General features: G+C 57.4%; 105 protein-coding genes and 9 pseudogenes (2 of these 114 running past the window's edge). 72 read left to right on the forward strand and 42 right to left on the reverse strand.

All coding sequences use genetic code 11. From position 1 onward, the window contains the following. The 7 genes from ACTJJ7_RS11455 to aepX form a co-directional block, all read right to left on the reverse strand. A protein-coding gene (locus ACTJJ7_RS11455; RefSeq protein ID WP_353574351.1) for an ornithine cyclodeaminase crosses the window boundary here: on the reverse strand, positions 1-357 show its 5' portion. The gene continues 639 nt to the left of window position 1, outside the view; the window shows 357 of its 996 coding nt (coding positions 1-357); the start codon lies at positions 355-357; its stop codon lies beyond the left edge, outside the window. Positions 358-423: 66 nt separating this feature from the next. Then, positions 424-918 (reverse strand): ParB N-terminal domain-containing protein, encoded by a 495-nt coding sequence (locus ACTJJ7_RS11460; RefSeq protein ID WP_353608071.1) that lies wholly within the window; start codon positions 916-918, stop codon positions 424-426. 68 nt (positions 919-986) lie between these two features. Then, positions 987-2,189 (reverse strand): CDP-alcohol phosphatidyltransferase family protein, encoded by a 1,203-nt coding sequence (locus ACTJJ7_RS11465; protein WP_353574349.1) that lies wholly within the window; start codon positions 2,187-2,189, stop codon positions 987-989. Between the two features lie 10 nt (positions 2,190-2,199). Then, positions 2,200-3,156: an NAD(P)-dependent oxidoreductase gene (locus ACTJJ7_RS11470; protein ID WP_353574348.1), complete on the reverse strand. Its 957-nt coding sequence runs from the start codon at positions 3,154-3,156 to the stop codon at positions 2,200-2,202. 34 nt (positions 3,157-3,190) lie between these two features. After that, positions 3,191-3,994, reverse strand: coding sequence for a phosphocholine cytidylyltransferase family protein (locus ACTJJ7_RS11475; protein WP_353574347.1), 804 nt, complete (start codon positions 3,992-3,994; stop codon positions 3,191-3,193). Positions 3,995-4,028: 34 nt separating this feature from the next. Further along, positions 4,029-5,219, reverse strand: coding sequence for a pyridoxal phosphate-dependent aminotransferase (locus tag ACTJJ7_RS11480; RefSeq protein WP_353574346.1), 1,191 nt, complete (start codon positions 5,217-5,219; stop codon positions 4,029-4,031). Between the two features lie 66 nt (positions 5,220-5,285). After that, positions 5,286-6,200 (reverse strand): phosphoenolpyruvate mutase, encoded by a 915-nt coding sequence (aepX, locus tag ACTJJ7_RS11485; protein ID WP_353574550.1) that lies wholly within the window; start codon positions 6,198-6,200, stop codon positions 5,286-5,288. Between the two features lie 315 nt (positions 6,201-6,515). Here aepX and ACTJJ7_RS11490 point away from each other — a divergent pair, with 315 nt between their 5' ends. Both ACTJJ7_RS11490 and ACTJJ7_RS11495 read left to right on the forward strand, forming a co-directional pair. Then, a complete protein-coding gene (locus ACTJJ7_RS11490) occupies positions 6,516-7,274 on the forward strand; it encodes a GntR family transcriptional regulator (protein WP_353574345.1) in 759 nt (252 codons plus the stop codon). Between the two features lie 5 nt (positions 7,275-7,279). After that, complete coding sequence (locus tag ACTJJ7_RS11495) at positions 7,280-7,759, forward strand: FCD domain-containing protein (protein ID WP_353574344.1); 480 nt, start codon at positions 7,280-7,282, stop codon at positions 7,757-7,759. Positions 7,760-8,218: 459 nt separating this feature from the next. Here the strand turns inward: ACTJJ7_RS11495 and ACTJJ7_RS11500 are convergent, their stop codons facing one another. The 3 genes from ACTJJ7_RS11500 to ACTJJ7_RS11510 all read right to left on the reverse strand — a co-directional run bounded on the left by ACTJJ7_RS11500 (position 8,219) and on the right by ACTJJ7_RS11510 (position 10,075). Next, positions 8,219-8,908, reverse strand: a complete 690-nt coding sequence (locus ACTJJ7_RS11500; RefSeq protein WP_353574343.1) for a transposase — start codon at positions 8,906-8,908, stop codon at positions 8,219-8,221. Next, entirely contained in the window at positions 8,905-9,192 is a 288-nt protein-coding gene (locus ACTJJ7_RS11505) for a hypothetical protein (protein WP_353574342.1), read from the reverse strand. Before ACTJJ7_RS11505 ends, ACTJJ7_RS11500 begins: the two co-directional genes overlap by 4 nt. A 574-nt stretch (positions 9,193-9,766) precedes the next feature. After that, the gene (locus tag ACTJJ7_RS11510) at positions 9,767-10,075 is read right to left on the reverse strand and encodes a MarR family transcriptional regulator (RefSeq protein ID WP_353574341.1); all 309 of its coding nucleotides are present in this window, start codon (positions 10,073-10,075) and stop codon (positions 9,767-9,769) included. A gap of 652 nt (positions 10,076-10,727) precedes the next feature. Here ACTJJ7_RS11510 and ACTJJ7_RS11515 point away from each other — a divergent pair. From ACTJJ7_RS11515 to ACTJJ7_RS11535, 5 genes and pseudogenes are all read left to right on the forward strand, one after another. Continuing rightward, positions 10,728-10,997, forward strand: a pseudogene (locus ACTJJ7_RS11515) (PHP domain-containing protein); the annotation flags it as partial. 694 nt (positions 10,998-11,691) lie between these two features. Continuing rightward, positions 11,692-12,591: a DUF3991 and toprim domain-containing protein gene (locus ACTJJ7_RS11520; protein ID WP_353574339.1), complete on the forward strand. Its 900-nt coding sequence runs from the start codon at positions 11,692-11,694 to the stop codon at positions 12,589-12,591. Between the two features lie 426 nt (positions 12,592-13,017). Then, on the forward strand, positions 13,018-13,653 hold the full coding sequence (locus ACTJJ7_RS11525) for an acyl-homoserine-lactone synthase (RefSeq protein WP_353574338.1): 636 nt from the start codon (positions 13,018-13,020) through the stop codon (positions 13,651-13,653). A 318-nt stretch (positions 13,654-13,971) separates the two neighbouring features. Beyond that, on the forward strand, positions 13,972-14,469 hold the full coding sequence (locus ACTJJ7_RS11530) for a hypothetical protein (RefSeq protein WP_353574337.1): 498 nt from the start codon (positions 13,972-13,974) through the stop codon (positions 14,467-14,469). A gap of 551 nt (positions 14,470-15,020) precedes the next feature. Continuing rightward, a pseudogene (locus ACTJJ7_RS11535) lies at positions 15,021-15,358 on the forward strand (IS110 family transposase); the annotation flags it as partial. Between the two features lie 110 nt (positions 15,359-15,468). On the opposite strand, the gene ACTJJ7_RS11540 reads toward ACTJJ7_RS11535, so the two are convergent. After that, on the reverse strand, positions 15,469-18,438 hold the full coding sequence (locus ACTJJ7_RS11540) for a molybdopterin dinucleotide binding domain-containing protein (RefSeq protein ID WP_440967225.1): 2,970 nt from the start codon (positions 18,436-18,438) through the stop codon (positions 15,469-15,471). Positions 18,439-18,575: 137 nt separating this feature from the next. Here ACTJJ7_RS11540 and istA point away from each other — a divergent pair, with 137 nt between their 5' ends. Beyond that, positions 18,576-20,081: an IS21 family transposase gene (gene istA, locus ACTJJ7_RS11545; RefSeq protein ID WP_434782063.1), complete on the forward strand. Its 1,506-nt coding sequence runs from the start codon at positions 18,576-18,578 to the stop codon at positions 20,079-20,081. Next, positions 20,078-20,971 (forward strand): IS21-like element ISRel5 family helper ATPase IstB, encoded by an 894-nt coding sequence (gene istB, locus ACTJJ7_RS11550; RefSeq protein WP_148148570.1) that lies wholly within the window; start codon positions 20,078-20,080, stop codon positions 20,969-20,971. The genes istA and istB overlap by 4 nt, the downstream gene beginning before the upstream one ends. A 5-nt stretch (positions 20,972-20,976) precedes the next feature. On the opposite strand, the gene ACTJJ7_RS11555 is transcribed toward istB, so the two are convergent. Both ACTJJ7_RS11555 and ribB read right to left on the reverse strand, forming a co-directional pair. Continuing rightward, complete coding sequence (locus ACTJJ7_RS11555; RefSeq protein ID WP_434782060.1) at positions 20,977-21,552, reverse strand: molybdopterin-dependent oxidoreductase; 576 nt, start codon at positions 21,550-21,552, stop codon at positions 20,977-20,979. Beyond that, positions 21,549-22,178 carry a 3,4-dihydroxy-2-butanone-4-phosphate synthase gene (gene ribB, locus ACTJJ7_RS11560; protein ID WP_353574548.1) on the reverse strand — a complete coding sequence of 210 codons (630 nt, stop codon included), beginning with the start codon at positions 22,176-22,178 and terminating at the stop codon, positions 21,549-21,551. Before ribB ends, ACTJJ7_RS11555 begins: the two co-directional genes overlap by 4 nt. 164 nt (positions 22,179-22,342) lie before the next feature. On the opposite strand from ribB, the gene ACTJJ7_RS11565 reads away from it, so the two are divergent. The 11 genes from ACTJJ7_RS11565 to ACTJJ7_RS11615 are packed head-to-tail and all read left to right on the forward strand — an operon-like array spanning position 22,343 to position 33,840. Continuing rightward, entirely contained in the window at positions 22,343-22,774 is a 432-nt protein-coding gene (locus ACTJJ7_RS11565; protein ID WP_353574547.1) for a RidA family protein, read from the forward strand. A gap of 4 nt (positions 22,775-22,778) precedes the next feature. Beyond that, positions 22,779-23,900: an LLM class flavin-dependent oxidoreductase gene (locus tag ACTJJ7_RS11570; RefSeq protein WP_353574546.1), complete on the forward strand. Its 1,122-nt coding sequence runs from the start codon at positions 22,779-22,781 to the stop codon at positions 23,898-23,900. A gap of 36 nt (positions 23,901-23,936) precedes the next feature. After that, complete coding sequence (locus ACTJJ7_RS11575; protein ID WP_353574545.1) at positions 23,937-25,496, forward strand: class I adenylate-forming enzyme family protein; 1,560 nt, start codon at positions 23,937-23,939, stop codon at positions 25,494-25,496. Positions 25,497-25,546: 50 nt separating this feature from the next. Beyond that, positions 25,547-25,885 (forward strand): Zn-ribbon domain-containing OB-fold protein, encoded by a 339-nt coding sequence (locus tag ACTJJ7_RS11580; RefSeq protein WP_440967162.1) that lies wholly within the window; start codon positions 25,547-25,549, stop codon positions 25,883-25,885. Further along, positions 25,875-27,023, forward strand: coding sequence for an acetyl-CoA acetyltransferase (locus ACTJJ7_RS11585; RefSeq protein ID WP_353574543.1), 1,149 nt, complete (start codon positions 25,875-25,877; stop codon positions 27,021-27,023). The genes ACTJJ7_RS11580 and ACTJJ7_RS11585 overlap by 11 nt, the downstream gene beginning before the upstream one ends. Further along, complete coding sequence (locus ACTJJ7_RS11590) at positions 27,023-28,192, forward strand: ABC transporter substrate-binding protein (RefSeq protein ID WP_353574542.1); 1,170 nt, start codon at positions 27,023-27,025, stop codon at positions 28,190-28,192. Before ACTJJ7_RS11585 ends, ACTJJ7_RS11590 begins: the two co-directional genes overlap by 1 nt. Positions 28,193-28,211: 19 nt before the next feature. Further along, a complete protein-coding gene (locus ACTJJ7_RS11595) occupies positions 28,212-29,249 on the forward strand; it encodes a branched-chain amino acid ABC transporter permease (RefSeq protein ID WP_353574541.1) in 1,038 nt (345 codons plus the stop codon). Continuing rightward, the gene (locus ACTJJ7_RS11600; protein ID WP_353574540.1) at positions 29,246-31,018 is read left to right on the forward strand and encodes a branched-chain amino acid ABC transporter ATP-binding protein/permease; all 1,773 of its coding nucleotides are present in this window, start codon (positions 29,246-29,248) and stop codon (positions 31,016-31,018) included. Before ACTJJ7_RS11595 ends, ACTJJ7_RS11600 begins: the two co-directional genes overlap by 4 nt. Next, positions 31,018-31,764: an ABC transporter ATP-binding protein gene (locus ACTJJ7_RS11605; protein ID WP_353574539.1), complete on the forward strand. Its 747-nt coding sequence runs from the start codon at positions 31,018-31,020 to the stop codon at positions 31,762-31,764. The genes ACTJJ7_RS11600 and ACTJJ7_RS11605 overlap by 1 nt, the downstream gene beginning before the upstream one ends. A 9-nt stretch (positions 31,765-31,773) precedes the next feature. Continuing rightward, positions 31,774-33,186, forward strand: coding sequence for an amidase (locus tag ACTJJ7_RS11610; protein WP_353574538.1), 1,413 nt, complete (start codon positions 31,774-31,776; stop codon positions 33,184-33,186). 15 nt (positions 33,187-33,201) lie between these two features. After that, positions 33,202-33,840 (forward strand): TetR family transcriptional regulator C-terminal domain-containing protein, encoded by a 639-nt coding sequence (locus tag ACTJJ7_RS11615; RefSeq protein WP_353574537.1) that lies wholly within the window; start codon positions 33,202-33,204, stop codon positions 33,838-33,840. An 11-nt stretch (positions 33,841-33,851) separates the two neighbouring features. On the opposite strand, the gene ACTJJ7_RS11620 is transcribed toward ACTJJ7_RS11615, so the two are convergent. After that, the gene (locus ACTJJ7_RS11620) at positions 33,852-34,376 is read right to left on the reverse strand and encodes a flavin reductase family protein (RefSeq protein WP_353574536.1); all 525 of its coding nucleotides are present in this window, start codon (positions 34,374-34,376) and stop codon (positions 33,852-33,854) included. A 141-nt stretch (positions 34,377-34,517) separates the two neighbouring features. On the opposite strand from ACTJJ7_RS11620, the gene ACTJJ7_RS11625 reads away from it, so the two are divergent. Both ACTJJ7_RS11625 and ACTJJ7_RS11630 read left to right on the forward strand, forming a co-directional pair. Then, positions 34,518-34,910 (forward strand): nuclear transport factor 2 family protein, encoded by a 393-nt coding sequence (locus ACTJJ7_RS11625; protein ID WP_353574535.1) that lies wholly within the window; start codon positions 34,518-34,520, stop codon positions 34,908-34,910. Between the two features lie 148 nt (positions 34,911-35,058). Further along, a complete protein-coding gene (locus ACTJJ7_RS11630) occupies positions 35,059-36,537 on the forward strand; it encodes an NAD-dependent succinate-semialdehyde dehydrogenase (protein ID WP_353574534.1) in 1,479 nt (492 codons plus the stop codon). A 3-nt stretch (positions 36,538-36,540) separates the two neighbouring features. Here the strand turns inward: ACTJJ7_RS11630 and ACTJJ7_RS11635 are convergent. Continuing rightward, positions 36,541-36,866 (reverse strand): annotated as a pseudogene (locus ACTJJ7_RS11635) (IS66 family transposase); the annotation flags it as partial. Between the two features lie 655 nt (positions 36,867-37,521). Between ACTJJ7_RS11635 and ACTJJ7_RS11640 the strand changes: the two are divergent. From ACTJJ7_RS11640 to ACTJJ7_RS11655, 4 genes and pseudogenes are all read left to right on the forward strand, one after another. Then, positions 37,522-38,170: pseudogene (locus ACTJJ7_RS11640) on the forward strand (class I SAM-dependent methyltransferase). Between the two features lie 428 nt (positions 38,171-38,598). Further along, entirely contained in the window at positions 38,599-39,201 is a 603-nt protein-coding gene (locus tag ACTJJ7_RS11645; RefSeq protein WP_353574533.1) for a DUF1419 domain-containing protein, read from the forward strand. Between the two features lie 9 nt (positions 39,202-39,210). Continuing rightward, a complete protein-coding gene (locus ACTJJ7_RS11650; protein WP_353574532.1) occupies positions 39,211-39,615 on the forward strand; it encodes a DUF3085 domain-containing protein in 405 nt (134 codons plus the stop codon). Between the two features lie 82 nt (positions 39,616-39,697). After that, positions 39,698-44,788, forward strand: a complete 5,091-nt coding sequence (locus ACTJJ7_RS11655) for an Eco57I restriction-modification methylase domain-containing protein (protein WP_353574531.1) — start codon at positions 39,698-39,700, stop codon at positions 44,786-44,788. A gap of 175 nt (positions 44,789-44,963) precedes the next feature. Here the strand turns inward: ACTJJ7_RS11655 and ACTJJ7_RS11660 are convergent, their stop codons facing one another. From ACTJJ7_RS11660 to ACTJJ7_RS11680, 5 genes are all read right to left on the reverse strand, one after another. Then, the gene (locus tag ACTJJ7_RS11660; RefSeq protein ID WP_353574530.1) at positions 44,964-45,635 is read right to left on the reverse strand and encodes a transglycosylase domain-containing protein; all 672 of its coding nucleotides are present in this window, start codon (positions 45,633-45,635) and stop codon (positions 44,964-44,966) included. Positions 45,636-45,786: 151 nt separating this feature from the next. Beyond that, positions 45,787-46,602 carry a class I SAM-dependent methyltransferase gene (locus tag ACTJJ7_RS11665; RefSeq protein WP_353574529.1) on the reverse strand — a complete coding sequence of 272 codons (816 nt, stop codon included), beginning with the start codon at positions 46,600-46,602 and terminating at the stop codon, positions 45,787-45,789. A gap of 50 nt (positions 46,603-46,652) precedes the next feature. Next, entirely contained in the window at positions 46,653-46,910 is a 258-nt protein-coding gene (locus tag ACTJJ7_RS11670; RefSeq protein WP_353574528.1) for a hypothetical protein, read from the reverse strand. Next, complete coding sequence (locus ACTJJ7_RS11675) at positions 46,911-47,660, reverse strand: serine hydrolase domain-containing protein (protein ID WP_440967167.1); 750 nt, start codon at positions 47,658-47,660, stop codon at positions 46,911-46,913. Positions 47,661-47,706: 46 nt separating this feature from the next. Beyond that, the gene (locus ACTJJ7_RS11680) at positions 47,707-48,504 is read right to left on the reverse strand and encodes a class I SAM-dependent methyltransferase (RefSeq protein ID WP_353574526.1); all 798 of its coding nucleotides are present in this window, start codon (positions 48,502-48,504) and stop codon (positions 47,707-47,709) included. Positions 48,505-48,829: 325 nt separating this feature from the next. Here ACTJJ7_RS11680 and ACTJJ7_RS11685 point away from each other — a divergent pair, with 325 nt between their 5' ends. From ACTJJ7_RS11685 to ACTJJ7_RS11710, 6 genes are all read left to right on the forward strand, one after another. Next, positions 48,830-50,569, forward strand: coding sequence for a ParB N-terminal domain-containing protein (locus ACTJJ7_RS11685; RefSeq protein ID WP_353574525.1), 1,740 nt, complete (start codon positions 48,830-48,832; stop codon positions 50,567-50,569). Between the two features lie 89 nt (positions 50,570-50,658). Continuing rightward, a complete protein-coding gene (locus ACTJJ7_RS11690) occupies positions 50,659-51,132 on the forward strand; it encodes a hypothetical protein (protein ID WP_353574524.1) in 474 nt (157 codons plus the stop codon). Next, positions 51,129-52,019, forward strand: coding sequence for a DUF7007 domain-containing protein (locus tag ACTJJ7_RS11695; protein ID WP_353574523.1), 891 nt, complete (start codon positions 51,129-51,131; stop codon positions 52,017-52,019). Before ACTJJ7_RS11690 ends, ACTJJ7_RS11695 begins: the two co-directional genes overlap by 4 nt. Continuing rightward, positions 52,019-52,345 (forward strand): hypothetical protein, encoded by a 327-nt coding sequence (locus tag ACTJJ7_RS11700; RefSeq protein ID WP_353574522.1) that lies wholly within the window; start codon positions 52,019-52,021, stop codon positions 52,343-52,345. Before ACTJJ7_RS11695 ends, ACTJJ7_RS11700 begins: the two co-directional genes overlap by 1 nt. A 38-nt stretch (positions 52,346-52,383) precedes the next feature. Then, the gene (locus ACTJJ7_RS11705; protein WP_353574521.1) at positions 52,384-52,770 is read left to right on the forward strand and encodes a hypothetical protein; all 387 of its coding nucleotides are present in this window, start codon (positions 52,384-52,386) and stop codon (positions 52,768-52,770) included. A gap of 50 nt (positions 52,771-52,820) precedes the next feature. After that, positions 52,821-53,123 carry a DUF7673 family protein gene (locus ACTJJ7_RS11710; protein WP_353574520.1) on the forward strand — a complete coding sequence of 101 codons (303 nt, stop codon included), beginning with the start codon at positions 52,821-52,823 and terminating at the stop codon, positions 53,121-53,123. Positions 53,124-53,135: 12 nt separating this feature from the next. On the opposite strand, the gene ACTJJ7_RS11715 is transcribed toward ACTJJ7_RS11710, so the two are convergent. From ACTJJ7_RS11715 to ACTJJ7_RS11725, 3 genes are all read right to left on the reverse strand, one after another. Then, a complete protein-coding gene (locus tag ACTJJ7_RS11715) occupies positions 53,136-53,435 on the reverse strand; it encodes an alkylphosphonate utilization protein (RefSeq protein ID WP_353574562.1) in 300 nt (99 codons plus the stop codon). 116 nt (positions 53,436-53,551) lie between these two features. Then, positions 53,552-53,944 (reverse strand): HipA N-terminal domain-containing protein, encoded by a 393-nt coding sequence (locus ACTJJ7_RS11720; RefSeq protein ID WP_353574519.1) that lies wholly within the window; start codon positions 53,942-53,944, stop codon positions 53,552-53,554. Continuing rightward, a complete protein-coding gene (locus ACTJJ7_RS11725) occupies positions 53,944-54,312 on the reverse strand; it encodes an XRE family transcriptional regulator (RefSeq protein WP_353574518.1) in 369 nt (122 codons plus the stop codon). Before ACTJJ7_RS11725 ends, ACTJJ7_RS11720 begins: the two co-directional genes overlap by 1 nt. A 520-nt stretch (positions 54,313-54,832) precedes the next feature. On the opposite strand from ACTJJ7_RS11725, the gene ACTJJ7_RS11730 reads away from it, so the two are divergent. After that, positions 54,833-55,420, forward strand: coding sequence for a hypothetical protein (locus ACTJJ7_RS11730; RefSeq protein ID WP_440967170.1), 588 nt, complete (start codon positions 54,833-54,835; stop codon positions 55,418-55,420). A gap of 77 nt (positions 55,421-55,497) precedes the next feature. Here ACTJJ7_RS11730 and ACTJJ7_RS11735 read toward each other — a convergent pair whose 3' ends face one another. Then, positions 55,498-56,277, reverse strand: a complete 780-nt coding sequence (locus ACTJJ7_RS11735; protein ID WP_353574516.1) for a hypothetical protein — start codon at positions 56,275-56,277, stop codon at positions 55,498-55,500. A 697-nt stretch (positions 56,278-56,974) separates the two neighbouring features. On the opposite strand from ACTJJ7_RS11735, the gene ACTJJ7_RS11740 reads away from it, so the two are divergent. The 4 genes from ACTJJ7_RS11740 (at position 56,975) to ACTJJ7_RS11755 (ending at position 59,885) form a co-directional block, all read left to right on the forward strand. Then, positions 56,975-57,160, forward strand: a complete 186-nt coding sequence (locus ACTJJ7_RS11740; protein ID WP_353574515.1) for a hypothetical protein — start codon at positions 56,975-56,977, stop codon at positions 57,158-57,160. A gap of 306 nt (positions 57,161-57,466) precedes the next feature. Next, positions 57,467-58,393 (forward strand): ArdC family protein, encoded by a 927-nt coding sequence (locus ACTJJ7_RS11745; RefSeq protein ID WP_440967172.1) that lies wholly within the window; start codon positions 57,467-57,469, stop codon positions 58,391-58,393. After that, complete coding sequence (locus ACTJJ7_RS11750; RefSeq protein ID WP_353574513.1) at positions 58,393-58,944, forward strand: hypothetical protein; 552 nt, start codon at positions 58,393-58,395, stop codon at positions 58,942-58,944. Before ACTJJ7_RS11745 ends, ACTJJ7_RS11750 begins: the two co-directional genes overlap by 1 nt. Further along, positions 58,944-59,885, forward strand: coding sequence for a hypothetical protein (locus tag ACTJJ7_RS11755; RefSeq protein WP_353574512.1), 942 nt, complete (start codon positions 58,944-58,946; stop codon positions 59,883-59,885). Before ACTJJ7_RS11750 ends, ACTJJ7_RS11755 begins: the two co-directional genes overlap by 1 nt. Before the next feature lie 227 nt (positions 59,886-60,112). On the opposite strand, the gene ACTJJ7_RS11760 is transcribed toward ACTJJ7_RS11755, so the two are convergent. Then, positions 60,113-60,709 (reverse strand): TetR/AcrR family transcriptional regulator, encoded by a 597-nt coding sequence (locus ACTJJ7_RS11760; RefSeq protein ID WP_353574511.1) that lies wholly within the window; start codon positions 60,707-60,709, stop codon positions 60,113-60,115. A 126-nt stretch (positions 60,710-60,835) separates the two neighbouring features. Between ACTJJ7_RS11760 and ACTJJ7_RS11765 the strand changes: the two genes are divergently transcribed. The 4 genes from ACTJJ7_RS11765 to ACTJJ7_RS11780 all read left to right on the forward strand — a co-directional run bounded on the left by ACTJJ7_RS11765 (position 60,836) and on the right by ACTJJ7_RS11780 (position 66,794). Next, positions 60,836-62,167 carry a 3-keto-5-aminohexanoate cleavage protein gene (locus ACTJJ7_RS11765; protein WP_353574510.1) on the forward strand — a complete coding sequence of 444 codons (1,332 nt, stop codon included), beginning with the start codon at positions 60,836-60,838 and terminating at the stop codon, positions 62,165-62,167. Next, positions 62,160-63,347: an amidohydrolase family protein gene (locus tag ACTJJ7_RS11770; protein ID WP_353574509.1), complete on the forward strand. Its 1,188-nt coding sequence runs from the start codon at positions 62,160-62,162 to the stop codon at positions 63,345-63,347. The genes ACTJJ7_RS11765 and ACTJJ7_RS11770 overlap by 8 nt, the downstream gene beginning before the upstream one ends. A gap of 3 nt (positions 63,348-63,350) precedes the next feature. Further along, complete coding sequence (asnB, locus tag ACTJJ7_RS11775) at positions 63,351-65,204, forward strand: asparagine synthase (glutamine-hydrolyzing) (RefSeq protein WP_353574508.1); 1,854 nt, start codon at positions 63,351-63,353, stop codon at positions 65,202-65,204. A gap of 105 nt (positions 65,205-65,309) precedes the next feature. After that, entirely contained in the window at positions 65,310-66,794 is a 1,485-nt protein-coding gene (locus ACTJJ7_RS11780) for an MFS transporter (RefSeq protein WP_440967175.1), read from the forward strand. Between the two features lie 40 nt (positions 66,795-66,834). On the opposite strand, the gene ACTJJ7_RS11785 is transcribed toward ACTJJ7_RS11780, so the two are convergent. Together ACTJJ7_RS11785 and ACTJJ7_RS11790 are read right to left on the reverse strand one after the other, a co-directional pair. Next, positions 66,835-67,473: an RES family NAD+ phosphorylase gene (locus ACTJJ7_RS11785; RefSeq protein ID WP_353574506.1), complete on the reverse strand. Its 639-nt coding sequence runs from the start codon at positions 67,471-67,473 to the stop codon at positions 66,835-66,837. Further along, complete coding sequence (locus ACTJJ7_RS11790; protein WP_353574561.1) at positions 67,473-68,093, reverse strand: DNA-binding protein; 621 nt, start codon at positions 68,091-68,093, stop codon at positions 67,473-67,475. The genes ACTJJ7_RS11785 and ACTJJ7_RS11790 overlap by 1 nt, the downstream gene beginning before the upstream one ends. 682 nt (positions 68,094-68,775) lie before the next feature. Between ACTJJ7_RS11790 and ACTJJ7_RS11795 the strand changes: the two genes are divergently transcribed. From ACTJJ7_RS11795 to ACTJJ7_RS11815, 5 genes and pseudogenes are all read left to right on the forward strand, one after another. Further along, positions 68,776-69,084, forward strand: coding sequence for a DUF736 domain-containing protein (locus ACTJJ7_RS11795; RefSeq protein WP_353574505.1), 309 nt, complete (start codon positions 68,776-68,778; stop codon positions 69,082-69,084). A gap of 133 nt (positions 69,085-69,217) precedes the next feature. Continuing rightward, positions 69,218-69,484, forward strand: a complete 267-nt coding sequence (locus ACTJJ7_RS11800) for a type II toxin-antitoxin system prevent-host-death family antitoxin (RefSeq protein ID WP_353574504.1) — start codon at positions 69,218-69,220, stop codon at positions 69,482-69,484. Next, a pseudogene (locus ACTJJ7_RS11805) lies at positions 69,481-69,897 on the forward strand (hypothetical protein). Before ACTJJ7_RS11800 ends, ACTJJ7_RS11805 begins: the two are co-directional and overlap by 4 nt. 599 nt (positions 69,898-70,496) lie before the next feature. Further along, positions 70,497-70,805, forward strand: a complete 309-nt coding sequence (locus ACTJJ7_RS11810) for a DUF736 domain-containing protein (RefSeq protein WP_353574503.1) — start codon at positions 70,497-70,499, stop codon at positions 70,803-70,805. A 300-nt stretch (positions 70,806-71,105) separates the two neighbouring features. Beyond that, positions 71,106-71,291 carry a hypothetical protein gene (locus ACTJJ7_RS11815; RefSeq protein ID WP_353608086.1) on the forward strand — a complete coding sequence of 62 codons (186 nt, stop codon included), beginning with the start codon at positions 71,106-71,108 and terminating at the stop codon, positions 71,289-71,291. An 84-nt stretch (positions 71,292-71,375) separates the two neighbouring features. Here ACTJJ7_RS11815 and ACTJJ7_RS11820 read toward each other — a convergent pair whose 3' ends face one another. Together ACTJJ7_RS11820 and ACTJJ7_RS11825 are read right to left on the reverse strand one after the other, a co-directional pair. Then, complete coding sequence (locus tag ACTJJ7_RS11820) at positions 71,376-71,654, reverse strand: HU family DNA-binding protein (RefSeq protein ID WP_353574500.1); 279 nt, start codon at positions 71,652-71,654, stop codon at positions 71,376-71,378. A gap of 164 nt (positions 71,655-71,818) precedes the next feature. Beyond that, positions 71,819-72,058, reverse strand: coding sequence for a WGR domain-containing protein (locus ACTJJ7_RS11825; protein WP_353574499.1), 240 nt, complete (start codon positions 72,056-72,058; stop codon positions 71,819-71,821). Positions 72,059-72,822: 764 nt separating this feature from the next. On the opposite strand from ACTJJ7_RS11825, the gene ACTJJ7_RS11830 reads away from it, so the two are divergent. The 5 genes from ACTJJ7_RS11830 (at position 72,823) to ACTJJ7_RS11850 (ending at position 75,743) form a co-directional block, all read left to right on the forward strand. Then, on the forward strand, positions 72,823-73,014 hold the full coding sequence (locus ACTJJ7_RS11830) for a hypothetical protein (protein WP_353574498.1): 192 nt from the start codon (positions 72,823-72,825) through the stop codon (positions 73,012-73,014). A gap of 146 nt (positions 73,015-73,160) precedes the next feature. Continuing rightward, positions 73,161-73,829 carry a hypothetical protein gene (locus ACTJJ7_RS11835; RefSeq protein WP_353608085.1) on the forward strand — a complete coding sequence of 223 codons (669 nt, stop codon included), beginning with the start codon at positions 73,161-73,163 and terminating at the stop codon, positions 73,827-73,829. A 356-nt stretch (positions 73,830-74,185) separates the two neighbouring features. Further along, positions 74,186-74,650 carry a mobile mystery protein A gene (locus tag ACTJJ7_RS11840; RefSeq protein ID WP_353574496.1) on the forward strand — a complete coding sequence of 155 codons (465 nt, stop codon included), beginning with the start codon at positions 74,186-74,188 and terminating at the stop codon, positions 74,648-74,650. Continuing rightward, positions 74,647-75,240, forward strand: coding sequence for a mobile mystery protein B (locus ACTJJ7_RS11845; RefSeq protein WP_353574495.1), 594 nt, complete (start codon positions 74,647-74,649; stop codon positions 75,238-75,240). Before ACTJJ7_RS11840 ends, ACTJJ7_RS11845 begins: the two co-directional genes overlap by 4 nt. Continuing rightward, positions 75,237-75,743, forward strand: a complete 507-nt coding sequence (locus ACTJJ7_RS11850; RefSeq protein WP_353574494.1) for a hypothetical protein — start codon at positions 75,237-75,239, stop codon at positions 75,741-75,743. Before ACTJJ7_RS11845 ends, ACTJJ7_RS11850 begins: the two co-directional genes overlap by 4 nt. Here ACTJJ7_RS11850 and traG read toward each other — a convergent pair. Genes traG through ACTJJ7_RS11865 form a run of 3 tightly spaced genes read right to left on the reverse strand, consistent with a single transcriptional unit; the run spans position 75,727 to position 78,205 of the window. Continuing rightward, on the reverse strand, positions 75,727-77,646 hold the full coding sequence (gene traG / locus ACTJJ7_RS11855; RefSeq protein ID WP_353574493.1) for a Ti-type conjugative transfer system protein TraG: 1,920 nt from the start codon (positions 77,644-77,646) through the stop codon (positions 75,727-75,729). The genes ACTJJ7_RS11850 and traG overlap by 17 nt on opposite strands. Positions 77,647-77,667: 21 nt before the next feature. Further along, positions 77,668-77,931, reverse strand: a complete 264-nt coding sequence (locus ACTJJ7_RS11860; RefSeq protein WP_353574492.1) for a conjugal transfer protein TraD — start codon at positions 77,929-77,931, stop codon at positions 77,668-77,670. A gap of 49 nt (positions 77,932-77,980) precedes the next feature. Next, positions 77,981-78,205 (reverse strand): TraC family protein, encoded by a 225-nt coding sequence (locus tag ACTJJ7_RS11865; protein ID WP_353608084.1) that lies wholly within the window; start codon positions 78,203-78,205, stop codon positions 77,981-77,983. Positions 78,206-78,392: 187 nt separating this feature from the next. Between ACTJJ7_RS11865 and traA the strand changes: the two genes are divergently transcribed. The 7 genes and pseudogenes from traA to ACTJJ7_RS11900 all read left to right on the forward strand — a co-directional run. Next, positions 78,393-83,030, forward strand: a complete 4,638-nt coding sequence (gene traA / locus ACTJJ7_RS11870; RefSeq protein WP_440967180.1) for a Ti-type conjugative transfer relaxase TraA — start codon at positions 78,393-78,395, stop codon at positions 83,028-83,030. 20 nt (positions 83,031-83,050) lie between these two features. Beyond that, positions 83,051-83,320, forward strand: coding sequence for a hypothetical protein (locus ACTJJ7_RS11875; protein WP_353574489.1), 270 nt, complete (start codon positions 83,051-83,053; stop codon positions 83,318-83,320). Positions 83,321-83,323: 3 nt separating this feature from the next. Then, entirely contained in the window at positions 83,324-85,081 is a 1,758-nt protein-coding gene (locus ACTJJ7_RS11880) for a BID domain-containing T4SS effector (protein ID WP_353574488.1), read from the forward strand. 110 nt (positions 85,082-85,191) lie between these two features. After that, positions 85,192-86,385: a DUF1173 domain-containing protein gene (locus tag ACTJJ7_RS11885; RefSeq protein ID WP_434782062.1), complete on the forward strand. Its 1,194-nt coding sequence runs from the start codon at positions 85,192-85,194 to the stop codon at positions 86,383-86,385. 62 nt (positions 86,386-86,447) lie between these two features. Next, positions 86,448-87,074, forward strand: a complete 627-nt coding sequence (locus tag ACTJJ7_RS11890; protein WP_353574486.1) for a hypothetical protein — start codon at positions 86,448-86,450, stop codon at positions 87,072-87,074. Continuing rightward, positions 87,071-87,349 carry a DUF1173 family protein gene (locus ACTJJ7_RS11895; protein ID WP_434782058.1) on the forward strand — a complete coding sequence of 93 codons (279 nt, stop codon included), beginning with the start codon at positions 87,071-87,073 and terminating at the stop codon, positions 87,347-87,349. Before ACTJJ7_RS11890 ends, ACTJJ7_RS11895 begins: the two co-directional genes overlap by 4 nt. Next, positions 87,321-88,118: pseudogene (locus ACTJJ7_RS11900) on the forward strand (IS110 family transposase); the annotation flags it as partial. The gene ACTJJ7_RS11895 and the pseudogene ACTJJ7_RS11900, both read left to right, overlap by 29 nt. Positions 88,119-88,496: 378 nt before the next feature. On the opposite strand, the gene ACTJJ7_RS11905 reads toward ACTJJ7_RS11900, so the two are convergent. The 4 genes and pseudogenes from ACTJJ7_RS11905 to ACTJJ7_RS11920 all read right to left on the reverse strand — a co-directional run. After that, on the reverse strand, positions 88,497-89,165 hold the full coding sequence (locus ACTJJ7_RS11905; protein WP_353608082.1) for a nucleotidyltransferase family protein: 669 nt from the start codon (positions 89,163-89,165) through the stop codon (positions 88,497-88,499). Beyond that, positions 89,158-90,078: an XdhC family protein gene (locus ACTJJ7_RS11910; protein WP_353574484.1), complete on the reverse strand. Its 921-nt coding sequence runs from the start codon at positions 90,076-90,078 to the stop codon at positions 89,158-89,160. Before ACTJJ7_RS11910 ends, ACTJJ7_RS11905 begins: the two co-directional genes overlap by 8 nt. Positions 90,079-91,364: 1,286 nt before the next feature. After that, the gene (locus ACTJJ7_RS11915) at positions 91,365-91,712 is read right to left on the reverse strand and encodes a nuclear transport factor 2 family protein (protein ID WP_353574482.1); all 348 of its coding nucleotides are present in this window, start codon (positions 91,710-91,712) and stop codon (positions 91,365-91,367) included. 262 nt (positions 91,713-91,974) lie between these two features. Then, a pseudogene (locus ACTJJ7_RS11920) lies at positions 91,975-92,134 on the reverse strand (GTP 3',8-cyclase MoaA); the annotation flags it as partial. A 135-nt stretch (positions 92,135-92,269) separates the two neighbouring features. Here ACTJJ7_RS11920 and ACTJJ7_RS11925 point away from each other — a divergent pair. The 5 genes and pseudogenes from ACTJJ7_RS11925 to ACTJJ7_RS11945 all read left to right on the forward strand — a co-directional run. Beyond that, entirely contained in the window at positions 92,270-92,500 is a 231-nt protein-coding gene (locus tag ACTJJ7_RS11925; RefSeq protein WP_353574481.1) for a hypothetical protein, read from the forward strand. A gap of 1,062 nt (positions 92,501-93,562) precedes the next feature. Next, a complete protein-coding gene (gene moaA, locus ACTJJ7_RS11930) occupies positions 93,563-94,612 on the forward strand; it encodes a GTP 3',8-cyclase MoaA (RefSeq protein WP_353574480.1) in 1,050 nt (349 codons plus the stop codon). Between the two features lie 364 nt (positions 94,613-94,976). Beyond that, positions 94,977-95,743: pseudogene (locus tag ACTJJ7_RS11935) on the forward strand (integrase core domain-containing protein); the annotation flags it as partial. A gap of 375 nt (positions 95,744-96,118) precedes the next feature. Beyond that, the gene (locus ACTJJ7_RS11940; RefSeq protein ID WP_353574479.1) at positions 96,119-98,206 is read left to right on the forward strand and encodes an oxidoreductase; all 2,088 of its coding nucleotides are present in this window, start codon (positions 96,119-96,121) and stop codon (positions 98,204-98,206) included. Positions 98,207-98,403: 197 nt separating this feature from the next. Beyond that, positions 98,404-98,547, forward strand: a pseudogene (locus ACTJJ7_RS11945) (IS3 family transposase); the annotation flags it as partial. Positions 98,548-98,551: 4 nt separating this feature from the next. On the opposite strand, the gene ACTJJ7_RS11950 reads toward ACTJJ7_RS11945, so the two are convergent. The 3 genes from ACTJJ7_RS11950 to ACTJJ7_RS11960 form a co-directional block, all read right to left on the reverse strand. Beyond that, entirely contained in the window at positions 98,552-99,415 is an 864-nt protein-coding gene (locus tag ACTJJ7_RS11950; RefSeq protein ID WP_353574478.1) for an XdhC family protein, read from the reverse strand. A 630-nt stretch (positions 99,416-100,045) separates the two neighbouring features. After that, positions 100,046-100,270, reverse strand: coding sequence for a hypothetical protein (locus ACTJJ7_RS11955; RefSeq protein ID WP_353574477.1), 225 nt, complete (start codon positions 100,268-100,270; stop codon positions 100,046-100,048). A 9-nt stretch (positions 100,271-100,279) separates the two neighbouring features. Then, entirely contained in the window at positions 100,280-100,642 is a 363-nt protein-coding gene (locus ACTJJ7_RS11960) for a TetR/AcrR family transcriptional regulator (RefSeq protein WP_353574559.1), read from the reverse strand. A 347-nt stretch (positions 100,643-100,989) separates the two neighbouring features. Between ACTJJ7_RS11960 and ACTJJ7_RS11965 the strand changes: the two genes are divergently transcribed. From ACTJJ7_RS11965 to ACTJJ7_RS11975, 3 genes are all read left to right on the forward strand, one after another. Then, the gene (locus ACTJJ7_RS11965; protein WP_353574476.1) at positions 100,990-101,457 is read left to right on the forward strand and encodes a (2Fe-2S)-binding protein; all 468 of its coding nucleotides are present in this window, start codon (positions 100,990-100,992) and stop codon (positions 101,455-101,457) included. Then, the gene (ndhA, locus tag ACTJJ7_RS11970) at positions 101,454-103,703 is read left to right on the forward strand and encodes a nicotine dehydrogenase subunit alpha NdhA (protein WP_353574475.1); all 2,250 of its coding nucleotides are present in this window, start codon (positions 101,454-101,456) and stop codon (positions 103,701-103,703) included. Before ACTJJ7_RS11965 ends, ndhA begins: the two co-directional genes overlap by 4 nt. A gap of 79 nt (positions 103,704-103,782) precedes the next feature. Next, a complete protein-coding gene (locus tag ACTJJ7_RS11975; RefSeq protein WP_353574558.1) occupies positions 103,783-104,214 on the forward strand; it encodes a pseudoazurin in 432 nt (143 codons plus the stop codon). A 107-nt stretch (positions 104,215-104,321) separates the two neighbouring features. Here ACTJJ7_RS11975 and ACTJJ7_RS11980 read toward each other — a convergent pair whose 3' ends face one another. From ACTJJ7_RS11980 to ACTJJ7_RS11990, 3 genes are all read right to left on the reverse strand, one after another. Next, positions 104,322-105,635: a flavin monoamine oxidase family protein gene (locus ACTJJ7_RS11980; RefSeq protein WP_353574474.1), complete on the reverse strand. Its 1,314-nt coding sequence runs from the start codon at positions 105,633-105,635 to the stop codon at positions 104,322-104,324. A gap of 30 nt (positions 105,636-105,665) precedes the next feature. After that, complete coding sequence (locus ACTJJ7_RS11985; RefSeq protein ID WP_353574473.1) at positions 105,666-107,063, reverse strand: aldehyde dehydrogenase family protein; 1,398 nt, start codon at positions 107,061-107,063, stop codon at positions 105,666-105,668. Between the two features lie 175 nt (positions 107,064-107,238). After that, positions 107,239-107,649, reverse strand: a complete 411-nt coding sequence (locus ACTJJ7_RS11990) for a Rid family hydrolase (protein WP_353574472.1) — start codon at positions 107,647-107,649, stop codon at positions 107,239-107,241. A gap of 610 nt (positions 107,650-108,259) precedes the next feature. On the opposite strand from ACTJJ7_RS11990, the gene ACTJJ7_RS11995 reads away from it, so the two are divergent. The 6 genes from ACTJJ7_RS11995 to ACTJJ7_RS12020 all read left to right on the forward strand — a co-directional run. Further along, complete coding sequence (locus ACTJJ7_RS11995; RefSeq protein ID WP_353574557.1) at positions 108,260-108,961, forward strand: maleate cis-trans isomerase family protein; 702 nt, start codon at positions 108,260-108,262, stop codon at positions 108,959-108,961. Positions 108,962-108,976: 15 nt separating this feature from the next. Then, positions 108,977-109,759: an alpha/beta fold hydrolase gene (locus ACTJJ7_RS12000; protein ID WP_353574471.1), complete on the forward strand. Its 783-nt coding sequence runs from the start codon at positions 108,977-108,979 to the stop codon at positions 109,757-109,759. Between the two features lie 23 nt (positions 109,760-109,782). After that, positions 109,783-110,814 (forward strand): leucyl aminopeptidase, encoded by a 1,032-nt coding sequence (locus ACTJJ7_RS12005; RefSeq protein ID WP_353574470.1) that lies wholly within the window; start codon positions 109,783-109,785, stop codon positions 110,812-110,814. A 61-nt stretch (positions 110,815-110,875) separates the two neighbouring features. Next, complete coding sequence (locus ACTJJ7_RS12010; RefSeq protein WP_353574469.1) at positions 110,876-111,505, forward strand: isochorismatase family protein; 630 nt, start codon at positions 110,876-110,878, stop codon at positions 111,503-111,505. Positions 111,506-111,531: 26 nt separating this feature from the next. Continuing rightward, a complete protein-coding gene (locus tag ACTJJ7_RS12015) occupies positions 111,532-112,875 on the forward strand; it encodes a solute carrier family 23 protein (protein WP_353574468.1) in 1,344 nt (447 codons plus the stop codon). A gap of 315 nt (positions 112,876-113,190) precedes the next feature. After that, positions 113,191-113,733, forward strand: partial view of an ABC transporter ATP-binding protein gene (locus tag ACTJJ7_RS12020; RefSeq protein ID WP_353574467.1) — the 5' portion only. Its footprint extends 531 nt past the window's final position; only the first 543 of its 1,074 coding nucleotides appear in the window; its start codon is at positions 113,191-113,193; its stop codon lies off the right edge, out of view.

The following is a 113,733-nucleotide window of genomic DNA, read 5'->3' on the forward strand; positions in this document are numbered from 1 at the left end:
GTAGCCGCCGACTTTAAGGCAATCCATGAGCGCGAAGGGCAAGCCGGTCGTGTCATCATAAAGGCTGATCGTGGTGTAATATTTATCAGCGTTGTCACTGCCTTGCCGATAGGATGTCTTGAACCCGAGTTGCTCCAGTGCGCCGTCGTAGCCGAGCATCGAATAGGAAACCGAATCCCGCTCTTCTTTCGGAAGTGGCATCGCCAGTTTCGTTGGGCAACGCGACTGACCGTTGGCATAGTATAAAAAAGCGTCTTCAACGAGCTGGATAACCTCGGCCGGCGATAGATCGATGTCAGCAAGTTCCGCCCGGCTGAGTATGTAAAGCGCAGGTGTGTGTAGATAAGATCTGTTCATCTGCTTTTTCCCTTCCAGGTTCTATGAGGTTCGATAACCGCTGACGCCTGAGACCGATGGCCCGACTTATTCCTTTCCGAGCACCGAAAATGGCTTTTGGCGGGATGTAGCTGACATCGACACTTGATTTTGCAGGTTCGCGGAGAACGTGTTTCGAAGTTCTGCCGTTTTCGAGCAGCCGAGCCGTTCAAGCGGAATATCACAAGAGGGAAGAGGGCCCTGCAGAATGTGTCTCGTCGTTTTGGCCGGGTACAATCGTCCGCTCTGAGCCATCGCAACGATGTCTTCCGGCGTAATCGACTCGCCATCACGCCATGCCGTAACCCGCACTTCCTCATATCCCAAAAAGACAACAGGCAAGGATGCGAGATTGAGTCGTTTTGCGACGGTGAGGCGGTGGTGCCCATCCATGACGAAATGGGCGTCCTTGTGCGCCATTATCGGCTCTGTCCAACGACCGTCGGAAAGTATCTTGGCTTCAAGCTCTTCCACTCTCGACAGATCCACCTCTTCCGTCGGCGAAAGCCTGAGAGGGTCGAAAAGGCAATATACAGAGGCCATTGTAGCTCCTTTCCACTGCGTCGCTCGCATCCACGTGTCGACACCTGATTAGGTGCAAAATCTTCAACCTAGATGACGCGGCTGCTCCGCTCGATGCGCCAGCACACCCAGAACCGCCGGCAGATTTCCGTGGCCGCGAAAATACCGCAGAGCACGATGGGAAGCATCCGGAAACCGAAGAGCGCCGAGAGCGTGACGATCAATATTCTGACGTCGCGCCCGAGCCGGAAATAGGCATGTCGATCCTTCGATCGCATCCAGCTGTCGTAAAGCAGCCCGGTGTAGCTGCTGGCCGAAACGGCCACCAGCGCGCAAAGCGTGATGATCAGATACCCCTCTCCGTAGTGATCGGAGGACGTCAATGGCCAAGCAAGCGCCAGCAACATCGCGGCATCAAAAAAGCGGTCCAGCGTCAGATCAAGCCAGGAGCCGAATGTCGATTCTTTCCCCTGTAGCCTCGCCACCTCGCCATCGGCTTCGTCGAGGATACCGCCCATGAGCCAGCAAATACCGCCAATCGCGAGCGGCAAGTTCCGGCCGTCCAGAAACAGCAAGACGGCCAGAAGCGCGAAAAAGGCGCCGGCAAGTGTCACGTAGTTGGGATGTACGCCAGCCGCTGCAAGCGGTTTGGAGGCGAGATGGCAAAGATGCCGAACGATCAGGCGCGATACTGGCCCATCCATGGACCGCTGGGAGGCGCGCATCTCCAGGTGGCGCTTGACACCCCCTAGCAAGTCGGGCGCCATAGGCGCGACATTTATCGCTTCCTGCCTCCGATAGAGAATGAGGGGCACGTTTTGTGCTCCATTTACGGAAAATGCCTGGCAAAGCAAAATCTGCGCACCGTGGATCTGGCAAGCTGCCCTGATCTTCTGCAGCAAGCTCTTCTTTTCCAAGTCATTGCTGCTATCGGCGCGACCCGCAGCTGCCATGTCAGCTACGTCCAGCGGCATAAATCTCGTCAAAAGCGCGAGTCCCGAGTGATAGACGACGATGAGCGATTGCTCTTCTGCGTGGGGGATCTCTTGCCGTGCACCGGAAACTAGGGAGAACTTTTGCCTATCGGCGAGCAGCCGCAGCTTTTCCCAGATCTCCGGCGCCAGATTGTCTGTCCCGACGATGGCGACCGTAACTTCCTGGAACGATCGCTGCAAAATCTGCAGATTCCGCGCGAAACAGGAAGATCCGTAAGCTCGTGCAAAGAAATAATTCGAAATCAATGCCGGATCAGAGACCTTTTCAAGATCGATTGCGTAGATAGCTGATTGCATTTTGGGCCACCTAACCGGAAATAGCCGATTTCTGTTTGTTGATTACGCCTGACTGGGCTGCGATGTGTCTGTCGATGTGAGCGACAACCGCGGCGCCAACATTTCTCATTGCTTCGTAGCTCTGTGCGCCGACATGTGGCGTGCAAACCACGTTTGGAAGGTCGAGGAGTTCGTCGGCCGGATCCAGCGGCTCTGAGTGAAAGACATCCAGCCCGGCGCTCGCAATCTTGCCCGAGCGCAGCGCAGCCAACAGCGCCGATCGATCGAAGATGCCGGCTCTGCCAGTGTTCACGAGCACGACGCCGTCGGGCATAAGGTCAAACTCGGCCTTGCCAATCATTCCCTCCGTTTCCCGGGTGAGGGGGAGATGGACCGAGAGAGCAGAGCAGCCGCTGAGCACACCTTCCAGATTGGTGAAGGACGCTCCTGTCTGTTCAGCCGCTTCCTGCTTTTCCCGCTTCATCGGCGAACGGTCAAAAACAGAAATGTCAAACCCCAGGGCCGCGCTTCGTTTGGCCATGATGCGGCCGATTTGACCGAAGCCGAGAATACCCAGCCTCTGGCCTTCAATATCCCGTGCCAGCTCCGAGTATTTGATTGCCCAGTTACCGGCCTGAAGCGCGGACGTGAATAGAGGCAGGCGTCTCCACGCACACAGCAGCAGCGCGACAGCATGATCCGCCACAGAACTGGACGCGGCAGGAGTGGCGTGGACTTCGACACTACGGGCGCGGGCAGCGTCCATGTCGATGTTGTCGAAGCCTGAGCCTGCCTTGATGATGAGCCTCAACCGTGTTGCCCGCTCGATATCGGTGGACGTAAGCACGACATGGCTGCGTAGCACGACGATGTCCGAATCGTGGAGATATCCTGAAAAATCTCCGTCCTTGACCTGTGCCACCTCATGGCGGGCCGCGAGCTCCTCGATCATGGAGCGATGATAATGGCCTAGAAGCAGGATTTTCATCGTGTACACCTCGTCAGTGAGAACAATTCCTTGTTTAGGCGCTCCGCGCCTCGGCTGCGTTGCTGACGCCCTGGACCGGTGCTGCGAAGATCCTTTCCGCGATCCGAAGATCGTCAGCGCTATCGATCTCGTACCATCGCAGGTCATCGCAACGCGCCGCCGCCATCCGCAATCCACGTCGCTCGATGAGATTGGCGAATAACTCCTCCGTATAGGCCTTGACGGCGCCGGTCCCGATCATCTCGTCAAGGAACGGCACGATCTTGCTCCTGAGATCCGCGGAACTCAGGCGCATCAGGTTCATTGTCTTGAAAAGAGGCGGAGACCCGTCGACAAGATTTGCAGCGGTCTGCTTCATCCGGACCTCGGCGATGTAACCCTCGTCCGTGAGCACGACCGCTGATCCCTCCATCGAGGCATCGAATGGAGCTACAGCCGATGTGTTCGCGACATTGTTTATTGTAAGATAACGGAGGGCGTTCACCTCGAAGAAGACGTCGCCTTCCAGCAGATAGCAATCGCCTTGAAGAAGCGCCTCTCTTGCCAGCCAGAGCGAATACGCGCTCCCTGTTTTTTCGAACACGGCAGACTCGACGTAGTTGATCTCGAGTCCGCCGAAGCGTGAGCCGCAGGCATACTGGATCGCGTCCTTGCGATAGCCGACGACGATGGTGACCTCCTCCACGCCGAGCGTCTCGAGATTTCGCAGGGCGTTGTGAAGGATTGGGGTTCCGTTGACCTCGACTAACGGCTTGGGGCGAAGGTCGGTCAAGGGGCGCAGCCGCGACCCAAACCCTGCTGCTAGGATGACGGCTTTCTTCGGATGATAGTTGGTCATTTGCGTCCCTTTTTCGATTGGAGCGTCGATCGGATCATTTCCAGGCGTTCAGCACCTCGACGAGCCGGGAAAGCCCGGTTTCGAGCATGTCAGGGGGGATCCCGTAAGAGATGCGGATACCGGCGGGATCGCCGAAAGCCGCACCTGAGACCGCGGCGACACCCGCTTCGCTGAGGAGCGAATTCACAACGTCGTCGGCAGTTACTGCCGCGCCGTTCGCCGTTCCTGAACTCAGCAGATCCGAGAGATCGAGATAGAAGTAGAAACCACCTTGGGCCTTCGGCACTGGAACTCTGGAAAGTGCCGACAGCACGTCGAGCCCGGTCTGCCTGGCGCTTGCGAGCCGGGAACGAAGCCGTCCCTCGTAAACACCGTCGCCCTGGCGAAGATGGGCAAGCACGGCATGCTGTGCGATCACATTCGGATTGGAGGTCGTATGAGACTGCAGCGCCTTCACGGCGTTGACCACATCCTTCGGCGCCGCGAGATACCCGATACGCCATCCGGTTAGCGCCAGTGACTTGCTGAACGCATTGATTATCACGGTCCGTGAACGGACTTCAGGTACCAGGGTGACGATCGGATGGTGAGTCTGTTGGCCGTGGACGAAGTCTGCGTAGCATTCGTCGAAGATCACCCAGAAATTCCGATTGCTGGCGAGCTCTGCGATTGCGACAAGGGTCTGCACATCATAGACCGCACCTGTTGGATTGGCGGGCGTGTTGATGACAATCGCCCGGGTCCTCTCGGTTACCGCGGCTTTGATATCGTCGATACGTGGGAGGTAACCGTTATGACGCGTCCCGACAAAGACAGGAGTCGCGCCCGCAATCATGACTTGTGCCGGAAAGGTAGTCCAATAAGGTGAGGGGATGATGACCTCGTCGCCGGGGTTGAGCAGCACCATGGCCGTATTGAACAACGCCTGCTTTGCGCCGCTTGTGACGGCGATTTCGTCCGACTTCCAGACCTGCCCTGTGTCCAGAGAGACCTTTCGCGCCAGCGCCTCTCGCAGTTCGGCCAGCCCGATCGTGTCCGTGTAGCGGTTGACTCCGTTCTGGATTGCCTCGATCGCGCCGTTCCGGATCGTAGGGGCAAGGTCGCACCAGATTTCGCCGGCTGTGAGATCGACAATTTGCTTCCCCGCGTCGGCTGCGGCCTTGGCGGCCGCTCGTGCGGCGGCGGTGCCCGACGATTTGAACATGGAAGTCCGCTGCGCAAGCATGTGCGCCTCCTAAACCCGGATTGTTGACATTGGGTAGGCCGTTTCAACGCCGGCCAGCGCTCGATCTTACGCGTGTTTCGGAAGATATCGGTCTTCCGCGGCCGACAGCTCGTCGTACCGGAGGAGGCCAAAGACATCTTCCAACGTCGCGACGTCGGCTTCCACGCTCGCGATGCTTTCTTCCGCCAATATCCGGCCGCATGTGGCGCGCATTGCCGCAATGGCAGCACGCATATTATGGTTGGCCCAGATCACAGTCGAAATTCCGGCTTCGCGATAGGCCGATACAGGCGTCTTGTAATATTTCGTGGGAACGATCACCACGGGCAGCTTCCCGGTCCACCGCCGCGCGAATTCAAGAATCTCTGCGGCGTCGCTCTTGCGGGAATGGATGAGAACCGCGTCGGCTCCCGCATCGGCATAGGCATTGGCCCGCTCCAGGGCTTCGTCGAGGCCATATCCGGCGATCAGCGCTTCGATACGGGCCACAAGCACCATGTCCGGTACGCTGTCCTTCACGGCCCGAAGCCGACCGGAAAACTCGTCAATGTCGGCGAGCGGGTGCCGGTTACCAACAAAACTGTTCATTTTCGGAAAGCCCTTGTCCTCCAGGCATACGCCGGAGGCGCCGCGTTGCTGGAGCTTTGCTGCGAGCAGCCGGGCATTGTTGAAGTTTCCAAATCCCGAGTCACCGTCGACCAGAATGGGTAAACCGCTCGCATCCGCCAGGCGCTCGACAATGTCGACCACCTGTGTCCAGCTTGCTTCGTTAGCATCCCGATAACCGAGGCTCGAGGAAATGGAAAGGCCTGAGGCCCACAAAGCTTTGAAGCCAGCCTGTGCTGCAATCGCTGCCGAAAGGCCATCATGGGCTTCCATGATAAACTCGAGATTCCGAGATCCTATAAGATCAAACAGAGAAGTGTTTGCTCCCCGCAAGGGTGCAATTTCATCGCGCAGAGAAGAAACCTGTTTATTCATTGGTGCATCTCCCTCAACTGGCCAAATGATGTGTGACAGTTTTATGAAATGCAAGGAAATTTTCTCTAAATATTAGATATAGTCGTGAAATATCAATGGTATAGGGAGGATATACCGTGTTGGTACTATGATGTTGGCGTGGTGGCGAAAAAATAACGGCGTGGCTACAGGCACTTATCCGATATACCGGACAAATTTTGTCAAGATTTTTTCGATATAGCAAGCATCGAGAAAATAAAGCTGATACCGTCTCTCCTCATATTGTGTCGGCGAGAGTTTTCGCTGGAGACAGGGTGTGTTCGGAGGAGTGTCGAAATGCAACAGCAACAGCCACTGTTTCCCAGTCACGAAGATTTCAGTGATGATCATGACAAAGCTGGCCAAGTATATGCACGCGTCCGATCGGTCTTAGCATCTTATCAGATTGCGCCTGCCGCATTCTTAAACATTCGTACGATTGCCAAAGCCTTGAATGTCAGTCCTACGCCGGTAAGGGAAGCGCTCATCCGATTGGCGAACGAAGAGCTTGTGCTTCAAGCCCCAGCCGGCCGCGGATATTTCTCACGAATTCCGAGTGTCCACCAGATCGCGGCGGAATACGAAGCAGCCTATTCGATCATCAGTTACGCAATAAGGAAGAACATTCAAGATTTTTCGGTAACCGGCCTCCGAATGTTCAGAGAGCTTCAGGCAGACAATGTAGATGACCGAGCCGTTAACAGTGGCGTGAATGAGTTAGTGATCTGCCTGGAAAGCCTATACCAACGGTTGGCTGCGATCTCCGGCAATCCGATCTTGCAACTTCACGTACAGCACTTCATTGACAGAACAACGTTCATCCGCGAATTCGATCTCCTTAAACCACAGCGTCGACAGCAGATCGTGGAAAGCATGGCCCAATTCACAGGCCTTCTGGAAGCTGGTCGGAGTGAGGATGCGATCTCCAACCTTGAGCAGCAACTAAGGACCAAAACGAAGTTGCTTCCCGAACTAGTACATGGTGTTATGCAACGATCCGCCGGCGAAAATAGATCTATCGAAGCATTTCTGTCCGAAAGTCCTTTGAAAGGATGATCGAATTGTCCGCGCACCTGAAGCGTGATCCCGAGACTGAAGGACGGAAAATCCGGGACGATCTCGAATTCGCAACGGCCATAATGATCTACGCCATCAGGAAGAACCTTGGTGGCTTCAGCTTTTCAGGCCTGAGAATTCCTCGCATCGTCGAGACTTGGCAAGCGGGAAATCAAATGCTGGACTCCGAAAGCTTCGCGACGGATGTGGCGACTTTTCACGAGCATCTGTACGAACGGATCGTGGCCCTTGCCCATAATCAGGAAATGACTCGCCAAATGTGGGAGTTGAACGAACGAACCCGGATATTTCGCGAAGGTGAGTTGCGTCGACCGGATGCGGCAAGAGATATTCTCGATAAGACGGCAAATCTTCTAAACGCGTTGTTTAACCGCAACGATGAACTCTGTTCCGCCATTTTGGCCGAATGCGCAGAACGACGTTACAGATTAATAATGGAAACGTTCGCGCCCATGAGATTATAGCGACTATATCCACGCCGCCGCGCTCGTGAAAAACCGCCGGCTATCCATTGGGCATTCTCAAGACATTGACCAGTGAAGCTCACCGGGACGGAAGCCTGCGTTGCCGGCGCAACGCAAGAGACTGCAATTCCGTGGTAGTGTATCAGGTCCGGCTCACGCCCGAGTGCATGGCGGCCCTCGGCCTTGTTGAGCAATGGACGAACGACAGAAAAATCGTGCTTGCGAGACCGTGGACCGAGCGACGATCGGACCTTTCACCATATCGCTGTCGCCAGGCCGATTCGCCGCGAGGTTATCGATGATCGGCCAGACGCAGGAAAGACCGATACCGAGTAGGAGGCGATCAGTTCGGCAATCGCTGAGGCGCCTGGCTCTTCCTGATTGGCATCCTGTCGATAAGTTGACGAGCGGCGACACCAGAACGAATATCGGGCGCGCGCAAATATGGGGGCAGCCTTCTCACCCGAGCCCGAGTTTTCTCTTCAGTTCGGCGTTCTCCCTGCGAAGCTGTTGCGCCAGGAGGCTCTTTAAACGCTTGTTTTCTTCCTCGAGCGCGACAAGATCTTTCAGGTCGTCCCCATCGGATGGTCTTGTAGCCTTCTTCCACTGATAGTAGGTCTGTTCAGAGATGCCAGCACGCTTCGTAGCGCTCTTGACGCTCCCACCGCCCGCGATTGATTTCTCAATTTCATCCAGCTTCGCAGCACGTTCCCTTGACGAGTAGACCTTTCTTTTTGTCCGAACGGCTGAAGGATCAACTGGGCTGGAACCTGTGGCTGTCGTCTGCACAGCACGTTTAGGCATGGTCCCGGCTATTCTCTTTGTCCGCGGAACTTTCTTTTTCGCGTCAGCGTCTCGCTCGGATGCCGGTATGGGTGCGGCCGCTTCGTTGGACGGCAGCGCTGGTTCAGCTTCCGTGGGTTCGGCCATCTCATGCTCCGCTTGCGGTTTATGTGCATCTTCAGTCTCAACGCGCACGAGGTTTGTGTCAACAAGTCGGATATTTGGCGGTTGAAAAGCCTCAGACTTCTCCCTTGTCTCCGCGGCCAGCGGCGAAAGGTCTACATCCCCCCAAATCGAATTACTTCGCTTTTGACGGCCGCGCTTCTGTTTGATTTCCACGGCGAATGGACGAGCCTGCCGTCTCATGACCGGGTCCTCGATGCAACATCACCCACGGGTCTATCTGCCTTTGCGGTTTCGGGCAGATTATGAGCCAGCTTCCAGAGAAGAGTATCACCCAGCACATTGGAAATCGCACCCAAGCTTCCCCAGGCGAGAGTAAGAATGACAAATGCCACCGTCCACAATGTCATGTGCGAATTCGCATAATTGTTCAACGTTAGTTGAACAGGAATGAAGATCGCGGCGAGTCCCGCGAGCGCCTTACCGAAGTGGATCATCAAATGGGCATGCAGGATTCTGTCGTGCATTTTCTACTCCTTTGAATGGATTCCCGGATTTTTCGAATAGCTCCAGCGTTGAAAGTCAGCCTGCTGTCACCGTAGCATGGGCGGTGAGCGCCTTGCCACCTCGCGGGAGGCTCAACCCGCGTGGGTGGCGCGAAGAATGCCACATTTTTGCACACGGAGTACGTCGTGCGATACATGAATCTATACTGAGAAGCGTGAAGCGATCACTAACCGGGGCGCCCTCATGCGCTGCACAAGCCGATGGGACATTATAAAATTCCGAACAGGGTGTGTATCATGAACCAGCTTGTGAGAGCTGACATGCCCAACACCACCAATGCCAAAATCTTGCGGATTGGCGATCCCCTCTACAGGCGCAATAAGACGGTTAAGCCGAAAATGGGAGGCAAAAGAACTAATAGTGCACTGACATAAATTTGACCTTTGTCGAACATCTTTCGCCTCGTTGCTGTTGGAGCGCCGAAGCAGTCGCACTCCGAGGTTTCGTTGCAGTATCGCCTCGTAGCGGTTGGCAGTTTGAGGTCGGAGATGATCCCGGCCCATCAAGGCAACAGTTCAAATGCTGAACGCCCCGTCACTCCGTCGAGAGCCGGATGTTATCCCGTAGCCCGTATTCCCGCGCCTTTCCCCGTCCCTTGGCGTTCTTGACCCATGTCGAGGTCACAAGCCCTCTTGCTTCCAGCGCCTCAAGAATTTCCTGCGCGGCTCCACGCGTCATGCCCGTGATCTCTACGATGCGTGTCACGGTCAGAGGTTCGTTTCTGGACTTCAGATCCAGCAGAACGGCCATCAGCCCGAATTGCCGTAACCGCGCGCCCGGCGTTTCGTCGCCGAACGAATCGAACAGTATCTGATTGAGCGCAAGGTCCATTATTAACTGCATGGATACCCGCTCTCTCGCGGAGAAAATTCGGTCTGCCATTATACCGGTTTCGAAGCCATCGCTTGCGGTGCGCCCCCGCTGTGCGATGCTCATTGACCCCTTGGTGATCGGGGAGTTCGAAACCGTGGTTAGACGGCCCTGTGACCTTTAGCCTGGTGAGCCTGTTTTATACGCCACAGGCTCCCCGACCATAAGGATCAAGGAGTGTGGTGCCATCACGGCCGACACCAACCGCTAACCAAGGGTTTCGACGCCCTTGAGGCAGCGCGTCTCTGCCTCGCGAGTATCCATACCGGACCACAATGGATTTGTCGCGGCCTCTTCGCGGTAAATGCGTTGGAGGCGGAGCCGACGGCGCGGACAATGACCGATTCTCAGTCTATCAGCGATAGTTGCGCCGGTTCGCCGCCCTCACTACCCACGAGATTTGCGATCGTCACGCCTATAAGACGGACGCCTTTCGCTATCGGAAATACCTGTTCGAGAAGCGCTCTGCTGATCTGCTCAGAATCCATTCGGTCAATGATCGCGTGGCTTCGTCTTGCTCCGCGTGATGTGCTCCCGTGTTTCTCGCCGTAGTCAAGCCACAAGTTCATGTCGATTTCGATAGCGTGCTTGGCGCCGGGTCTGAATGGTTGACTGGCCGGGTAGTAGGGACCACGCCGCGCTGTGCTCAACCGTCATCCGCTATCGCTCGAAAGGCGCATTGCGCGATGTCGGCGAGGCGCTCAGCTTGCCTGAGTACTTAACCAAGTCTCTTTCCTCGCAGGTCTGGGGCTGGTCCGAAGATGTTGAGGCCAAACGTGCCGCCAGCCTCAATCTCAATCCGGAGGATCGCCGATTGAGCCTGGCGATCGATCTTACCCGCCAGTTGATCGGCACACCGCGTCACCTGTCACAGCATCCGGGTGGCTTCGCGCTGGATTCGTGGAGGAACCGCAGAACTCCGCCGTGCGATATGCAGCGTCCCACGTTGACCATCTGACTAAAACACGTAGAACTCAATTAATAGGTAATCAGTAAGGCGCTTCTTGTGATGAAAGCATTTGAGCTGGTATTCAATATTGCTGCCTGCGCTGCTTTAGGCGTCTGGCTGTTTTCTGATAAATACTAGGCCGAAGCCGTCCTCGCGATGATCTGCTGTTTAGCAATTGCCTCCATATACATTCTCATGACTCAGCGAGAGAAGATTTATCGTATCTTCGCTTCCATTTCATTGTCCGTCATCGCTGCGACCGTCGGTATCGTTTTGCTACGACTCTCTGGCATAACCGGGTGAGAAGAGGTCACGTCTCCCCTGCTTGATGGATTTTGGATCCGAGCCCGAAATCACAATTACCAGGATCCGGGGAGATACCCTTACCCCACCGCCCCAGTGGGTGTGATCTCACATCGTCTCGCTGAAGGTGGAGGGCGAAACGATACGTTGATAATCTTTGAACTGGAGCAGAGCGGCGTGCCGCTTGCGAGCGGCAGGCCGCAAGGGAGGCTGCGCCGCGGCGAAGCCGCGCCCTTGCGCCCCTTGCCCTTCGCGGCTGTTCCGAAATGTTCCGCAAAGTGTGCGGAAGAGTTTAGTCTGGAGAAAGGCTTGGCTGGGATGAAGCTGGGGAAAGAGCATGGAAAAGGCAGAGATTGAGGAAGTGCGGAGCCGGGTCAGTTGCGCGGCGGTGCTGGAGACCGGTGGCTTTGCGGTCGATCTGAAGGAAAGCACACGCAAGGCGATCAAGTATCGCCGTGCTGACGATATCATCATCGTCATCCACGACGGAAAAGGCTGGTTTGACCCTCTCTCCGACGCAAAGGGCGATGTCTATTCTCTGGTTCGACATCTGGACGCCTGCGATTTCGTCGAAGCTTTTGCGCAGGTGGCGTCCCTTGTCGGCTTCGAGCCGAGCCCGCCTCAGTGGCAAAGGCAATCCCGTGCGACAGAGCCCGACCAGTCAATCCGGGATAGATGGATGGCGCGGCGCGCGCCGTGGCGTGGATCTGCAACTTGGCGGTATCTGCGCGACGAGCGGCACATCCCCGAACAAATCATCCGGTTCGCCATCGCCCAGAATGTTCTTCGCGAGGGACCGCGCGGAAGCATGTGGGCGGCTCATCTTGATGAAGCCGGCAATGTTACCGGTTGGGAGGAACGTGGTCCTGAATGGAGAGGCTTTGCGGCGGGAGGCAGCAAGGTCCTGTTTCGCCTTAGCCTGGCTGGGGCTATCCGCGTCTGCGTCACCGAGGCGGCCATCGATGCCATGAGCCTTGCCACGATCGAACGCATTCGAAGCGACACACTCTACGTCAGCACCGGCGGAGGGTGGTCGCCTGGCACGGAGACAGCAATTCGTGCGCTGGCCGCTCAGCCTGCAATTCGTCTAGTTGCAGCTACGGACGCCAATCCGCAAGGCGAGGTGTTTGTGTCGCGCCTGCGCGATCTTGCCGCCGAACTCTCGTGCGATTTCCAGCGGCTAAAGCCGACTGCGGATGACTGGAATGACCAGATAAGACGTCAGGTCCAAGGATAGGCCTAACATTTCGCTAGGTCCAATGCGGACGCGGTAACCGGTTTCAGACATCACCTGAAGAAACTGCTGGCGCTCGGTTAAGGTTGGCAGCTGGACATGACTAGCGACCGGAAGTTACATCCGTCGCTAGAATCTTACAGGCTCGTTGCTAATTCGCAAATTCTTACCATAGCGCGTTCTCGCAAGCGGTCCGTAGCAGAAAGTCCAAAAACAGTAGCGTCCCTTGGGTATGAAATCTTCGTTTTTAACGATCCGCCAACTGGCGGACCCAACACATGTTTCCGGCCCCGACCAAGAGCGTATTTCCAATGAGTATCAGGAACGACTGAAATATGAGTCCATCTATGCCACGAAATATGGCAAATTCACCAGATTGAGAAAAGCGCGTCGTTTGTAATTCTTTCTCTCAAAAATTGGGAGAAAGATATGAAAGTACTGAAATACTCTGATCGAGAGCTATGCCAGGAACTTTTTGAACAAATGTTCCGCGGTCGGGCAGCTGTTTTTCACGACCGCCTTAACTGGCCGGTCCAGGTCCGCGATGGTCTCGAAATCGACTTCTACGATCGTGAACTTGAACCCGTTTACATCCTAGATCTCGATGACCACGGGCATGTTCGAGGTTCACTTCGTCTGTTGCCGACCACTGGCACGACAATGATCCAACGGGAATTTCTCGACTTTTTTGACGAACCCGTCGACGTTGTCGATCCCACGATGTGGGAATGTACCAAGTTCTGTGTCCATTCGTGCGAGAGTGCGACCTCAACACGCTTGCTGATAGGATTGCACGATTTGTGCAGGCAGTGCGGCATTGAACGCGTCATTGGGCAGAGAATCCTCGAACTAATCGCATCTGGCTACGAAATCAAACAAATTGCGGATACGTTGGATGTTTCCCAAACCACAATCCGAAATCAGCTACGCTATGCCGTCGCGAAACTTGGATACACGCATCACAATCAGGCGGTTTCTAAGTCGATTCTCCTTGGCTTGATAAAGCCAGGAAACCTGAACCTCAATGTGGTCGCATTCGACGGAAACAACGTCTTTTCCGTGTAGAGAGTACAGCGACAGCCCGCTTCCCTCATGTCAAAGCGACGCTGTTTTCGCTCTGGTACATGAGCAGGGGTCATCGGCTGGGTCCAAGCGCATTAGGGGAAGCTCTGAATACTTCAAGCCTGCCCTCGCAAGCTCGGCCTCGACAAGTCGATTTCAGAGGGATTGAAGATGAAAGGGGGAAAAGAGAAAACTTGGTTGCCGCATGCCCGCCGGGCGCGTCAAGGGTGAAGCTCCGCCCGACTGCGCCGGCCTCTTGACCCGCCCGGACGTAGAGGCGGCCCTCCGAGGTGTTTCAACACTGAAGAGAAGGGTAAAACAATGGGTATCACGGAACGACTTGCTGCAATTCTACGCCCCAAGCGGTTTCTCGGTATAGTCGACGCGTTCTCAGGCAACAGAGAGCCGCATATGGCGAAGCCGCAGCTCAACTCTGCGCCCGCCAGTATCCCGCGCGAGCCCAGACTTATCGCTGAGGCTGCTTTGTGCATCTGGGAGTACATGATTGAAAGCCGCCCGGATGGGCCCCCCAATCCCCATGACGATACATGGTCATCTCTCATGGATCGCCTTTGGGAAAAGCACGGTACGGTGGAAATGCGGCACTATGCGTATCGCTTGGCGTTCAGTGCAATCGATGTCTTTGACATACTGGGAGCTGACTGGATTGAGGAAAAGGACATTCTGCCATACGACTGGGAGTTCATCCCCCTCGTGGTTCGCATGGCAGATTGGAATTCACTCTACGATGCCGACAACGGGCCCGAGCGGATCGCCGATGAGATCCGAAAAGCATATTCCGATGTGCAAAGTCATTGAGTCGCTTCCCCCCTTCATGTTGATCTGCAATACGGCGGCTGATACCCGCCTCCATTGGCCATGGGCCTCAAGCCAACAGGGACTCGAACCGTCTGCGCAACGCACAGATGCGACTGCTCGGCTGCTCGGGGGAAACGCGGCATCTCCTTCGTCGTCTCATCAATGCCACGATGCAGGAATCGGTGGGTAATGGACCAGACTGGAAGTGGAGATGGAAGGTGGAAAAGATGAAAAAACTTGCTGCCGCATGCCGCCGGGCGCGTCAAGGGTGAAGCTCCGCCCGACTGCGCTGGCCCATGACCCGCTAGGACGGAGAGGCGGCTCTCCGAGGTGTTTTCACAATTGAACAGAAAGGCGAGAAAATGGGCATCACGGAACGACTTGCTGCAATCCTATGTGTTTCGGCCCTTTAATTGCGGGACTTAGTCAAGCCTGCTTTTATCCATGCCGGGGTCATGGTCCTTTTCGAGGTCCTGGCTGTTGGTTTGGGATGGCCCGCCCTTCCGAGGACATCGAGTGTGATGTCATTTTTGACGGAAAGGAGCCGAGCCATGCAGATTTCCATACTGGGTATCGACATCGGAAAGAACAGCTGCAGCGTTGTTGGTGTAGATAGCCGCGGCGCTGTGGTTGTCCGTCGAACGATGCGGCGGCAGACATTGAGCGATTCGTCGAGAAGCTGCCAACCTGTTTAATCGCGATGGAGGCTTGCTGTGGTGCTCACTATCTTGGCCGGCTCCTTACCTCGAGAGGTTATGAGATCCGGCTAATGTCGCCGGAATACGTTCGCCCATATGTAAAGGTGCAGAAGAATGATGACATAGATGCCGAGGGCATTGCCGAAGCGGCATCTCGTCCGACGATGCGGTTTGTCGAACTTAAGAGCCAGGAGCCACGGCAGGAGTGCGTCGATTTCGCGTCTGGGCCAGCCGTTGGTGATGCGCTCTAGAGTCTGGATGAGACAGCCTTGGGGTCAACGCTGTCCACTTTCGCTGCACGCTAGATATCGAGAATCAGATCTGTGATAGGAATTGCTTGGCAAGTCAGGCAAACTGTTGGATCATCTGGTTCCGTTCCATGCAGATGGTGCACGGCGCCTGACACAATACGGACGGCGCAGCTCTCGCACTGACCGACGCGGCATCCGCTCGGCAGCGACAGACCCAGCTTGTCGGCAAAATTAAGCAACGTCCCTTGTGCCGCAGACCATGTATGCGGTTTCGATTGCCGAAAGGTCACTGAATAACTTCGGCCATCGTTGACCACCGGTCCCGGTGGCGAGCGAAATACCTCGCTGAAGATGTCGAAGCGCGGTACACCAAGGCCGACTAGCCCGTGTGCAAAAGCACTCATCATGGCCGCCGGACCGCACATATAGACAAGAGGCCGACGCTCGATCAACTCCTTGGAAAGACTGTTCGGCCCAAGGCGAGCGGTGCTATCGAAATTGCGATTTTCGAAATCCTCAGGAGAGGGCGAACTATAGTGATTGGCAACGCGCAAGCCTGGTAAACGCTCGCAGTGTCTACTGATCTCTTCCCGGAATGCATGCGTGTGGCTGTTCCTGTTGCCATAGTAGAGCCATATTTCGCTCCGGTCTCCATCGGAGAGGGAAGCAAGAAGACTAACAAACGGTGTTATTCCGATCCCTCCGGCAACAAGAACCAGCGGCTGCGTCGAGTTTCGCGGTAATACGAAGTTTCCAGACGGTGCCTTCAAATCAACGATGTCGCCTTCTTTTAGGCACCTGTTGATATGACTCGACATCCACCCTTCGAACGGAAGGTCATCTGGACCAACGCCCATTTGACGGCGGACCGCGATGCTATAGCTTCTGCGTGCTGGCACGTAGGCGGCGCCGGTCAATGAGTAGGCGCGGCATACGCCATCCTCGCCACCAATCCGGATCTGGATGTGCTGCCCAGGGTGGAAATCGGGAAGATACCCGTCATCAACTGCCTGGAACGTCACGCTACAAACGTCGTGTGCCTCCATTTTCGTTCGTACAACGTAAAATGGTCTGTAACCTTGCCAAACCCGCTGGCGTATTTCGGTCAGTGGGTCGAGCGCGATGTTGCAACGAAATGAACGATGAGGAACTGAGCCACTCACCGGATCCACGGCATCTGCTGATACGAGGTTGTTGAAATTGCTGTTTCCGAGGCCACGGATGGGATAGGCATCGCGATCAAGTTGCCGACCAGCCTGCCACCAGCCAAATTCAGCCACCACCACGTCGTTAGCAAGGTCCGGCACTATTCTGGCAACAAAACGGGCCTCGCCGTTGCGGCTAGATACTCGAATCCAGTCACCCTCGACGATACCTCTGGCGAGCGCAAGCCCTTGCCCAATTTCAGCAACTGGTTCCGGCGCACGCTTACGCAGAGAGGCTACATTCCTGTGCTGGCTGTGGCAGTAGTAGCCGTTCTTCGCAGAGCTCAGAACCAGCGGAAAGTTTGTTGAGGTGCCGTTGTTTGCATGGATCTCATCTTCGGCTGGAGGAATGTATGTCGGTATTCCAGGTTGGTCAATCCGGTGCAGAAGTTCGGAATAAAGCTCCACGCGTCGCGTTTCTGTATCGAAACCACGGATCCTGCTCGGGTCATCATGATGTGGCAGCTGGTACTTACGCTCTCGCGAATCAATGCTGCACTTGACGCCACCCGGGGTTGCTCTCAAAGTTGCGACTGAATGACCTAACGGCGCCAGCATGTGATCCCAGCCCGCTTCGAGGCTACCCCCAAAAAACTCAGCTCCCATTCCCAATCGCTCAGCAAGGTCGAAGAGGATCTCATTGTCGGAGCGGGATTCACCTCGTGGAGGGACCATACGAGGGCGAAACTGCACATGAGACGCGGCCTCGTCACTGATTTCGAAGCCAAAACGAAGTCCTTCATGTTCCCAAGGCGTGTTCGCTGGCAGTAGTATGTCGGCATACCGCGCGGCCGGTGTCTCGAAGAGGTCACAATGAACGTGAAACTCTAACTTAGCGAGCGCCTCCTCCGCCAGACCACCATCGGCCTGAGAGACGGGTAGATTTGTGCCGAAGGCAACCATCGCCCGGATCCGGTAAGGATCCGCATCGATGATTGCCCGGTACATATCACGTGCCGCCACCCAGCCCATCGCCGGTGGCCCAATCGGCCTCTGATCCGCCCCAAGCGCCTTTGACAACTGGTCCGCAGAGAGTTTATCCAACGCGTTTACGTGTTGGTAGAATGGCCCGCGTCGAACACGGTTGCCGCCAATTACGTCATAGCTGCCGGAGAGAGCGTAGAGGCAGGCGACCGCGCGCTCTGTTTGCGTCGCGTTGCTGTGCTGACCGATACCGGTCCACGCGTGATAGGCGATACGCCGGCCGCCCCGCAGTAGCTCCGTAGCCGCCGCTAGGACAGTCGGAGACACCCCAGTAATGTTTTCTACGTGAGCTGGATTATAGGGCTGGGCGGCGCGCGCCAGTAGCTCAAGCGCTGGAGAGCAGACTAACCCTTTCAGGGGGCCGCCGATGAGATTCACGCTTACCTCGCCACGCATCCGTACTCGCGTGCTGAGTTCTGGTGAGATCTTCTGCCTATCATCTACTACTGCAGGTAAACCCTGTTCGTCGTCCCAGACCATGTACCGGTTTTGTCGCGCCTGCGGCCAGAGCATTCGTTCGCGTAGAAAAAGACCGTTGTCCTGGCGCACGAGCAGAGGAGCGTTCGACCAGTAACGTAAAAAACTATCGTCGCAGAGACCGTTCTCGAGCATTAGTCGGATCATTCCCAGCGCAAGTGCGCCATCCGTTCCTGGTCTCACCGGCAACCAGACGTCGGCTTGTCTAGCGAACGCAGTGGGACGGGGATCGATTACGACAAGCTTTGCACCTCTGCTGCGACCAGTTGAGATGGCATCCGCCTGGGCGAGCCATGTGTTAGCGGGATTGTGTGCGTAGCGGCAATCTAGGTGAGATTCAGCGTCAATCAGGATGAGACTCGCGCCGGGGTGTGACGGAGTGAGGGCGTAGCCCGATCGTAGTCATACCCCGGCGTGGCGCAGATTTTCGGCGTCTCATGATCGCGGTCCGTCCGGTACATTTGCGGTTTTCTGAATTGGAGAACCAGTTTGTGCCGGGTCGCCATGTAACCGATCATCAGATGAGACTCTTCATGAAGTACCGACAAGCGCATTCCGTAGAGGTCGCCGCGTCAAAAGCGTCGATCAGCCGAGCCACTGCATACCGCCTCAACAAGGAGGTGCAATTGCCCTCGCAGGGCAAAGTGCCGCGAGGACGCCGCCGCCCTGACCCCTTGGTGCTGATATTCGAGACTGAAGTCGTCCCGCTGCTGAAGGCTGCTCCCGGCATCCGTGCCGTCGCCGTCTACAACGAGATGCTGCGCCGACATCCAGAACTGTCTGAAGGTATCCGCCGTACGCTTGAACGACGCATCCGGTCTTGGCGTGCTGTCCACGGCGAAGCGCAGGAAGTCATCTTCCGCCAAACGCATGAGCCGGGCCGATTGGGCCTGTCGGATTTTACCGACGCTAGCGGCCTTGGCGTGACAATTGCCGGCCGGCCGCTTGATCACCTATTTTATCACTTCCGGCTTGTCTGGTCCGGCTTCGAACATGCCCACGTCATTCTCGGCGGCGAGAGCTTTGTCGCGCTGGCCGAAGGGCTTCAAAATGCCCTGTGGTCCGTGGGCGGCACGCCGCTTTATCATAGGAGTGACAGTCTGTCGGCGGCATTCCGCAACCTTGACGCCGATGCCAAGGTCGATCTCACCCACCGATACGACCAGCTTTGCTCCCATTATCGAATGACGCCGACGCGCAACAACAAAGGCGTCGCACATGAGAACGGCTCGATCGAAAGCTCTCATGGCCATCTCAAGAGCGCTGTTCATGATGCCCTGCTGATGCGGGGGACCAAGGAATTCGACGACCTCGGCTCTTATCGCGCCTTTGTCGATGAGATCGTCAGCCGTCGCAATGCTGCCCATGGCAAGCGCATTGATGCAGAACGATCCCATCTGCAGGCGCTGCCCGAGCGCCGGACCACGGACTTCGAAGAGATTGTCGTCACGGTGTCCCGGACCGGCGGCTTCACCTTGCGCAAGGTCTTCTACACCGTGCCATCCCGCCTGATCGGCCACAGGTTACGAGTTCGCCTGTTCGACGATCGGCTGGATGTCTTCGTCGGCGGTACGCATCTGATGACGTTGCGCCGCGGACGCGGCCACCCCGACGGGCGGCACGATCAGGTCGTCAACTACCACCACGTCATCCATTCCCTGCGCAAAAAGCCGATGGCGCTCCGCGGCCTCGTATATCGCGACAAGCTCTTCCCGCGTCAGGAATACCGCAAGGCCTTCGAAGCCCTCATCGAGCATCTTCCCGACAAACAGGCTTGCAAGATCACCGTTGAGCTTCTGGCATTGGCTCATGACCGCGGTTGCGAGCGCGAACTTGCCGAAGAATTGGCCAGGACCCTGGACGCCGGCGATTTACCGGACCTGGTCGCCATGCGAACACTCTTCGGCCCGGATCCAGCCAAGCTGCCGACAGTCCATGTGCAGCTCGCATCGCTCAACGGTTATGAGGCCCTGATCGGGACGGGAGAAGCCGCATGATCAACACCCACGTGATCGACGAAGCACGGCTCGGCATCATGCTCAACGAACTTCGGCTACCGACCATCAAAATGCTGTGGCCGCAATTTGCCGAACAGGCAGACCGAGAAGGATGGCCAGCAGCTCGCTTCCTGTCGGCTATTGCCGAGCACGAGCTGGCAGAGCGTGCCAATCGCAGGATAGAACGGCATCTCGCCGAAGCGCACCTGCCGCCCGGAAAGACCTTGGACAGCTTCGCCTTTGACGCCGTACCCATGATCTCGAAGGCGCAGGTCATGGCAATTACCGCCGGCGATAGTTGGCTCGCCAAGGGAGCTAACATCCTCATGTTCGGTCCGCCCGGCGGAGGAAAGAGCCATCTCGCTGCTGCTATCGGCCTTGCGCTGATCGAGAACGGATGGCGGGTCCTCTACACCCGGACCACCGATCTCGTCCAGAAGCTGCAGGTCGCTCGTCGGGAACTGCAGCTTGAGTCTGCTATCGACAAACTCAACAAGTACGACTTGCTCATCCTCGATGATCTCGCCTACGTCACCAAAGATCAGGCGGAAACAAGCGTGCTCTTCGAGCTGATCTCGGCACGATACGAGCACAGGTCTATCTTGATCACCGCCAACCAGCCGTTTGGGGAGTGGAACCGGGTCTTTCCCGATCCTGCCATGACACTCGCAGCAGTTGACCGGCTTGTGCACCATGCCACGATCTTCGAGATGAACGTCGAAAGCTATCGCCGCAGAACAGCGCTCGAGGAAAAGCGCCAACGGGGCCGACCAGCCTCTTTCGCGACAATCAGGACCTCAGCCTTGCCTGTCGCGGAGCGGCAATCAGAAAATGACGAAGAACTTGTCAGCGGCAATCAGCGTGATAACTTGATCCCGACCGCGACCTAAGAATCTCATCCAGATTGTCGCCCGCGTCTCATCCTGATTGCCGCGCAATAATTGTGGCCCCACAGCATAATTGTTTCGGCATTCGGATAGTCCGCAGCAGGCATCCCACTGCCAAAAGTGAAGGCGTGCGCGAAGTCTTTGTGCCAGTTACAGATTTCCGTCCCGTAACAGGCGTTTGGGCTTCCGAAATGCCGGATGAAGCGTTCGATCCAGTCGATGCTATCAGAAATCGGAGTGCCACTCGGTGTTGTGACGGAGAAGGCAACGGCCTCAGCGCCACTTTGCGCCCGAATACGACCAAGGCTTGCTGCGGTTTCGGCAAGCGCCTCGTCCCAACTGATACGCACCCAGCCTGGATCGGTAGAACCTTTTGGTGTGGTGCGACGGAGCGGATAGAGTAGCCTGTCGGTGCTATGCACAATCTCTGGTGCTGCGCGCCCCTTCATACACATCGCCTTGCCAGTCGGATGTGAGGGATCTGGTCTCACCGATACCAGTCGATTGTTTTCGACGGTGTTAAGCGTTCCGCATCTGGAGCGACAGAGCGTGCAATATCCAGGTATCTCAGCTTTCACGGTCATGCCGCCGTTTCGAGCAGGTTGATGTCTTTAACATACTCGATCAGGTCTTCAATTGTGATGATCAACAGGCCATGGTTCTTCGCAAATGCTTCAAGTTGTGGCATTCGTGCCATTGTTCCGTCGTCGTTCGCAATTTCGCAGATGACCCCTGCTGGTGCCCTTCCAGCTAACCGAGAAAGGTGGACGGCGGCCTCTGTGTGACCTGCACGACCCAAGACCCCCATTGGATGAGCGCGAAGTGGAAAAATGTGGCCGGGACGAGAAAAGTCTCGGGAGGCACTTCCCTCATCAACGAGTGCGCGAACGGTCTTCGCACGATCCTCCGCAGAGATACCCGTCGAGGTCCCCGGCACGTAGTCGACCGAGACCGTGAACGCGGTTTTTAGAGTGTCAGTATTCTGCGAGACCATCAACGGGATGGCCAACCTATCGAGTCTTTCTCCCTCCATAGCGATGCAGATTAGGCCCCGGGCATTCCTCATCATGAATGCAATATGCTCCGTTAGAACTGCGTCCGCAGGGATGACAATGTCACCCTCGTTTTCGCGGTTCTGATCGTCGACGACGATAATCATCTGGCCGTCTCTGAGTCTCTTCAATGCTTCATCAATTGTCGAAACCGACATAGATCATCCTTTCGATTGCGAACTCGCATATGAGGCGAGCCTGTTTGACCTTGCAGCCGGTGGTTCGTCACGGTCGGCTCCGAGGACGAGCATAACATAAAAAAATTTGCTGGACAGACAACAAATTATTTGCTTTCGTCAAAATCAGCAAAAGGGGAGCTCAGTTGGTTTCAGAAAGCTCGAATGACCTGATAGCGGTGCGACCAGTGGGTTGGGCGCGGCCCGCGGGCCTGTCCTACGGAATGGTAGGCGCCAATCGTCGACATCTTTCAATTGCTGGGCAACTTGGAGGTGCTACAGGCACATCGGCCCCTTCAAGTAGGGCAAGCTTCGCCCAGGAATTTGTCAGATCGCTAGAGAATGTTGTCGCAGTCGTGGAAAGCGCCGGAGGCAGGCCCGCTGATATCGCCGCTCTGCGCGTCTACGTCACCAGTATTGATGATTTTAAGGCTGCACAACCGGAAATCGCGGAAGCATGGCGCACGCTGTTGGGGCGCCATTTTCCCGCAATTACCATGGTGGAGGTTTCCGCTCTTTTCGAGCGAAGAGCCCGTGTAGAAATCGAGGGCACCGCCCTTCTGAGAATGGAAGGATAATACAATGAAGTTCAACATCCTCGTCGTTCCGTATATGCGTGCCCGCCATGAGCGGGTAAAGCTTGCAGGTTCAGACCCTGCGCGCTTTCAGATTTTGATGGAGCAGATTAAGACGCAGATGCAATTTGCGGAGTCGCTCGGCTACGATGGCTTTTGCATGACCGAGCAGCATATGCAGGTAGAAGGTATCGAAACAACTACGAATCCGTTGTTCTGGAACTACTTTGTTGCCCAACATACCAAAAAGATGAGGGTTGGCCAGCTCGGGATGAACTTAACAGCGGTCAACCCTGTGCAGCTGGCCGAGAACATTGCAATGCTGGATCACTTTACGGGGGGGCGCGTTTTTGCTGGCTTCTCTCGAGGCAACACGCCGCGTTGGGTGGGCACGTTTGGCCAACACTTAGGCATCACCTCCACGGATTCTGACAAGTCTGCATCCGACGAGCGAAACCGCGCGATTTTTTACGAAAACTGGCGGATTGTGAAGGAGCTATGGACCAAACCAACCACGTCAATCCAAGGTGAGTTTTGGAAGATTCCGCCGGAGATGGACTGGCATTTCGCTCCAACCAAAGATTACGCATCGGAAACTGTTGACGAAAATGGGCGACTCCGGGAGGTCGGCATCGTTCCAAGGCCCCTCCAGCAACCGTACCCGAATGTTTATGCTCCATTCAGCCACAGCATGGAGACTGTTCGCTTTTGGGGTCGGGAGGGCGGCAAGATGGTTTCATTTGTCACTCAAGAAAAAGAACACTTCATGCCAATCGTTGCGGAGAACTACGCTAAAGCTGCCGAAGAGGTTGGTCGCACAACAACGGTGAACGAGGCGATCGCTATCGGAGGGCATCTGGTTCTCGGACGAAACCCAGCGGAAAGTGCCGACATCAAGGCGGGCTTTCTAGAACTCTTCAAGTACGCCTATGATGCGCCGCCATATAATGTTCCGGTCGGACGTTTGTGGGAAGGTTCGCGTCAACAAGTGGCTGACGAGATCGGGCGATTGAAAGAGACTTTCGGAGTTACCGAGTTCTTCCTCTGGCACCACGTCGGTTACTTCCCCGAAGAAGTTGAGTTTGGAATGCTCGAGGAATTCGCGGCTGCCGTCGGCATGGCGTCATAGCGGACGTATGGAAGCTGGTTTGAGCAGGAGATATTTATGTTGACCTTTGGCGAACTAATATACCGCAACGGTCTTTACTGGGGTGATAAGGATGCCTTCGTCGAGCTAGACAGACGTTTGACTTGGCGTGATTTTCAGGTTCGTACAGACGCCTTGGGCTACGTGATGCGTCGATTAGGCGTGGGCCAAGGGGACAGGGTTGTCGTTCTTTCCTCGGACTGCATAGAGGTGGCCGAAACCTTCGGGGCGTGTATGAAGGTAGGAGCAGTTCGGGTAGGGCTGAACCCTCGCCTTGCTCCGCCCGAGATCACCGCCTTGGTTGCGGATTGCAGTCCCACGGTCATCTTTGTCCATCAAGACTATTTTCCAGTCATCGACCATGCAGAAAAAATTGGGATGCTATCGCAGGGTCCGATGCGCCAAATTCGCATCATCGAATTCGGGTCAGCAAGCAGCGAATACGAACGCCTGATTACGGGCGAATTAGATCAGCCTGTCCTGGTGCAGACGCCGCATCCGGTTGCAATGATCGCCTATACTACTGGCTCAACCGGGTTACCTAAAGGCGCGATCTATCCTCATCAGGCCTTCCTTCAATCAATCTTTTACATAGCAATGCTAGAAGGCATAGATCCTACTACTCGTTGGCTCCATGCCATGCCTGCTGCAGGCATTCCATTGATGCACTTGATGCGGAATATATTCCATGCCGCTGCATCGGTCATTGTCGGTTCCTGGTCTGCTGAGCAGGCTCTGCTTCTCATAGAGCGCGAGCGAACCACGAACGTAGTGCTCGTCCCGACAATGTTAAATTCCTTATTGGAGTCTAGTAAGCTGGGAAGCACCGATACCAGCTCAATGCGGCTGTTCGGCTATGGAGCTTCGCCACTCCCTCCCAAGACAATAAAAGAAGCAATGCGAGCCTTCGGGAAGCCGTTTTTGCAGATGTTTGGAACTACTGAGCTGATGGGCATGTCGATGATGCTTTTCCCGGCAGACCACGAGCTCGGTCTCCGAGAGCGCCCTGAAATTCTGGCGTCGGCAGGAAAGCCACTCCCGTTCATTGCCGCTCGGGTTTTGGACGAGCAGGGGCAGGATGTATCGACCGGGGATACAGGCGAGCTGGTTTTGCGCAGCGACACACAGTTCTCGGGGTACTGGAATGCCCCAGAGAAAGATGCCGAGGTGATCAGAGATGGTTGGATACACACAGGAGATATGGCGCGACTGGATACAGCCGGCTACGTTTATCTCAGTGATCGCGCCAAGTTTCGGATCAAGACAGGCGGCTATAATGTGTTTCCCACGGAAGTAGAAAACGCGCTAGCAGAGCATCCAGCGGTCAACGAGGTTGCCGTAATTGGGTTGCCAGACGAAAGATGGGGCGAGCGCATTCACGCTGTAGTGAGCCTTTCTTCAGGTAAGGAGGCAAGCCCTGATGAACTGCGTGATTTTTGCCGAGACAAGATCGCCACCTTTAAGGTTCCGAAAACAATTGAAATTTGGCCAGAAATTCCAAAGGGCACAACCGGAAAGATCCAAAAGCGCACCATCCTTGAGCATTATGCTGCTTTAAATGAGAAGTGCGCCTCATGACGGAGGGCCCCGAACGTCAATTCCTAAATTTCCTCCAGGACGGGAGGTTTATGCTTCAGCGGATCAAGGAGACAGGGGAGTATGTCTTCTATCCGAGACATGTTGTTGGATCTTGTGGTTGGCATTGGGTTGAAGCGAGCGGACGGGGCATTGTTTATTCATCTACAGTGATCCGTCAGAAACCTGAGAGAGGTGGGGACTTTTGTGTCGCCATTGTTGAGCTTTCTGAAGGTCCTCGGTTGATCGCACGGATAATAGATGTTGTCCCCGATCGGGTTAGAATTGGTCTACCAGTGACCGCCTCGGTTCAAATGGCAGATTGGAAGTGGGAGGATACGCCCATCGTCGCATTTCGGCCTAGCTATGTGGAGCAGGCCCATGACGGATGAGCTGCGCGGAAAGATAGCAATCGCCGGCCTAGGTTATGCTGGGTTGGGTTCCTCTCCGGGTTGGACAGCGATGGAGCTGATGGCTCGCGCGACTGATGCTGCGTTGGATGATGCCGGTCTAAAACTTGCTGATATTGATGGAATCTGCTGCAGCACCTTCTATCACTTTTTTCCATCACTTACGGCGGCAGAATATCTTGGGATTCGGCCAAAGTGGTCAAACTCTGATATGGTTGGTGGTTCTTCATTCCAAAGTTATATCCTTCAAGCGGCAGCAGCCATCAATGCCGGTCTATGCACGACCGTGCTGGTTGCCTATGGTAGCAATGCGAAAAGTTCCCGCAATATTGCGGGACTGCTCGAGACGCCTCTATTCGACAAAATGGTCCAGGCGCCGTTGCCCATAACAGGGTACGCACTTGCGGCTGCGCGACACATGCACTTGTACGGGACAACGCGGCGACACCTCGCGGAAGTCGCAGTTGCCGCTCGGGATTGGGCAAGGTTGAATCCAGATGCTCCGCCGCTTCCGAGCCTGGACCTCGAAGAAGTAGCCGCCGCGCCAACCATAGCCGATCCACTTTCTAAGTACGACTGCTGCCTTGTCTCGGATGGCGGAGGAGCACTTATACTCACCTCTACAGAACGAGCGGTAGATCTTAAACAGCCATTAGCAGTCGTGTTGGGAGGGGGTACTGCACACTGGCACCGTGAGATTTCCCAGATGCCAGATCTGACCGTGACCGCTGCAACAGAAAGCGGGCAACGTGCATATGCGATGGCCGGCGTAACCTCCTCGGATGTCAACGTTGTACAGCTCTATGACGCGTTCACTATAAATCCTATCCTTTTTCTCGAGGATCTGGGCTTTTGCGAGAAAGGCGAGGGCGGCAGGTTCGTGGAAGGTGGTCGAATTGGTCCGAGCGGCAGCTTGCCCGTGAACACCAACGGAGGTGGCCTGTCTTTCGTGCATCCAGGGATGTACGGGCTTTTCGCGCTAGCCGAATCGGTAATCCAGATCCGAGGACAGGGAACGACGCGGCAGGTCGATGGAGTCGAGATTGCATTGTCTCATGGAAATGGGGGCACGCTGTCTCATCAGGCCACAACGATAATCGGTTCTAGAAACAGTCTTTAATGCAAAACAAAAAAGGGAACATCGTGAACAGAATTGCTCTAGTACTCTCAGCCACAATCTCAGCAATGCCGATTTCTGCCCACGCGGAGTTAAAAGTTGGTGTTACTATCAGCGCCAGTGGCCCGGCAGCCTCTCTCGGAATTCCTGAGCGGAACGCGATCGCGCTTGCGCCTAAGGAGATGAACGGAGAGACAGTCTCCTACATTGTTCTTGACGATGCTTCCGATCCAACCGTTGCTCGTCGGAACATTGAACGGCTTGTGACTCAGGACGGAGTAGATATCGTCATCGGATCCTCAACTTCTCCTGCCTCATTAGCCATGACGGAGGTAGCTGGGCGAACCAAGACACCCATGATCAGTCTCGGTGCAAGCAGGGCCATCATCTTCCCACAGAACGAAAACACTAAATGGGCGTTCAAGACGCCCTTTAACGATGCCACTCAGGCGGCCGCCACTGTGAAGGACATGATCGCCCGCGGTTACAAGACGGTCGCAACGTTCGCATTCAATGATGCCTACGGTGAAGGATGGGTACAAGAATTCAAACCTGTTGCAGAAGCTGCTGGCCTCAAGATCGTTGCTCAGGAAAAGTTCAACCCAAAAGACACCTCGGTCACGGCACAAGCATTGAAAATAGCCGCGGCCCAGCCAGACGCGGTCCTTGTCGTCGCTTCGGGAACTCCTGGTGCGCTTCCTCAAATTGCACTAGCTCAACGGGGATATAGCGGACAGGTTTATCAAACAACCGGTGTCGTGAACGCGGATTTCATAAAGATCGGCGGAAAGGCTGTAGAGGGCGTTCTGATTGCGGGAAACCCGATTTCTGTTGCCTTGCAGCTACCAGACGGGCACCCAGCTCAGGCGGAGGCTTCCAAATTTGCACAGGCTTATAACGAGCGCTTCGGGGGAGGCAGTGTTTCGGCGTTCGCAGGCTATGCACAGGACGCGCTATTGCTGCTTCATGCTGCCCTGCCGAAAGCAATGGAAGTCGGCGATCCGGGAACGCCGGAGTTCCGCGCGGCACTTCGTGACGCAATCGAGAATTCAGATAGCGTGAAAACGACTTCCGGACCGGTGACCATGTCAGCAGGGGATCATAACGGCTACTCATCTGACGCTCCCATCATAATCCGCGTCGTGGATGGGAACTTCACCGTCGCGCGCTGAAAGTAGTTGGAGAGCCTCGATGACAACCGAAATAGCAGCATTCCTTTTGCAAGACGGCATTGTGAATGCATCAATCTACGCACTTCTTGGACTAGCGCTGATCCTCATATTTTCCGTGACGCGAATTATCTACGTAGCACAGGGCGACACAGTAACATATGCCGCCTTGACATTCGCCTCTATCCAACAAGGGCTATTCCCTGGCGTGGTGTACGTGGTTGCTGCCTTCGGAGTCATCGCAACCCTCTACGAATCTGTGGCATGCGCTCGTCAGCGCATGCGACCAAACGTCATTAGACTGACTTTCTATTTGGCGTTTCCAGCCGTTCTATGGACTCTGTTGCGAAACATCGACTTCACGAACATTGGAGTCGCTGCACAAATTCTACTCACCTTCGGAATCGTTGTGCCGCTTGGCCCAATGATCTATACTACTGTATTTCAGCCCTTAGCGCGGGCGTCGGTTCTCGTTCTGTTGATTGCCTCAGTAGCGATCCATCTTGTATTACAGGGAAGCGGTCTCCTGGTTTTCGGGCCAGATGGCGCGCGTGCAACGCCGTTCAATCTCAGCGACTTTGAAATCGCGGGTATTATGTTTACAGGGCAAAGCCTCGCTGTGATCATCACAAGCCTGATGCTGATGTTGCTTCTCGGTACCTACTTCTCTGTAACATTGTTTGGGAAAGCCCTTCGGGCGACCGCCGTGAACCCGACCGGCGCCAGGTTGGTCGGAATCCGACCTGATATGGCGGGCCGGGTTTGCTTTGCCATCGCGACGGGTGTCAGTACGTTGTCGGGAATTCTGATCGCCCCGCTGACTACCTTCTACTATGACTCCGGCTTCATAATAGGGTTGCGAGGCTTTGTCGCTGCTATCATTGGAGGGCTTATATCCTATCCTCTTGCCATTGCAGGAGCCCTCTTCGTTGGAGTTGTAGAGTCTTTTGCGTCTTTTTGGGCAAGCGAATATCGGGAAGTGATTGTGTTCGCCGTCGTGATACCTGTTCTTATTGTAAGATCGCTGGGGACTAACATTCTTGCGGAGGAAGCAGAATGAACCGAATTGCGTTCCTAATCTTTCTTGCAAGTTTAGCGGTGCTCGCATTGACGCTACCAGCGTACTACGTCAATGTCCTCAATTACATAGGCCTTTATGGCATCGTGGCTCTCGGCGTCGTGCTTTTGACAGGTGTCGCTGGTGTGACATCCTTCGGTCAAGCCGCTTTCGTTGGGTTGGGAGCCTACACTACAGCGGTTGCCACTCTACATTTTGACCTCTCTCCGTGGGTTGGCCTGCTATTTGCTGTCGTCTTTTCCGCTGCTATTGCATGGTTCGTTGGAATAATAACGCTGAGGCTGTCCGGCCACTATCTTCCCTTGGCCACGATGGCGTGGGGCTTGAGTGCCTACTACTTGTTTGGCACGATCGAATTGCTAGGCGGTCATACCGGCATATCTGGAATTCCCCCAATTTCAATCGGCAGTACGGAGTTAACGTCACAGGCAGGCATCTTCTTTTTGATCTGGGGTGTGCTACTCCTAGCGCTGGTTCTCTCTTCCAATCTCCTCGAGTCACGCGTCGGGCGAGCGATGCGAGCCATCAAAACTGCGCGTCAGACCGCCGAGAGCTTTGGAATCGATACATCACACCTACGGCTCGTAATCTTCATTTTCGCCTCCGGTTTAGCTGGGGTGTCTGGGTGGCTTTACGCCCACATGCTGCGCTTCGTGAACCCTTCGCCTTTCGACCTTCCCGCCAGCATCGAATACCTCTTCATGGTGGTGATAGGCGGCGCCAGCAGCTTATGGGGTGCCGTCATCGGCGCAGTTGCACTGACGGGACTTCAAGAATTTCTGCAAGGTGCTCTTCCCGGTCTGATCGGACAGGCAGGTCAGTATGAAACGATAGTATTTGGCCTCCTCATCATCTTTCTGTTGCAGTTTAACGGGGAGCAGGGCGTCAGCGGCTGGTTTATCGCTCAGGTCAAAGCAAAACCGCACACTGAAGCGGCAGCTGAAGCTTTAGCCGACCTACCGCGTCGGTCCGGAGGGGCTTGGAAGCCTGAGACGGGTCCGCTTCTTCAATTAAAGGAAATAGGGAAATCCTTCGGCGGGCTGCGCGCGTTGAACGATGTTTCCTTCGACGTCGGACACAAAGAAATAGTGAGCATTATTGGCCCAAATGGAGCAGGCAAAAGCACACTGTTTAACTGTATCACCGGCGTTATTCGACCAGACAGTGGAAAGCTCTTTCTACGAGGGGAGGAAATATCGACTCAAAACATTCGCAGATTTGTTCAAAAAGGTGTTGCGAGAACCTTTCAGCATGTAAAACTTGTTGATGGAATGTCCGTGTTAGAGAACACCATGCTGGGGGCTCATATCCGTGTGGCCGGTGGCACAATCAGCGCGGCTCTCCACTTGGAACGGTTACAAGAGAAACAGCTTCGGGCTGAGGCGAGTAAACAGCTTAGGCGTGTGGGACTTGAAGCAGTACAGCATATGGATGCTGCCAGCCTTTCCCTTGGCCAACAGCGGCTCATAGAAATTGCTCGCGCGTTATGCGCGGATCCGGAGATTCTTCTGCTGGATGAGCCTGCAGCAGGACTAAGGCAGCTTGAAAAACAGAAACTTGCGTCTCTGCTAAGGGAGCTGCGGGAGGATGGTCTCAGCATACTCCTGGTTGAGCATGACATGGAGTTTGTGATGGGTCTTTCGAACCGGATTATGGTGATTAACTACGGCGAAAAGCTTGTAGAAGGAACCCCTGCTAGCGTGCGGACAGATCCTCGCGTAATTCAAGCTTATCTGGGGACCACGGCCTGATGACAATGCTGCTTAGTGTAAGGGATCTTCGTGCTGGCTACGGCAAGGTGCCAGCCATAGATGGAATAGACATCGCTGTAGAGGCGGGAAAGATCGTTTCCATTGTAGGCGCAAATGGAGCGGGTAAGACAACTGCTTTGAACTCGCTTATGGGTCTCCACCCATCGGCAGGCACGGTCAGTTTTTTGGGTATCGATATTGCGCGGATGTCGACAGAAGCTCGACTTGAACTTGGACTTGCGCTCGTTTCCGAAACTCGGGAGCTCTTCGGAAGCATGTCCGTTGAAGACAATCTCCAACTTGGAAGCTTTATCCACCGCAGAAACAGAAAGTCAAAAGATAACACTCTCATCGACAAGGTATTTGAGATATTTCCGCGTTTGTTGGAAAGGAAAACTCAAAAGGCATCCACACTTTCTGGGGGAGAAAGGCAAATGCTGGCGCTCGGGAGAGCGCTCATGTCGGAACCGAAGCTTTTGATGCTCGACGAACCGAGCCTGGGACTTGCTCCCAAGATCGTTGAGGACATGTTTGATGTGATCTCAGAATTGAAAAGCCGCGGGGTCTCTATCCTTTTGGTAGAACAGAATGCTCGAGGAGCACTGGCGATCTCAGATTATGCTTACGTGGTCGAACTCGGAAAGGTGGTGCTGGAGGGTGAGGCCTCGTCGCTGGTAAATGATCAGCGAATTATCGACAGCTACCTTGGAACCGGCCTCGCTGACGACGCCGGATTAACTCTCTAGGGGGCTGCGATGACGGATCTCTCAACACTTACTGCAACCGAAATGACAGAGGGATACAGGAAAAAAACATTCTCTCCGGTTGAAATAACTGAGGCTGCACTTCGGAGAATCGAAGCGCTAGATCCAGCACTGAACTCCTTCTATCTGACCACCGCAGATGAAGCGCGGAAGATGGCTTCGGAGTCTTCCGCGCGTTGGATGGGCGGTCAGCCGTTGAGCTTGCTCGACGGTGTGCCAACTTCGATAAAAGATGCACTGCCGTCTGCAGGGTCGCCCTCCTACAGAGGGTCCGTGGCGCACTCCGCAGATCAACAGCGCTTTGATGTTGACGCACCAAGCGTCGCGCGGATGCGGGAGGCGGGGATGGTTTTTCTTGGGAAGACGACAATGCCGGACTTTGGCATCTTCGCGAGCGGCCTCAGTTCCAAACACGGCGTGACTCGTAACCCATGGGATATTACCAAAACACCTGGCGGATCCAGTGCAGGCACAGCGGTTTCTATTGCTGCGGGCTTGAATCCTCTTGCAGTGGGAACAGACATTGTTGGATCCATCAGGCTGCCAGCATCATTCTGCGGTATCTTTGGTTTCAAACCCAGTCAGGGAAGAGTTCCGTACTATTTCCCCAACAGCCCAGCGTTGGTAGCAGGGCCGATGGCTCGTTCAGTGCATGATGCTGCTCTATTAATGAACATCATTTCGCAGCCGGACGGCAGAGACTTCACGGCACTACCCTTCGATAACATGCGTTATGATCTGGTGCTGAGGGAGGCTTTCACATCTGCGCGCATCGGCTTTATCAGAAATCTCGGATTTGGTACGATGCCCGACTCGGAGGTTTTAGGTACAGTTTCCACAGCCGTGGAAATGCTGCGCAAGGAAGGGTTCTTAGTTCAGGATCTGGACGTTTCTTTTTCGCCAGACGACTTACGCGCGGGGGAGCGTTTTTACAAAGCCCGGGCCCGGTCGGAGTTAAGCGAATTTGCAGCGGATCGACGGGCGGCTGCAACAGTAGTATCTGACTGGTCACTGGAGGCCGAGAGTTTGACTGCTATCGATCTGTACCGGGATTTCAATCGCCTTCAGTCGATGAGGGCACGGGCAGCCGCTCTCATTGAAGGGTTTGATTTTCTAATCCTACCTTCGGTTCACGTTCCGCCTTTCTTAGCAGATACACCTGGGCTTCTACCTGGCAGACTATTTGAGGCTTGGATCAACAGCTTTCTTTTTAATCTGACGGAGCAACCTGCGAGTTCGAGTCCCTGCGGCCTTACCGCAAATGGCTTGCCGGTCGGGCTGCAGATTGTAGGGCACCGATTTGCTGACGCCGACGTATTTCGACTGTCGAAAATCGTTGAAGATCTTTTTGAGTGGCGCAAAGTCCTTGACAAGATGACAGATAAATTGCTTACCCGGGTGTGAGCATTCAGGTGGACAATGACCAGTAACAAAGAGCCTCGTCAGAAACGGAAGCCCTCTAGGATTGCCCAAGAGCGTAGGCGCGACCTGATCGACGGAGCGATACGTAACATCGCAGCAGTAGGATATGACGCAGTTACGATCGCTACAATCTGCGAAGAAGCCGGATTTTCTCGCGGTCTGATAGGTCATTATTTTACCAGTAAAGATGCCTTGCTCTTAGAGGCCGTTAAGAGCGTTGCGCATGATCTGGGTGAAGCAATACGCACCGCCACTCAAATGGCAGGCGCTGATCCTGCCGCGCGCCTGCATGCATTAGTAAAAGCGAGCTTCACACCACCCGGGTTCACTCCTGAAAAGGTTGCAGTCTGGGTTTCTCTGACCGGCTCCGCACGCTGGTCATCTCCGCTCACAGAAGTCTATACGCAAATTTGGCAGGAATACCGAGAGGGAGTAGGTAGACTTTTTGAAAAGGCCGCAAAGCAAACGGGTGTTGATCTCGATGCCAGATTAACCACAATCACGTTTTCTCACCTGGTTGAAGGACTGTGGGTAGGCTGGGCTGCAGATCCCACTTCTATCACGCCGAGCTTGGCACAAGCGTGTTGTCACAATTACGTAGACACCGTATTGGGGCGCTCTCGTTCGGGAGAGTAGCGCGAACTCCATTAGGTCGCTCGCCGGGCTCCACTAAATATTCCATATTGACCGTTACAATAGGTAAGGGGCGAGAAAGCTCCTGATCTTTCGACGTCCACAACGTCGCCAATAAACAATGAATGGGTTCCGTGCGAATCGTAAACGGCACTCACTTTACAAAAGATCGCAGCTTCCGCGGTTACAAGATGAGGGAGCCCTTGTTGAGAAGCATCGATCGGCCGGCTGGCCCAGGCGCCATAAGCGAAGCGGCCCTCACCTTTGGCGACAGAGAATCCGGAGGCTATCGTGTTTTCCCACTCGGAGAGCACATTGACACAGAAATAGCCGCGACCGGAAATTCGCGGATGTATGGACGCAGATTTATTAACCGCGATCACCAGGCTTGGCGGCTCCAGGGCTACCGACATAACGGCTGTGGCCACCATTCCGTAGCGGCCGTCGCCGTCAGCCGTTGTGATTATCGTCACACTTGCTGCCATTCCACGAAGGGCAGTGCGAAATTCCAGAGCCACATCGATATTACTGGACGCCATAGCATTGCCCTTTCGTGGTCATGATCATTGACATTCTTACTTTCCCTGAATATTTGTTGGATGTTCAACAAAAGTCAAGGGCCTTTGTCACCGTGCCCTCCAAAGATACAGAATGCCATCTAACCCAAAGGAGTCGAACAAATGTCAGGCCAAGTTCATGAGGATCATAGTCTGCTACTGGAGGTCTGGAAGGACTACAGCGATGGAATTTACGCCGGCGACGTTGGCAAGTTGGAGCGCATTTTCCACCCTTCGTCCTCCATGTTTTACAATGGCGACGAAGGCATAGTTGCAGTGCCCATCAAGGAGTACCTCAGCATGGTGGCCAATCGACCTGCTCCGGAGCGAACTGGAGCCAGCCGACGAGAAAAGCTGGTCTCGATCGCCATGCCTTCGCCCGACAATGCAGTCCTTACAGCTACCATTCTTATCTCGGGGAAGAGCTTTACTGACCAGCTTGTGCTCCTTAAACAGAGCGGGCGCTGGCTCATCGTCGCGAAAACCTACCACCTGGACTCGGTCGCAGAGGCATAACAGGGCAGGTCAGAGCGGAGAAGTTAGGCGGCTTACGCCATGCCACTCGTACGTCTTAAAGCGACCTAGAAGTACAGTTTGTCATGCTCGCCCAGGGCGAACTTGCGCGAGCGTGCATCCGACTACAGCAGCGTTCAGGAGTCTCAGTGTGGCGATAAACGATCACATTCTTGCGAAACTTAAAGACACCTCTCTGGTGACCGACAGAGGTTTTATAGCAGGCGAATGGATAGCCGTGAGCGAAAGGAGAAAGACATTCGCAGTCGTTAATCCTGCCAATGCCGAGGTCATAGCAACATTGCCCGATATGGGGCGGGTTGAAACGATTCGTGCTATTGAAGCCGCCCACCAAGCTCAGAAAAACTGGGCTGCAAAAACGGGCAAAGAGCGGTGTTATTTCCTCCGTCGGCTTTATGAATTGGTGGTCGCAAATGTGGACGATCTTGCCGTCATTCTCACTTCTGAAATGGGGAAGCCGTTCAATGAGGCCAAAGGGGAAGTGTTGTATGGAGCCTCCTATATCGAATGGTTCGCGGAAGAGGCAAAACGCATCTATGGCGACACTATCTCGGGTCCCCAACCAGGCAAACGGATCATTGTTCTTAAGCAGCCAATAGGTGTCGTTGCCGCCATAACCCCATGGAACTTTCCAATTGCGATGCTAGCCCGTAAACTTGCTCCGGCGCTTGCGGCAGGCTGTGCGATGGTGTCAAAACCGGCTGCAGAAACTCCTCTTTCCGCGCTCGCTCTTGCAGTTTTGGCTGAACGAGCCGGATTGCCTGTCGGTTTATTCAGTGTCGTACCCTCGACGGATTCCGCGACTATCGGTGAGGAATTTTGCGCCAACAAGTTGGTGCGCAAGCTGACGTTCACAGGGTCGACACCAGTAGGCAAAATCCTAATGCGACAGGCCGCAGACCAGGTGCTAAAGCTTGGACTTGAGCTTGGCGGCAATGCGCCTTTCATTGTCTTTGATGATGCCGATCTCGATGCCGCCGTCGAAGGCGCCATGGTTTCGAAATATCGCAACAATGGCCAGACCTGCGTCTGCGCTAACCGCCTGTATGTTCAGGCCGGCGTTTATGATGCCTTTGCCAAAAAGCTCGCCGAGAAGGTTGCAGCAATGAAGGTCGGCGATGGTTTTGAACCAGGGGTCAGCGCAGGGCCGCTGATTAGCAAGAAGGCGATCGCCAAGGTTGAGGAGCATATTTCAGACGCGCTGGAGAAGGGTGCGAAAGTGGCAGTGGGCGGCAAGCTTGATGCCAGGGGGGGCCTGTTTTTCCAGCCGACCATCTTGACCGGTGTCACGTCAGAAATGAAGTTCGCCCGCGAAGAAACCTTCGGCCCGGTCGCGCCGCTCTTTAGGTTCGAGACCGAAGAACAGGTGATCGAGATGGCCAACGATACCGAATTCGGCTTGGCTTCCTATTTTTACGCAAAGGATCTCTCCAAGGTCCTCCGCGTGGCAGAAGCGCTGGAATACGGAATGATCGGCATCAATACCGGACTTATTTCCACAGAGGTGGCTCCGTTCGGCGGCATCAAACAATCGGGGCAAGGGCGCGAAGGGTCAAAATATGGCATTTCCGAATATCTTGAACTGAAATACATCTGTGTTGATGTTTAGTATGGCCAGGAGCGTCACGGTGGTGTCGTCACCATGTAGTCGTTCGGCTGCCAGTATATGGATGCGGATTAGGTCATGGATCGGTTGCAAAGTGGTCGCGCAGGGCTCCGACCTGATCGGCCAGCGTGGAGAGGCTGAGATCGACGCCGTCCCTAGCGTAGCGCTCGGCTTGGCGATTCTATGGCTTTTGCTAGCCGAACTTATCGAACAGGATCGTGGCGAGCAGGTTGGGACCTGCCCATCCGCGCGGTGTCGCGTGGGAACGGGGCCGGTGACTGACTGATCTTCTCGCAATCCCGGCAGATGAACTTCTCTCGCTCTGTCTGCAGCGATCGTCTTGTCGTCTTCAGATCGTAGCGGTGTGGTCATCTCCTGAGGTGCCGTCGGCGGCGTCACAGTAGGCGGTAAGAAGCCGGCTGACGCGGAAAGGCTCAGAACGCCACTACTTATTCCCGACGCCAACGGGTCAACAAGGACCGCGACAATCCATGTCGCCGCGCCATCACCGACCCCTACCTAAAACCTTGCAGGCTCTCCTCGACGATCCGAACCTTCTCTTTGTCCGACCAATCTCGTCGGCGACCAAGATGGTCAGCCGACAAGACCTCAATGGGGGAAATGGTTGTAGCGTATGACATGAGGCCAGGACTTAAAGCTAATCAGCAAATTACGGCAGACGCCGTCGGCGGAGGCATACGGTAACAGCGGCGGACTGAGCGATCCGCCACTTGTCGTGGAGATCTCATTGTAAATTGATCTCCACCACTCATAGGCTCAGGGCATGGGTTGCAATAGCGGTCAATTTACGAGAATCCGAGTGCAAGGATTGCAGCGCATCATAGGTGAATGATCCGCTCAACACTGGAGGGACGCGCGGGGAGTTGATCCTTCAGCGGCAGGTTTTGTCCATCGTGAGGAGAGAACCAAAGGCTGAGAGAAAATATAGCGCACCGATAACGAATTGTCGCAGAGAGACAACAACACATGATTGACGCCACTACGGAGAACGCAAAACAATACAGCGACAGCAAAAAGCTTGCTGCGCGAGCTCGGCTTAATACCGAGTACACCATAGCAGAAACCGACTGGTTCCCGTGGGTAGCACAACACATGCTCTTGCACCCGGGTGACAAGGTATTAGACATCGGGTGCGATCCTGGATGGTTCTGGGCCGCGGCGATCAACGAAATTCCCGAGGGGATCGGTCTGATACTTGTCCGATTTGTCGCCCGGGATGGTCGCTGAAGCGGCTGGACGTGACCGAGAGCTTCCTTTCAAAAGTGTAACAGCTCAACAAGCGGATGCTGCGGAACTGCCTTACGATGGTGATTAAGCCGGGCGGGTTCCTCGCGGTCACCACGAACGGCGCAAACAATATGCGCAAGATGTACGTGCTCACAACGGTTTTCGGAAGCCCTCCGCACGATCCGGTGCAGCCGTGTTTGACCTTGACATTGCCAAGCGCTTTATGGAAACGCAGTTCGCCAATGTGACGTTGAAACAGCATCCAACTGCCTCGGAGGCCCAACTCGCCGCCTTTCGCAATCCAATCGAAGCGGCTTTTGACGCTGGGGAAGGTTTGCTCGAGGTCGAGAAGGAGAGCGCGTTGCTCATCAGCATGAAGCCACGGTGACAAACCGGCTTTAGGGAGGATCTATGGGTGTTGGCGATAAATTGCTTGTCGCTTCGCGCGAGGAGCTTCTTGGAACAACTTTGCAGTTCTTCTCCGCAGACCCAAAATTTTCTCGCAATTTTTTTCGGAGGCTCTTCAGCTATTCGGATACGAGTCATCTCCTTTGTCGTCTCCCCAAACTGCGATGCAGGAATCGGTGAAAATGGACCAGACTAGAAGTGGAGATGGAAAGAGGAAAAGATGAAAAAACTTGGCTGCCGCATACCCGCCGGGCGCGTCAAGGGTGAAGCTTCGCCCGGCTAACGCCGGCCCTTGACCCGCCCGGGCGGAGAGGCGGCCGCGGGGAGGGGTCAGGAAGGGTTGAAGATGATGGTGTCATCGAGAAGGTGAGCCGCGCTCCGGCCCGACGAGGCCAAGGGAGCCCGCCTATGACCCTCTCACCTATCCGCAAGGTTTACCAGGGCGTCGCCGATCGCCGGCAGATGTTCCGCATGTTCGACCGCCACGCGCGGCGGCCCAACAAGTCTCAGGGGGATGCTAGCCCTCTGTATTCAGGGGAGTGGTATGAGATAGGTCGTGCAGAGCACGGCTACATGTTCGAGATCCTGCCGCTGCTCTGGATGGGCGGCGAGATGTTCGCGATGCGAGAGTTCCTGACCGGATCCGTCACCAGCGTCTTCTACACGCTGCGTATCGACGGCCGCGTCCGCTACTTCCATGCCTATTGCGACCTCTCTGTCTCCCGTTCGCCGGTCGAGATGCGCGACGCCATCGTCGATCACGAGACCTGGCCGGTCAAGGCGATGACGCATGAAGAGCGGCTCGAGCATATCTGGAGCGCCACTCACGACGAATATCGAGGCTATGCCGGCGACCAATGGATGCCAGAACACCGTGGTAAGCGTACCGTCCTATACTATGGAGGCCGGGGAGGCACCACGCTCAAGCTGCTCGACGAACTTTCCGACGACGAGATTGCGGCAAAGCTGCCGGTGCATCTGCGTCATCTTCCCGAACGCATAGCGGCGTGAGGTGCGGCGATGTTCACTTTTCCAGTTGATGAAGTCCGCACCGTCATCGCGCGCGGAGAGGCTGATGCCGCAGCCAATGGGGGCTTTCGTAATCCCTACTATGGTCTCAAACCAGGGGAGGGCGAAAAACCCGGCCTGTGGCTGGTCGGAGACGAAGGCGTCTATCTGCTTTCAAACGGCAAGCTCGGCGAGGGCCAGAAGGCACTCGTTTGCTATGCCGGGGAATGCAACCCCTCCACCACGCCCGACTACTGGCACTACAAGCGCCGGCATTTCGGGGGCGATGATGGCATCGAATTCCTTGAGGCCGCTGAGATACTCCGCCTGCTCGATGCCATGCCTGACGCCACCCATCTGCGTGTCCAGATGACGGAAACAAGCTTCGAGCTGGTCCCGATCACCCGCCGGCGCTAATCCATCTCATTTCACACCGCGCACGACCCCGCCGATCCTGCCGGCGGGGCGATTTTGCACGCGTTCAAATAGGAGCAACTCCATGTCGCACGACGATCCCTTTACCATCGACCTATTCGGCAATACGTCCCTTTCCTCGGGACTTGGTCTCGGCGTCACCGCCTTTTCCGACTTCGTTCCGGATGACGACGATGACGATCCCACGCCATCTTCGCCAGCGCCAGCCGTGTTGGTTCATCCGGCGAAATCCAGCACCACATCTTCACCGAGCGTGGCCGACGCCGAGAACTTCCGTCTCGCTGGCGATCGCGGTCTCGCCGGAGGCTGGAAACGACGCGCGCAGGACAATCTTGCCGCGATCCGGCTGGCAGCCGACATTGAAGCAGAGGACCGTCCGGCCACGCGCGCGGAACAGGAACAGCTTGCTCGCTTCACCGGTTTCGGCGCATCCGAGCTCGCCAACGGCATATTCCGCCGTCCTGGCGATGACGCGTTTCCGGATGGCTGGGACGAAATCGGAACAGAACTGCGTGATGCGGTCTCTGGTCAGGAGTACGCCTCGCTCGCTCGATGCACCCAATATGCGCATTTTACACCAGAGTTTATCATTCGAGGCATTTGGTCCGGGCTGAAGCGGCTCGGCTGGCGTGGCGGGCGCGTGCTTGAGCCAGGTATCGGTACGGGGCTGTTTCCCGCCCTGATGCCCGATGAGTTTCACGATGTGGCCCATGTCACCGGCATCGAGCTCGATCCGGTCACAGCACGGATCGCCAGGTTATTGCAGCCACGCGCGCGCATCCTCAATGGCGACTTCGCTCGAACCGATCTGCCCGCGCATTTCGATCTGGCGATCGGCAACCCGCCGTTTTCGGATCGCACGCTTCGCTCCGATCGTGAGTACAGAACGATGGGCTTGCGGCTGCATGACTATTTCATCGCGCGGTCAATCGATTTGCTGAAGCCCGGCGCATTGGCCGCCTTCGTCACCAGTTCGGGCACAATGGACAAATCGGATTCCTCGGCGCGCGAACATATAGCGAAATCGGCAGACCTCCTCGCTGCAATCCGCTTGCCGGAAGGCAGTTTCCGGGCCGACGCCGGCACGGACGTCGTCGTTGACGTGCTGTTTTTCCGGAAACGGAAGCTCGCCGAGCCCGAGGGTGATCTCTCCTGGCTCGATATTGAGGAGGTGCGGGCAGCGACGCAAGATGAAGGCATGATCCGCGTCAATCGCTGGTTTGCCCGGCACCCGGATTTCGTGCTGGGCACACATGCCTTGACCATAGGTCCTTTCGGCGAAACCTACACGTGCCTGCCACAGTCCGGCGATGATCTCGACGCCGCACTCTCGGCCGCTGTCAGTCTCCTCCCGGAAGGCATCTATGACGGTGAGCCAACACCGATCGATTTCGAGCTGGAGGAAACGGCGGACCTGCAAGGCGGCGATCTGCCTGCCGAGCAGCATGTCCGTGAGGGCAGCTTCTTCGTCGCCAGGAACGCCGCGCTGATGCAGATGATCGCTGGCTCGCCCGTGACGATTACCGTTCGCAAGGGCAGGAGCTCGGAGGGCGTCTCGGAAAAGCACACTCGCATCATCCGCAAATTCATTCCGGTTCGCGATGCCGTGCGCGAGGTGCTGAAGGCCCAGGAACTCGACCAGCCGTGGAAGCCGGCACAGGTGAAGCTGCGTATCGCCTGGTCAAGTTTCGTGCGGGAGTTCGGCCCGATCAATTTCACAAGCGTCTCCGTTTCGGAGGATGAGGAGACGGGGGAGGTTCGCGAGACGCATCGCCGTCCCAATCTTCAACCATTTCTGGATGATCCCGATTGCTGGCTGGTGGCCTCGATCGAGGACTACGACCTCGAGACCAATACAGCCAAGCCCGGGGCGATCTTCACGGAACGGGTGATTGCGCCGCCTTCGGCGCCGATCATCACTTCGCCGACCGATGCGCTTGCCGTCGTACTGAACGAGCGCGGCCATGTGGACATCCATCATATCGCCGAATTGCTGCATCAGGGCGTCGATGATGTCGTCGCAAGTCTAGGCGATGCGATCTATCATGATCCGGAGACCGGTGCCTGGGAGACGGCCGACGCCTATCTCTCCGGTCAGGTTCGAGACAAGCTCAAGGCGGCGGAAGCCGCCGCAGGGCTCGATCCGGCGTTCGAACGCAATGTTCGTTCACTGGCCGACGTCCAACCGGCTGACCTTCGTCCCTCCGATATCACGGCTCGCCTCGGCGCTCCGTGGATACCCGCTGCTGATGTGGTCGCCTTCGTGAAGGAGACGATGAATGTCGACATCAAGATCCACCATATGCCGGAACTGGCGTCCTGGACAGTCGAGGCCCATCAACTTGGATATATAGCGGCCGGCACTTCCGAATGGGGAACAGATCGCCGCCATGCGGGCGAGCTAATCGCCGATGCGCTCAACAGCCGCGTACCGCAGATTTTCGACACGGTGAAGGAGGGTGACAGCGAAAAGCGCGTGCTCAACGTCGTTGACACTGAGGCGGCCAAGGAGAAGCTCACCAAGATCAAGACCGCGTTCCAGAATTGGATCTGGTCCGATCCAGATCGGACCGACCGGTTGGCGCGGGTCTATAACGACCGCTTCAACAACATCGCCCCGCGAAGTTTCAACGGGGACCATCTCAAACTTCCAGGCGCCTCAGGCGCCTTTTCTCTTTATGGGCATCAGCTGCGCGGAATCTGGCGTATCATCTCGGCAGGCTCGACCTATCTTGCCCACGCGGTCGGCGCCGGCAAAACCATGACCATGGCAGCCGCCATCATGGAGCAGCGCCGGCTGGGCCTGATCGCCAAGGCCATGTTGGTCGTCCCGGGCCATTGCCTGGCGCAGGCCGCCAGAGAATTCCTGGCTCTCTACCCGACCGCCCGCATCCTCGTGGCGGACGAGACGAACTTCACCAAGGATAAGCGACATCGGTTCCTGTCGCGCGCCGCAACGGCAAGTTGGGACGCGATCATCATCACGCATTCAGCATTCCGCTTCATTGGCGTGCCATCTGCCTTCGAGCAGCAGATGATTCACGACGAGCTTGAGCTCTATGAGACGCTGCTGACCAAAGTCGAAAGCGACGACCGCGTCTCTCGTAAGCGTCTCGAACGGCTGAAGGAAGGGTTGCAGGAAAGGCTCGAAGCGCTTTCCACACGCAAGGATGATCTGCTGACCATCTCGGAGATCGGTGTCGACCAGATCATCGTCGATGAGGCGCAGGAGTTCCGCAAGCTCTCCTTCGCGACCAACATGTCTACACTCAAGGGGGTCGATCCGAACGGATCGCAACGCGCCTGGGACCTCTATGTGAAGTCGCGCTTCGTTGAGACGAAGAACCCGGGCAGGGCGCTCGTGCTGGCGTCCGGCACGCCGATCACCAACACGCTTGGCGAGATGTTCTCAGTGCAACGCTACCTCGGCTACCAGGCGCTGCTGCAGCGCGGGCTACACGAGTTCGATGCCTGGGCTTCGACCTTTGGCGACGTCACGACGGAGCTCGAGCTCCAGCCTTCGGGCAAATACAAGCCGGTGACGCGCTTCGCCACTTTCGTCAACGTGCCCGAACTCATCGCCATGTTCCGAAGCTTCGCGGATGTGGTGATGCCTGAGGACCTTCGGCAGTATGTCAAGGTACCAGCACTCTCGATGGGGGCACGGCAGATCAGGACCTCGAAGCCGTCACCAGCATTCAAGCGCTACCAGATGGTGCTCGATGCGCGGATCAAGGCCATCGAGGAACGCGAACGGCCGCCGGAACCAGGCGACGATATCCTGCTCTCGGTCATCACGGATGGCCGCCATGCAGCGATCGATCTTCGTCTCGTCGATCCGGACAATGACAATGAGCCGGAAAACAAACTCAACGATCTCATATTGAACGCATATCGTATCTGGCAGGAGACAGCTGACAACGGCTATGTCCGTTCCGACGGCAAGCCCTTCGAACTCCCGGGCGCCGCTCAAATGATCTTCTCCGACCTCGGCACGATCAACGTCGAGAAGAGCCGCGGCTTCTCGGCCTATCGCTGGATCAGGGACGAGCTCGTTCGCTTAGGCGTTCCGCCAAGCGAGATTGCCTTCATGCAGGACTATAAGAAATCTGACGCCAAGCAGCGGCTCTTCGGCGACGTTCGAGCTGGCAAGGTCCGCTTCTTGATCGGCAGTTCCGAGACGATGGGGACCGGTGTCAATGCGCAGCTCAGGCTGAAGGCGCTGCATCATCTCGACGTGCCGTGGCTGCCCTCGCAGATCGAACAGCGCGAGGGACGTATCCTGCGACAGGGCAACCAGCATGATGCCATCGATATCTTCGCCTATGCCACGGAAGGTTCGATGGACGCGCAGATGTGGCAGAACAACGAGCGCAAGGCCCGCTTCATCGCCGCGGCGCTTTCCGGTGACACCTCCATCCGCCGGCTTGAGGATATGGGTGAAGGCCAGGCCAACCAGTTCGCGATGGCCAAGGCCATTGCGAGCGGAGATCCGCGTCTGATGCAGAAGGCGGGCCTGGAAGCCGACATCGTGCGCCTCGAACGGTTGCGGGCCGCCCATATCGACGATGAACACGCAGTGCGCAGGCAGATCCGCGATGCCGAGCGCGATATCGAGTATTCGACGCGGCGGATCCGTGGAGTTGGACAGGATATCGAGCGCCTTGTCCCGACTGGCGGACATGCGTTCAGAATGGAGGTCGGCGACGATACCTTCACGGAACGCAAACTTGCCGGCCGCGCCCTCATGAAGGAAATCTTGACCTTGATTCAGCTCCAGCAGACTGGCGAGAGGGTCATCGCCTCGCTCGGAGGGTTCGACCTCGAATATTCCGGCGAACGCTTCGGCAAGGACGGCTATCGCTACACCACCGTGCTGCTGCGCACGGGCGCCGAATATGAGATCGAGCTTCCGGTCACGACCACGCCGCTCGGTGCGGTCGCCCGCCTGCAGAACGCGCTCTCCGGGTTCGATGATGAGCTGGAGCGCTATCGCCAGCGGCTCGCCGATGCGAAGCGACGGCTCACCTCTTATGAAACGCGGCAGGGCGGTGAGTTCGCCTTCGCCGGCGAACTGACCAACAAGCGCAAACAGTTGTCGGAAATCGAGGCTGATCTCGCCAGTGAAGGTGACGAAATACGGCAAGCCGCCTGACAACCACCGAAAATCTAGATTACTGCAGGTCGCGCACGGGCAAGCTCGCGCGCGGCTTGCTCGCTGTCGACGAACATGAGCGTGAGACCCATTGGCGAGGATACCTTCTCAATTGACATCTTGATCGGCGAGGGACGTTCCTTTCGTCAGGTGACGGGTTATCCCAATATGCTGATCAGCTATCGGAAGGTTGCCGGCAACCTTCAAGCCAAACGTCGCTCAACCCCTCGGGCGCGCACGTTCCTGCCACCAGACGTTCAATCCGGCCGACACGTTCATTGAGCGCGGTATCGTTCTCTCCAAGCTTGTATGATCCCGGCGCGATAAGAACGGCTACCAGTCGAATGAACTCCGTGTTGCTTAACTCTGCGGGCGGACGCCCATAGATCGCGGAACTTGCCGTATGGAAGCCGGTCATCCAGCCTTCCGGGCCTTGGCCCATTTCCAGTGTATCGAGCCAAAGGGCAAGTATCTGGTCCTTGGAAAGCCTGCTTTCCAAACCCATTGCGTATACGGTTTGTCGAACCTTCCCTACACCCGGATGGAATTCTTCGAAGGCGAGACGCTTGGAAACCGATTGCGTGATTGTGGTCGCGCCAGCGCCGGCGGACGAAAAATCCACTCCGGTGTGATTAGCGAAATTTGGGTCTTCGACTGCCATCAATATAGCCAGATGCCCCGCCCCAAGCGAGGCTCCCCCGCGCCCCTGCGCTATCAAATCATCAGCGCGTTGAGCTAACTGCGGAGCGTCCGAAAGAGCATCCCAGTATCCTTTTCCGCCGTAAGCAACGGTCGCGATGATCAGCAAACCTAAAAGAAGACCTGCGAACTTGAAAATTCGTCTCATGCGATCTCTCAATCGGTAACATGTCGGCCAGCACCAGAGGCCACAAGACATTAAATTGTTGCGGAATTTGGGTTCCTTTGTCGCAAAATTCCCGCCACTTGCGACAAGCATATGTGACGTAGCAGGTCTCAGGATTTCCGCGACAACCCCGTTAGCTTTCGTCAGTCCGCCGACGCGCGATATAGAGACTTGTTATCATGTTCCGCACGACGCGATTTCCAAAGTCCTCGCGGGCAATGCGGCCTAACTCGGCCAGCACCGCCGTGCAGTCGGCACGGGCGTTTACGTTCGAGTAGGTGGCATACAACGCCACCGTCTGCTCCGCATCGAGAACCAAAGACCATCGCCGCGCTTCGTTCTCCACGAGATCGAACGCATTGCTGCATTTCAGCGCCGCTAATCGAGCCACCGAATCCAACGCGAAGGGGATACCCTTTTCTCCGGCCGAAGGACTGGCGGGAGCCTCCAGCAGTTCCTTGGTCGCTTCGTGAAACGGATCGGGCCGGCTGTCGTCACCGAACACGTTCCATAACGCCGCCCACCATCCTCCGGGGCGAAGCAAGCTGGCGATCTTCACGAGTGCCGAGTTTTCGTCCAGCCAATGAAAAGCCGTGGCGCTCACGCCTAAATCAAAGTTTTCCTTTTCCAGCGCCGCACCCTCGAATGAGGAAACCATAATGGTCAAAGCGTTGTCGGGATTGGTGGCGCGCAGGAAATCGGCAAGGCGTTGGTCCGGCTCTATGGCCACCAGAGGGTCCGCGCCGAGTTCGAGCAGCCGATGTGTCGCGGTACCGGTGCCCGCCCCGATCTCGAACACCGTAGCATTGCGGCGCAAGCCGCATCGCGTGGTCAGGGTGTCATACACCCATTCGGGATATTCAGGACGTGCGCCATGATAGCCAGCGGGGTTTTCGCCGAAAGCCTGACGGCCGAACTCCTTTGCAAGTCTGTCCGTAGCTATGTGCATCCCGCCAACTTTCGCAAAAATCCCGAAACCTCCGACACTATCAACGCAGATTATGGAGCCGCCGCCGCGATCTGCTGCAACAGGTTGACGAAATGGCTGGTTCGCACGCCCTCCGGGTTCTGTGCCGGGTCAACGATCTGAGCCACCACCAGCCACTTCGAGGGAACGAAGGCGATAGCCTGGCCGCCGTAACCGGATGCCAGGCCAGCGCCGGGGCCGAAGACTTGGGGATTCAGCGTCCACCAAAGATAGCCGTATCCCATGCTCCCGCGATCGGTAGCGGAATAGTCGATCGTGGACTCTCTCACTCACGAGGCCGGGATGATCTGTCTACCGTTCCAACGGCCGCCATCAAGAAAGAGCTGGCCGAAGCGCGCCGCGTCTCTGGCGCTGAGACTGAACGGATAGGCCGGGTGCTCCGACTGACGTTCGGCAATATACCTGCCATCCCGCGCCGAAAAATCCTCCATGCCGATCGGCGCGGCGATCCGCTGCGCAAAGCTCTGGAAAATGTCCTCCCCGGTCTGTTGCTGGTAGATCGTGCCAAGCGCATTGAAGTCCCAATTATTATACCAACAGAAGGTGCCGAGGGCGTGACTGCCGCGCTCGGGCCTGTTGCGCCGCATGTCACCGGTTTCATAGGCGGCAGGATGATAGAGGCCGGATCGCGCCATGAGCAGATCGCGCACGGTCGCCTGCTTCTCGGCCGCCGTGAGGGCGGGGGGCTTATCGTCAATGCCGAGATCGGCAAGGGTGCTGCCGAGGTCGATGTGGCCTTCGGCAACCGCGATGCCGTAGAGGGCGCTCAGTAGGCTCTTGCGGACGGAAGCGACATTCACCTCGCGGGACACATCGCCCCAACTGGCAATCACCTTGCCGTCCTGCACCACCATGACGGCCGTGGGCTTCAGCGTGGCAGCATAGTCTTGCGCCGCCTTCAGCCGCTCGACAGACCAGCCGGCCGACGCCGGATCGGCGTTCTGCCAAGGCTGCGCGCCTGCGTTTCCTGCGATGGAAAGGAAAATTATGGCAGCGATCGCGAAGATAATTCTTCGCATAAATACCCCTGAACTCTTGTCACGAAAATCCCGAAGCTGCGACAATTCAAGCTGCCTTCCGGCTGATGAACAGCCCGCTTTGCTTGCCAACCTCAAGAACACCTTTGCCCGCCTGAAATGCTTCGGTGATCACATCCCGAAACGCGTCAAGCTGCGTCTCGTCGGCTCCGTCACCGGGAGGATAGGAAGTGAGGGCCAGGAATACGTCCTCGGGCTCCGTCACTCTTAGGCGGGCCGGATGCTGCTTCATAGTCACATTTCCGAACTGCCCCTGCATGATTCGTTCAGCATCATCGTATCCGAAGGCAGCGCCGGCCGGATCCACCGGTGCGCTGCCGAACACGGTTGTCAACGCATACAGCTCGCGCATGTTGCCGACCCCGTTCGTCGTCACCGCAAGGAAGCCGCCCGGCTTCAAAACGCGGTACATTTCCGCGATGCCCGTCGATGGGTCCGGCAGGTGATAAAGCATGTGCATTGCGATCACGGCGTCAAAAGAACTGTCCTCAAATGGCAGAGCGGTCGCGTCAGCCTGTCTGCCGGTGATGGTTTCGAAGGGTAGCGCACTGCATCGTTCACTTGCTTCCTGCACCATGCCAGCAGACAGGTCGGACAGTGTGAGAGCCAGTTTCGCTGGCAATTCGTCTGACGCTGCCTCCCAGAACCAGCCGGGACCACAGCCAACATCCAGAACATGATCTCCAGTTTTCAGGGCAAGCTGACGGACTACCCACGGGAACCAGCCAATTTCCGCAATCGTATAGTGGCTATTCAGGCGAGCGCGTGCGGCGAGTTTCCGGCTATCGCCGTATTGCTTGTCGTTTCCAGACGTGAGGGTTGACATTTGTCCCTTTCATTTTTTGTGCTTTCCAAAACCGAACCGTACCATCCGGGTGGATGACGGAGAATCAGAAAAGGAGAAGAGGGGAGAGGAAAATCCCGCTCGCAGATCGGTCGGACCGGGGACGCTAGCGCTCAACCGCGCCACTCGCAATCCCGGCCAGTCGCTCTTCGCAGGGCTGTAAGCCCCGCTTGATCTGCCCGGCAGGGATGCTCGGCCGCAGTTGCACCGGCCCGTCCGTTCCGCGGGCCGGGGGATGTCTTCGGGAAGAAGACGAGAAAGGACGCTGCGATCGGCGGCGTCCCGAACCCCCGTAAAGGAGCATCCCATGGAACTGAAGTTTGTCGATCCGCGCTCGCTGAAAGATAATCCGAACAAGGCGCGCCGCTCGAAATCCAATCCGCAGGCTGACGCCCTGCTTTTGGCGACCATTCGCGCCGTCGGCATTGTCCAGCCGCCTGTGGTGGCACCCGAAACCGACGGCGGCAACGGATTTGTCATCGATGCCGGGCACCGCCGTGTGAAGCAGGCCATTGCTGCAGGGCTCGAAGAAATCGCTGTCCTGGTCGTTGAGCGTGCCGAGGACGGTGGCGCTATGCGCTCGATTGCCGAAACGCTGGCGCACGAACAGCTCAATCCTGTCGATCAATGGCGGGCGATCGAACGGCTGGTTGCGCTCGGCTGGACCGAGGAAGCGATCGGCGTCGCGCTTGCCCTGGCGGTGCGCCAGATCCGCAAGCTCAGGCTGCTTGCCAACGTGCTGCCGGCCATGCTCGACCAGATGGCGAAGGGCGACATGCCCAATGAAGGCCAGTTGCGCACCATCGCCGCGGCCTCGCTCGAGGAGCAGAAGGAGGTCTGGAAGAAGCACAAGCCTTCCAAGGCCGATCCGCAGGTCTCGTGGTGGAGCGTTGCCCAGGGTCTGCAAAAGACCCGCATGTATGCTCGCGATGCGAGCTTCGGGGACAATCTGGCGCAGGCATATGGCATCGCCTGGGTCGAGGACCTCTTCGCACCGGCGGACCAGGATAGTCGCTATACGGCCGATGTCGAGGCGTTTCTCGGTGCCCAGCAGGAATGGATGACCAGCAATTTGCCCAAGAAGGGCGTGGTTGTCGAGGCCAACAGCTGGGGGCAGCCGGAACTGCCGAAAAAGGCCGAACGGGTCTACGGCAAGCCATCGAAATCCGATCACACGGCCATGTATCTCGACCGAGACGGCAAGGTCCAATCGGTTTCCTTCCGCATGCCGGAGGCGAAGAAGCCCAAGAAGGGCCCGCAATCCGAAGGCGAGGGTGGCGAAGCCCCGATCGTGGTCAACACACGTCCCGACGTGACTCGCAAGGGGATCGAGATGATCGGCGACCTTCGCACCGACGCTTTGCATGAAGCATTGTCGCGTGCGCCGATCGAGGACGACACGCTGATGGCGCTGCTCGTGTTGGCCTTTGCGGGCCAGAACGTGACGGTGGCGTCGGGAACCCGGGACATCTCGTATTACGGGTCGGCGAGCCTCGGTGAACACGCCGCGCGCCTGTTCGATCAGGAGGGAAAGCTCGCCTTCGACATAGACACGCTGCGAAGTGCTGTCCGCTCGCTCCTCGTGGACGTCCTGTCGTGCCGCGAAAACCGCTCGAAGAGCGGCGTTGTCGCTCGTGTCGCCGGCGACGTGATCTTCGCGGACAACTTCCTGCCCAACATGGGCACGGACGAGTTCCTGTCGTTCCTGTCGCGGCCGGCGCTCGAGGCGTCGTGCAAGGACACGTCGGTTCTGCCGCGCCAGAAGGTGAAGGACACCCGCGCCGCCCTGGTCGAGCACTTCACGGAAGGCCGTTTCGTCCACGCATCGGCGCTGTTTGCGCCTGAGCAGGAAGCACTCGCCGCCTGGCTGAAGAAGCATGAGGTCGTGGAGGAGCCTGAAGACGAGGCCGCGGCGGACCATCAGGACGGAAGCGACGATGGCGCCATCGTCGCGCCCGTGCGGAATGACCTTCCCGAGGATTCGTCACAGGCGGACGACCTCGCCGAAGACGACTACGCCGAAGGCTTCCGCGAGGCCGCCGAATAGCACGGCCTTCTTCCTCTGATCGCAATTCCGCCGCCGGCTTCATTCCGGCGGCGGTTTCGTTTCCATCACCCCAAACAGGAGGACAAAGAATGTCCGCGCAACTCGTATTTCAGGCTCCCATCGGCTCCATCATCGCCTGGTCAGACGGCACGCCACGCCCACCCGAACGCCATCGCAAGAAGCTATCGGCATGGCAAACCAACAACAGCAGCGGCCGCCTGATCCGCAAACAGGACGACCGCACCATCGGCAATGTGACCCTGCCGCCAGACTTCACACTGCATGAAGCCGATTTTGGCGCTGGCGGCATCATCGCCGTCAGAGTTTACCGAACATTCTCGCTGGGTTCCCGGCTGACCTTCACCGTCGTCGAGCGCCCGGATGTCGGATCGGTTCGCGTATTCGACCGTGCCGGCGACAACGCCGAGCTCGTCCATCTCGCCGCTGGCCGACAGGCGGCCGAGGAATGGCTGTCTCGCCACGGCTATCCCCGAGCCGTGCTTGAGGAAGTCACAGCCGACGAGGTTGCGGCCGACGCCGTTGAGGGGAGGGCGGCGGCATGACCCCTCCTGCAGCTCAAGACAGCAGCGTCAACACCCCGGGTTCGCCCGGGGTTTCTTTTGGCAAAACCGCCGACGGATTGGTCGTTGCGCTTGTCGGCGATACGGCCTTCGCAATGGCTGCGGGCCGCGACGGCAAGCACTATCTCGTCACCGGCTGGCGCATTGCCCGCCCGATGGACCAATGGCGGCGCGACGATTTTTACGGTCATTCCGGTGACCTCGCCGACGAAGCGGCCTTCCGGGCCGAGGTTACGGATAACGCCGAGCACCAGCAGGAGAAACGCGCCCTTGGTCGGCGTGACATCCGGTCTTCCGCCAATACGCCGTGGGGACCGTCGCAGGGCGCCACGGTCTATGCTGAAGGCATAACCTGCCATTCGACAGCCGGTCATGGCGGCTTTCATCTCGTGGCTGAGCGCAATCGCAAGGTCCATTCCATGCTCCGGGTGTCCGGCGGTTGGTACGAAGAAGATGCCGAATGGGCGATCGTCGCGCTGACCTTCCCGCATCTGTTCACTTCCTATGAGCGGAAACACGCGGATCGGACAATACGCGATTCCTGGCCCGACGCCTGGCAAGCGATCTTCGGCCGGGTGCTGGAGTCAGGGGAATGCCGTGAGAAAGACCGCCGCGTCTTCGAGTGCCAGCATGCCGACGACTGGATTGTCGTTTCGGCGCTCCGCTCCAATCATGAGCACGGTTTCACCGAGGTCATCGCAACAAGAGGCGGCAAGCGCACCGAGCACTCGCTCATCCGCCGCTACCTGGTTCCGAGCGACGAATATGGCGTTTCCGGCGGCCCATTCGGTTTCGTCATCGATGAGGCGCGTCACCGTCAGTATGACGGTCCGTCCAGCTTCGTCGGCTGGCAGGAAAGGGCGGTATAATGGTCCCGGCAAATCGTCGGGCGCAGCTTTTTCAGATGGAGGAAGCGTGCCGGCAGACCCAGCGTCAACTGGATCTGATCGATCGGCAAATCATCCGCCGGATGACCGCACTTATTCCTGACCTTAAGCCACAGCGCATCGGTTACCGACGCGGAAAGCCAGCCGAGCCGGGCTCTTTCCTGGAGCGATACCGATCCAATCTCTCGGCGATCACGGCCGAGAGACAGCCGGAAATCGACGCACTCTCGCGCAAGCTCGCACGCCAGGAAGAGGCGATCGCGACCTTTCGTGAACGGCATTGCCGCGATCATTCCCGCGCCGCGTGATCCGCGACGCGTCCACAATCCTTGCAATGGAGGGCGTCATGCCTGTCTTTACGATCGAAACCACCTACCATCTGCCCGTCTACCGCCAACGCAGCTATCAGGCTGCGACAGCCGAGGACGCCTGCCGTCTCGCCGTCGATGACGATGGCTGGGAGGACGGCAGCGAAGATGTCGATACGTCCGGCGAGACCTATGTCACGGGCATCTGGGAAGGCCAGGACGCTGCCTCTTCCGGCGCAACCGTCAAGATTCCCGATGCGTTCTGCGAAACCGTCCAGCGCAAGGCCGCAATGTTCGACGAACTGCTCGTGATCCTGAGGGAGCCTGCCCGGCCGATGGGATTGTCGGAGTATCAGTTCGGGAGTTGGCTGCCCCGCGCTCTTGCTCTCCGCCGGAAGGCGGACGCGATCGTCACGGGGAGGTGAACTCGCTGCGCCTCTATGTCATAGTAGCCAGCAATCCGAAGGGTTTGCAGATGGATGAGAAGACGCAGGGCGCAATCGAGCGCCTTCTTGAGGTGGCGCGCAGCGACACCGGGCAGGCCCGGCGCGTGGCCAACTTCATCCTCGCGTGGTGGAATGCGGATAGTCTCGGCGGTTTCGCTATTGCCGATCTGTTCGCCGTCGATGCGCGGATTGCCGCCGACATGGCCACAGTCTTCACCTGGCTTTCCCGCCAGAACAACGCCGTTTATCCGGAGGAATACCGTCCCGCGATCGATGCCGTAATCGCCGAATGGCGCCCTGACATCTGGGCAAAAGCGCAGGAGCCGGCGTAACGTCGATCGCGATCAGCGCTTGCGCACGAACTCGGCCCGCAGGACCAGTCCCTTGATCGCATCGTGCCGGCAGTCGATTTCTTCGGGATTGTCGGTCAGCCGGATGGACTTGATCACCGTGCCCTGTTTCAAAGTCTGGCCAGCGCCCTTGACTTTGAGGTCCTTGACCAGGACCACGGAGTCTCCGTCCGCCAAGACATTGCCAGAAGCGTCCCGGACTTCAACTTTCGGGGCTGCTGCAGCCATCTCCGAGGCTGGCCGCCACTCGCCGGTCGCGTCGTCATACATATAGTCGTCATTGCTATCGCTCATCATGGCGGTATCGCAGGCGGCGGCTGCTTTGCCAATCCCCGCGCAGTGCTCCCAATAGCCGCATTCGCTCCTCCTTGCTGCAAGGGAGAGGCGTCGCTTGACCGCCGTCAGCACTTCTATAGCGAGAGAGCCGCTTCCATCCCGCCGTGTTCGAACGCTTCCATGTAGGCTTGTGCCATTGCGCCGGTGATCCCCTCGGCCTGAAACCGGCCTCTCCAACCTGTCGATATACCCTCGGCCAGTTCGCGCGCCATGAGACGCCGTCCCCAACTGTCGGGAGCTGCGTCAGCGAAAGGCCCGCCCAAGGCGTCGCGCATGTCGCTCTGCCCGCTGGCATGAAAAGGAACGGGGGTCAGCGGAAAGCCTGGTGACAGCGCGAAAGCCTGCGGATGACGCAACCATGATTCGGCGTAGATGAACGTCGAGTGCTGCCGTCGTCCGTCGCTCTCAAAGAGCAGGCGGCCAATTTCGATCTTCTGTTCTCCAAGGGCGACCAGAGCTTCCGGCATCAGAACGCCGTCCCCTCATCGTCGCCCGAACCGCCCGCCGACCCCTTGTCGCGGCTTTCTCTCCCTGCGGTCGTTCGTGGCCGATCGATGCGCTTGGGCAGTCTTTCGCGGTCGAGCATCAGGCCGGTATCATCGACAGACGGATCGAGCAGTTCTTCCAGCCGTAGCAATTCTCCCAGCGCGAGCAGCGCCATGGCGAACGTGCCGAGCCTGACGCCAGGGTCGCCTTTTTCGAGCCTGAACACGGTGCCTTCGGCAACGCCGAGGCGGTCGGCAAAATCCTTGGTGGCGATGCGGCGCTTTTTCCGGGCGATCTGGATGTTCTGCCCGAGCTGACGCAACGCCCGATCCACGCGCAGGGATGACATCGCTAGCTCTCATATTTCATAGCTGGCCGTATATTAACTGCAAAATGCAGAAGCGACAATCCCGGACTGCCGCAAGCGTCGAAAAATCGCAGTAAATGACTTATTAGCTATCATATAGGCAAGCTAGACTACGTTGGGTGCTGGTGGCCGCATCAATACCACGGGGTGGCTACAATGCAGGCAGATGGTCATGGCCATCTGTCCTTCTGTTCCTGTGTCGAAAGTCGGGTACTTGCTGGCCTCCCTTCGTTCGGTGTGCGGTCCTAAACCGGCGGCCGTACGCTTCAAGGCCGCGTTCCGCGCCGCGCTGCGGCCGGGAAGGCCGGTCTCGACATAGCAGGCCCGCGTCCCGCGCGAGGGCAAAAAGCCCTGCTTGTCCGCAAACCTGCTTTGCTCGCCCCTGGCTCTCCCGGACCCTGAAGCGCCCGTTCCTCCGCCGGTTTTTCCTGACCGCGCCCGAAGGGAGGGCCGGCAAGGAGCCGGTCCGAGCCTTCGGAAAAACCGAAGGAAAGGAAATCCCATGACAAAGACCGCTCGCAATCCTCGCCAGTCCGCCCGTGTCGTGCCGCTGCGCAAAGGCACCACTCTCGAAATGGTCCGGCTTGCCTGCCCTGATGTGACACAGGCTTCCCTCATTGCTGAAAGTTTCGGCCTGCTCATTCTCGACAGCGACGGCATCCGCGACCTGCATGAGCGTCTCATAATCGAAACCGCCGACGCACTCAACGAAGGCCTGGGCGAGCGAGCCATGCAAATCCATCTGCAGCGGATCATCGGAGCCTTCGTCGGTTCGGCCCATGGCGCCGGCCAATTCTACAGCCGAGCCGTAACCGAAGCACGCGACGTCACCGCCAAGGCGGCGAACGACCTTCGCGACGAAGATCTTGATGGACCCGTTGGCTTCGACAGCGCCGCTCAGCGAAAGCGCGAATTTGCAGCCGACATGGGGGTCCAGTCCCACGCGCTGCGTATGGCAGCCGAAGGCGCCGTTAGAGCCTATGAGCACGTTGTCGGCGAGAAGTGGAAGCCGTTCGAGCGTGCCGTCGAGAACCCCGGCCAGACCGTAAACCGCAAAGCCGCTGAACTCCAGATGGCGGCTCTCGGATAATCTGCCTGGGGGTGAGGCTTCGGCCTTGCCCCCTTCTCCCGGCAGCATGCTCGTTGCAATATCGACCCTTGCAGCACCTAGTCGCTGAGCACAGCTTTCATTTGGCTGATTTCATCGATCAGTCGAGCCTGCTGATCGTCGAACCATTCTGCACTCGCGTTTCCGAAATACGGCTTCTGGAAGCTGAAGAAGGTACCGCTGCCCGACACCTCGACTGCGTTCAATGCTTCGAGATGCTGCTTGGCCTTCTGACTGATACCGGACACTTCGTCGGTGCAGAGCGGTGATGAACGGCGATTTCGCCAATTGTTCCACTTAATCTTCGCGTTGACCTCCGTTCGCGCCGCTTCCCATTCATCACAAAGAGATTTTGCTGCGAGGACGCGATCGTCGATTGAGACCACGAACGCCCCATAGCTCATGCGAATTTCCTTGAGTTCGGTTTCGGTCTTCGCCCGGGCTTCCTGTTCCGCACGCACCCTTTTCTCTTGCGCGGCACGGCGGTTCGCCTCATCGGTGGTTTCTTTGAGCTTCTCGATCCGCTCTGCGAACTCCTTGTTTTCGAAATGTGCGAGCTTGAACCCCATCGGGTTCTTTGCCGGGTTCTTCACCGTTTCATCGAAGTTCTTCCGGCACTCGGTCTTTATCTGACCAAGGATTTCATCTGGCATATCCTTGACGATCTCGTCGGCGAGCCCAGACAGAAGCTGAACACACTCGACCGTCCTTTTCGATATGCTCAACGGCGCGTCCGATCCGAGAAAAGATGAACTCGATCCAACGAGCTGAAGCAATTGTTCATCCGTGGCTTCGGGGAATTTCTCGCCGCAGGCCGCCAGCAAAGGGAGTACGGCCATTCCGACTGCAAGTCCGCGCACCGATCTCAATGAAAAAACTAATCCGGACAATACCTTACCCTACCTCTTCAGTGTGTTCTTCAAGGTAAATGGCTTACCTTCAGCGAGTCCTGTTCTCAACCCATTTGTCCGCTTGCTCGCCTCAAAATATGATAAACAATCAACAATACTCGCGAGCAGCAAAACGCCGCACAGTTTGCGTCGTAACTTGAGATCGAAATTCTGAGATTTGGCTTTGGCGGATCGGCGACGAAATTATTGAGCAGTCGCGGGTCTGTGGTCTGTTCTCGCTGCGGCTCTGTCAGCGGATTCCCGCCGATGTTTAGCGGGATCAGCATCTCGTTTCAGCGGCAGGCAGGGCGTAGCCGGTTGGAGTAACGCCGAAAGCACGACGGAAGTGGCCGCTAAAGTGGCTCTGGTCATAGAAAGGCTTGCGGCGACGGACGCTGCCGAGAGTCCTTCGGCGAGGAGCCGCTTTGCCGCGTCAAAGACGGCGCGCACATTGCGCTGCGTTCCAATCCCGCTCTCTTTGGATGGCTTCCTGGTCCGGCTCCGGATCTTCCACGATCAACCCGCAAGGGGTCCGCTAGCAAGCTGCGGCCGCTTGGCTTCGCCGGCGCGGTGATCGCGACCGGGCGCCGGCCCTTTTGAGGAGCCATCGAGCGGGAATTGGCCCGCTCCACAGATGGAGCCTCAGATGTCGCACAACTTGGAACTCGCACAAAAGCACGCCTGGAACCTCGCCCGCACCCTGATGACCACAGTCATCCTCTTCAAATCCGACAACGAATACGGCGTCCTGCCCGCCGACGAACTCGACGACACCGAAGTAAACGCTCTCTTCGAATATGACCCTTACAGCGGCGGCAGGTCGGTTCATTGAACCGACCCTTCACCGGTTGCCTCCTTGTCCGCAAGCGCCCTGCCTGGCAGGGCGCTTTCGTGCCGTTCGAGCGACAATTGCCGCGGCTGCAGCGGGGACGATACGTCGTGAGAGCGAGGAGGGGCACCCGCGCTCCGCGCCCGTCCCGGACGACGTTCCTGCCGGGGTCGGCGGCACGCGCAACGGCTTCGCCGTCCTCCACGTTCGTTGCGGCCCTTCGGGTGCGCGCACCCCCTGATTGCCCCGGCTGCCGGACCGCCGTGACGGGTCGCGATAGGCGCGACCTCTTGAATGGAGGTTCAGGAAATGAGCAGGAAAGAAAACGCATCGCGGACGGATCTCTACGCGCGGATAACGGAAAAGATCATCGCCGATCTCGTAAAAGGCGTCCGCCCCTGGGTAAGGCCGTGGAGCACGGGGCATCTCGCCGGCAGGGTCAGCCGTCCGCTGCGCCACAATGGCTTGCCATACCAAGGCATCAACACACTGCTCCTTTGGTCCGAGACCGTCACCTGCGGTTTTGTCTCGCCCTTCTGGATGACCTTCAAGCAGGCACTCGAACTTGGCGGCCATGTCCGCAAGGGCGAGACTGGAACAACCGTCGTCTACGCCGGCAGCTTCAGCAAGACCGAGACCGATGCCAACGGCGAGGAGGTCGAGCGCGGCATCCCTTTCCTCAAGGCCTACACCGTCTTTTGCGCGGATCAGATCGAGGAACTGCCGCCGCATTACTATGCGGTGGCAGAACCTCCGGCCAAGCCCGTCGAGCGGATCGAGCACGCCGACCGCTTCTTCGACAACACCGGCGCCGTCGTCCGTTACGGCGGTGACAAGGCATTCTATTCGCCGGTTACCGACCATGTGCAGCTACCTCATCCCGAAAGTTTCAAGGACATGGCGTCCTTTGTCGCAATCCGGGCGCATGAAACTCTTCACTGGACGGCAGCTCCCCATCGCCTCAACCGGGACCTCAGTCGATACCACAAGGACCGGGCGGATCGCGCGAGGGAAGAGCTCTTGGTGGAGGTTGGGAGCTGCCTCCTTTGCGCCGACCTCGGTATCGTCCCGGAACTGGAGCCAAGGCCGGATCATGCCTCTTATATCCAAAGCTGGCTCACCGTTTTGGGTTCGGACAAGCGGGCAATCTTCACCGCTGCAGCGCATGCCCAGCGTGCTGTCGCCTATCTCCATGATCTCCAGCCCGATGCTGCAATCGAGCGGAGGGCAGCCTGATGGCCAACGCACGCTACCCCAGGCTCCTGATCCTTGCCTGCTCGGCAACCAAACGCTGCGATCCCGGCTATATGCCGGCGATCGAGCGGCGGTACAATGGGCCTCTGTGGCAGACGCTTCGCACCGTCGATCCGGACGGCTCGAAGGCGAAGGTCGCATTCCTGTCAGTGCACTACGGCTTCCGCGACGCCTCAGATACCATCGAGCCGTACGACAGGCGAATGACCAAAGAGATCGCCGCCGCCTTGAAGGCCGGCGGTCTCGGTACACGCTGGCCGCGTCCGAAAACGCAGCGCCGCGTGATGCCGTCCGGCGATCATCCCGGCATGCACATCAATTCGCTCAGCGAGGGGAGGCGGAAACCCTTTTTCGACGTCGCCCTCGTCGGCGGCAGCCTCTACCTCAACGTCATGCGGCATTTCCTCGAGCTGTTCCGTGACGCCGGTCACATTACCGCGAATGCCCAGGTTACGGAGATCAACGGGCCGATCGGCCGAATGCGCCGCGTTCTGCGCCTCTGGCTTGATGAGCAGAGCGGGGAGGCGCGCTGATGTTTCAGGCACCTGATCTTTACGAGAAGGGCACTCAGCCTGCCCCGATCCGCCTTCGCGCGCTCTCGCTTGGCGCCGGCGTGCAATCCACGACACTCGCCCTCCTGGCGGCACATGGCGAGATCGGCCCCATCCCCGACTGCGCGATATTTGCCGATACCGGGTGGGAGCCCAAGGCTGTCTACGAGCATCTGGAATGGCTGATGTCACCGAACGTCCTGCCCTTCCCCGTCCACATCGTCTCGGCAGGAAACATCCGCGACCAGCTCCTCGCGGCGGGGCAAGGCAATCGATGGGCCTCAATACCGGCATTTGCCAAGTCGGTCACGCCTGCCGGCTCGGAGGTTCCCATATTTGACGAGGATGAAGACGGCGAATTGGTTCAGGTCGCCACTCGGCGAACCACCACGGGAACCGTTTCCATCGGCATGATCCGCCGTCAGTGCACGACCGACTTCAAAATCGTGCCGATCCGGCGCAAGGTCCGTGAGCTGGCCGGTCTCACACGCAAAAGGTCGCCTTCTTTTCCCGTTGTCGAGCAATGGCTCGGGATTTCGACCGACGAAATCATTCGTGCGAAGCCAAGCTTTGAAGCGTGGCAAATCAAGCGCTTCCCGCTGATCGAAAAGCGGATGAGCCGACAGGATTGTCTCGCCTGGCTGCGGCGGCACGACTATCCCGATCCGCCAAAGAGCGCGTGCATAGGCTGTCCTTTCCATGACAATGCGCGCTGGAGATTCATGCGCGATTACGACCAAGATGCGTGGGACGATGCCGTGGCCGTCGACCGTGTTCTGCGAACTGGCCTCAGAGGCATTCGTGGTGAGGTCTATCTGCATCGATCTTGCGTGCCGCTCGACGAAGCCGACCTTGCGACCGCGGCCGACCGCGGTCAGCTCGATCTCTGGCCGAACGAATGCGAGGGGATGTGCGGTGTATAAATCGGTGGAGACTGGAAATCGTCGTCCAAATGCACGACGTCAGGGCTGACACAGGAGGCAGCTATCGAAGCATACAACCAGCGCACAGCTGTCAACGTTAACGAACATATCGGTCAGGCGATGCACCACGGACCGAGTTCCCCGAGAATGGCCACCCTATCGTCACTCCGGGCCGGGAGTGGCGATGTGGCTAATGTCGGAACGCCGAGACATATAAGGGCGAAGGGCTAAGAGACAGCGATGTCATATTGCTTCATCGTCTGCTCGACAATTCCCAGCAATCTCTCTCGTCCCATTCCGTCCTCAGCCTGAATAGAAAGGCCCTGGAGCACCGTCGTGAGGAAATCCGCAAGCGAAGAAATATCCGTTGCTTGGCTTATTTCTCCCGCCTCCTGACCGCGTCTCAAGCGATCGAATACCGATGCAAGACGCTGAGTTCGCTGTTCCGATAGCCATTTCAGCAGTTCGTCATTGCCGGCTCCCATGCGGAGTCCCGATGAAACAATCATGCAGCCCCTTGGTTGCTCCTGATTGGTGAACAGCATCACCGCATCGGTAAGCATGCGCGCGATGGCATCGCGCGCATGCGGTTCTTCCGTCAGCGCCCGTGCGGCGAACCCACCTTCGTTAGTGTTGTAATCAACAATTGCTTTCCTGAACATGTCGATCTTGGAGCCAAAAGTAGAATAAAGGCTCGCAGATGCTACATCGGTAGCTCCAATAAGATCAAGCATTGTGGTCGCGTCAAAGCCCTTCTCCCAAAATACATTACGTATCTTGTGAATGGCGGCATCTGTATCAAATTCGCGAGGGCGTCCGGCCATCGATTACATTCTTCCTCAGTTGTCATGAAAGAGACACTTGACTCTTTTGCCTCTCTCAGTCAATTCTAGATTGCACAATCTACAATAGGAATTTCAAGGTCGTCAATTTTGGGAGGGGTATTTTCCATGCCATCGCCACAGAAATCACTGATCCTCGGTTGTGCCTCCACGGGTGCCAAGTTCACGCCCCGAAATCACCTCCTCAGTGGAGACCCTGTTATCGACGCGGTCTGCACGGGCGAAGCAATCAAAACAAACCCGCAAGACCTGATCGATGAAGCGACAATGCTCTACAAAAGAGGCTGCCGATACTACCACCTTCATGCACGCAATCCAAAAACCAACGAGCAAACCACTGAGAACGCCGTCTACAGCGCCGTGAGCCGGGGTGTTCAAAAGCGTTGCCCCTCGATGATGATCAGCTTTGGCGCAAGCCGCAACGGCACGGAGGTGCAGCGCGCGGTTCACCAGAAAGGCGAGTGGGAACGCGTAAGCCAGTGCTCGCTGTCATTGGCGGAAGGTGGCGCGCACTTTGTCACCATCCAGGCCGCCGTCGAACTCCAGATTATCTGTGACCTCGAGCGCCGTGGCTACGATCTTACCGTGCGAACGATTGATACTGAAGCATTCCTCCTGATCATCCATCAGCACAGGCCATCGAGAGTGGCCGTAGACGCAAGCCTCGCTACCCATTCCACGTCGAAGGGCAGCAGCTACGGAACGACATCTGCACTTGTGCAATTCGAAAATTACCGAAAAGCAGTTCTGACACGGGAGAACCTCGGCCTTTACCACGAGGTTGAGTGGGTCCAGCTCGAGCGCAGCTACGCAATGACCCGCTATGCCATCGAGCATCCGGCACTCGGCTTGGCGCGATCAGGCCAACTCAACATCATTCTTCTGTTTGGCTTTTCTCCACGTCTTCCGTTTCCCCAGACCTATGAGGAGTTCAAGCGCGTCATTCGGTTGGCAAAATCCCTGGAGTATGATCTCGGCAATCCTACCAGGAAGGCTCGTCGCGTCAGTATCACTGTCGGGGCAGCTGTCTTGCCGCGCCAGGCAATCGAACACTTCAAATATTCGGACGTCGGTCGCTACGTAGCCGACCGGAAATGCCCGCTCCGCCGCCTGGCAATCTACGCCGCCCAACCCGACAGCGGCGTCGACGTTCTCCGCTACGGCATGGAAGACACACCCTACACGTTGGACAGCGGGGGAGGGGTGCAGTTCTGCGACAATCAACTCCTGCACGACATTGTCGAGCAGGAGTTGATCGCCCAGAACGTTTCCATTGTCACCGAGCAGCGTGACGTCCTAGACCGCATCGGTCCTGCGCCGGCCCGGGCATTCCATCAACCGGATGATACCGGTGCGGCGACTGGCTATAGGCCAGACCCTCGGCATGCGCACATCATCCTGTCCTCCCGCCAGGCCATGGAGGCGACAGGCGATGTCTAGAAAACACGTTATTCGCAACATCGGTCTTTTGCTGTCAGGCGATATCGGCAATCCCATCCTCGATGCCGATACGCTCGTTGTCGAGGATGGCATTATTTCCCAGATAGGCGCGCAGTCAGATTGCGACTGTGAACAGGCCGATCTCGTCATTGACGCATGTGGTCTGGCAGTGGCGCCAGGGCTGATTGATGGCCATGTCCATCCGACATTCGGTGAATATGCACCGCGCGCCGGTCACTCGCACTGGATTTCCCACTGCTTGCAGGGCGGCGTCACAACGATGGTTTCGGCTGGCGAGGTTCACGTCCCCGGCCGTCCCGTGGATCCAGTTGGAACAATGGCCTTGGCGATCGCTGCCCAACGGTCGTTTTCTCTCGCCCGACCTGGCGGCGCCAAGGTCATCGCCGGCGCACCTTTGCTCACAGAGGGGCTTACTCGGGATAATTTTGCCGAGATGGCAAATGCCGGCATTCGGCTGCTGGGTGAGGTCGGCATCGGCACCGTCAGCGACGTCAAAATCGCCAAGCAGATGGTCGCGTGGGCAAGGGAAAACGGAATCCAGAGCCTGACCCACACGGGTGGTCCGTCGATTCCTGGCTCTCGCCTCATGCAGTGCGAGGAAATCCTCGAGATCGACCCGGACATCATCGGCCACATCAATGGCGGGCACACGGCTCTGCCCAGGCCACAGATTTGTCGTCTGTGCGAGGAAAGCGACCGTGCCCTCGAACTCGTGCACAACGGCAACGAAGCCGCAGCCCTTCATGTCCTGAGAATCGTGCGTGAACATGGTTCACTAGCCCGCGTGGTCCTCGGCACTGACTCTCCATCAGGGTCGGGGGTCCTCTCGCTCGGGATGCCTCGTCTCGTCTGCTTTATCAGCAGCATCGGCGAAGTTCCGCCGGAGCAGGCCATTTGCCTCGCTACCGGAAACACCGCGCGTGTTCGCAACCTCAACACTGGCCTCGTCGAGGTCGGCCGCGAGGCTGACCTGCTCCTTCTCTCCAAGCCGCTCGGAGGCGACGGGACACATGTCCTCGACAGCATTCGGCTCGGTGACCTCCCAAGCATCGCGATGGTGCTCGTCGACGGTGAAATACTCGTTCACCCGTCGCCAAACACACCGCCTGCGGAAAGACTTCCGAAGATTCAGTTTTCTAACAATCACCAAAGGATCTGAACCATGTGTGGACTTACTGGTTGGCTTTGCTATCGACAGGATCTCGAGCATCATCGTGACGTTCTTGAGCGCATGACTGCGACCATGGCCTTACGCGGGCCGGATGAAACTGGTCTCTGGATTGACGGGCCGATCGCCCTGGGTCATCGCAGGCTCTCCGTCATCGATCTGACGAACGGGCAACAGCCATTCATTGCGAGAGATCGGAGTGGCAGCCCCCTTGCCGTGATCACTTATGTCGGAGAAGTCTATAATTTCCGAGAACTGCGCAGCGAACTGGAAGCGCGCGGCCATAAGTTCAGAACATGCTCAGATACCGAAGTCGTCCTGCTGTCGTATCTCGAATGGGGCGAGCATTTTGTTGAGAAACTCAACGGCATGTTCGCATTTGCGCTGTGGGACGTGCGCACCCGCGAGCTTTATCTTGTTCGCGATCAGATGGGTGTGAAGCCGCTCTATTACTATGAGACGCGCGATGGCGTCGTGTTCGGATCAGAGCCAAAAGCCCTTCTTGCCAATCCGCTTGTATCAGCCCGCGTTACCGCGGAGGGCCTCTCCGAGATTCTGGAGTTTGTGAAGAATCCGGGCCGCACCGCTTATGACGGAATGAAGGAGGTTGTTCCCGGTCAAATAATCCGGGTCGGCGCCCAGGGTCTTGTCTCCAGATATTACTGGAAGCTCGAGGCGACGGAACATGAACACACTCGCGACGAGACCATTTTGCACGTCCGCGGGCTCCTCGAAGACATCATGGAGCGTCAACTGGTCACCGACGTGCCGCTGAGTTGTCTTCTGTCTGGAGGGCTGGATTCATCCACACTGGCGGCGCTTGCCTCAAAGCGTCTTCTCTCGCAAGGTCAGGACAACATCAGAACCTTCTCCGTCGACTTTGTCGACCATGGGGCTGCGTTTGTGAACGACGGCTTCCGGGTTGCGCCGGACACGCCATTCGTAGAGATTCTTTCCCGGCATATCGGCTCGCAGCACCAGCAGATCCTCATCGACAGCCAGACAATGGCGACAGCAGATATTCGTGCGAAGATCGTTTCCGCGCTCGACCTACCCCCAGTATTATGGGGTGACCTGTGGCCATCGCTGTACCGCCTTTTTGAAGAGGTCCGAAAGCACTCAACCGTTGCGATCTCCGGAGAAGCGGCCGACGAGGTCTTTGGAGGATATCGTTGGTTTCACGATCCTGAAGCTCTGCGGGCCAATACGTTCCCGTGGCTGAGCGCGGCCACACAAAAGGTGTTTGGCGGAAATCACCTGCTCGATAAGCAGCTGATCGAAACGCTGAACCTGCCACAGTTCGTCCAGGACAGTTATGCGCAGGCCTTGCGGGATGTTCCGCATCGGCAAGGCGAAAGCGTCGACGAGCGGCGTATCCGGGAAATCAGCCATCTGAATCTGACGCGGTTCGTACGAGCGCTTCTTGATCGAAAAGATCGGATGAGCATGGCGCATGGTCTCGAACTTCGTGTGCCGTTCTGCGACCACAGGCTAGTTCAGTACGCATTCAACATTCCATGGGAGATGAAGTCTTTCGACGGACGCGAGAAGAGCATTTTGCGTGCCGCGGCCGCCGACCTGCTGCCCCTGGAAATCATCGAGCGCAAGAAGAACCCTTATCCCTCCACCCAGGATCCTTCCTATGAGCGGGGGCTGAGGTCGGCCTTGTCCGAGATCGTCAGCGACCACGATGCACCTATCAGACCGCTGTTGGATCTCCAGCAGGTCAATGAAACCCTGAGCACCGACATTGGAGAAAGCTCGAACATGCAAAAACGAATGGGTGTCGAACTGGTGATCGGTCTCAATGCCTGGATGAAGGACTATAAGGTCGATCTCGCCTTGTAACCTCTGTCCCTTAACGAAAGGGGCGGCCGCGCGAATTCGCGCTGATCCGCCCCTTCTTCATTTTTACTCGAATCCTCTAGTGGCAGCGGACGCATTTACATGCCTATGACACTCTCATCCAACATCGCCCTGCTATCGATTTGCCTGGCAGCGCTGATGTTTGGTCTGGAAATTTCCAGCGTACCGGTCATCCTCCCAATTCTTGAAGCCGAATTGGGTGCGACCATCGGTGATATGCAATGGATCATGAGCGCCTATACGATCGGCTGCGCAATCGTCCTGATAATCTCAGGCTCGCTCGCCGATCGATACGGTCGAAAGCTTGTCTTCAGTGCTGCGATCGGACTTTTTGGGCTGACGTCACTGGCATGTGGCCTGTCCACCGGGGTGACGGCGCTTATCGTGTCGCGTTTTCTGCAGGGTGTCGCGGGCGGCGCCATGCTGACATGCCTGGTAACGATACTCAACGTTCAGTTTCCCGATGGTCCGGCCCGCGCGCGTGCGTTCAGTACCTGGGGTGTCGTCTTTGGTGCGGGACTGGGCTTCGGCCCTGTGGTTGGAGCAGTCACCCTCGAGTACCTGGATTGGCAATGGATATTTCTGGTCCACGCAGTACTGTCGGTCCCGACACTTGCCCTCGTCTTCGCCAGCGTTGACGAGTCGAGCGATCCAGTCGCTAAACGCCTTGATCTCTGGGGCATGATCGCCCTTGCAGCGACCATCTTCAGCGCCACCTATCTCGTTCAACAGGTGCAGGTGATCGGCCTGAACAGCATGGCCGGGATCGGTCTCGCAGTCATGACGATCTCCGGCATTATAGCCTTCGGCGCGATCGAGAAGAGCGTTACCACCCCGATGGTGGACTTTTCCGTGTTCCGCGCGCGGAAATTCTCCGGAGCGATCTGCGGCGCCATGGGGATGAATATGAGCTTTTGGCCATTCATCATCTATTACCCGCTCTATCTCGAGGTCGGGCTTTGCTTCAGTTCCCTCAGCATGGGGATGATGCTCATGGCCTGTACCGTACCGACGATCCTCGCTCCGCCGCTCGGGGAGAAAATGGTCGTCCGGTTTGGCGTGGAAGCTGTAATCCCTGCAGGCCTCTTCATCATCGGGCTGGGCTTCCTGCTGTTCAAGCTCGGAAGTCTCGTAGAACAACCGACCTGGCTGACCCTGCTGCCAGGAAGCATCATCGCCGGTGTCGGCATAGGGATCACCAACACGCCCGTGAGCAACGCGTCGACCGGTTCCGTCCCACCAGGTCAGGCCGGAATGGCGTCCGGGATCGATATGAGCGCTCGTCTCGTCACGCTAGCGATCGTCATCGCCGCAATGGGCGCGCTGCTGGTGGCCGGCATCGCCAACGCACTCGGGCAAGGCGCAGCTCATGTTCAGCAAGCATCGGAGGCCCTCGCCGCCGGGAATATTGCGCAGGTTGTGAACCTCCTGCCGGATTTGACGATATCTGCGGCTCGCGCCGCATTCGTCTCGGGCTTCTCCTGGGTCACTGTCTTTGCAACGGTATGTGCCTGGGCATTTGCCGTCCTGAGCTGCTTCCTCTTCCGGACGTTTTCAACAGTGAAGGCCTGATGTCCTGATGCGCCCAGAGACGATGCGAGGCTTCCGTCATTCAGACGACGGGCGATATCGACTTGCCATAGCGGTCCAGGAGCGCAGCAATAGCCTTTGGCATCGAGCTCAGCGGCGTTGTCTGATGCACCACCATTGCCAGGTCCGAACGCTCAAACAACGCAATGCAGATTTCGTTGGGATCATGTCTCGACTGATAGGCCAGCCCGTCGGGTTGGTTGGGGTGATCCCAAAGCGCATCAGTCCATTGGCCGCAGGGCTCGTAGGGCCCGGTCGAAATCGCATTGTCCGTGCCAACTGTCTGCAATCCTGTTCCGTGCATTCGCACGATGCGCAGATCCCGTTGCACGCTCAATTCAGATGCCGATCGGCTCAGGATATCCGATGCCGCGACCATCAGGCGTTGAGGGTTGCGCAGGATCGTTTCCGCCAATGCCCCCGCTCGGCTCAAGCCGAGATAGAGAACGCCAAACCGGCTGCTTGCGCTGTCGAAACGGTTGATTGGTGGATTGCCATCCCCCGGTCCAAAGAACACCGGAGGCAATATCGAACGATGAACACGATGCAGAATCGTTCCCGCCGGAAGCACATCGACCGGCAGAGGCTTTGTCGCGAGCCAGGCGGGCGGCAGCGGGGCGGTCCCGGAGGGCCCGCGCTGCCCTGCACGTTTAGCCGCCATCAGGCAAAGCCATCCGTCTCATTCGCGCGCACCAGCCGCAAGACCAGTTCGTGCTTGCCACTGCGCAACATATCGAGGGGTGATTTTCCACCAAGCGCCGTGTCTGGAGCGAGCAGGAAGTCGAGCGCGGCCCACGGGCCGGCCGCCGCGAAGCCGCGCACGATATCGGGAATACCGACAACCACTTCTCCTTCGCTGAACTGGCAAGCGGGGTAACGCCAGTCGCTTCCTTCCCGCACGGCCAAGACGCTGTTTGCCCGTCGCCTCTTGTCGACGGCCTGCCTCGTGATTCCTAAAATCCTGCCAGCCTCGTCCGCCGACAGAACGCCACCGGCAAGCTCGAGGAGGCGTTGGCGATGTTCGACATTGCGCGCAAGCGCCGGGACCAGCGGATCAAGCTCCGTCACAGCCGCTCCAATAACATCGGAACTGCTGAGAAGCTGTGCCACCGAACCAGCATCCGTCGGCGCGGAGAGGGCGTCAGACAATGTCTTCGCCGATACATTCGCAGAAATGCGCTCCAAGGCCGACATGGCCCGCCGCAGGAACGCCGCCTGAAGCGAATTCGGATCCGCATGAATGCTGAACGTCAGATCGGGTGCTTCATGTACTCGAGCCATAGCAACCTCCTTGGTTGTCATGGTCATAATATGGTATCGCAAAAGACAAAGTCAACCGCCATCATGCGGCCCGCCCGACTCCTCACGTCGCCGATGCAGATCGCGGTGTGACCTGACCACCAATCGTTCGACGTCCATCGCGGGACCCGCATCGAAAACTGGGGGTCTCGGCCGGGCGTCAACATCTCGGCGCTGTGCGCAGCCTGCGGCACCCATCATCCTCCCGCAGGGCGTCCGTGCCGCACTCGCCCTTTTTGTGCGGCGGCTTGACTGAGGTTTACGAGCAGACTTGGTTCAAGGCGGGTGCTGGATCGCACTGGACGCGAGCGCTTGGACGACGGCGACGAGGGCAATCGCGGTCTCATTCCGGTTTCGGCAAAAGCCACGCCCACCTGCGTCCCCGATGTGACTGGTCTGACCGAGGACCAGGGGCACTGCGCTGCCCCTTCGATCTTTTCCCCGCAACGGCCTCCGCGGCTTTCTTCCCCTGGCGAAACCACCCCACGCGACAGGTCGCGCAGGGACCCCGGGTTTTGCCGCCATTCCTCGCGAGGCAAGAAAGCCGCTCCCGGCCGCCTTCCACTTCGTTTCAGCCCTTGGGGTGCGGGCCGATCGCCCCCGGTCCATCGACCGTCATCGAGGTCGCGATGGGCGCGGCCCGACAAACAAGGGAATGAGACACATGGCTACCATCGGCACCTTTACCTCAACCGCCAACGGCTTCTCCGGTTCGATCAAAACCCTCAACCTCAACGTCAAGGCCCGCTTCGAGCGCATCGAGAACCCCTCCGACAAGGGCCCGCACTTCCGCATCTACTCCGGCCCGGTCGAGCTCGGCGCCGCCTGGCAGAAGACCTCCAACGAAGGCCGCGACTACCTCTCGGTCAAGCTGGACGACCCGAGCTTCCCCGCTCCAATCTACGCCACCCTGGTCGAAGTGGAAGGCGAGGAAGGCCTGCAGCTGATCTGGTCCCGGCCGAACCGGGACTGATCGCCACCAGCCACGAGGGCCTCGCCGAAAGGTGGGGCTCCTTATCGCAGCAAATGCAGCATTTACAGCATTGCTGGATTTTCGTCGGTATGGATGCTATATTCCAGGTCAAACTGACAACGAAGAGACCAATATGCCAAGTCACCGTAGTTCCTATTCGACAAGTGATCTCTCCCGGAAGTCCGGCGACATCATCGCCGAGGCGCTACGCCATCCCGTCACAATCACGCAGCGCAACAAGCCGCGCCTCGTGCTTCTCAATATCGAAGACTACCAGCGCCTCATGAAACAGACCGATGCCCGATCGGTTGGCACACTGGAGACCATGCCCGACGAACTCTTCGCTGAATTCGAGGCTTCAGTCGACAGCTATGCAAAGAGCGACGAGGGCACTTCGTGAGCGGTTATGATGACATCCTGACTGCGACGATCGTCCGCTATCGTTAGCTTTGGGCACACCAGGCGGCGAAGGGAGAAACCGAAGGACGACAGGGCCGGCCCGTCGCTGTCGGCGTGAGGCTTCCCCGGCCAAGCGGAGATATGGTGGTGTTTTTCCCGATCACCACAAAGCAGCCTGAGAGGGGGCGCTTTGCCGCGGAAGTTCCGACCATCGAAAAGCGACGTGCCGGACTCGATGCGGACTTGCGCCTTTGGATTATCCTCGACGAATACAACACCGACATCATGGGCCGCTCCTTCTACCTTGAGCCGGAACCGCCCATCGGCCGTTTCAGCAGGGCTTTCTTTCTTCCTCTCCTTCGCGAATTCATCGCCCGCAGAAAAGCAGCGGCCGAGGTTAACAGAGCCAGGTAGCGCCTCTTGCAGGCGCGCCGAGCCTGTGGCGCCGGTGGGGCTCCTTCGTTTTCAGTCGGAATGCTGACGCGGCATGGCGAACGATGTCAGGCGATTCACGTTGTCGAAGCCCTGCTATCTTCCTCGTTCTGGCATAGGCCAAGTGTCTGTTTGACGGTGGTCCTGCCTGCCGCGGTTCTCACCGGATGCGAGGGTTGGACCTTTGCTCGGGCGATTGCAGATCGTCCGCCCCAAGCACCATTTCCTGATGCTGATACCGAGGGGATACGCCAATCGTCTTTCCGATGGTTTCGGGAAAGAGCCACGTCCACCTGCGTCCCCGATGTGACTGGTCTGACCGAATGCCAGGGGCGATGCCCCTTCGATCTTGTCCCCGCAACGGCCTCCGCTGCTTTCTTCCCCTGACGGCTGTGCCGCCATTCCTCGCGAACCAAGAAAGCCTCTCCCGGCCGCCTTCCACTTCGTTTCAGCCCTAAGGACCACCCCATTGCGCAAGCGCAACGGGGACCTCCGGTGGGTGCGGGTCGATCGCCTCCGGTCCACCGACCGTCATCGAGGTCGCGATGGGCGCGGCCCGAACAAACTCACGGAGACGAAAAATGGCTACCATCGGCACTTTCAGCAGCACCGCAAACGGCTTCACCGGTTCGATCAAGACCCTCAACCTCAACGTCAAGGCCCGCTTCGAACGCATCGAGAACCCCTCCGACAAGGGCCCGCACTTCCGCATCTACTCCGGCCCGGTCGAGCTCGGCGCCGCCTGGCAGAAGGTCTCCAACGAGGGCCGCGACTATCTCTCGGTCAAGCTGGACGACCCGAGCTTCCCCGCTCCGATCTACGCCACCCTGGTCGAGGTGGAAGGCGAGGAAGGCCTGCAGCTGATCTGGTCCCGCCCCAACCGGGACTGATCGCCACTCAGGGCCCCGCCGCAAGGCGGGGTTCCTCACGTGCACGCGGGAAGCCGGGAGCAGGCATCGAGCCTGCTCCCGGCTTTCTGGTGCCAACCGGAGCCCGGGGGATAACTGCTCAGTTCGTCCAAGTCTGCCATGCCGGCCCGAAGGCCTCAAGGACGAGCGGTTCCCCCAAAATGCTGACGCATTTCGGCTCCCCCACTCGCCGGCTCCGCCGGTCGCTGACGCGATCCCTGACCCCTCCGGTCCACCATGACCGCGGTCGCCATCTTTCACAAACGTCAAGGAGACGACCAAATGTCCATCGATCAGCACATCGAAGAGCTTCGGGCCGAACTGAGGAATGCCGTCTACAAGGACGAGCGTCAGTGGATCAAAGCGGAGCTTGCCAAGGCGCTGGCAGAACGCGACGCACTGTGGGCCGAAGAGGCCGTCTCGTGGGCGGAGCAAAAGGGCGACATCAGCAGCGTGCCTCCCTTCTAGGGAGGCTTTCGTCAGCGCCGTTCCACCTGCGAGCGGCGCTGATCGATCTGCTGCACATGGCCACATTCCGCGGCCATGCATGCCCTAGCCGTTCAGCACATCCTTGATCGCCTTGGCGGGCGTAAAGGCCAGCTTCTTCGAAGCTGCAATCTTCATAGCCGCGCCAGTTGCCGGATTGCGACCCTCGCGCTCCGGCGTGTCTTTAATCTTGAACTTGCCAAATCCAGGGATGCTGGTTTCAGCGCCACCCTTGGCGGCATCGGCAATCTGCTGGAACACGCTTTCGACGATCGTCTTGGCCTGCGCCTTGGTCAGGCTCTGTTCCGATGCGATCTTGTCTGCAATTTCGTTCGTTGTCGTCATAATGAATTACTACCTTCTTGTTGAAACCCCCAATTACGTATGACAATGAAACAGGTATTCATGAAGGGGGTTGATGGGCGTCAGGTCCTCAAATCGGCCGCAAACCACAGGAATTGCGGCTTTCCAGAGCAAGGTCTCTCCAAACAATGCTGTATTGACACCGCTCAGCCGGTGTAGCCCCGCCCGCGCTTGACCCGCTCGAGCCGCGCCATCGCCATGACTGCATCTTCCGCCTTGTCGAAGGTCTCCATCATCGACTGGCCATTCGTGCCGATCCGACCCCAGTTGCGGATGACGGACGCGCCGCCGAACAATGTTGGCTGGATGGCGAGCGAATAGTACCGGCGCATATTCTGCGTCGGATCGATACGGCGCATATGGACTGGATCACCATCACTCGACATGACAGGAATCTCTCCCGCATGGCCTGCGACGTCCAACGACTTTCTTGAATCGTAATCGCCGGTTCGATTCACGCCGTTGATGGATTCGGTCCTGTTGTTATCTTCCGAATGCTTGCTGTATTCAGAGCACTCTGTGAGGGCAGGGCGGTCCGCCAGGCGGCGTACGGCTCTATTCGCTGACGCTCACCGAACCCCTGACAGGTTTCGGCCATTCGGTGACGATCCTCCCGCTAGCAGCAGCAACGTCCGTCGATATTCTCTCGTTTTGCTGCTGCTGCCACAACAGGTCCGCCGACACTCGGCAAGCGATCAAGCCGCTGCGCGCTGTCGGTCGCCGTTCGATACCGCTCCGGGCCGCACTGGTCCGGATGGCGGGTAGCAGCGTGGAGCGGGAGGCATCCTTGGGCATCTGGTCCCCTGCGCGGCAAGGAGGCCGACAATGTCGCCTATGGTTCACGTCGCAGGCGCAACCCAATGGGCGATCTCGATTGGGCTCTTCTAACCCAAGTCGACCTTTCCCCCGCAACGTCCGAAGCCGGTCTTTTTCCGCCGCCGCGCCACCCCGAACGGGACCCCGGCCCGGCTTTGCATCGCGAAACAAAAAAAACCAGCCTCGGCCGCCTTCCACTTCGTTCCAGCCCCAAGGTGCGGGTCGATCGCCTTCGGTTTCCAGACGCCATCGAGGTCGCCCATCGGGGTGCCAGGCAGAGCAACAGACCGTGACAACCGCCAGACCGGCACATGCCCTTCGCAAGGAGATCATCATGACAAAATCGCGCCTGCCCAATCGCTCTCCGCAACCCGACGACATCGTCCTATGGCCCGACGACAGCTGGGCAACGCTCAGAGACGTCCGGAACGGCCATTACGACTGGAAATCCGACGATTACGAGATCATCGACCATACCCACACGGCAAGGCTCAAGGCACTCGACGTTTATGACGAGGACATGTGACAGGCACTGCCCGGCTGGACTCCGTCCAGCCGGGCAGACACGATACTACCTGCGGCCCTGTATGCTTCCGTACCGACAGGCCGGCTGTAGCCCGCAAGCGGACACGGCGCCGATGGCGCCGTGGTTTTCCTCTCTCTGGCTGCCCATTGTCGCACCGCCTCTCCGGCGTCAAGGACATCGCGGTCCCCCCAAATTTCAGCTTCGGCCCTTCTGGCCGAACCAGAAATTCGGCTCCCCCGCTCGCCGCCTCCGGCGGTCGCTACGCGATCCCTGACCCCTCGATGCGCCGGCGCGGCCTCCTCGCCGTCAAAGACGCGAAGGAGATACTTATGTCCGACACCTCGTATTACATTCAACAATACGCAACGCTGGCAGGTTTCAGGCTGCTGGTTCTCGCCAACCGCCTTGGCTGCACGGATGAATTCTCGTATGCGCTGCATGACGAGCTGATTGCCGGCCTCGAAGGCGTGATCTCGATGGCGCGCAGCATCCTGAGCATGACGCGAGAACTGGCTTCGGATGCCGATCCCGAGGGATTGATCTCGGATCATCTCCGGTATGAACAGGAGCGCTTCGCTGAGCGAGCGATCATCCTGCTGGATGAACTCGAAATCGACCACGACACCCACGAATATCGTGTGAATGGTGGCGAGTGGCATTATGCCCTCTCGGCCGATTGTGACGGCGTCGATATCAGCTATCCGAAGACCGTCCGGTTGACCGATGCCGAGTTGGGCTCTCTGGCGCCGATCATCCGCGACATCAGATCCGAAACGGGCGTCGCCATTAACGCCCGGCGTGTTGTCTATGATTGAGACGGCGGCGGGAGACGTTCGATCTGTCTCCTTCATTTTCGCCCGGGGAAGGCGGCAGCAGTCGTCTTCCTGTTTTGTCGCCGTAACTATGCGTAGGTCCTATTGCCGGCTGGTCGCTGGATGCGGCTGCGTCCCCCTCACGGGGACACGGGACTAATGTAACTCTGACGGCATCGCACTATGATCCGCTCCATCATTTCCAGATACAGGCGGGGTAAGTGAACGAAGGCACGTAATCCCATGAGGGATATGTATAGATATCCCGCCTTGACACAGAGGAGTATATATCTATATTCAGTGGGCAAATGAAAGAGCACATATATATGCTCTGAGGCCCTTAGCAGGGATAGGAATTTATGAGCGTCAAGGATACCGTTCGGCGGCAATATGTGAGGCTGGCAGATAAAACAGTCGGTCAGGCCGTGGATTTCCAGCGCCCCAACGAAGGCTGGGTGGCCGTCGTTCGGAAGGCGCTAGCGATGTCGGGCGCGCAACTTGCGCGCAGAATGGGCGTGAGCAAGTCCGCCGTTTATCAGGTCGAGCGTCTTGAGCCCGAGGGGGGCGTTACCTTGCGGCAGATGGAAAAACTCGCCGAGGCGCTTGGCTGCCGTTTTATCTACGCCATCGTGCCCGATGGTCCGATAGAAGACATGGTCGCCAGACAGGCCCGCTACAAGGCCGAGGCGACAATCCGCCGGGCCAGCGCTCACATGGCGCTGGAGCAGCAGACGCTGCCGGCAGCGCAGATCACCGCCGAAATAGAGCGACAGGCGGCCGAACTGGTCCGCACCATGCCACCCGACTTTTGGGACGCTCCATGATCTTCGATGAACCGGAAGGCGCGACACCGCTCGATCCCGACGAAATTGCCGGGCTCAAATTCGCGCATGTGACCACCCGCGGCGAGCTGGACGAGCTCGAACAGGCCAATATAGTGCAAGGCTTGCGCTGGCTTTCGCGTCGCCGTGGTGGCGACATCCTTACAGACGAATTCGTCTGCAGGCTGCATCACCGCCTGTTTGGTGATGTCTGGGAATGGGCCGGCAAGTATCGCTTGACAGAAAAAAACATTGGCATCGATCCGTTTCAGGTGGCGACGCAGCTGCGCATGCATCTGGACAATGCTCGCTACTGGGCCGAGCATGACGTGTTCCCGCCACTGGAAGCCGCCGCCAGGTTCCATCATCGGTTAGTGCAGATTCATCCGTTTCCGAACGGCAACGGCCGTCACGCCCGCATCGCTACCGATGTGTTTCTGGAAGACTATTACGACCACAAGCCGATAGCATGGGCGAGCGGATATGACCTGCAGGCAGACAATGCGCGGCGCACCGCCTACATTGCCGCTTTACGTGCAGCGGACGGACAGAAGTTCGAGGCGCTGCTGGCTTTTGTCGGAGCCGATCAATGATCGTGCCCTACGCTCATCCCGGCCTTTTCCGTTTCGATGCGTACACCTTGGGCAAGAAAATGACGCTGACGAAAAGCAAGATGGGGATGGCAAGTTCAATGCGCGATGATGAACCAGTCGCAGATCATGAAACGCCTGTAGAGCCGCCGCACAATCCGGCCTACCGGTTTGCGGCTGGCCTGGTGGCTTTTCCCTTCAACATCCTGGAGGCTATCGGACGAGCCGGCTTCTACGGCACATGGCATCTGCTCTTTTTTGTGGCCTGCGCATTCCGCGCCTTCACCAGTTTTCTGGTTCTGGCTGGTATCGTCATGTTGCCGGTATCGCTCGGCGTCTTCATTGACCCAAGCACAGCCCCGATGCCGTGGTGGGTCTTTCTGTTGTCGGCGCTCGCAATGTTCGCCTTCGCGGTAGGCTACAATGTCTTCCTCGACTGGTTCACTCCGCCCGGCGAGGAAGATCCATTCGACCGATACCGGCCGTCGCTCAAACGGAAGTCTTGACGAACCGGTTCGGGCTCGCGGCCGCATTCATGTCTTTTCTCCGGAAGTAGATCGCCCGTCCGCAGCGGATCGGATCGTGCCCCTGCACGATGATGATTTGCTCATCCTTGCGCATCTGCTGCGTGATCTCATGCGGCATGATCAGCGGGCGGCGCTGCAGATTCAAACTCTCCGATTTCCGCGTTCCGCTGTTTGAATTGCTCCAGCCGACATTGCGGGATCTGCCCTGTACCTCGACCGTCATTTCTCCACATTGCGCCGATACGTTCCTCGCCGTATCGAGGGCCTTGATCGCGGAATAGGAGGCGAAAGCACAACCGTCGATCCACGAAGTCGCGCCGTCTTTCCCGAAATGCCGTTCGAGCTGGCCGACCGATTGGTACATGAGCATCAGCGTGATGCCGTATTTTCTTCCCCGGTCGCGGGCTTCCTCGAGAACGCGCATATAGCCGAGCAGGTCGACCTCATCGAGCACGAACAAGGCACGGCGCTCGAATGCGCCATCGGCCTGGGTCATGGCATTGATCAGTGAACCGATAATGACCCGGCCAATGCCCGGATAGGAGCGCAGGATCGCCGCCGGGATGTTCAGGAACACGTCCTTCTTGCCGCTGACGATTTCGCTCGACAGGAATGTTTCTCCGCAGACCAGAGCCGCGTAATTGTCGAGCGACAACCACTGCGTATCCTTTGACGCGGTCGAATAGACGCCGGAGAAAGTCTGCTCGGTCATGTTGGTGAAAACGCCGAGCGTCTCGCGAATGAAGGCCGACTCCGAAGTCTCCTGGATCTCGCGCAACATAGCCAGAACAGAGGGCTCCGGCTCGGACACGATCAGGCGCAAGCTGCGCAGATTGCGACGCCCCTCATACTCCGGAGAGAGCACGACATGGGCGAGCAGACCGGTCAGGAGATTGTGCGCCTGGTTCTGGAAGTAACTGCCGGTCGAGGATTCGAAACGCGCACTTTCAGAAAGCAGCATATGCGCAACCGCGACGATATCCTCCTCCTTGTGTTTTGAGGTTTCGATCCAGTCGAGCACGTTGAAACCCGAGACTGGGTTCGTCGGATCGAGCACCATGCATTCCCGACCGAGCTTGTCCGCTCGATGCTCGACAACCATCGGCGCGACTTCCGTCGAGGGATCAAGGCAGACAAGAGGGCCTGTGTAACGCAGCGCCGTCGGCACGACGTTGCTCGTCGTCTTGAAGCCGCCGGAGCCGGCGAAAAACAGCATATGCGTGGAATCGAAATCCTGCTTGTAGGTCAGCAGCGGCGCGCTGCCGCCACTACCCCACGTCTCGCGGTTACCCGGATCGAATGGCACGTCGCGGATCATTTCCTTGTCGACACGATAACGCTCGCCTATGACGATTTCGCCATCAGGCGGAAACAGCTTTCCCGCCGAAGACATGGAGAGCCAATCAGCATCGCCGAAGGTCGCGCGCTTGGCCCGTTTGACAGGATCTGTAACTACGACCGATATGCGGGCCGACACCGCGACAATGAAAAAACCAATCACGGCGGCAATGACGGCAACGTAATCAAGATAGGAAAGAGCGCCATCCCATGTCACCGCGCCGCTGTCGACCGAAGGCGACAGGCGCCCATATTCGCGCAGTGCGTAAAAGCCGGCGATGCCCATGAAACAAAGAAGGCTCATCATCGCCACCGGGCGACGGCGATGAAGCGGCAGAGCGAACACCGTAATCAGCCCTGCAATGGGACCGAAGAGCAAATTGGGAATCGGCGCGGATCGCAGGAACCAATATGCATATTCCGGAGAAATCCCGGCTGCCATTGTCTGCCATCTCTGTGATGTGATCATCACCGTGATCGCGCTTACGGCGATCGGTACGACAGCCCACAAGACCGCCGGGCTCAATCTGTTCTTCCCCGCCATGTCCGGGATCTCCTCTTGGTCTTAGTCGCCAGACGCCTTGTCGCCGTTCTGCGACAAAGGCGCTTTGGGCGACCCCGTGTCACTGACGTTCGCGGGGGCGTCCCGGAACGCCAATGTGCCCGCAGTCTTCAAGCGCTCATGCTCCCGCGATCCCGCTATCACCGTGGCTGCTTCCAACAGCACGCCCAGCAGATAGGCGCGGTCGGCCTCACGAAGACCGGCCCTTACGATCAATCCGCCAAGTGCGATCTTCTCGCGGATGTCTTTCCTGCGCTCATTCGACATCGTCCGCCGCCTTCTTCGTTCGAGAGCCGCCGTTCGTTGATCGAGGCGTTCAAGCCGATGTACCGGAGGGCCCCTTGCCGTCTGTCCGGTATCGCGCGGCGATTTCCTCGAAGATGGCGTCGAGGTCTGCGTCCGGAATTTCCAGCTCCGCCAAACCCGCCTTCGCCGCGGCACGAGCAAAGCGCTCGTTCGCCTTGGCCAGCAAAGCACGGCGTTTTTCGCGTAGTTTCTCTATCTGGGCGTCAATCTCGGAAAGCGTTGTTTTAGCGCGCATCGTGGTCGTACCCCTTTGGTCAGCATTCATGCTAATTGCGATTATACAGTATGGAAACGCATAGTAAAAGATGCTACATTGGAGCACTCCAATCGGATTGATGCGGCATCGGCCCTTCGGTCCGATTGGTTTGAGGGCGCAATATACGTCGCTGGCGCGACGTGCTTGAGGGAGGTCTCGGGGTCGCATGGCGATCATGTTCGTACGAGCACAGGTGATTAGTCGGGGAGCGGGGCGCAGCGTCGTCTCGGCCGCGGCCTACCGTCATCGTACGAGGATGGAAGAAGAGCAGACCGGCCTCAGCTTCCGCTATGAGGGCGGCAAGTCTGAACTCGTGCATGAGGAACTGGCGCTGCCGGACGATACGCCTGCGTGGCTGCGTACCATGATCGATGGTGAAACAGTGGCCCGCGCCAGCGAGGTGCTCTGGAATGCCGTCGACACTTTCGAAAAGAGGGCGGATGCGCAGCTTGCGCGGGAGTTGATCTTCGCCCTGCCGGAGGAGCTATCGAAGGCGGAGAACATCGCTCTGGTACGAGAGTTCGTTCAGGAGAACCTTACCTCGAAGGGTATGGTCGCGGACTGGGTCTATCACGACAAGGACGGCAATCCTCATATCCATCTGATGACCACATTGAGGCCTTTGACCGAGGATGGCTTCGGCGCCAAGAAGGTGGCGGTGCTTGGCGATGACGGCGAGCCATTGCGGGTGGTTACGCCGGACCGGCCGAAAGGCAAGATCGTCTATCGGGTCTGGGCGGGCGACAAGGAAACCATGAAGGCGTGGAAGATCGCGTGGGCGGAAACAGCCAACAAGCACCTCGCGCTCGCGGGTCACGATATCCGCCTCGACGGGCGCTCCTATGCCGAACAAGGACTGGACGGAATCGCTCAGCAGCATCTGGGGCCGGCAAAAGCTGCGTTGGCGCGCAAGGGCCAGGAGATGTATTTCGCGCCGGCGGCTTTGGCGCGTCGACAGGAAATGGCCGATCGGCTCGCCGACGAACCCGGCCTGTTGCTCAAGCATCTCAGCAACGAACGCTCGACATTCGACGAACGGGAAATCGCCAAGGCGCTGCATCGCTATGTCGACGATCCCTCAGTCTTTGCCAATGTCCGCGCTCAACTGATGGCGTCGCCGGATCTGGTGACGCTGAAGCCCCAGCAGATCGATCCCGACACCGGAAAGGCAAGCGAGGCCGCCGTCTTCACCACGCGGGCCATGCTGCGCACGGAATACGACATGGCGCAATCGGCGTCGGTGCTATCCCGGCGATCCGGTTTCAATGTGGCCTCCGGAAAGGTCGATGATGCAATCCGCGTGGTGGAAAGTCGGGATCCGGGCAAGCTGTTCAGGTTTGATGCGGAGCAGGTCGACGCCGTGCGTCACGCGACGAGCGATGCCTCGATTGCCGCAATCGTCGGTTTGGCCGGTGCTGGTAAATCGACGCTTCTCGATGCGGCGCGAATTGCCTGGGAGGCAGATGGCCGACGCGTCATTGGAGCGGCTTTGGCGGGCAAGGCTGCCGAGGGCCTCGAAGACAGTTCCGGCATCCGATCGCGCACAATCGCCTCATGGGAGCTCGCCTGGGCGGATGGAAAAGACCGGCTGCAAAAGGGTGATGTGCTGGTTGTCGACGAAGCGGGGATGGTCTCGTCCGAGCAACTGGCGCGTGTTCTGAAAGCGGTAGAGGAAGCTGGGGCGAAAGTCGTGCTGGTCGGCGATCCGATGCAGCTTCAACCGATCCAGGCCGGGGCGGCGTTCCGGGCGATCGTCGAGCGCATCGGCTTTGCCGAACTGGTCGGAATCCGCCGGCAGAAAGAACAATGGGCCCGCGACGCCTCACGTCTCTTCGCACGCGGAAAAGTCGAGGAGGCGCTCGACGCTTATGCACAGCATGACCGGATCATCGAAGTCGAAACGCGCGATGCCGCAATCGAACAGATTGTCACAGATTGGGGACAGGCGCGGGAAGACTGTCGGGCCAAAGCAGAAGGTGAGAACCGCACGCTGAGCGGTTCCGAGCTCCTCGTTCTGGCGCAGACCAATGACGATGTCAGGAAGCTCAACGAGGCCATCCGGGGCGTCATGGCGGGGCATGGTGCGTTGAACGATGAGCGTAGCTTCCAGACGAAACGCGGCGTCCGGGAGTTTGCCGTTGGCGACCGTTTGATCTTCCTCGAGAATGCGCGCTTCTTCGAACGGCGCGCCGAGCATCTCGCCGTCCAGCATGTGAAGAACGGCATGCTGGGAACCGTCATCCGCACGACGAGCGAGCGCGGCGACACGCTGCTGACAGTCAGGCTCGATGCAGGCCGTGAGGTCACCTTCGGGCAGGACACTTATCGCAATGTCGATCATGGCTACGCCGCGACGGTTCACAAGTCACAGGGCGCGACCGTCGATCGAACCCTGGTCCTCGCGACGGGTCTCATGGACCAGCACCTCGCTTATGTCGCCATGTCCCGTCATCGGGATCGTGCGGACCTCTATATGGCGAGGCAAGATTTCGCGCCTCGTCAGCAATGGGGCGGAAGGTCAAGGGTCGATCACGCGGCCGGCGTTACGGGCGAACTGGTTGAGGTTGGCGAAGCGCATTATCGCGGCGATATCGATTCCGAACCCAGCCCCTTTGCCGATGTGCGAACCGACGACGATACGGTTCATCGTGTCTGGGGCGTCAGCCTGCCAAAGGCCATCGAGGATGGTGGTGTCGGGCTCGGCGATACGGTGACATTGCGCAAGGACGGCGTGGAGAAGGTTAAGGTCCACGTGCCCGTCATCGACCCCGAAACCGGCAAGAAGACATTCGAGGAACGCGAGGTCGAGCGGAACGTCTGGACTGCGAAACAGCTCGAGACCGCGGATGAGCGGCAGGCTCGTATCGAGCAGGAAAGCCATAGGCCCGGACTGTTCAAGGAGCTGGTCGAGCGTCTGTCACGTTCGGGCGCCAAGACGACGACGCTCGATTACGAAAGCGAGGCGGGTTACCAGGCGCAGATTGTCGACTTCGCCCGGCGCCGTGGCATGGACCATGCCGCCGACATTGCTGCCGGAGTGGAAGAAGGGGTCGGGCGGCGACTGTCGTGGATTGCCGCGCGGCGTGATCGTGTGGCCGAGCTCTGGCAGCGCGCCAGCGTCGCTCTCGGTTTCGCAATCGAGCGGGAGCGCAGCGTCTCCTATGATGACGACGCGGTCACTCGAGCCAACATATCCGCACAGGCCGCCGGCATGTCGGAGACCTCACGGTATCTGCTTCCCCGGCAGGAGCATTTTGCGCGTTCGCTGGAAGACGAGGCGCGCAGTGAGCATCTGGCGTCGGCCAGATGGAAGGAGCGGGAGGCGATTTTACTTCCGGTTCTCGAGCGTGTTTACCGCGACCCGGCGGCGGCGCTCGCGAGGCTGAACGAACGAGCCTCTGCATTCCAGGTTGATCCTCGACGCCTCGGCGAAGATCTCGTGCGTGACCCATCGGTGCTTGGCGTCATGCGTGGCAGTGGCAGCCTCGTCGATGGGCAGGCAGCCCGAAAGGAACGAGCCGTTGCAGTCGCTACAGTCGCCGAGCTCGGACCTCTGGCCCGCAGTCATGCCGAGAGCTTCAGCCGCAACCAGAGCCATTTTGAGAGCCGCGAATATGCGCGTCGGTCTGCCATGTCGTTGTCGGTGCCTGCGCTGTCGCCGCACGCTGTGGAACGGCTCAAGGAGATTGAGGCGGTTCGCGAAAAGGGCGGGGAGGGTGCATACAAGACTGCCTTTGCCTATGCCTCCGAGGAGCGGACCCCTGTCCAGGAAATGAAGGCCGTCGGAGAGGCGCTGACGGCCCGCTTCGGCTGGAGTGCCTTCACCGACAAGGCCGATCAGTATGCGCAGAAGCACATGGTTGATCGTATGCCGGAGGGTATGCCGCGGGAAGATCAAGACCAGCTGGCGGCGCTGTTCATGGCAGTGCGGCGTTTCAATGAGCTGCAGTACCTTGCCGAGAAGCGAGATCCGTCCCGTGTCGTCGCGCCTGCGGCCTATGACCCGGCCCGGGCACCGGATATGTCAGCGCCACCCGCACTGCCGATGCTTGCAGCCGTGACGGAATTCAAGTCCTCGGTCGATGACGAAGCAAGGCGGCGGGCGGCAGAGGGTGCCCTTTATAAGCAGCAGCGGGCAGCGCTCGGCGATGTGGCGCAGCGGATCTGGCGGGATCCGTCGGCGACGCTTGCAACCATCGAGGAACTGGTCACCAAAGGCATCGACCCCGACCGTATCGCCCGTGCCGTCGCCAACCAACCCTCCGCCTATGGCGCGCTGCGCGGCTCTGACCGGATCATGGACCGGCTTCTGGCGTCCGGAAAGGAACGCAAGGAGGCGGAGCAGGGGCTGGGGACAGCCGTTGCGCGCGTTCGCTCGATGGGGCAGGCCTGGAGCGGCGCTTTCGACGCGGAGAAGGCGGCGGTCGAGGCGGACAGGAACCGTATGAGCGTGCCGGTCCCCGGACTGTCGCGGCGCGCGGAAACCGAGCTTGTCCGGCTCTCGGCCGCGGTTGAGAAATCTCCTAAGGACATCACGCCGCTCGTTCGTTCACTCGACGCCGCGGTGAGAGCGGAATTCGCGGCAGTCAGCAAGGCGCTCGACGCCCGCTTCGGACCGAGCGCCATCGCACGCGGAGATCTGACCGTCATCAATCGGGTTCCACCTGCACAGCGCAAGGTCTTCGAAGCCATGCAGCCGAAGCTGAAGGTTCTGCAGCAGGCGGTCCGCGCTGATCGCGCACAGGACATTATTGCCGAACGCCAGATGCAGGCGCTCCGGCAAGCCAGGGGCATCAACAGGTAACGGCCGGGAAAGGGTCAGAAATGGGTGAACAGACGACTTCATTTGAGGCGGTCATACGGGCCGAGATCGCCATCGGGCTCTTGAACAAGGCGCGTGGCCTGATCTGCGAACGGGTGGCGACGGTTGCGCTCGAGGATCCGGACGGTGCGGAGAAACTGCGTGGAAAGCGGCGCGCGTTGCTGGCCATCCAGAACGGCATTCGCATTGGCGATGACGGCCAGATCGAAGCTCAGATCTACGAATGGGGACCGAGAGCCCGGGATACCGCGCTGTTCTGGCGGGAGTTCTGATCCATGGCTGACGATCCCGAACTTGGCCTTCTGCCCGAGACCCAGAACGAACGCATCTTCCGCACCGAAATCCTGCCCGATCATCTCCCGGCGGAAATCGGCAAGGCGGACCATCCGAAGTTGGTCGTGATCGGCGGCCAACCCGGCTCTGGAACGACCGCGCTGCTTACGCGCGCTCACACCGAACTGGAGCAATCAGATCCTGTCATCCGCATCGCGAGCGGCGATCTGGCTGCCTATCATCCGGATTTCATCGCACATCAAGCGACCGACCCGGGAACGGCGTCGCGTTTAGCCCAGGGCGATGCCGGGATCTGGACCGAGAAACTGCTCGCGGCCGCTACGAAGCGCGGCGTCCATGTGGTGCTCGAGACCACGATGCAGGCGCCGGAAGCCGTTGAAAGGATCCTGGCGGCAGGACGCGACGCAAATTATCGCATCGAAGCCCATGTCCTTGCTGTGGATCCCCGTATCAGTTGGCAGGGCGACCACTATTGGTACGAGGAACTGAACATTGCCGGTGCGGCGGCTCCGGCTCCGGCGCGATCCGCGCACGAAAACTCTGTTGCCGGTCTCGCGGAAAGCCTCGAACGCATCGAGAGTGGCAGGCTTGCCAACCGCGTTGTCGTTCAGACGGCGTTGGGCAACAAGATCTATGACAACGAGCTCAAGCAAGGTCAGTGGCGATCCCAACCCGCCGCGCGCCAGGTGCTTGAGGAGGCGCGCAGCCGCCCCCTCTCCAGCGAGGAGATCGACCGCTTCGCCATGGCCTGGGAAAAGGTCCTTTCGCGCATGCACGAACGCGGTGCGCCGATGGACCAGATCGATGCAGTCAGAAACCAGTCGCGCGACGATCTTGCATGGTTCGTGTCCGAGCGTCGACGGGCGGATGCCGATGACGGCCAGGACGCGCAACAGGTCGCACATCGGCTCGAACGCAGACTGGAGCCTGACATTGCTGTGCCTTCCGCCGACCTGTCAATACATGCGCCACGGGGGGTGGAGAGAGCAGGGGAGAGCCGCGGCCGGAATGTTCATCCCGGAGACATTCTCATTCCCGGAAGGGAATTGGCGGACCTCGGCGAGGCAGAGATTGTCCGCAGGCTGAGGGAATCGAGCCGCCTTGCAGAGAAGCGCGCAGAGATCGAGCGGCTCTCCCAGCTCGTCTATGGAACCTCTGCCGCGGTATCGGCAACGGTCGAGGGGATCGACGGCGCCATGGCGGGGTCGGCCGCGGGCCAGGATGTGCGTGCCGGCAAGCTCGGTTCGATGGCAGGCGAGGGTAGGAGATTCCTGCGCGGGGAAAGTCCGGACCGCCAGACGGCTCGGGCGCATCTACCGCAGCTTGCTGCCGCTCTTGAGGATTATGGCCGCACGGTCGATTTCGAGCGCCACCAGATCGAGACGCGTCATCGCGAGGAGCAGCATCGCCATCGGCAAGAGATCCGTTCTCCATCGGAGGGATTGTCCGAAGTTCTTCGTGCTCCAGCGCACGAGCAGGCGAGCAGGCTGAATGCCTCATTGCAAACCAGGAGGGAATTCGAACAGATCGTGGCTGCGATCACTCGCCGGCTGGGCCCGGATGACCGCCGTGCCCTGCGGGCGCAGGACCCAGATCAACTGGCCCGCTCGCTCGGCACGTCCCAGGACCGCGCGATCGCTCTGACCCGTTTGCATGCGCAAACGCAGGCGGTCGGGCGTCAGGTACAGGTGCAACGCCAGCAACTCGATCGCAATGCCGGCTTGACCATCAAGCGGTGAGCGAGCGGTTCGGCCGCAGGAGAGAACAAGCAGATCAGACACAGTCTGGTTAGGAAACGAGACATTTTTTAGGGCAAGGAGATTCAGCGATGGCCGATAGAATGGAGCCGATGCGACGGTTCAGATTTGACGACATGATTGTCAAGGAGGAGGCTTCCGACTTCCAGGACGCCCTTGCCGACGCTCACCGCCGCCGCATAAGGCCACTTTGCCTGTGCCGGGAACCCGGTGCACCGATGTATATCGCCCGGGTTGCAGACCAGTATCTCGTCAAACGCATGCCGCTCTCGGGTGGCGGTCACGATCCAGCTTGCTCCTCTTACGAACCACCGGATGATCTGTCCGGTCTCGGCGCACTCATAGGCAATGCAATCCAAGTCGACGCGGAGACCGGCGTGTGCGCCCTGAAGGTCGGATTCAGCCTGACCAAGATCGGGACGCGCGCCAGTCAGATTGCCGAATCCGGTGGTTCCGATACCGTGGTTGGAGAGACCAGGAAACTGTCGCTGCGCAGCATGCTGAACTATCTGTGGCACCAGGCGGAACTGACCGCATGGACGTCCCGGTGGGCGGGAAAGCGTCATTGGTGGAATATTCGCTGGCACCTCCTCGAGGCTGCTGGCCAGATGACGGTCAAGGGTGGACCATTGAGTGACGTTTTGTTCGTACCCGAAGCGTTTCGCGCGACCGACAAGCCAGCGATCGAACAGCGGCGGGCGGCGGCACTGGCCGGTGCGCTGCCCCCGCGCACCGGACCACGGAAACTCATGATCCTCGTCGGAGAGATCAAGAAGTTCGAACCCGCGCGGAACGGGCAAAAGATGCTGATCAAGCATCTGCCCGATTTCCCATTCATGTTGGATGAAAAGCTTCACAGCAGACTTCAGGCGCGCTTTGAGAGTGAGTTCGCCTTGTCAGATGCCGACGAGGCCTCCCACTTGCTCGCGATTGCGACGTTCGGGCTGACACCGGCCGGCCTTGCCGTCGTCGAAGAGATGGCGGTGATGGTCGCGACTGAAAACTGGGTGCCGTATGAATCCGCATATGAAAAGAAGCTGATCGATGCCCTTTCTGGCGTCAGGGAACGCAGCGTCAAGGGACTTCGATACGCTCTAGCTCCGGACGCGCCGATCGCGTCGGTGCTGCTGCAGAAACAGCCTCGGCCGGTTGCGCTCTACATCGTGCCTCCGACAGCGGATGACGAATATGAAGAGGAACTGAAATCGTTGATTGCCTCCCGCCCGGAGATAGATGCTTGGATATGGCGCATTGGTGAGGGTGGAATGCCGCGTCTGCCGTTGTAGCAGGTGATGAGGGTTAATCGGAGCAGGAGAGCTGCAGATATGGATAAGGATCAGATCAGAGAATGGATAGGCAAAAGCTCAGTATCAGCGGAGTGGTTGCAACAATCATTGCCGTACTCACATTTTATTTCGCCGTGATCTACAAGCACCGTGAACTCACTATCCGGTTCACCGAATTGCCGAGTTCAATGGTTCCGGATTCAAATCCGGATGAAAAGGAAAAATGGATCAAAATCCGTGTTCCATTCATAAATGATGGAGACCGAGCAGAAACAATTATCTCGGCGCGTTTGGTGCTTGTCAACGACGTCGGTTTCGACGTGAAGCACCTCGTGGGTTCGGGACGTCAAGAAGGACCAATCATTGTCCCGCCGAAGGAATCAAAAGTCGCAACCTTTCTGATGCCTGAGCGCTTGCTCATGAACGGTATTCAGGCAAATGATACAGCCTTTCCTATTCGCTCCATCGGAATTGAGGCCGAGTGGTTGACGCCAGCCGGCGAAATTGAATATCGCGCATTCTATCCATACACCGTGGAATATGGAGTGAAGAACGAAAGTGTCGTTGCTGGCATCACTATGAAAGCAGGAAATTCCATGCTTGCTCATCCGCGTTTGAAGGAAGTGCTTCTGTACGATGTAGATTGGTATGGTCGACATTTAATAGAGCGATCAAGGCAGCGGTTGTGACCGCGGCACTGCCCGGCGCGCTGACCCTGCGCTGCGGACCGCGGAAACTCATGATCCTCGTCGGGGGGATCAAGAAGTTCGAACCCGCCGGAAACGGCCAAAGAATGCTAATCAAGCATCTGCCCGATTTCCTGTTGATACTGGATGACAAGCTCTACAGCAGGCTTCAGACACGTTTTGAGAGTGAGTTCGCCTTGTCAGATGCCGACGGTGAATCCCACTTACTCGCGATTGCGACTTTCGGGTCGCCCATATGTAAAGGTGCAGAAGAATGATGACATAGATGCCGAGGGCATTGCCGAAGCGGCATCTCGTCCGACGATGCGGTTTGTCGAACTTAAGAGCCAGGAGCAATTGGATATCCAGACGTTGCATCGGGTTCGATCACGACTGGTTGCGGAGCGAACGACCTTGATCAATCAGCTGCGTGCCGTTCTTCTTGAGAGAGGTGTCATAGTCGCCGCAGGCCGCGTGAAGTTCGAGAGCGCTCTGGACCGTCTCCTTGCCGAAGCTGATGAGGTCCTGTCTGCGCGTATCCGCAGCCTAGTCATCGAATTGCGGGACGAATGGCAATTGCTTGACAAGAAGATCTGGGCGTTGAACGCAGAGTTCGTAGCACTCCCCAGGCAGAACAGCGCGATGCGCCGCCTGACATCGATTCCCGGCATCGGCGTGCTCAACCCCATGGCACTTGTTGCCGCAATTGGTGATGCCGGTAGTTTTAAGCATGCCCGAGATCTCGGAGCATGGCTGGGGCTTGTGCCACGACAGTTCACCACCGGCGGTAAGGCGCGTCTGCTTGGGATAACAAAGCGCGGCAACACCTATCTGCGAACCTTGCTGGTCCACGGCGCTCGAGCGGCGATGCACACGCTCAGTCAAAGTGACACGCCGATCGGGCAATGGCTCCAGACGACGCTGTCTCGAAGCATTCAGCGCAATGTCGTAATCGTGGCCCTGCCAAACAAGCTCGCGCGTATCGCCTGGGCGGTGTTGCGCAAGGGGCAACCCTATGAGCGGGCCTATGGTGCAGCGGTAATCTGAGTTATTGGCTGCGAGGAAGCGCAGCCTACGATGTTTGCGAGTGAAATAGAGATGGCCTGACAGTTGATCGGCGTTCAGATAGCCCAGGCGTGGAAATGGTTCTTTGAAACCGTGTTGGTTATCGTGGCTCTGGACGTGCGGATATCCATCTTGGCTACGGCCTGACCGTAAGACCGAATACGTTGAAGCAGACTGCACAGGAAATCAAAAAACAACTTGCAAACAGGGCGGGCCATACGTTCCACGCGGAACTGAGTCGGTGGGGTTCGGATAAAAAGTTGGACTGCTTCATAAGTTCAGGCCGAGGCTCCGACGAGTGGCGGCGGAATCAAGCCGATGATGATCGGCCTATATTCTTGATGATCGAATGCGACGATATTACACATCTCTTGGCAATACTCCACCTGCCGCTTCGATTGCGGCGGGGGTATCAACATCGATGAAGGCGCCATCTCCAATTTCGATATGGATGACGGGCACACTGGAGTTTGCAATGAGTTCCCTAGCACCCGTGTCACCGTTCAGACTTTTCAGTTCATGGTAAAGTGTGTCGGGAAAGATCACTGGATTGCCCGGTTTCCCGCCGGCGACCGCGCGAACGATGCAGGCTGCCTCGTGATCGCGGAACGCTGAGATAAGAGCGTCAAGATCTGCCCCAGTGAGCGCGGGCATGTCGGCGAGCATAATCATCATGCCGCTCGGATTACAGGCCTCGGCAGCGGTCACGCCGATGGCAATTGAGCTTGCCATGCCGGACGCATATGCCGGATTGTACGCGGGCGTGACAGGCAGATCTGAGATCGCACTTTCAATGTCGCGATGCCGATATCCAGTTACTACGAAGACCGAACGGCTCTCACAGTTGGTCGCAATTATCGTTGAACGGCGAATGAGCGATACCCCCTGAAACTCAGCTAGGAGCTTATGAGCACCGCCTGCACCGGTTCGGCTCGATCGGCCCGCGGCAAGAATAATGACGGAAACGAAAATTGTTGTTTCCATTGGTCCAATTGCTGTGCCGCCGTTTTCTGCCGCTGAGTCATCCATAGATAGCCAGCCGAGAAGCCGCAACATCGTCGAGAATCGACAGCGCGAGCGAGTGGGAGTCTCTTGCACGACCGAAAATCCCAGTGGGTGCATTGATGCGCTCTAGATCTTTTCCGTCGTGGCCGAGTGCTTTGAGCCGTTCAACGCGTCTTCGGTGCGTGCAGGTGCTTCCGAGCGCACCGATGTAAAAAGCTGGCGAACTGAGTGTGGCATGCAGAACCGATACCTCCTGATCGAGATCATGATGCAAAAAAAGGACCGCAGAATGGGGATCAATATGTTCCCCGATGTATCGCCCGGGTCGCGGGCGATCACGCCGAAATTGGAAGCCGGCAAAACGTGCAACTGCTAGGGTTTCCAATGGCTGACCCGAAATAATGATCCACGTACGCGGGCGATATACCATTGTATAGCTACCAGCTTGCCATATCGTCCGCTCCGGTCGCTCCATCACTTCAAGGTCTTCCCGCTCTCTCACATAGCGAAGGCCAGCCGTCTGGCGCTTCTCGAGGCTGTCTAGCACGTGCTTGATCGTATTACCTTGGCGCAGGACGTGAACAGCAATGGAAATTCCGCCGCCGCAAGGAGGCACGATATCAAAAAAGGGGGAGCCTGCACAGAATGCGACCGGCCTGCCGCGGCCGGCTGCGATGGCGAGAAGAGCCTCTGCGGCGACGGCCGCCTCGACGCAGCCACCGCTGACATAGGAGCAGTAGCGGCCATCAGCGGCAACCGCCATCTGCGCGTCAAGTGTACGCGCAGCTCCTCCCCTAATCTCAACAAGTGTCGCCAAGGCAACATCGACACCTTCGTCCATGCAGGCCACCAAGAAACAAAGAATATCCGCTGGGTCATCCGACGAATTGATCCTCTTCAGTTGGAGGATAACCTCAGGTGTTCTGACATCGATCATCGATTTCCATCATCCTTGGTGGCTGGTTTATTCTCGGCCTCTCAACTTGGTCTCTGTGCATTCTGTTACTTCACCCGAAAAAGGGCGTTGCCAATAGGTTCCAAACGACCTGTCGTGTACACCGAAGCGTGTCTTACGAAGTCAAGCTCTATAGCGGCGCGCTTCGGTTATGAGATAATTTCAGGGCCGGCCGTCTAACATCCAAGTAAATTAACTAGGGAATCGCCACGATATCCGATACAAGTTTAAGTTCGACATGACTAGACGGCTGAGGTTTCAGCCTGCTGCTAGGCTCAAGCGATCGTGGATATGTTGCTTTCGGACTAATTATTGTAGGAGAAGGTCATGGAGCCAGCACACTGCGACTGGGACGCACGGCATGGAGCTGGTTTTTGTGCGCCCTGGGCGGGGCGCATTATCCGTGGGACAGAAGTTGGTTATGAAGATGCGCTTCAACGTTCGAATTCAATCAGCCAATTCTGCTGCGACGCCGCAACTGACGCATAGCAGATTTACCTTGGCGTTATTCCACCCCAGTTGGACCTTTCGAAAACCCGCAGGCGGTATCCACTTAACCATATCTTTGTTGTCGTTGACTGCGACGCTGTCATCCTCACAAATCAATCCCATGAGATGACAGCTCGGGCACTTGATCTTCAATGTCATCTCTCCGTCCGATGTGTGTCTCTGCCTTTTTGATTAAAATTTCTCGTGGCGTATGGTCCGATTGCCACAGGCGTCGAATGCAGCCGTGCGATGCATGTTCGTGGGAAGAAATTTCCATCATCTTCGCGTGGTTGTCAATTAATTCGTCGAATGTTGAAATAATTATCGCATGGCCTGCTCAATAGTGACGCCAGATAGAGGGCGGAAGCTTATCACCAAAATGGGTTGAGATTACGAAAAACGCTGTAGACAAGATTTCGCTGGTAAGCAGAGCTGGCGCCATAGGCTAGCTCCTTCGCCCTGACGAAATATGGTGAGCATACAAACAGCGCCGCTTGGTAATAGGTACTAGCCGTTCGACGATAGGCAAGTATTACTCGAATTAGTAGAAAATGCGTTCGCTGCCGGGTATCGCCTTATGCGACGCTATTCAGTCGCAATGCCCCTTAATATTTCAGAGCAAATGCGTTGGGTAGCTCTGATGAGCCGACACATCACAAAGAGATTGGGACATATTATGTCGATGCCTGTCCGGCCAACTTAGAGCGCAGGTAGGCGAATGCGATGTCAGAAGCTATGCTTTACCGGACCGATATATGGAAAACCTTGGCAATAATCCTTCAGCTGCCTCCAATTTTGATCAGAGTATGGTAATCTATATAGTCGGTGCCGGTAGCGTCATTTTCAACGGCCACGAGCACGACAGCACTCGACGATGTCATGTCAAGAACATCGATCTTTGCCTTCATCTGCGCCGCGCTTCCCTGTTGATCCACATAGTCGTAGAAGCTGCGGATCGACCCGACTTCGATTGCGTCGTTGATTGCTCCGAACATCACGGCTTCGTCGAAAAGCGGGCAAGACAGGTCCAATATAGTACAGCTCCACATTCCATAGACATAGACTTGAACCATAGCGATGACAACTTCCAGATCGCTTAATTTGGCGGTTTCAACATCAGTTGACATGCACTTCTCCTCTGGGCGTGGCAGGCAAGTTTCCAGCAGGCGTTTGTAAATTTCATCTAGCAGCGAATTCGACGATACTTTGCATGCGGTGTGAAACATGACACACTTCTCGAAGGCGGCTTGCGTCGAAACGGATGCCTGCTTCGGCGGCATAGCTCGACGCTGACCAGTGTAAGTTCTAAGCTTCCGGAAGGTTTGAACGGCCTGGCTCGGGCTGATCACGCCGATGACACATAATTTCTGCGAGAGCTGTAATCTTAACACCGCCGGTTCCAGCGACCTGCAGATAGCGGGCCGGGGCCGCCGATCTTATAGGGGATGTCTGAGAGGCTGAACAGTCCAGCAAGCGTGTCGCGCATCCCCGACAGCGGTATGTAGTGGTCGGTGCGGTCCTCGTCGATCTCGCCCATCGGCATGGTTTCGAAGGGCCAACAGAACGACACGTCGAGCGTTTAGTTGAGGAAAGTGGAATTGACTGGGTTATCCTGCGGCCAAATTGGTTCATGCAGGACCTGGTGGACTAGCGCTTCTTCGGAGACATGCTTAGGAAAAACAGCATGATCGTGATGACGACCGGAGGTGCGCCGACTGCCTGGATCGACGCACGGGATATTGCTTCGGTCGCAATCTGGCTTCTGCTTAACAGAATTCATGTCGGGGAGGCGCTTACGTTGACCGGACCTGAGGGCTTGACTCTTGCGCAGGTGGCCGCCCGGATTAGTGAAATCGTCGGCCACCCGGTAAAATTTGTTGAGGAGTCGACCAAAGCGGCCGAAGATCGCATGTAAGCCAGGGGGTGACGAAGAATTCACAGCAGCTCGGTCGCTGGGGAGTTATTCGTTCAAGCACGCTTCGTCGGGGAGGGGGCGCCTGCGGGCGGCGCAGGGGTACTTTGATCGATACAATTGATGGCAAAGTGGCCACTGAGCACGCATATTTTGACTCCCAAGCGTTTGCGAATGCTCTCCAAGCATTCCGGCGCTAATCTTCCCCTACTAATTTCATGTTGCGTCCGGCTCGCTACTAATGGTGCCGGACGCTCCTCTGTTTCTGGGCGTTATCGAATACCAGGACGTCACGGGCATCGTTCCTAAGTCGGAGTGCTTGAGGAGCCAAAATTGGCGCTAGAGTTGCCCAATTGTTGGATCCGCCTGCAGATGTCTCGTTACGCGTGGGCATCTCGTTGTCGATTCTAAATCGGTCTGATCTCGAAGGCCCATCTCTTCGTCCGCGGCATCGAGCCGGTGTCGTCTGGATGAATTGCTTCGACCACGGCGACATGACCTCGATCTGGGGCGAACGGCCGCGACAAATGCCTGGAGACTTTGACGAAATACACCCAGACGAATCTGATCTGTTCTTAGGCCGCTCAACGCCACCTGCGATTGGCAGAGCTTGTCATCATGGCATCTTGATGAAGATCGAGCTCGCACTAAACCCGGCGATGTAGATACCGAAAATGCGGGCAATGGAGCTCACCGACAGGTTGTCTGAGATTGCTCGACCCTATATGCGACAAACTGAACGGATGACTGACAATCGTGGACTCGGTTGCACAGGATGGGTGGTCGCCCGGATGAGTACTTGATGCACCGGCTCGGCATGCTCGCGGTACGGGACAATCATGGTCGATCTTGAGCGTCATTCGCTCCCTGATTGACATCTTGCTTCCGCTGGCCGGCATCGACTGGACAAGGCAACGCAAAATCCGATAACAAGGTTCGTTGCGCAGTACCGCAGAATCCTGCCGGGAGCAATTCTTTGCGTTCAATTCTCTCAACGGAAAGATAGTATTTCACCGGTGAAGCCGTCCATTTCGCACACCACATTGGTTCAACAGGAGAATCTCGTTGGATACCGTCACCATCGATCAGGCCGACGCTACGAAGCTCATTGGCGCCAAAGCGCCGATGATCGACCCGTTCGGACGCGCCGTTACCTATCTCCGGGTTTCGGTGACGGATCGGTGCGATTTCCGCTGCACCTATTGCATGGCGGAAAACATGACCTTTCTGCCGAAGAAGGATCTTCTGACGCTGGAGGAATTGAACAGGCTCTGCTCCGTCTTCATAGCCAAGGGTGTGCGTAAGCTGCGCCTGACTGGCGGGGAACCGCTGGTGCGAAAGAATGTCATGCTCCTGGTGCGCGAGATCGGCAAGCACGTCCATTCGGGCGCGCTCGACGAACTGACGCTGACGACGAACGGTTCGCAACTATCAAAATTCGCCGCCGAACTTGCCGATTCGGGCGTGCGGCGTATCAATGTCTCGCTCGACACGCTCCATCCCGATAAATTCAAGCAGATTACTCGCTGGGGCGAATTGGCGAAGGTGATGGAGGGTATCGACGCGGCGCAGGCGGCCGGCATCCATGTCAAGATCAACGCCGTGGCGCTGAAGGGTTTCAACGACGCCGAGATCCCCGACATACTGCGCTGGGCGCACGGCCGCGGCATTGACCTCACCCTCATCGAGACCATGCCGATGGGCGAGATCGAGGAAGATCGCACCGACCGCTACCTGCCGCTCAGCGAAATGCGCGAACGGCTGGCAGCCGAATTCAGCCTGTCGGATATCCCCTACAAGACCGGCGGCCCGGCCCGTTATCTCGAAGTCGCCGAGACTGGCGGCAGGCTCGGTTTGATCACGCCGATGACGCATAATTTCTGCGAGAGCTGCAACCGCGTCCGCCTCACCTGCACCGGCACGCTTTATATGTGCCTTGGCCAAAACGATGCCGTCGATCTTCGCCTGCCTCTGCGCGCGTCGCATGACGACTCCCTGCTCTCGCAAGCCATCGAAGAGGCGATCTCCCGTAAGCCCAAGGGTCACGACTTCATCCTCGATCGTACCCGGAACAAGCCTGCAGTCGCTCGTCATATGAGCGTCACCGGCGGCTGATACTTCCGAAGTCAGGAATGCAGGCGTTGCAAAAATCGTCGCCTGGCCCGCGCTGGAATGCCAGAAGTCCAGGGGATTTGGTATTTGAGGTCAATCAAAGCAGGCGAAAACCGAGAGATTTAGTCTCACGCGCCTGGCTCATCTATTTTATCTACAGTGGTGCAGCGCGATTTCCAACTTTTCCGCTGCTTCCGTTGAAAGCAACATATCCGGGTCGTTTCTGCTCCCGATGAGCTTACTTGGAATAAGCGGTAGAAATTTGAGCGGGAGCAAGCGACACAAGGTCTGCCTGCCTCGCAGCTACGAAGCCGATTCTGGCAAACATGTTCATGCCGATGCTAGCGGGTGACGACACAGTTCCAATATCGCTGTTGCCCGTCGCCGGTATACGCTGCTGCCCGAGGGCTGCTTCTATGCACTGCAGCCGACAAGCCTCATCTTACGCTCTCTTCGCTGCATCGTTGCCTGCATTCAGGGCATCGGCCGCAAGAAGAAGTCAAGAGCTACCCGATCGGCCGTTCCACATCGACATTGCCGAGGTGCGCATCGAACAAGGCAAGCTCCACATGTTCGGTGCCGTCGATCGCACGCCAAAGTTTGCCTTCGTCGAACTGCACGAGCAGCCCACCACCGCCATCTTGCGCGAGTTCCTCCTACGCTTGATTGCAGCAGTCCCCTACAAGATCCACGTCTTTCTCACCGACAACGTAACAGATAGTCGCGGCTGTGCCGCAGCAGTTCATCGGCCTGTGTTTCGATCACGTTGCGCTTCCGGATCATGGACGGGCTGCTGGATCGCTGATCAAAGAAGCGAACGCCAATGGCGAGCGTTTCTGGGCCCATGCCTTCGAAGACACCTGCGCCGTCAATGATATCGAGCACCGCACCACCGGGGCAAAGCATCCATGGACCAACAGTCAGGTTGGGAGAATGAGCCGAACCATCAAGGATGCCATCGTCAGACACTTTTACTAATAAGCCACGATCAACTGCGCCAGCGTCTTGCCGACTTTGTCGCCGCTTACAATTTCGTCCGTAGGCTCGAAACCCTCAACGGGTTCACACCATACGTTCATCTGCAAGGCATGGGTTCACAGACCCAACGCTCTACCCTCAATCCGCTCCAGCTAATGCTGAACCCCAACATCCAAACCACTCGTTCCCTTAGCTCCTCGGCATAGAATTATTCAAAAAGATATTTAATTATGCTTTTACCGGTATCGTTAGGTCGCTTGAGTTGCCGCGGCAGAACCTTTCTCGTACGCTATTGCGAAAAAAACTGTAGCTTATGCCGTCATCTCGTGCTTTTCATCGTGATGCGCTAGGCTCAGCGTGTCGGTCATAAAATCTAATATTGAATAATTTATCTTGAAGATCATACGCCAAATCGCTAGCCTAATGGAGTTCGGCCTGGCTGGACGACAGCTGAGGTAACGGCTCGAGGATTTAACGCGGCCGGGACGAGGTGCCCAAGTCAGCTGGCGGGGGAGGCCATGGGGGGGGTATATGGCGCGTGATCCACGATACGATGTACTTTTTGAACCAGTTAAAATCGGTCCTAAGACTACCAAGAATCGATTCTACCAAGTTCCTCATTGTACGGCACTCGGTACTTTTTCTCCGCACGCTACAGCAAGGTTTCGTGAGATAAAGGCAGAGGGCGGCTGGGGGGTAGTGAATACTGAACTGTGTATGATCCATCCCTCCTCGGATTCTTCCCCAAGCGGCGGTGAGCGCCTTTGGTCGGATGATGACAAGCCCGGTCTCCGGCTTATGGTGGAAGCCGTACAAAAGCACGGCGCCCTTGCGGGATGCGAATTGACCCATCAGGGTGCTCTCGCTGGAAACCGCATGTCTCGAGAGCGCCCGATGTCTGCCTCACCCAGGCCTGCAATGGATGTACCGGCTGTCGTCCGGCAGATGGATAAGCAGGATATTGCCGACGTTAGAAAATGGCATCGCGCTGCTGCCCGGCGTGCACGGGACATCGGATTTGACATCGTGTACGTCTACGCAAGCCACATGATGGGATTGCCCGGCGACTTCATCTCGGAACGTGTCAATCGGAGAACGGATGAATACGGCGGAGTAATTGCCAATCGCGCTCGGCTGCTACGTGAGTTGATTGAGGATACCAAGGAAGAAGTCGGGTCCGATTGTGCGGTTGCCGTCCGCTTTGGTGTTGATGAAGGCCTCGGCGGTGCAGGCTATACCTGCAGTGGAGACGGTCGGCGGGTCGTCGAAATGTTGGCAGAATTGCCTGATCTTTGGGACGTTAACGTTCAGAACATCAATCTCGATGTTATGACCGCGCGATTTGCTGATGAGGGATGGCAAGAACCGTTTACAGCCTTCGTGAAACAAGTGACAACAAAGCCGGTGGTTGCCGTTGGACGATACACGTCCCCAGATCGCATGGTGGCGCTCATTAAGAAGGGGTTAGTCGACCTGATCGGAGCGGCACGTCCGTCAATTGCAGATCCCTTTCTGCCGAAAAAGATTGAAGACGGTCGAATAGAAGATATTCGTGAATGCATTGGCTGCAACACGTGCCTGTCCATGCAGTACATGGGCGGTGGTATTCGTTGTACGCAAAATCCAACAACGGGGGAAGAATGGCGGCGAGGTTGGCATCCCGAACGCGTTCCGGGAAAGGGGTCCGATGCGCGTGTACTCGTTGTCGGCGGCGGCCCAGCAGGGCTTGAGGCAGCTCTAACGCTTGGACGGCGGGGCTATTCTGTTGCGCTCTCTGAGAGCAACACTTTCCTCGGAGGCCGGTCGGTCCTCGAATCGACACTACCAGGTTTGTCAACCTACCGGCGCGTGGCAGATTATCGAATCGGTCAGATCAACAAATTGCCGAATATCGATGTCTATCTCGGAAGCGAAATAAAATGTTCCGATGTGCGCGATTTTGACTTTTCAACAATACTCATAGCAACTGGAGCAAGGTGGGACCGGGACGGAATCGGCAAGGCAAACCGTTTTCCGGTCAAGGGGTGGGACCAGCGGCACGTCATCACTCCCGATGACGTGCTCGCGGGCCAGCGGATTAAAGGTCCGGTTGTTATCAATGACGATGAAGGCTACTATCTGGGAGGGGTTATCGCTGAAAAGCTCGCCAAGCAAGGTCTCGACGTTACGCTCCTTACTCCCGATCCAGAACCTTCTCCGTTACTTAAATATACGTCCGAGCGGGAGGTCGTCCACCAAGCCTTGCTCAGCCTGGATGTGAAGCTCGTCACGGCAAAGCGCCTAGTTGAGGTCGGCAATGATGAGGTGGAAGCCCACTGTATCTACACCGGTAAGGAAATCCGGTTGCCTGCCGCGACGGTGGTGATGATCTGTCTACGCTCGCCGAACGACGGCTTACTTTGTGATCTGCGTAAATCATTTGCAGACAACCCGTCCCCCTCCACCGTCCATGCGGTCGGCGACTGCTATGCGCCAGGCACGATCGCAGATGCGGTTCATTCAGGTCACCGGTTCGGTCGAGAAATTGACCAAACGCCAATCGGAGACATCAATTATTTGATCGAAAGACCTTTGGTACGAGAAGCGGATAACTGGGATCAATTCGTGGGCACGCGCTAACCCTGGTGACGGTTACTCGCGTCGGAATGGATATATTCAAAACATGGGTTTCGCTGAACGTCGTCAGCGAGGCAAGGTTGCTCGAGAAGCTGTGGTGGCGTCAGATGGTGTGGTTCGTTAAAACACCATCGACTTCCGTGCGCGACGCTCCCGACGCGTTGTCTGCCTCCTAATGTTGCCTAGGAAGCGGATGCGCGGTGAGCATTGTCGCCCGTCGGCATGGCATCCAGCCAAAACAATTGTTCGTCGGGGGCAAGCTTGCGTCTCAAGACGCGCTACGAAGGCCGCCAAAGAGGAGGTCGTTCCAGCTTTGGAATGCCGGGCGCTACAGAACCAGGTGAGGAGTTACAACGCCTGTGTAGCCGCGATGTCTGCGAGTATGGAAAGACCAAGTGAGTTTGCCTCTCTTGCTGGTCCAAATATCCCGATGGGTGCCCTTATGCGCTCCAGGTCGGAATTTTTCATCCCATCATCTCGAAGTCGTTCCAAACGTTTCTGGTGCGTACGGGCACTACCTAACGCACCGATATAAAAGGCGGTAGATTTCAAAGCAGCACGGAGGATCGGACGCTCACGCTCAAGATCATGGTGAAGCAAAACAACAGCGGTGAAGTGGTCAAGCAAGCCGTCTAAGCCTCGGTCGTCATCAAAAAATGGAACGACATCATAAGAGCATGCTGCAGCAATCCGGGAAAGTGTCTCGGCTTCGATCCCATTTCCAGACAAGGCGATCCTGCGCGGAGGGACGTACTTAACTAGAAAACCTTCTCCGTCCCACCCAGATTTGACCGGCGGAGCCACAACCGTGAGCGTCTGTGAGCCTGGCGAGTATCTGAGTGCTGCCGGAACCCTTCTCGTAAGGCGCTCGAGGATGCGTTGTATCTCACTTATTCCGCTCAGGACGTGAATCGCAACTTTTATACCGCCACCGCACGGTAGTACGACGTCAAAGTATGGCGAACCTTCGCCAAGCAGTATCATACGGTCCCGGCCTTGTGAAATGGCAAGCATTGCTTCAAAAGCGACCGCCGCCTCTACACAACCGCCGGATATATAACCGCAATAGCGGCCGTCTGAGGCAACGGCCATCTGGGATCCTAGGGACCGTGCGGAACCACCGCGAATTTCGACGAGCGTTGCGAGAGCAACGTCTCCCTCTTCAAGCCAGGAAACCGCTAACGAGAGTATTACGGCTGGATCGTCGGTCATGACTGCTCTGGTCGGCGCCGCTAAGGGCATTTCATTCGAAGGTGTGAGCATAACTGTCCCTTACAAAACCAAACTATGCGGGTCCGCGGTTTGAGGTGTGTGCAAACAGAACAGAGCGCCGACGAACGGCAGTCGCCCTCTCTGGCTCCGTCTTCTTAGCGACCGGACGGTATACTTACGCCGCAAGGGCAAAATCGCGGCAATGATGTTTACCAGCCGTAAATAGCGCGGCCTAATCGATGTCAGTATGACTGCTAGTTTCGGATCGTTACATCCCTGTGAGACCAGAAAATCTCGTGGGCCTGGCACATCCATTGCGCAGTCTACCTAATCTGGCCGCACGAACATATTCTCGTTCGCTTGATGTCTCGCACGCTCGATGAGCGGATAATACACGGCCCAGCGCGCGCTTGAAACAAAATTATTCAAAAGGGGAATTATTATTGCAAACGGCAGTGTCAGCAGATCGACAAATCGGGCGCTGGGGGGCCAGATCACTCTCTCGAAATTGGTCAGTCATCTTGTGCCGAGAGAAGGCAGCCCGCATCAAGAGTCCTGCAGTCTCCCATTATGTCCCAGTCCTCGCTCGTAGATCGATCTATTTGAGGCCTCCAGCTCCGCACAATCAACTTAGCTAGCCGGCGCTCGTAATCCAGCGGAGAGGAAGGCGACGAAGTTCTCGAACATAGCCTCTTTGCTGTGCGACGAGACTTTTCCTTCTGTGAGGTCGCCGATGCGGCCAAGGTCGTTCAGCATGAACACGTAGGTGCCCACGAGAAATGCCGTGCGTACGCTCAACAGATTACGGGGTATGCCAGGCATCGCGGTTTGGAGGGCGTCGATGTATCGTCGCACAGAGGCGTCTTAAACCTCACGGCGTAGGCGAAGGGCGTGCTCCTCCTGCTCGGCATGCAATCGGGCTTGCAAGCGTACAAAGGACGCGCCGTTCTCGTTGCTGTATTTCATGTCCCACTGGGGCTGCAGATAGGCCTTGACGATTGTCTCGACCGCTGGTCGTTCAGTCTCTTCCAGCACTTTGTCAGACAGAACATGGCGGGTGCCCGACAAATTGCTCCCGCGCTGGCGGAAAACTTCATCGAAAAGCGATTCCTTGTCTCCAAAATAACGGATAAGCGCTTGATTTACTCCCGCATTCCCCGCTATTTCGCGCGTCTTCGCCCCAGAATAACCCCGCTCCGCAAATACAACCTCAGCGTGGTCGAGGATAGTCTCTTTGAGGTCGCCATCATGCGAGGGGCGGCCAGGCCGGCGGCGCTGGTGGGGTTATTTGCGCATGCACATTCCGTATTTTTAAGAGCTCGCTTTCATTTCACGGAACGCACTTGACTACAAGTCTGATGCGCTAAATTTAGGCGCGTGTGAAATTAATCTGCGATCGTTATTCCCGTCAAGGGCGAGCTTTTGCAGGTGATCTCATTCGTTTCGCCGTTCTCACCTGCGGTACGTTTTTTAAGTGCCTGCCCAATGTATTTACTAATGTGAATAATTTTGGCAGAATGTTTCCACAAAAAGATCTGCGACAAACGGGACCGCACTCCGGAGAGGTAAAAACAATGAAATTCGATTTCACAGTTAATGGCAGCGCGCGCTCGGTCGATGTCGATCCGGCTACGCCTCTGCTCTGGGTCATTCGTGATTACCTCAAGCTTAAAGGCACTAAATTCGGCTGCGGCGTCGGCGAATGCGGTGCATGCACCGTCCATCTCAACGGCGAGGCCGTGCGAAGCTGCATAACCACCGTCGACAGTGTTGCAGGGGGATCGGTGACTTCGATCGAGGGGTTGGACCCCAATCATTCTCATCCCGTTCAGCAGGCTTGGATCGAGCATGCCGTGCCGCAATGCGGCTATTGCCAGTCGGGGATGATCATGGCCGTATCCGATATTTTGGCCAAAAACCCCTCGCCGACAGACGAGGATATCGATAAGGAGCTCACCAATATCTGTCGGTGCGGCACTTATCCTCGCATCCGCGCGGCCATTCATGCCGCCGCAGCTATGATGAAAGGAGCAGCTCAATGAGCGTCTCTGTCAATCGTCGCGCATTTCTTCTCGGCACGGGAGCACTCGCAGGTGCTGTCATTTTCCCCATTACACGCTCGGGCGCGCAGCCAAGTTCCACTCCGAAGGCCGAAGGGGTAGAAATTCTATCCTGGATCGTCATCAACCCAGACAACACAGTGACCTACACGATTCCACAGACCGAAGTAGGGCAGGGTGTCACGACCACAATTCCGCAGATGCTTGCCGAAGAATTGGACTCAGACTGGGAAAAGACGACCGTGGCTTTTTACGATCCTGCCATCAGCAAGGCTCGCGGCACGCCGTATGTCTGGACCACGACGCTGGGAAGTTTGTCGGCGCACTATCTGTTTGCGCCCTCGCGGCTCGCGGCAGCGCAAGTCCGCGCCATGCTTGTTGAAGCGGCCGCAGAACGCCTTTCCGTGCCGGCGGAAGAGCTGACGACCGGTGGGAATCAAGTGCACCATGGCAAGAGCGGCCGCGCCCTAAGTTATGCCGACGTCGCTGCAGCAGCGGTGAAGCTCACTCCTCCGCCAGCTGAGAAGGTGGTATACAGGTCGGTTGACGAGCGACGCTTCATCGGCAAGCCGATCGCCCCTCGCAGTACCGTGCCTGCAACACGGGGAGAAATTGCGTACGGCATCGATGTCGACTTGCCAAGTATGCGGTATGCCGCCGTGCAGCAATCCCCGGTTTTTGGCGGTAAGCTTGTCCGCATCAAAGATGAAGCACTCAAGGGCTTGCCGGGCCATCCAGAGATCGTCAAAATCAAAGCCGGATTCGTTGGCTACAATTCTCCAGTGCCGGATGGAGAGGATCCCGATCTGTGGGCTGCTGCAGTAAACATTGATGACACTGTTGCCGTCGTCGCTGATAGTTGGTGGGAAGCTAAATCAGCGCTGGAATTACTCGAGATCGAGTGGGATAGCGGACCCCACGCTACGCTGACATCAGACAAGTTGAAATCATCGCTTTCTAAGCAGGCAAGCGGTGAGTTGCCCGTGTTGGTTGAGACGGGTGACGTCACCAAAAGGATCAAGGAAGCGACGCGATCACTGACAGCTGAATATGTTTTTCCGTTCATGGATCCCGCGCCGTTAGAACCGCTCAACTGCACAGTACTCATTGAAAAAACCAAAGCGACCGTGTGGGCCGGCAGCCAATATGCCGACGATGCGCATCGCATTACAACTGAATTGACGGGCGCCGCTCCGGAAAACGTAAAGTTCAACTTAATGCAGTGCGGGGGCGGTTTTGGTCGCCGCGTCCAGAACGACTTTGTGTATCAGGCGGTTCAGATTGGCAAAGCCATGTTGGGAACGCCGGTGAAAGTACTGTGGACCCGCGAGGAATGCATAAAGCGCAGCACTTACACGCCCCTCACGGTCGTTAAATTCGCAGGTGCGCTGGATAAGGACGGAAACATCGACACCTGGTCGTGCCGGATCGCCAGCGCACAAGCCGCGTTGCAATCCTATGGTGGAACGCATTTTCCTTTCTTCTTCCCGAATATGGAAATCGCCTACCAACGCGACCAGACCACACCCATTCCGTTCGGGTGGATGAGGGGTGTGGGGCTAACACAGCACTTGTGGATGAACTTCGGCTTTCTCAATGAATTGGCGGTCTTGGCCGATAAGGACTCCGTCGATCTATATAGGGCGCTGCTTGAGCCAGCCCTCATCCCAAAGAACCTTGAGCATTACGACATCGCAGTCGCACGCTCAAAGACGCTCCGTCGGGTCCTGGACGCTGCCGCCGAGCAAGCTGGTTGGGGTGAGCGCGCGAAAAATGGCTCGGGCCGGGGTATAGCGGTCAGCGACACCGCTTACTACCTCGGCTACGAGTCGTCGTCGAAGGCGGCGGTGGTGGATGTCACGATCAAGGACGCCTCTGTCCGTGTAGATAAGGTTGCGATAACGATCGACGCCGGCACCATCATTAATCCGGATATCGTACGGCAGCAGCTTGAAGGATGCATCTCCTACGCGTTGACGAACGCCTTCTATAGCGAGATCACCGTGGAGGATGGTCAGGTGCAGCAGAACAACTTTTATGACTACCCAATACTTCGCATTGGTCAGGTGCCGGAGATTGAAATAAACCTGTTACCAAGCGACGGCTCCCCTCAGAGCGTCGGTGAGGATGCTGTTCCCATCACGATAGCCGCACTTGTCAACGCAATCGCGGACGCCGGCGGACCGAGGATTAGGTCGCTTCCGATCAAGGAACTGACTTTAGTATAAACCCCTACCTCGGAAACTAAAAGAGCCGCCGCACGGCGGCTCTTCAATCATAAAGGAAGAACCTTTGAAGCCATTCGCAATCGCATTTTCTGCAGCATTCTCACTGCTGCTTCCTACCGTATTGTACGCTGCTGACTACAAAGTGGAAATGACAAACAAAGCACCAGACGGAACAGTAATGGCTTTTGAGCCACGGCTTCTCCGCGTCCAGCCCGGCGACACAGTCACTTTTATTTTGAAGGACAAGGGGCACAATAGCGTGTCGGTTAAAAATGCCATTCCCGACGGGGCGACTCCATGGAGCGGCAAGATTAATCAGGAAATTTCAATCAAGATTGAGGTGCCTGGCGTCTACGTTTACCAGTGCACTCCGCACCTTTCGATGGGCATGATTGGCGCGATCGTTGCTGGAGAACCGGTAAACTTGGCAGCCATTAAATCGGTGCCGTTCAACGGAAAGGCGAAAAAGGTCGCCACTGAAATTTTCGCCGCGATTGAAGCGGACAAATAACTGTTGTTTTAACAGGTCGAGGCATAAGCGATAGCATCGAATGCTGGGTCTTTCGCTCGCGCTTTAATAACCCGGGCTCAGTAAAGGACGGAGCCCGGGTTGAAATACTAAACAGCCAGCTTCAGAAAATGCCGAATTTCCCGGCCTACGCGAATCCCGCTCTCGATTGCACCATCTATATACTCGTGCCATCCGTCCGCAGTGGCTGAGCCAGCAAAGAATAGACGTCCCTCTGGTTTAGCCATGTCCTTATATTTAGAAAACCAACCCTTTCTCATCGCTGGGTAGCTCGTACGCGCGTATTCATCCTTCGCCCAATTGTAGGGCAGCGCTTCAAGAACCTCGACGTCACCATGGATTTTACGGATTTCGGTAGCAATCGCGTCGAAGTCTTCGAGATCGATCAGCGATTGCCGACCAATCGTGATTTTGAGGATCGTTCCGAGCTCGTCGTTATAAGCGTAAGTTTGCACAGCGTTAAACGGGTTAGGATCATCGCAGAAAGTGAATGTGTTACCAAGGTTTTGGCGCACGTGGACATAAAGTTCGGCACCGTCCGCCATCTCAGCATGCTCGATGAAGGCTAGCTTCTCGAATGGGAGTGGTGGGTCAAAACGAATATCCGTATAGACTTTGGTCGGTAGCGTCAGCACGCATGTAAGCGCGCGGAATGTCCTCTTATCTGCGAGTGTGACCGTCACACCGTTATCTGCCTGTGTAACGGCCTCCACTGGTACACCAAACTCACTATCTGCGCGGCAGTCATCGAAAATAGCCTGGCAAAGTGCGTTCGTGCCACCCTGGACATGGTACCGCTTCTCTGAGTCAGTGAACGTTACAGTGTCCCAAGAGGCAAGGGCATGGAACTTCACGAAACTCGGATAGCTTAGTTCGGTGGTCGGTGCGCCGCCGTAGAGCGTCAATTCCGCATTCATCGAAGCTAGCTGCAATTCATTTAAGCCGAGGGATTCAAGATGCTCACGAGCTGATACAGCATCAAGACGAGCAACCTCTTGGTTGTCCAGGGGCGAGTACGGCCGCGGGAATAGCTCTCTCGAGCGACCGCAAAACTTTTCAAAGGCAGTGATATATTCGGAATCGAAAGTTGCAGGCGGAACGTCGATTATCTGGCCGTCTGCGAGTACCATGTAGGCCTTGTCAAGGTCCGCTAAGGGTGCTTCTTTGAAACCAAAGCCGTAGCGCTGCATCTCAGCGAAGACGTGTGGTTGGCACCAGTGTACGCCCGCGCCGCCGATTTCGACGGGGCGACCAAGGAACTCAACCACATGCGTACGGCCACCAAGCCGCTGACGCGCTTCAATGATCAACACCGACTTGCCCTGCGCCTTAAGTTCTCGTGCTGCGACGAGACCCGAAAATCCGGCACCTACGACGATTGCATCATATATCTTCTCTACCACTTGTTTTCTCCTAGTTTGACTATGATGCAGTCAGGCTGCGTTGAGGATTTGTAGGCGTGTGAATTCCAGAAAGCCCTCGGGGCCGGCTTCGACGCCACTCCCCGACTCTTTGGCACCAGGAAAGGGGATATCCGCCGCGAGTGCCTGGTGCTGGTTGATCCACACGTTCCCGACTTCCAGTCTCATGGCTAGCGCGCGCGCGCGCGTAAGGTTGCTGCTCCAAATCGAGGCACCGAGGCCGAAGTGGCTCGCATTGGCGCGGCGGATGGCGTCGTCATCGTCCGTGAAAGAAATGAGCGGCACCACCGGTCCGAACTGCTCCTCGTCAACCAGCCGGGAGCCATCCGTAATGTCGCGAACGACCGTCGGCTCAATGAAGTATCCCGGCCGATTGTCCACGCGACCGCCGGCAATTACGGTACCGTCTCTTTCCGCGACGGCGAGATATTCCTTAACCTTCTCAAACTGGTCGACGTTCTGGAGAGGACCAATCTCGACACCCTCTTCAAGTCCGCAACCCAGTTTGAGGTTTCGGACGGCAGTGGCGTATTTCGTCGCAAAATCATCATAGATCGACTCCGCAACATATAGCCGCTTGGCCGCGACGCAGACCTGACCCGCGTTGAGAAACGCCGCCATGACCAATCGCGGAACCATCTGATCAATATCTATATCATCCAAGATGATAGCCGCATCATTTCCCCCGAGTTCTAGTGTCACTCTCTTTAGGGTGCCTGCCGCGCTAGCCATTACTTTCTTGCCTGTTGCTGTGGAACCGGTGAACGAGACCTTCGCGACATCCGCGTGGGCGGTGAGGAGGGCACCAAGATCGTTCCGGTCACAGATCACGTTGAAGACGCCAGCGGGAAAAATACCTTCCGCCAGTCGTCCCAGTTCAAGCGAGGTCAGCGGCGTCGTCGGCGCGGGTTTCAAAATGACGGTGTTGCCAGTGATGAGCGCTGCACCGAACTTGTTGCTGGCTAGCAGCATTGGGAAGTTCCATGGCGTCACGCACGCAACCACACCTAGCGGAACACGGTGGAGTTCATATTCGCCTCTTGCATGGTTGCGTATCTCGGGCGCTGACTCGTACGCCGCGAAATATCGGATGCCGCGAACCGTCGCACTGACCTCATACATCGCCTCCGCCAGGGGCTTACCTTGCTCGCGGGTAAGAAGCCGTGCGAAATCGTCGGCCTCTTGCTCCAACCTGTCGGCGAGGCGAAGTAAGCAGGCGCTGCGTGTCTCTAGAGGCGTTGCTGCCCAGGCAGGAAAGGCGTCCTTTGCCGCCCTGACGGCCTCCTCGAGTTGTGTGGCGCTGGCATATGGTGCCGCGGTGAATATTTCGGCAGTTGAGGGATCGATGACCGGCATTTCCCCCGCACCCGTCATCAGACGGCCACCAATCAGCATTTTATATTTCGTCATCCGTATATCCTCCTATTTAACTAATCGCGCGCGTTGTCTCACGGAAGCCGGCGCTGCTTCAGGGGCGTCCGATCGACGGTCGTTAGGCAATGGACCTGACGCGCTGTCGCCCAGGATTGCCAAGCATGTCATCTGGCGCTTCTGAGCTGGCAAACCCCGACGCTGCGTGACCGCACTAGGGTAATGTTGGCTGCGGCAAGAAGGCGACTGCGGTGGTCTCCACGTGAATTGCGGGGCTTATAAAGCCGACCACCTGCATGCCTACGACCGAGGGACCTTCCTCGCCATAAAAAGCCCGCCGATGCGGAAAGAGCTTTTCTGTGTATTCATTTCCGCTAACGTCATAATAGATAACTTCACTTACAACGTCGCGCGACGTGCCACCAAATTCCTTCAGAACTTCGTCGAGAATCTCATAGATCCGCTTCATCTGCGCACCCGGATTATCGGCGTGTAGTTCGTTGCCTTTGTTATCCGTAGCAGTCAACCCGCCGATGAATACGTAGTCGCCAGCCCTGACAGCCAGTGACATGCTATATCCCTTCTCCATCTCCGGTAGTTTATGGAAAAATTGCGGTTTCATCATCTCAACCTCCTCCTACATTTCAAGCTATAGCGCGTGCTTTTCAGTCGCTCCGCTGCTTCCATACCGCGAACGCTCACGGGCGACATCACCTCAGACAATCAACCCAATCTATGGTGCTTGTTCTTCGTCTGGTGCAAATAGGAAGACCGTGAAAGCGACTGGCACTTTGGTTCGGGGCACGTCCATCTCCCTCGATATCGTGTACGCGGCCCGACCATACGTTGCCCCAACCAATCCTTATCACGTTGCCGCTTGCTATAATTATTCAAACTTATATTAATGTGAAATGCGTGGCAAGCCTCATCAGACGCCTCTCAATTTCAGCACCCCGACAGCTGCGCTGCTGTCACCGGTCCAGGCTCAAACGGAGCGCTTTCCAATCATAGGCTTTCTATTATAATTCAATACTATAAGCCTATTAAAGGTGGCTCGAGCCCTCTGGCAACGTAGAACATGCTTCGCAAAATAACTGCCCCGGGCACTCTCGAGATACTTTTGACTTGTAATTCCCGTTTTGAATAATTAATGTGGTGAAACCTACTCGAAACAAGAGGTCCCGCAGATGAAGCGCTTTCGTATTGGTCAGATCGTTCCAAGCTCCAATATTACGATGGAAACGGAAATTCCGGCACTATTGCGGGCTCGCGAACTCGTCTCGCCAGAGCGCTTCACTTTTCATTCTTCCCGCATGCGCATGAAGCATGTGACTGCGGAGGAATTGAAGGCTATGGATCGAGACAGTGACCGCTGCGCCCTCGAGTTGTCGGACGCGCGCGTCGACGTCATGGGCTACGCTTGCCTGGTCGCCATCATGGCGATGGGGCATGGCTATCATCGCCAGTCGCAAGAGCGTCTTCACCAAGCGACGGTCGACAACGGCAATCCGGCGCCGGTGGTGACATCGGCCGGTGCGCTGGTCGAGGGCATCAAGGCAATAGGCGCGAAGAAAATTGCTCTCGTCGCGCCCTATATGAAGCCCCTCACCGAGCTCGTCGTGGACTATATCCGTAACGAGGGTATTGAGGTCAGTGTCTGGCGGGCACTGGAAATATCCGATAACCTCGCGGTAGCCGCGCACGATCCAATGAAGCTGCCCGGCATCGTCCGCGCGATGGACACCAGCGATGTCGATGCCATCGTGCTGTCCGCCTGCGTTCAGATGCCCTCGCTGGCGGCCGTACCCGAGGCGGAGGCAATCACCCGAAAGCCGGTCCTGACGGCGGCGATCGCCACCACATGGTCGCTATTGAAGGCGCTTAATCTTGATACGCGCGTTCCGGGGGGCGGCACGCTGCTCTCCGGCGCCTATTAAGGGGAGGGCGCCGCTATGGCTCGGGGATACAACGTTCACGCAAACGGCATTCGCCAGCACCTGCTTCACTATCCGGGGCAAGGTCCTCAGATGCTGCTCGTTCCCGGCATCACGTCGCCGGCCATCACATGGGGCTTCATTGCCGAGCGACTAGCGGCGAGGTTCGACGTCCATGTGCTCGACGTGCGCGGCCGCGGCCTGTCGCAGGGCGGGGCCCTCGACTTTTCGCTCGATGCCATGGCCGAGGATGCCGTTCAGGTCGCTGAAGCGGCCGGGCTCGACCGTCCGATCCTGCTCGGGCACTCGATGGGTGCACGAACCGGGATCCGTGCCGCGCGCAAGAGTCCGTCCGCCTTCTCGGGGCTGGTTCTGGTGGATCCACCCGTCAGCGGGCCGGGCCGACGCGGTTACCCGGCATCCTGGGCGTGGTACGAGGACTCCATCCTGCTCGCGCAGCGCGGCTGCTCGGCGGAGGAGATGAAACACTTCTGTCCGAGCTGGAGTGAAGAACAGCGCACCCTTCGCGCCGAGTGGCTGCACACCTGCCAGCTCGACGCGATCCGCACCGCCTTCGACGGGTTCCACACCGACGATATCCACGCCGACCTATCCGCGCTCGGCCTGCCGATGCGTCTTGTGGTGGCAGGCGGCGCGGAGGTTGTTAAGCCGACGGATGTCGAGGAGATCAGGCGCCTCGTACCGGAAATCGAGGTGCGTACGGTCGAGCGCGCGGGACACATGATCCCGTGGGACGACCTGGAAGGCTTTCTTGCCGCAGTCATGGACTTTGCAGCGTAGCTATAGAAAAAGGATTCCGACCAATGGACCACACGAGCTTCACCGAAATCTGCCTCCACCAACTGAAAATGTCCGGTGTGCGCAACGGCGAACGCCTTGTCGTGCTCACGCAGGGCAACGAACGGCTGGACTATGCCAATGCATTCCTCGCCGCGGGCCAGCGTCTGGGCGCTAACATGTACCATATGCGTCTGCCGGCGCCTTTGCCGACGGGCGGCTGGAACGTCGGCGTCACGGGTCTGGCCGCAATGCCAGATGCGGTTGAAGCTCTGAAGAATTGTGACATGCTGGTTGACTGCATCTTTCTTCTGTTCTCGCCAGAGCAGATGGCGATTCAGGCAGCGGGGACGCGTGTTCTGACGGCTGTCGAGCCACCAGAATTGCTTGCCCGCATGCTACCGTATCAGGAGCTGCGCGAAAAGGTCGAGATCGGGGGAGATATCCTTTCGAAGGCCAAAGTTATGCGGATCACTTCGCCACACGGTACTGACGTCACCTACAAACTTAACACCTATCCAACGGTCACGGAATACGCCTGCACCGACGAGCCGGGCCGATGGGATCATTGGCCGTCCGGCTTCGTCTTTACCGGCGGCGATGACGACGGCGTCGATGGCCAGATTGTCGTCGCGCCGGGCGATATCCTGCTGCCGCAGAATATTTATGTGCGTGAGCCGATCATCTACACGATCGAGAAGGGCTGGATCACCGACATTCGCGGGGGCCTCGATGCCGAGATCGTGAAGTCCTACATGGAGTCGTTTAACGATCCAAAGGGCATGGGCATGAGCCATGTTGGTTGGGGCATGAACCCAAATGCCAAATGGCACAATTTCGTGCCTGGTGCATTCCCGGGTGGCATGGGGATGGAGCCACGTTCGTTCTACGGCAATGTGATGTTCTCGACGGGCCCCAACAACGAGCTTGGCGGCTCGAACGACACCCATTGCCATCTCGACATTCCAATGCGGGGTTGCTCTCTGTTCCTTGACGATAAGGCGATCGTCATCGACGGCGACATCGTAGTGCCGGAAATGAAGATGGAACGACATTGATCGAAACCGGCCCCTTCGCTGAGCGGAGGGGCCGATCTACAGCAGGCGAGAGGGTACGAAAATGTCGCAGCAGGACGTCTATGACGCAGCCGGTTTTGGGCGCACGGTGCCGCGAGGCACAAGGCCCGCTATCGTCGTCGTCGACTTCACATATGGCTTCACGGATACGCAGTACACTACGGCGGCCGACATGACCGACGCTATTGCAGCCACCCGGCGGCTGACGGACTTTTCGCGCGCCGCTGGCTATCCTGTCATCTACACGACGATCGCCTATCACCCTAGCGAGATCGACAACATGGCCTGGCTAAAGAAGGCAGGAGGCATGGCTGCTCTTGTGGAGGGTACACGCCTAGTCGAGATCGACGCGGCGACCGGTATCCAGCCTCGCGATGCCGTGATCACGAAAAAGGGCGCGTCCGCTTTCTACGGCACAGGGTTAGCGGCGCTTCTTACCAGTGCGCGCGTGGACACCGTGATCGTGACCGGTGCCACGACCTCGGGCTGTGTGCGCGCTAGTGTGGTGGATGCAGTCCAGTCTGGTTTCAATGTGCTCGTGCCGCGCGACTGCTGCGCCGACAGGGCAGTCGCGCCGCACGAAGCCAATCTTTACGACATGCATCAGAAATATGCCGATGTCACTGACGCCGATGACATTCTCAAATGGCTTGAATCGACACGGGCGAAATAGAGCTGACGTTTAGGGAGGACTGAAAAGTGAGCTATTTCCCGAAGTGGCCGGTTGCCACAAGCGCGACAGTCCTGCCAGACGAGCGCCTGCCTTGGGGGGCAACGATACCAATGGGCGTCCAGCATCTTGTGGCGATGTCCGGGTCGACCATCCTCGGTCCTCTGCTCATGGGCTTCGATCCAAATCTCGCAGTGCTCTTTTCCGGCATCGGTACTCTAATTTTCTTCATTTGCACCGCGGGCCGGGTTCCGAGCTATCTAGGATCGTCCTTCTCGTTTATCGCCGTTGTCATCGCGGTCACCGGCTACCAAGGCTCGGGAGCGAACCCCGATATTGGGCCCGCACTCGGAGGCATCATTGCTGCGGGCGCTCTCTACGTGCTGATAGGCACTATCGTCTTGATGACAGGGACGCACTGGATTGAAAAACTCATGCCCCCGGCAGTCACCGGGGCCATCGGTGCCGCCATTGGCCTTAATCTCGCGCCGGTTGCCGTGCAGGGCAGCCAAGGCAGTGGCCCTCATGTTCTCGTCGCGATGATTACGCTTCTCGCAGTTGCGCTTCTCTCGACCTTCGGCCCAGTCGCTATCCGGCGCGTCTCGATCCTACTCGGTCTCGCTATCGGCTACATCGCTGTTCTTGTTCTCGGGAACGGATTTGGATTCCTGCCGCCAGTGGAATTTGCAAGCGTTGTCGAGGCACCATGGTTTGGCGTGCCGGTATTTCAGAGCCCATCGTTCGATATTTCGGCGATGGGACTGATTGCACCCGTAGCTTTAATCCTCGTTGCCGAGAACCTTGGTCACATTAAGGCCATAGGTGCCATGACCGGTCAGAACATGGATCGCTTCATCGGCCGGGGTTTCATCGGCGACGGGATTGCGACCATGGTATCGGGTGCGGGTGGCGGGACCGGCGTCACCACTTATGTGGAGAACATGGGGGTAATGGCGGTCACGCGGGTGTTCTCCACGCTGATCTTTATCGTCGCAGCTCTGGTGGCAATACTTCTGGGATTTTCGCCGAAATTCGGTGCGGTTCTCCGGACCATTCCTTCGCCCGTCCTCGGTGGACTTGCGGTCGCGGTTTTTGGACTGATCGCAGCAGCGATGGTGCGACTATGGGTCGATAATCGTGTCGACTTCTCCGAGCCGCGCAATCTGTTCACAGTGGGGATCACGCTCGTTTTTGGAGCAGGCAATTTCTCGTTGAGCTTTGGGAGCTTCGCCGTCGGCGGTATTGGTACTGCCACGCTTGCCGCGTTGATCGTCTATCAATTGCTGAGCTTCGGATCGCGAAAGCGCCCCACAGACACCATGGTATCCCCCAAAACTTTGGATGTTTCGAAAGATCGAGCTGTACACGTCTAGACAGAACGGGAATCACCGACACCGTGTTGCTCCCAACGCGACAAGTACTGAAAAATGTTACAGCAGGACGCCCCTGTGGCTCCGTACCGGCAGGAATTGCCGGTGTATTGGCGGCGATTGGACATTATGGATTGGCTTAAAATAACCGAGGTAGCGACTTATGGCGACGCTTGGTCGATATTAATTCAAACATTGAATAAAATATGTTTGCGTTACCGCAGCCGAGTGTATGATTGATTCATGAAATTGAACGTTCCTGAGAGAGCGATAATCACCGTGAACGGTGATCGAGGAACAGCGAAAACTGAGGGGAATATGATCGAAATCAAGGACGTAAGCAAAATCTATGGTGCCGGGCCAGGAGCGTATACGGCATTGGACGGTGTCTCGCTCACCATAAGCGAGAATGAATTCTTCACGCTTCTCGGACCGTCTGGTTGTGGAAAGACCACGCTACTTCGCATGATCGCAGGTTTTGAAACACCGTCGACCGGCGATCTCCGACTCGATGGCAAGAGCCTCTTGGAAAGCCCGCCTTACCTGCGCCCGGTGAACACTGTTTTCCAGTCTTATGCACTTTTTCCGCATATGACTTGTGAGCAGAACATTGCCTTCGGCCTTCGCATGCTGCGCAAATCCAAGGACGAACTTGAACGGACGGTTGCCGAGATGCTCGACCTGGTTCAGATGACCCGCATGGCAGGACGGCTGACTAGTCAACTTTCGGGCGGGCAACAGCAGCGCATAGCGCTCGCCCGCGCTCTTGCTCCCCATCCGAAGGTGCTGCTGCTGGACGAGCCTTTGTCCGCGCTTGACTTCAAGTTACGCAAGGAAATGCAGATCGAACTCAAACGCCTG

The sequence above is a fragment of the Phyllobacterium sp. 22229 genome (genome assembly GCF_052056495.1).
Lineage (GTDB): Bacteria > Pseudomonadota > Alphaproteobacteria > Rhizobiales > Rhizobiaceae > Phyllobacterium > Phyllobacterium myrsinacearum.

Coding starts and splice junctions, on each gene's coding strand:
- ACTJJ7_RS11460 (WP_353608071.1), bottom strand. CDS start 918: ATGGCCTCTGTATATTGCCTTTTCGACCCTCTCAGGCTTTCGCCGACG.
- ACTJJ7_RS11465 (WP_353574349.1), bottom strand. CDS start 2,189: ATGCAATCAGCTATCTACGCAATCGATCTTGAAAAGGTCTCTGATCCG.
- ACTJJ7_RS11470 (WP_353574348.1), bottom strand. CDS start 3,156: ATGAAAATCCTGCTTCTAGGCCATTATCATCGCTCCATGATCGAGGAG.
- ACTJJ7_RS11475 (WP_353574347.1), bottom strand. CDS start 3,994: ATGACCAACTATCATCCGAAGAAAGCCGTCATCCTAGCAGCAGGGTTT.
- ACTJJ7_RS11480 (WP_353574346.1), bottom strand. CDS start 5,219: ATGCTTGCGCAGCGGACTTCCATGTTCAAATCGTCGGGCACCGCCGCC.
- aepX (WP_353574550.1), bottom strand. CDS start 6,200: ATGAATAAACAGGTTTCTTCTCTGCGCGATGAAATTGCACCCTTGCGG.
- ACTJJ7_RS11490 (WP_353574345.1), top strand. CDS start 6,516: ATGCAACAGCAACAGCCACTGTTTCCCAGTCACGAAGATTTCAGTGAT.
- ACTJJ7_RS11500 (WP_353574343.1), bottom strand. CDS start 8,908: ATGAGACGGCAGGCTCGTCCATTCGCCGTGGAAATCAAACAGAAGCGC.
- ACTJJ7_RS11505 (WP_353574342.1), bottom strand. CDS start 9,192: ATGCACGACAGAATCCTGCATGCCCATTTGATGATCCACTTCGGTAAG.
- ACTJJ7_RS11510 (WP_353574341.1), bottom strand. CDS start 10,075: ATGCAGTTAATAATGGACCTTGCGCTCAATCAGATACTGTTCGATTCG.
- ACTJJ7_RS11520 (WP_353574339.1), top strand. CDS start 11,692: ATGGAAAAGGCAGAGATTGAGGAAGTGCGGAGCCGGGTCAGTTGCGCG.
- ACTJJ7_RS11525 (WP_353574338.1), top strand. CDS start 13,018: ATGAAAGTACTGAAATACTCTGATCGAGAGCTATGCCAGGAACTTTTT.
- ACTJJ7_RS11530 (WP_353574337.1), top strand. CDS start 13,972: ATGGGTATCACGGAACGACTTGCTGCAATTCTACGCCCCAAGCGGTTT.
- istB (WP_148148570.1), top strand. CDS start 20,078: ATGATCAACACCCACGTGATCGACGAAGCACGGCTCGGCATCATGCTC.
- ACTJJ7_RS11555 (WP_434782060.1), bottom strand. CDS start 21,552: ATGACCGTGAAAGCTGAGATACCTGGATATTGCACGCTCTGTCGCTCC.
- ribB (WP_353574548.1), bottom strand. CDS start 22,178: ATGTCGGTTTCGACAATTGATGAAGCATTGAAGAGACTCAGAGACGGC.
- ACTJJ7_RS11570 (WP_353574546.1), top strand. CDS start 22,779: ATGAAGTTCAACATCCTCGTCGTTCCGTATATGCGTGCCCGCCATGAG.
- ACTJJ7_RS11575 (WP_353574545.1), top strand. CDS start 23,937: ATGTTGACCTTTGGCGAACTAATATACCGCAACGGTCTTTACTGGGGT.
- ACTJJ7_RS11580 (WP_440967162.1), top strand. CDS start 25,547: ATGCTTCAGCGGATCAAGGAGACAGGGGAGTATGTCTTCTATCCGAGA.
- ACTJJ7_RS11585 (WP_353574543.1), top strand. CDS start 25,875: ATGACGGATGAGCTGCGCGGAAAGATAGCAATCGCCGGCCTAGGTTAT.
- ACTJJ7_RS11590 (WP_353574542.1), top strand. CDS start 27,023: ATGCAAAACAAAAAAGGGAACATCGTGAACAGAATTGCTCTAGTACTC.
- ACTJJ7_RS11595 (WP_353574541.1), top strand. CDS start 28,212: ATGACAACCGAAATAGCAGCATTCCTTTTGCAAGACGGCATTGTGAAT.
- ACTJJ7_RS11600 (WP_353574540.1), top strand. CDS start 29,246: ATGAACCGAATTGCGTTCCTAATCTTTCTTGCAAGTTTAGCGGTGCTC.
- ACTJJ7_RS11605 (WP_353574539.1), top strand. CDS start 31,018: ATGACAATGCTGCTTAGTGTAAGGGATCTTCGTGCTGGCTACGGCAAG.
- ACTJJ7_RS11610 (WP_353574538.1), top strand. CDS start 31,774: ATGACGGATCTCTCAACACTTACTGCAACCGAAATGACAGAGGGATAC.
- ACTJJ7_RS11615 (WP_353574537.1), top strand. CDS start 33,202: ATGACCAGTAACAAAGAGCCTCGTCAGAAACGGAAGCCCTCTAGGATT.
- ACTJJ7_RS11620 (WP_353574536.1), bottom strand. CDS start 34,376: ATGGCGTCCAGTAATATCGATGTGGCTCTGGAATTTCGCACTGCCCTT.
- ACTJJ7_RS11625 (WP_353574535.1), top strand. CDS start 34,518: ATGTCAGGCCAAGTTCATGAGGATCATAGTCTGCTACTGGAGGTCTGG.
- ACTJJ7_RS11645 (WP_353574533.1), top strand. CDS start 38,599: ATGACCCTCTCACCTATCCGCAAGGTTTACCAGGGCGTCGCCGATCGC.
- ACTJJ7_RS11650 (WP_353574532.1), top strand. CDS start 39,211: ATGTTCACTTTTCCAGTTGATGAAGTCCGCACCGTCATCGCGCGCGGA.
- ACTJJ7_RS11655 (WP_353574531.1), top strand. CDS start 39,698: ATGTCGCACGACGATCCCTTTACCATCGACCTATTCGGCAATACGTCC.
- ACTJJ7_RS11660 (WP_353574530.1), bottom strand. CDS start 45,635: ATGAGACGAATTTTCAAGTTCGCAGGTCTTCTTTTAGGTTTGCTGATC.
- ACTJJ7_RS11665 (WP_353574529.1), bottom strand. CDS start 46,602: ATGCACATAGCTACGGACAGACTTGCAAAGGAGTTCGGCCGTCAGGCT.
- ACTJJ7_RS11675 (WP_440967167.1), bottom strand. CDS start 47,660: ATGCGAAGAATTATCTTCGCGATCGCTGCCATAATTTTCCTTTCCATC.
- ACTJJ7_RS11680 (WP_353574526.1), bottom strand. CDS start 48,504: ATGTCAACCCTCACGTCTGGAAACGACAAGCAATACGGCGATAGCCGG.
- ACTJJ7_RS11685 (WP_353574525.1), top strand. CDS start 48,830: ATGGAACTGAAGTTTGTCGATCCGCGCTCGCTGAAAGATAATCCGAAC.
- ACTJJ7_RS11690 (WP_353574524.1), top strand. CDS start 50,659: ATGTCCGCGCAACTCGTATTTCAGGCTCCCATCGGCTCCATCATCGCC.
- ACTJJ7_RS11695 (WP_353574523.1), top strand. CDS start 51,129: ATGACCCCTCCTGCAGCTCAAGACAGCAGCGTCAACACCCCGGGTTCG.
- ACTJJ7_RS11700 (WP_353574522.1), top strand. CDS start 52,019: ATGGTCCCGGCAAATCGTCGGGCGCAGCTTTTTCAGATGGAGGAAGCG.
- ACTJJ7_RS11705 (WP_353574521.1), top strand. CDS start 52,384: ATGCCTGTCTTTACGATCGAAACCACCTACCATCTGCCCGTCTACCGC.
- ACTJJ7_RS11710 (WP_353574520.1), top strand. CDS start 52,821: ATGGATGAGAAGACGCAGGGCGCAATCGAGCGCCTTCTTGAGGTGGCG.
- ACTJJ7_RS11715 (WP_353574562.1), bottom strand. CDS start 53,435: ATGAGCGATAGCAATGACGACTATATGTATGACGACGCGACCGGCGAG.
- ACTJJ7_RS11720 (WP_353574519.1), bottom strand. CDS start 53,944: ATGCCGGAAGCTCTGGTCGCCCTTGGAGAACAGAAGATCGAAATTGGC.
- ACTJJ7_RS11725 (WP_353574518.1), bottom strand. CDS start 54,312: ATGTCATCCCTGCGCGTGGATCGGGCGTTGCGTCAGCTCGGGCAGAAC.
- ACTJJ7_RS11730 (WP_440967170.1), top strand. CDS start 54,833: ATGACAAAGACCGCTCGCAATCCTCGCCAGTCCGCCCGTGTCGTGCCG.
- ACTJJ7_RS11735 (WP_353574516.1), bottom strand. CDS start 56,277: ATGGCCGTACTCCCTTTGCTGGCGGCCTGCGGCGAGAAATTCCCCGAA.
- ACTJJ7_RS11740 (WP_353574515.1), top strand. CDS start 56,975: ATGTCGCACAACTTGGAACTCGCACAAAAGCACGCCTGGAACCTCGCC.
- ACTJJ7_RS11745 (WP_440967172.1), top strand. CDS start 57,467: ATGAGCAGGAAAGAAAACGCATCGCGGACGGATCTCTACGCGCGGATA.
- ACTJJ7_RS11750 (WP_353574513.1), top strand. CDS start 58,393: ATGGCCAACGCACGCTACCCCAGGCTCCTGATCCTTGCCTGCTCGGCA.
- ACTJJ7_RS11755 (WP_353574512.1), top strand. CDS start 58,944: ATGTTTCAGGCACCTGATCTTTACGAGAAGGGCACTCAGCCTGCCCCG.
- ACTJJ7_RS11760 (WP_353574511.1), bottom strand. CDS start 60,709: ATGGCCGGACGCCCTCGCGAATTTGATACAGATGCCGCCATTCACAAG.
- ACTJJ7_RS11765 (WP_353574510.1), top strand. CDS start 60,836: ATGCCATCGCCACAGAAATCACTGATCCTCGGTTGTGCCTCCACGGGT.
- ACTJJ7_RS11770 (WP_353574509.1), top strand. CDS start 62,160: ATGTCTAGAAAACACGTTATTCGCAACATCGGTCTTTTGCTGTCAGGC.
- asnB (WP_353574508.1), top strand. CDS start 63,351: ATGTGTGGACTTACTGGTTGGCTTTGCTATCGACAGGATCTCGAGCAT.
- ACTJJ7_RS11780 (WP_440967175.1), top strand. CDS start 65,310: ATGACACTCTCATCCAACATCGCCCTGCTATCGATTTGCCTGGCAGCG.
- ACTJJ7_RS11785 (WP_353574506.1), bottom strand. CDS start 67,473: ATGGCGGCTAAACGTGCAGGGCAGCGCGGGCCCTCCGGGACCGCCCCG.
- ACTJJ7_RS11790 (WP_353574561.1), bottom strand. CDS start 68,093: ATGGCTCGAGTACATGAAGCACCCGATCTGACGTTCAGCATTCATGCG.
- ACTJJ7_RS11795 (WP_353574505.1), top strand. CDS start 68,776: ATGGCTACCATCGGCACCTTTACCTCAACCGCCAACGGCTTCTCCGGT.
- ACTJJ7_RS11800 (WP_353574504.1), top strand. CDS start 69,218: ATGCCAAGTCACCGTAGTTCCTATTCGACAAGTGATCTCTCCCGGAAG.
- ACTJJ7_RS11810 (WP_353574503.1), top strand. CDS start 70,497: ATGGCTACCATCGGCACTTTCAGCAGCACCGCAAACGGCTTCACCGGT.
- ACTJJ7_RS11815 (WP_353608086.1), top strand. CDS start 71,106: ATGTCCATCGATCAGCACATCGAAGAGCTTCGGGCCGAACTGAGGAAT.
- ACTJJ7_RS11820 (WP_353574500.1), bottom strand. CDS start 71,654: ATGACGACAACGAACGAAATTGCAGACAAGATCGCATCGGAACAGAGC.
- ACTJJ7_RS11825 (WP_353574499.1), bottom strand. CDS start 72,058: ATGTCGAGTGATGGTGATCCAGTCCATATGCGCCGTATCGATCCGACG.
- ACTJJ7_RS11830 (WP_353574498.1), top strand. CDS start 72,823: ATGACAAAATCGCGCCTGCCCAATCGCTCTCCGCAACCCGACGACATC.
- ACTJJ7_RS11840 (WP_353574496.1), top strand. CDS start 74,186: ATGAGCGTCAAGGATACCGTTCGGCGGCAATATGTGAGGCTGGCAGAT.
- ACTJJ7_RS11845 (WP_353574495.1), top strand. CDS start 74,647: ATGATCTTCGATGAACCGGAAGGCGCGACACCGCTCGATCCCGACGAA.
- ACTJJ7_RS11850 (WP_353574494.1), top strand. CDS start 75,237: ATGATCGTGCCCTACGCTCATCCCGGCCTTTTCCGTTTCGATGCGTAC.
- traG (WP_353574493.1), bottom strand. CDS start 77,646: ATGGCGGGGAAGAACAGATTGAGCCCGGCGGTCTTGTGGGCTGTCGTA.
- ACTJJ7_RS11860 (WP_353574492.1), bottom strand. CDS start 77,931: ATGTCGAATGAGCGCAGGAAAGACATCCGCGAGAAGATCGCACTTGGC.
- ACTJJ7_RS11865 (WP_353608084.1), bottom strand. CDS start 78,205: ATGCGCGCTAAAACAACGCTTTCCGAGATTGACGCCCAGATAGAGAAA.
- traA (WP_440967180.1), top strand. CDS start 78,393: ATGGCGATCATGTTCGTACGAGCACAGGTGATTAGTCGGGGAGCGGGG.
- ACTJJ7_RS11875 (WP_353574489.1), top strand. CDS start 83,051: ATGGGTGAACAGACGACTTCATTTGAGGCGGTCATACGGGCCGAGATC.
- ACTJJ7_RS11880 (WP_353574488.1), top strand. CDS start 83,324: ATGGCTGACGATCCCGAACTTGGCCTTCTGCCCGAGACCCAGAACGAA.
- ACTJJ7_RS11885 (WP_434782062.1), top strand. CDS start 85,192: ATGCGACGGTTCAGATTTGACGACATGATTGTCAAGGAGGAGGCTTCC.
- ACTJJ7_RS11890 (WP_353574486.1), top strand. CDS start 86,448: ATGGATAGGCAAAAGCTCAGTATCAGCGGAGTGGTTGCAACAATCATT.
- ACTJJ7_RS11905 (WP_353608082.1), bottom strand. CDS start 89,165: ATGGATGACTCAGCGGCAGAAAACGGCGGCACAGCAATTGGACCAATG.
- ACTJJ7_RS11910 (WP_353574484.1), bottom strand. CDS start 90,078: ATGATCGATGTCAGAACACCTGAGGTTATCCTCCAACTGAAGAGGATC.
- ACTJJ7_RS11915 (WP_353574482.1), bottom strand. CDS start 91,712: ATGTCAACTGATGTTGAAACCGCCAAATTAAGCGATCTGGAAGTTGTC.
- ACTJJ7_RS11925 (WP_353574481.1), top strand. CDS start 92,270: ATGATCGTGATGACGACCGGAGGTGCGCCGACTGCCTGGATCGACGCA.
- ACTJJ7_RS11940 (WP_353574479.1), top strand. CDS start 96,119: ATGGCGCGTGATCCACGATACGATGTACTTTTTGAACCAGTTAAAATC.
- ACTJJ7_RS11950 (WP_353574478.1), bottom strand. CDS start 99,415: ATGACCGACGATCCAGCCGTAATACTCTCGTTAGCGGTTTCCTGGCTT.
- ACTJJ7_RS11965 (WP_353574476.1), top strand. CDS start 100,990: ATGAAATTCGATTTCACAGTTAATGGCAGCGCGCGCTCGGTCGATGTC.
- ndhA (WP_353574475.1), top strand. CDS start 101,454: ATGAGCGTCTCTGTCAATCGTCGCGCATTTCTTCTCGGCACGGGAGCA.
- ACTJJ7_RS11985 (WP_353574473.1), bottom strand. CDS start 107,063: ATGACGAAATATAAAATGCTGATTGGTGGCCGTCTGATGACGGGTGCG.
- ACTJJ7_RS11990 (WP_353574472.1), bottom strand. CDS start 107,649: ATGATGAAACCGCAATTTTTCCATAAACTACCGGAGATGGAGAAGGGA.
- ACTJJ7_RS11995 (WP_353574557.1), top strand. CDS start 108,260: ATGGAAACGGAAATTCCGGCACTATTGCGGGCTCGCGAACTCGTCTCG.
- ACTJJ7_RS12000 (WP_353574471.1), top strand. CDS start 108,977: ATGGCTCGGGGATACAACGTTCACGCAAACGGCATTCGCCAGCACCTG.
- ACTJJ7_RS12005 (WP_353574470.1), top strand. CDS start 109,783: ATGGACCACACGAGCTTCACCGAAATCTGCCTCCACCAACTGAAAATG.
- ACTJJ7_RS12010 (WP_353574469.1), top strand. CDS start 110,876: ATGTCGCAGCAGGACGTCTATGACGCAGCCGGTTTTGGGCGCACGGTG.